Raw genomic sequence first — 115,343 nt, forward strand, 5'->3', positions numbered from 1 at the left:
CTTCAAGCAGCATGGTCCAATTCAGCGTTTGGATGTCGGCTTCGATCAGGTGGAAGTTGGGGTTTTGCTCCGCCGTGGCAATGTTCTTGCGCTTGAGCGCCGGGTCATAGTAGTCGTTAAACTCGTCAATGCCAATGACGCGATCGCCCCGATTGAGCAGCGCCTCCGTCAAATGTGACCCAATGAATCCCGCTGCCCCCGTCACCACACACGTCGCCATACCTGTTGCCCACTCCTCTGGAACCGCCTGCTGTGCTAACCCTGCGCTGCCGTTTCAAAATGCGATGCGCTTTTCGGCAAATCCAGATTCTACACCCCAGCCAGAGGTCTGGAAAGGGCACACTGTGACGGTTTTCCAGGGACGGTTTTCCAGGGACGGTTTTCCAGGGACGGTTTTCCAGGGACGGTTTTCCAGAGCGATTCTGCCCAACTCGTGATCAGACTTATTTCAGACTTATTGCGTTATTGCGGCGGACGGTTTAGCAATGCCTCGAACTCTTGCTGCATCGCCTGCACATTGGCAACCCTAGCCACCAAGACGTTTTCTCGGCCCGCATCTTCGAGCCGCTGCCGCCAGTGGCGCACCTGTTCGCCATTGTTCAGCCAAAAGTTCACCACGCTGTCTACCACAGCATCCAGGTTCCAACCCCGCTTTCGGGGCACCGTTTCCACGGATTCCAGAAATGCATCCAGCGTGCAGCGGTAGGCTCCCAAATACTCTGCGCCTCGGTGGGCGGGGGTGCTGTGCTGGTGGTTAAAAAACGACAGAATGGGCGAAATGCCCACCAGTTCAAATGAGTAGTTCATAGCTACATCTCACCGCTTGTGTAATCTCAGTGCTGATCGGTTAGGCGTATTGATGGGCGCGTTTGTCGAAAAAGTGAGTGCAAACCGTAAATCACTAAACGTAAATCGCTAAAAAAGAAGAAAAAAGTATCAGAGACAACCCCACGAGCGGCTTCAGCAAAAAGCGCGATCGCCCAGTTGGTATGGGATGTAACTGTTTGCCTCCCCCGTAACAACATCTTAAGCATGGGATTTTAATGGCTCTATCCGAGATTCGGAAGGCCCTGGCTAAGCAAGTTCAAAAAACTTTGAAATCCGGCGCTTCGACCTGAAATGCCGTTGGGCTGCGGCCTACGAAAAAGGTGAATGTCTGGTGTATTGGGGATATTTTGCGAGTCGCTTTTGAGGACTGGCTGTGCTCTGGGTGAGATTGGGCAATCTCAGCACAGCGGGGCAAGCAGATTGGGTAACGAATAAGCTAGAATCATTACGGCTTCTTTACATGGAATCTGGCGCTTCGGCAAGAAAAAATTTCTTAAGAGGTAGGAGCCAAGAGGTTAGAGCTAAGAGGCTAGAGGTTAGAGGCGATCGCCCCTGGCACCGAGTCCAGAGCTTTTCCAGCGGCGTTCACTCAGCTTTTGTGCCGATAGTTCCCCATATAAAGATTCCTCAATCCCGCCCGCTGCTCTTTGCTAAACCACCCAGAGAGTGCTGGCACTGCCAGGTTTCAGCCCACCCCATCCACGCATTATTCACTTTCAACCGGGACTTCTCCTTATGACACTGCCGATTCGCAATGTTGCCATCATTGCCCACGTTGACCACGGCAAGACCACGCTGGTAGACGCGCTGCTGAAACAGTCTGGCACCTTTCGAGAAGGCGAAGAAGTCCCCGACTGCGTGATGGACTCCAACGCCCTAGAGCGTGAGCGCGGCATCACCATCCTGGCGAAAAATACTGCCGTTCGCTACAAAGACACGCTGATTAACATCGTGGACACGCCCGGCCACGCCGACTTTGGCGGCGAAGTGGAGCGGGTGCTGGGCATGGTCGATGGTTGCGTGCTGATTGTGGACGCGAACGAAGGCCCGATGCCCCAGACCCGCTTTGTGCTGAAAAAAGCGCTGGAAAAGGGGCTACGTCCGGTGGTTGTGGTGAACAAAATCGACCGTCCCCAGGCAGATCCCTACGGGGCGATTGACAAGGTGTTAGATCTCTTTCTGGAACTGGGCGCAGACGACGACCAGTGCGAGTTTCCCTATCTGTTTGCGTCGGGCTTGAGCGGCTATGCGAAGAAAGACCTGGACGACGATAGCACTGACATGCAGCCCTTGTTTGAGGCAATTTTGGAGCATGTGCCCGCGCCTGTTGGTGACCCGGCCAAGCCGCTCCAGCTTCAGGTAACGACGCTCGACTATTCGGAATATCTCGGTCGCATCGTCATTGGCCGCATCCACAACGGCACGATTCAGGCAGGGCAGCAGGCTGCGCTCGTGACAGAAACGGGGGCGGTGGTCAAGGCGAAAATCAGCAAGCTGCTGGGTTTTGAGGGGCTGAAGCGGGTAGAGCTAGAAAGCGCCACGGCAGGCAATATTGTCGCGGTGGCGGGCTTTGCCGATGCCAACATTGGCGAAACCATCACCGACCCCGAAAATCCTCAGGCGTTGCCGCTGATCAAGGTCGATGAACCAACGCTGCAAATGACCTTCTGGGTCAACGATTCTCCCTTTGCAGGCAAAGAGGGCAAGTTGGTCACGTCTCGCCAAGTGCGCGATCGCCTCATGCGCGAGCTAGAAACCAACGTCGCCCTGCGGGTCGAAGAAACCGACTCGCCCGACAAGTTTGCCGTGTCGGGTCGGGGTGAAATGCACTTGGGCATTTTGATCGAAACGATGCGCCGCGAAGGGTACGAGTTTCAGGTGTCGCAGCCGCAGGTCATCTATCGAGAAGTAAACGGGCAACCCTGCGAGCCGTTTGAACTACTGGTGTTGGATGTGCCGGAAGAGAGCGTCGGCGGCTGTATTGAGCGTCTGGGACAGCGGCGCGGCGAGATGCAGGATATGCGCGTCGGCGGCAATGGTCGCACCCAGTTGGAGTTTGTGATTCCTGCTCGCGGGCTGATCGGCTTCCGGGGCGAATTTATGCGCCTGACTCGCGGCGAAGGCATCATGAGCCACAGCTTTTTGGACTATCGCCCACTGTCGGGTGAGGTGGAAACCCGTCGCAACGGTGTGCTGATTTCCTTTGAAGAGGGCGTGGCTACTTTCTATGCCATGAAAAACGCCGAAGACCGGGGCGTGTTCTTCATCACGCCAGGGACAAAGGTTTACAAAGGGATGATCATCGGCGAACACAATCGCCCCCAAGACCTAGAGCTAAACGTTTGCAAGACCAAACAGTTGACCAACCACCGAGCATCGGGCGGCGATGAACTGGTACAGCTTCAGGCCCCGGTGGAAATGAGCCTGGAGCGGGCGCTGGAATACATCGGCCCGGACGAGCTGCTGGAGGTCACGCCAGAGTCTATCCGCCTGCGAAAGATGGTGAAAAAACTGGCGAAGCGCTAACGCCGCAATGGCCAATAGGCGCTGAGGATCAGAGGTTGGATTGGCAACCGTTTTAGAAACAGAAACCGGAATGAGGCAAGCCTTATTTCGGTTTTTTTACTTCGTGATCCGGGCAGTTGCATCGAGCCTGATGGTCCTGAAATGGCTCACTAGCAATCCAAAATCTAAAGCAATCCAAAATCTAAAATCGATATGGTTCTCAAATTTGGGAAGTTTTTTCGAGTGAGGAAATGCGCCCGACTTCATAGCAGACGGCTCGATGAGATAGGCGGACTTCTCGAATAATTAAAAATACGCCTAAGACCAAGGTTCCAGTTCCCAAGAGGAATAGTCCCAGCGTCAACGTGGCGATCGCCGCTGCATTAGACGCAACCGCCAGGGCGATCGCCAACATACTAATCAGAAACACTAAAACAGCGCTGTAGATCACGATTACCGTTTTCTGTAAAAGGCGGTGATGCTGCGTGAGCAAGGGAATTTGGCGATCGATTTCCTGGAGTCGTTCCATATAAAAATAGTCCTCTTTGGAGCGCAGCAAATTGAGGCGCTCTAGCGCGAGCGATCGCATCGATTGACCAATCGCGGAATAGCGCATCAACACCGCATTTTGAATCAGCGCACAGGCCGTGACTAAAACCACGGGGGCAATGATTAATTGAATGGTTTGGGCAACCTGCTGGGCGTTCATTTCAACCCCTCTAATCCACTACGTTAAGCGAGAGAAATTATGCAGAAGGACTCTCTTTTTGCACATTGCGAGCCGTATCGCCAAAGCGACCTTTCACTAGCTCAAACTGCACCGCTGTTCCTACTGCCAGGGTGCGATACCCTTCGCCAGGAATAGCTGTGAAGTTAAAAAATACGTCCTCTCCCCCGTCGTCTCTGGTGATCATGCCGTTGCCTGATCGCAGGTCAAACCAGCGCACCACGCCGCGTAACACGGGCAGCCCGCTTTCTCCCAGCGGCGGTGCTCCGGTTGCCCAGGTCTGCTGCGGAATGCGAATCTGCCTTACCTCCGGCGCATCATAGGCTTCGTAGCGATAGTCCACGCGGGTCTGCATGATGGCGCGGAGATCTTGCCGTAGTTCCTCTAGTGTGGGCCGTCCCACAAAAAACCAGCCATTGTAAAGGCTGTAAATCGTCAGATCGGGCCGCAGCACGAAGGTATAAGGCTGCGGGCGATAGGCATATTCGCCTTCGGTTTCGTCCAGAATATTGATTTGCCGCAAGAGCGATCGCCCTTCATCGCAGAGAAACGGCCACTGCGCCCCCAGCCCTGCCCGAAACGCCGCCTGCACAATGGGCGGATCGACAGACACTGTGGCCAGCTTGCAATAGTTCACCGCCAGTTCGCCCTGAAACTGCACTAGTTGAGGCAACTGCTGGCGATCGCGCGGACAAAAGAACCCCCGATAAAACACCAGAATCAGCGGGTAGCCGTCTGTAAAGCCCAGATAGTGATCGACCAGCCCCGGCTGCGTCAGGCTGGAAAGCTGGACGGATTCACCGTCCTGGTTGGGCAGGGTTACGTCGGGAAAGCGATCGCCCACTGCGAGGTTTGTCGTCATAGCTGCGGCCCACGGCAGATGGAGCCCTCATGCTCACATACCGCTTCAGCCCTAGAATGAGGAAATGCTGAGCGTTTTTCCTAAAGCTCAAAAGCCTGACGGGAACCGCACTGCACCGATCGAAACCCGCTTCAGAAATATGCCTAACATTGCGATCGCCACGTCTGATGCCGACCTGTTGCGGTGCTTTCCGGTGATGCTGGAGCTGCGGCCGCATTTGCTCGAATCTGAATTTGTAAACCAGGTTCAGCGGCAAGCGCAGCAAGGCTTTCGGCTTGCCTACCTGAGCGAAGGAGACGACGTAAAAGCGGTTGCCGGATTTCGCCTGACGGAATCGCTGTCTGCCGGGCCGTTTCTCTATGTGGATGACCTGATCACCACCGAGTCGGCCCGCTCCAAAGGCTATGGTGAGGCGCTGTTTGGCTGGCTGGTAGACTACGCCCGCGCCCACGGCTGCCGATCGATGGAGCTAGATTCGGGGGTACAGCGGTTTGCAGCCCATCGGTTTTATCTGCGCCAGCGAATGGCGATCGTCGCGCATCATTTTTCCCTGCCGCTTATGTAACCGCTGGCATAACTTAGAAATCGCTAAAAGAAATCGCTAAAAGAAATTGCCAAAAGAAATCGCCAAAATCGCCCGCTAAAACGCAATCGCCCGCTAAAACGGTACATCGTCATCCTCTTCTGCTGCGTCGGTTTCCCCAACATCTGCACTGCTTGCGCCTGGTAGCTCTCCGTCCAGATTGACCAGTTGCCCGTTAAACATTTGCGCCAGGCTCTTGGCCGCCCGCAGCACCTCGTCCTCCGCTTCCCAGGTCGGGATGGGCGGTGGCGAAGGGGGCGCGTCGGTCGATGCTGGGGATGGGGCGATCGCCGGAGCAGGGCGACTGGGTTCGGGGGCAATAGGTGGAGAAACCGGGGCGACTGGAACTGCTGGGGCCGGCGCAGACGTTTGGGGCGGTGTTGCGGGTACAGGGGGCGCAGGGGGCGCACTGTCAGGGCTGGTCACGGCAAAGGCTTCGCTGCCTCCAGCCACCTCCAGCGTCACGCGAATCGTCTCATTCTGGAGCTTAGCAAACGCCGCTTCGATGTTCGGCAGCTTGCTCTTTGCCATGTTGAACAAGGGCTGCGAGTTTACACCAATCCGCGCCGTTTGCCCGTCAAACCCCAGCAAGCGACACTGCTGCCGCAGCAAGATGGCGGTTGAGGGCGGGTGCATCAGGCTGAGTACATCTTGCCAGATTTGGGCGAGGTCGAGGGAGGGTGGAGAAGGGGCGAGGGGGGGAGAGGGAGAGGAGGCTTGGGTGTTGGGGTATTGGGGTGTTGGGGTGAGATGTTCTGTCACGCCTGCCTGACCCCTGACTCCTGACCCCTGACCCCTAACAGAGGGGGTGTTGGGGTGTTGGGGTGTTGGGGTAGAGATGGGTGGCGCAGCAGGACTTTGGGTGGGTGCTGCGCTGGGGGCGGCCGCTGAGGAAGTTGCCGCAGATACCGAATCAGCAGGTGCGACAGAAACGGGCGCAGGAGAAACGGGCGCAGGAGAAAGGGGTGCGGGGGCAGCCATTCTGGGCACAGCGCTTCCCGCAGGCGACACGGGCACCGCCGAGGGCAGCAGCCCCATCAGCGACACCTCCAGCCAGAGGCGCGGCTGGCTGCTCTGGCGCAGGCGCGACTCGTTTTCCTGCAAGCGCTGCTGCCCCTGTTGCAGCATCTCGATGGGCAGCGATGCAACAAACTCGCACATTTCTGCCCAAGTGTTGGGCGTAATGGCAACCAAGTCGCTACGGCCGGGTGCGGTTTTGGCAATTAGCAGATCGCGGTAAAAGCTGGTCAGGTTTTGCAGCACCACCAGCGGCTCTCGTCCCCGATCCATCAGGCGGCGGGCGCTGTCGAGGACGGGGGCGGGCTGGTCGGCGGCGATCGCCTTCACCAGATCCAGCAAGTCCCGCTCTGGCACAGCACCCACCAGATCCCACACTTTTTCCGTGGAAATTTCGCCCTCCAGCAGGCTGAGCTGGTCAAGCAGGCTCTCGGCATCGCGCAGCCCACCCTGAGAAATTTGCCCCACCAGATGCAGCGCCTCCGGCGTGATGGGGATAGACTCAGCCTGGGCGATCGCCCCCAGATGCGTCACCATTGCCTCCAGCGGAATGCGGCGAAAGTCAAACCGCTGGCAGCGCGAAATAATCGTCGGCAGCACCCGCTGCGGGTCGGTCGTCGCCAACACAAACACCACATGGGGCGGCGGCTCCTCCAGCGTCTTCAGCAGAGCATTAAACGCCGCATTGCTGAGCATGTGGCATTCATCGACAACATATACCTTGTAGCGACACTGCACCGGGGCAAACTGGGCCCGCTCGATCAGTTCACGAATGTTATCAACCCCTGTGTTACTGGCAGCATCGATTTCGATCACATCTAGCGCAGTGCCCTGGGCCACCATGCGGCAGACTTCACACTGACCGCAGGGTTTCTCGGTGGGCTGCTCGGCTTTCAGGCAGTTCAGCGATTTTGCCAAAATTCGGGCGCTGGAGGTTTTGCCCGTACCGCGTGCCCCAGTGAACAGGTACGCTGGGGCGATCTTTTGCTGGCGCAGGGCGTTGGTCAGCGTAGCGGCGATCGCCTCTTGCCCCACCAGCTCCGAAAACGTTTGGGGACGATACTTGTGATGCAGCGGTTCGTAGGTCACGATAGCAAGGGGGGAACGCTCTTACTATTCTAAGGAGTCTGAGTTCTAGAGCGGCAGCGAATGAAGAGAACCCGTTTCAATCTGCACCTCGCATAATAGGTTGCAGGCGCTGTCAAAATTCTACAAATTTCGATTTGTCGCCGTATTTATCGCCGTATCTATCACCGCTGCGGTTCGTCATGGCTGCCCAACTGTTGCCCTTTACTCTCGACCTGCCCAATGCCGCTGCAACCCAGCGATTGGGAGAACTTTTGGGGCGATCGCTCCCAGCAGGCAGCATTCTGCTTTTGGAGGGCGACCTCGGTGCAGGCAAGACCACCCTCGTCCAGGGCATTGGGTTGGGCTTAGGCATTTCAGACCCCATCGTCAGCCCGACTTTTACACTGGTCAATGAATACACCGAAGGGCGCATCCCGCTCTATCACATGGATTTATATCGACTGGAGCCAGCAGAGATAGAAGCGCTGTATTTAGACCAGTACTGGGCGGGGCAAGATTTGCCGTTGGGCATTGTCGCTATTGAATGGGCCGAGCGCCTGATTGCTATGCCCACGCCAAGCCTCCATCTGGCGCTCCAGACCTCGGCCTCCGCCAAACGACGGGCCCATCTCACTTCTGCTGGAGAATTTAACTGGACGACCTACCTGAGGAATCTACCGGAGCAGTTTACCTGAACCACAAGCCCAGACTTCATGGCAAATTGCATAAAGCTTTTACAGAAGGTTCCAATTTTGTATTGGTTTTGTGGCCTTAACGGTTCATTTAGTTAAAAGGGCTACTAAAATATTATCTTAGACATATCGAGATTCTGCGTAGGGCATTCCTTGTGGAAAGCCCTGCTTTGCACTTCACCTGATGATTCTCAGTGCGCCCTTTTGCGGGGGACGGGTTCGATATATCCGCCGTTTGGCCGATGTCTATCGGATTCTCAAAGGGGGAAATGAGGGATAGGTGGAGTGATTCACTAAGCCTGTGAGCCAACGGAGTCTGCGTGAGCTTCTGAGGGCGACCTGAACCGGCACCACGCCTAAGCTTCAGGATGCCGACCTAGATGCTAGTATACTTCCAAACCACGGTGTAGGGTGCATCTCTCGCCTCCTAAGAAAAACTTACTTATGCTATCTCTGTAAAGTTGACGCTAAGATCGCCGCAAAAGAGCGATCGCAGTGTTTGAGTTTGCTAGGTCAGTAGCGTTAGTTCAGTCGTGGGTTGGGCTTTGGTACAAACTGCCAGGGCTGTTATCCACTTGCTGAGGATGGGGTTGGTTAGCGATACAGGGCGCATTGCGCGATCGCCCAGGTTCCAGAAGCGGGCTTCGGAGAATCCTCTCAACGCTTGTTTCTGCTAACTGAAGGCTGGGTAGCGATGAGGCCGCGTAACGCTTTCGAGCCAAAATCTGAGGCTCTTTACTGATTGTTAGGGCTACGTTAAACGCTGTAGAGTTGCTGACTGAGGCAACCGCCTTTAAGCTAGGTCAAATGGTCGTTTTTGTAGACCCCTTGCGAGGCTACAGCTTCGTCCTTTGTTTGCCATAGGCTTTGCGGCATTGCGGAAGTCTGAGTCCAGCTTCTTTCCTTATGGAACACATTTTTAAGGAGCTTTGAGGAGTACACATTCTTACAGCAATGTGTCTCTCGAGAGCCTGTGTTCCCGAAAACTGTGTTTTCACAAACCTGGTTTTCGCAAGCACGTTTCCTCGAGCGTGTTCTTGAAAACCTATGAGTTCGCCTGTCGCTCCTAGAAATCTGGGTGCTTTTAGAGCGCTCAAAAGCCAAGGGGTTGTTTGTTTATAAGCGCCCTGACCGCTTGCTGTTTCTGAACTTTGGATTGCTGAGTCTGTCTGTTTGGGTCGGGTCTGCGACGCGTCTGGGACAACATTCTAGTCCACAGGGTCACGCAAGGCTGCCTTGGCTGAATGCCTGGGGGGCGATCGCCCGAAAACCGATCCCACCTCACCGCATCTGGCTAGGCACATCGGGGGATGCTTTTTGTCATCAAATTCCTGTGCAATGGAAAAAGCGTCTTAATCCCCACAACTCTGCCGACCCAGCGCTGACGGAATCTGACGGCTAAAGTTCAGAGCGCTGGCTCCTTTGTATTTCTAGGATTGGTCTTAGCCGTGCATCTTCAGCCGTGCATCTTAATTAGCTAGCTAGTTTAACGAGCTGCATTGTTTCCGTTGGTTCACCTTCTAAATCCTTCTTTAAGCCACTTGCAGGTTAGGCAATGAAGACTACGACAAATCTTGTAACAGAAGCCTGGCAACTCCTGGAGCGGTCGATTGTGTACTATGGCGATCGCCCCGTCGGCACCGTAGCAGCTTGCGACCCCAGCGTCGAAGCCCTGAACTACGATCAGTGCTTCGTTCGGGATTTTGTGTCCTCAGCACTGGTGTTTCTTACCCACGGCCGCCCCGAAATCGTCCGCAACTTTTTGGTGGAAACGCTGGCGCTCCAAAGCGGCGAGAAGCAGATGGATTACTTCTATGCCGGTCGAGGATTAATGCCCGCCAGCTTTAAGGTCGTCACCGCCGAAGGAAAGCAATACCTCGTGGCAGATTTCGGTGAACACGCTATTGGTCGTGTCACGCCCGTCGATTCCTGCCTCTGGTGGATTATTCTGCTGCGGGCCTATGTCAAGGCAACAGGCGACCTGGATCTGGCCCACCAGCCGGAGTTTCAGCAGGGCATCCTGTGGATTCTCAAGCTCTGCATGGCCGATCGCTTCGACATGTACCCCACCATGCTCGTCCCCGATGGCGCGTTCATGATCGACCGCCGCATGGGTGTAGACGGGCATCCGTTGGAAATTCAAACCCTGTTCTACGCGGCGCTAATGTCAGCCCGGGAACTGCTGGCTCCCGGCCCGCGCAACGATATCCATATCCAGATCATCAACCAGCGCCTCAGCATTTTGAACTACCACATGCGCCAGTATTACTGGCTGGATGCGCGGCGGTTGAACACGATCTATCGCTATCACGGCGAAGAATTTGGCGAGGGCGCAGTCAACAAGTTCAATATCTATCCCGATTCAATTCCCGAATGGACATTCGACTGGATGCCCGACGAAGGCGGCTACCTAGCAGGCAACTTGGGCCCAGCCCGGCTAGACTTCCGCTTTTTTGCCCTGGGCAACCTGATGGCCGTCATCTCCTCGCTAACCAACACCGAAGAATCGCAGCAGGTGATGAACCTGATCGAGCAGCGCTGGGATGACCTGGTAGGGCAAATGCCGATGAAGATTTGCTATCCTGCCGTCGTCGATCAGGAGTGGAAAATTCTGACGGGCTGCGACCCGAAGAACGTGCCCTGGTCGTATCACAATGGCGGCAGTTGGCCGATGCTGCTGTGGCTGATGGCGGCAGCCTGCCAAAAGACGGGACGCACGGATCTGTGTCGCCGAGCGATGGCCATTGCCGAACGCCGCCTCAGCGAAGACGAGTGGCCAGAGTATTATGACGGCAAGGCCGGACGCTACGTGGGCAAGGCCTCGCGGAAGTATCAAACCTGGACGATTGCAGGCTATTTGCTGGCGCAAGATTTTCTGGACAACCCTAGCCATCTTGATCTAATCTGCTTTGACGAAGATCCGCAGTTTTTTGACTGGATGTATCGTCTGCAAGAGTTCTAGCCGGCCCCAAGGCGGCGGCTTGATGCAGCTACAGACCTGACAAGGGGGCTATACGGTTGACTCAGGTTTTCCAATTTGAGCAGGATTTTGCCGATTCGCTGCGGTGCGTGCCCATGCGCGTCCGTTATAACCTCGACACCTGTGGGATAAAGCTGAAGCTGGCCCATTGGCACGCGCTGCCCTGGGGCGATCGCCAACTGCTGCTCGACTTGCCCTGCCAAAGCGAGGCAGAAATAGCCGCCTATCGCCAGCGGGTGTATAACCTGGTAGCGGCCCAAGGGGGCGATCGCCCAGCCGATTTGCCCCTTGATCCGCAGCCCGCCTGGCTCAATGCACACCAAATTCCCGACTCGGTGCAGCAGCAGGGGCAGCGCGTGGGTGTGTGCCTCACAACTGAACAGTGGAGCCGCCTCGATCCGCTCCAGCGGTTTGCGCTGATCAAGCTCAGCCAGTCTAGCCATGAACATCAAAATTTTCTGCCTGCGCTGCGAGAATTTGGCGTGCTAGAGAGCGCTGGGTCAGAGGCATAGCGGCTGATTGAGGGCGATCGCTGGGCAAAGCACATGGGAAAGCGCAGGGGAAAGCACTGGGGCGAGTTTCTTGTAAATCCACCGTTGCATAACTGTCACAAAGGTTCATAGACCCCGATTTTTAGGTTAAGCTTTTGTTTGATTCATTTCTTTGGTTCGATAGATTGAAGTTGTCCTATTGCTGATGGCAAAGCAATAGTCAGCTTTCTAGGCTCAACTGTGTTCTGTGGGCTGGTTTTTATCGTTAATCGATAGATCTGGACTTATGGGTTATCTCCAGGCGCGATCGCAGACGATTGGCGCTTATGTAGGTAACAATGTCGTAGCAGGTCGTAGCAGTGTCATAGCAGTTCGCAACGTTATAGCAGTTCGCAACGTTATAGCAGTTCATAGCAGCAGGTTACGGCGTTAGGGTATAGCGGTGGCGGGGGCAACAATCTCAGGATTTGTGGTTTTGCAAATCTTCTAGGTCTGGCCCAGCGCCACGATTGCAACCAGAGCAGTTCGATGAGTCCAAATCGGTCTTTTCCAAATTTGCTCTGTCTGTGCGGTTTCAGTGGGGAGAGTTAGCGTGACAGGTTTCTTTGATCGAGTTCAGGGCTGGGTCAAGCCAGAGGGCGATGCGCTACACAGCGGCAAGGACGACCGTCTGGCTCAAGCCTCAAGCGGCTTGGGTGTCCCGTTTGCAGACGACACTTCGACGCAGGACACGCCAGCCGATCTGCCTGTAGAAGCCTCCACTCAGGCTCCTGCGGATGCGGCGGTGCCCGTTTCTCCACCCCAGCCCGACCCGGCACTCGTGGAATGGTCAAAACCCAACCCTGATCCGGAGCCGCCTAAGCGATCGCCCCGTCGGTTCTATCAGGCCTGGTATGCCTGGGTGGTGATGGCGGCTCTGGCGGGTGCAGGTGGTTTTGGTATGGCGGCCATCGATACGGTGCGCCAGATCCAGAGCGAGCTACCCGACCCAGAAGACGCACTGACCTATACCCGCGATGGCTCGATGACCATCAAGGCGGCCGATGGCACGGTGCTGCAACAGCTTGGGCCCGCGACGCGAGAGGCGCTCTCGCTCGACCAGATCCCAGAGACGATGATTAACGCCTTCATCGCTGCTGAGGACAAAAAGTTTTATGAACACAATGGTGTCGATTATCGGGCGATCGCCCGCGCTGCGTTGGCAAACCTGTCAGCCGGTGAGGTGGTCGAAGGAGCCAGCACCATCACCCAGCAGGTGACGCGGATCGTGTTTCTGGGGCAGGAACGCACCCTCGACCGTAAGTTTCGAGAAGCGCTGATGGCGCACAAAATGGAAAACGAGCTAACCAAGGATCAAATCTTGGAGCGCTACCTGAATCTGGTCTATTTAGGTTCGGGCGCGTATGGCGTGGGCGATGCCGCCTGGATTTATTTCAGCAAGCCGATTGACCAGCTTTCACTATCTGAGATGGCCATGATTGCTGGACTGGCCCCTGCCCCCAGCGAATACTCGCCGCTGGTGAATCCCGATTTGGCCCGCAGCCGCCGCGATATTGTGCTGGAGCGAATGTATGAGTCTGGATTCATTACCGCCGCAGAACTGGCGGAGGCAAAGGCAGCAGAAATTGAGCTAACGCCCAGCCAGCCCCGTAATCTCATTAGCCAAACGCCCCACTTTACCTCCTACATCCTCCAGCAAGAACTGCCTCAGCGCGTTAGCCCGGAGGTGTTGGAAGTGGGCGGATTGACTATCGAGACGACGCTGAATCCCAAGTGGCAAGCTATTGCTCAGGAAACGGTTGCCAAAGCCGTCGAGCGCTATGGACGATGGGAGCGGTTTTCTGAGGCGGCTTTGGTATCTATCGACCCCCGCACAGGCGAAATCAAAGCGCTGGTTGGCGGAAAAGACCTGGTTGCGGGTCAGTTTAACCGAGCAACCCAGGCGCAACGACAGCCCGGATCGACCTTTAAGGCGTTTGTCTATACAGCGGCGATCGCTGCCGGACTCTCCCCCTACAAGAGCTATCTGGACTCCAAGTTCATCGTTGATGGCTACGAGGTCAAAAACTACAGCGAGCGGCACTCTGGCAACATGTCCATGCGGGATGCGCTGGCCCGTTCCATCAACGTCATCGCAGTCAAGGTGCTGCTGGATGCGGGGTTTGATCCGGTGATGGAAATTTCTAAGCGCATGGGCATTCAGTCCAAGCTGATTCCTGCCTACTCGCTGGCGCTGGGCACGCTGGAGGTCAACCTGCTGGAACTCACCAGCGCCTATGGCACTCTCGCTGCTCAAGGAAAGCACATCGAGCCACACGGCATCACGCGAATTATCGACCGCTTTGGCAACGTGATTTACGAGGCAAACTTCACGCCAGAGCAGGCCGTAGATACCGACAGCGCCAATATCATGACCTGGATGCTGCGGGGCGTGGTGAATGGCGGTACAGGCGGCAACGCAGCACTGCGGGGCCGACCCGTCGCTGGCAAAACGGGAACCACCGATGCCAAGCGCGACCTCTGGTTCATCGGCTATATTCCTCAACTGGTGACGGGGGTATGGCTGGGCAATGACAATAATCGCCCGACGGCAGGAGCCAGCAGCACGGCCGCCCTCGTATGGCGCAACTATATGGCGCAGGCAACCGAGGGAATGCCGGTTGAGTCGTTCCCCCAGCCCAACCTGCGCGGCGATCGCAAAGGTTCCATCAAGGCGGAGCGAATTCGCCCCCGGAGAATGTTCGTTGGCCCGGCAACCGGAGGTGACTCGGAGGGAGAATCTTCTGGTTCAAGCAGCCGCTCTCGCAGTCGATCCGAGGACACAGCACCCGCGCGATCGCCCAGTTCTCCTGCGGCTCGCGAAGCCTCCCCAGACACCCGTTCCGAGCCTCGCAAGATTCGCAACAGTGACCCTATGCAGTCGGCCCCATCGTCTCCCGCAGAGCCGCCGCCTGCTCGTCCGCAGTCTCCATCTGCCCCTGCCGAACCAGAGCCGCGTCCTGAACCCGTGCGGGTCGAGCGTCCCCAACCGGAACCTGTGGAAGCCCGTCCAGCGCCAGCGCCACCGCCAGCGCCACCGCCTGAGCGCCCTGCCCTGCCCCCTCGCCTAGAGCGGCCTCGCTCCGAGCCTGCGGCCCCGGCTCCGGCCCCGGCAGAAGCGCCCCCTCCTGCAACAGAGTAATTCCTGAAGGAACCCATACCTTGCAGAAAGCTGCGGAGAAACACCCGATGGGGCTTTTCACATCGTTGCCCCCGATCAGCCCTTGCCCAGAAACAGTGGTGTGAGGGGCCGATTCTACGGAATGATAATTTTAGGAATCTAAAATACTTGGAGCGTCGGTTATGGTGCTGTTGATGGATGTAGCCGCAGGTGGCGGTTTTCCAGTGTGGTTTACGGTAGTCTACGTGGTGGGGTTTATTGCGGCCGTCACCATCGGCTCGATCGCCTGGTATAACTCGAAGCGGCCGCCGGGTTGGGAAGCCAAGGAGCGCCCAGACATCGTTCCGAAGATCGACGAAGACCCCAAGTAGACGCGGAAAAGGTAAAGGATTAATTAGTAAAGATTGCTGAGAAGGGTTGCTGAGAAGGGTTGCTGAGTTCGATCGGAAATTCAATAAAAAATGGGATACAACAAAAAATGGGATACAACGGCATCACCGCTATACCCCACTGTGTTCGCTGTAGTAGCTGCTCCAATGAACGGCGGAAGGGCCAGATCTCAACTCAGGATTGCCTGCTGGAGGGCTTTTCTTTGCTGCGGCGAGAGAGAGGCGACCAGTTCCCGAACCGTAGCCGTGTCTAGTTCCTGATTGTCTCCTCTAAGCAGCGCCAGGAAGGAGTCTGGCAAGTGGTCGGCAATCCCTGGTAGCGGCGGCTCTAGGGCTTCGTCAGCTTCTGGGTGGCGGCATACGCCTGTGTCGCAGTTTAGCCCTAGCTCGTGCCAGATGAGGGTTGGCACAGCGTTGCCCCGTCGTCCTGCGTATTCCTGATTTAGCACATGGGTTTCCAGGTAGGCTTTGGGCGATTCGTAGCACGACTGGGCGCGGGCATGGGGAATCGTGAACCCACCAAACGCCTTGCGATATTCTTCTGAGTCGAGCAGCGTGGAAATTAGCCCTGTTGCGCCCTGTCGGGCCAGAATGTTGCCATAGTGCTGCATTTCTTCGTGGTTGAGCAGCGCCCGCCCCAAGAAATGCTTCAGACAGCGCTCTATAAATTTGTAGTTAGACGTGTTGAAGTAAAAGGCGTTGAGATATACCTCGGACTGTCCCAGTTCGCGCAGAAACCGCCGTACCCCGATCCGGTTGGCCAGAAAGTCCTTTTCCAACCGTCCCAAGATTCGCCGTTCATAGCTGTAGGGCTGGCGTTCGAGGACTTGCCGATAGATTTGCTGGAGGGCGGCTTCGCGCTCGGTCTGAGAGGAATTGGGATGAATCGAAATGGGTGTGTGTTGCATAGCGACCTCTGGAATGACCTCTAGACGTAGGCTAGGCGTGGGATTGCAGCGCCAGAACAACGCTATCCAGGTACGGAGAAATGAGCGTATTGGCGGCGGGCGAGAGGTTGGCGGCGATCGCCTCCTGGAGATAGCGATAGGCCGTGGCGCAGTGGCTATGGCGCTTGTGGGCCATCAGGATGGTGTCGAGCCAAGACATCATCTGCTCTTTGAAAAATGTTTCGTCATCGCGCAGCACTGAGAGGGCAATGTAGCGAACGACTTCGGTCATGTCGTATAAACAGCGCTGTCCATGCTGCTGGATTAGCTCTGGGTGCACCTGCGCCAGCTTCTTGAGCGCCTGGTGAATCATTGGCGTGCTGCGATCGCGCAATTGCTGATAGGCATCTAGCCGGGTCTGATAGGTTTGCACGTAGGCACTCAGGGTTTGCAGTCCTTGCTGATCCAGATAAGTGCCATCAGCGTTTCGCAAACTTCGATCTAGGGTGTGGCTAAGGGTGAGCATAGGACAAAGACCATGCGATGGAGACGAGTGGGAAAAGGCGGATGGCGATCGCCCTGCACCCTCTCAACCGCTGCGGCGCTGAGCAACTTGCCATCCTTAGGATCAGACTGCCCACTCCGCAAAACAGCCCCCCACAAAGATGTATTTCTTAATACATCCCGGTGCGGGTTCAACGGTTTGGGGGCTGGAATTGTCTGGGAAATCCGGAGTGAGTGTCCAGTTTGCAAAAGCGCGGCTGGGAGAGCCGGAGAGCGGTTCGATGCACCGTATGATGAGGGGTGTAAAGCAATCAACCCCAGTCATCGATGTTCAATCAGAGTACACCGGAACTAATGCCGGTGGAGTTTGAAGTGCTGACCCTATTGCCGACTGGCGAAGTGGGCGATCGCCGCACGGGTCGAGCCAAGCTCTGGAAAGAATCTCTGGCTGCGGGCGTAGCGCTGGAGATGGTGATTTTGCCGGGAGGCCCGTTTACGATGGGCGCACCCAGAGAAGAGGAGGGCTGGCATCCTTCGCAGTTTCCCCAGCATTTGGTTACGCTGCGACCTTTTTCCTTGAGCAAATATCCCGTGACGCAGGCCCAGTGGCGAGCCGTAGCGGCGCTGCCTGTGGTAGGGCGATCGCTCGACCCAGATCCCGCCCATTTCAAAGGCGATTACCATCCGGTGGAGCAGGTGTCGTGGCTGGAGGCGGTGGAATTTTGCGATCGCCTCACCGCGCACACGGGCCGTCCCTACCGCCTGCCCAGCGAGGCCGAGTGGGAATACGCCTGTCGCGGCGGCACAGAGACTCCTTTTCACGTCGGCGAAACCCTTACCACCGACCTGGCAAATTACTCCGGAGTGGACTGGGAGTATCAGGGGCGACTGTGCAACCGGGGCAGCTACGGGCAGGGGCCCCAGGGCGAAGACCGCCGCGAGACCTTGCCTGTGGGCTATTTTGCCCATGCCAATGCCTTTGGACTCTGCGACCTGCATGGCAATGTGCGCGAGTGGTGTCAGGATACCTGGCATGACACCTACGCCGATGCGCCGACAGACGGAACCGCGTGGGGAAACGGGCGCGACCCCAAACGGCGCATACTGCGGGGCGGCTCCTGGAACGTGGGGCCCCGCAGTTGTCGCTCTGCTTTTCGGTCGCGGGCCGAGGGCGATCGCGGCCTGTATGACATTGGTTTTCGGGTCGCCTGCGGCTGGGACGGGTTTGCTTGAGGTTTTCCTGAGGTTTTCCTGAGGTTTTCCTGAGCTTCTACATCCCGGCAAGTAGCAGGCCTATGCGGGATATGGCTGCCGCAAAAAGTTGAGCAGTTCGCGGTTGACCGTCTGGGGCACTTCCTGCTGAATCCAGTGGCCACAGTCGGCGATGCGAGTCAGGCGCAGCGGCGCTTTGACTAGGGCATCCAGGTTTTCCAAAAGGGACTGGTTCAGGAAATGGTCGTCTTCACCCCACAAAACGAGGGTGGGCACGGTGACGGGCAGGGGCGATCGCCCCCATTCGCGCATCAGCCGTCGGGGCGACAGCAGTTGTCGATAGTAATTGATCGCTGCCGTCAGTACGCCGGGTTTCTCTAGCGCGGCCTGATAAATGTCCATATCTCGACGGCTAAAGGCTCCCTTGCGGACGCAGAATTCCTGCATCGCTGTGGTCACAAAGTTTCGCAGGTTTTGGCGAATTAGCCATTCCGGCAGCCCCGGCACCTGAAACGCCAGCATGTACCAACTCCGCCGCAGTTGATCGAAATTGCTCGACATCTCCTGCATCAGACGGTGCGGATGGGGCGCGTTCAGAATTGCCAGCCGATGCAGCCGCTGGGGAACGGTCTGCGCCAAGTGCCAGGCGATCGCCCCGCCCCAGTCGTGCCCAACGATATGCGCCTTTAGATAGCCCAGGTTCTCAATAATGCCCTGGATGTCGGCGCTGAGCGTGTCCAGGTCGTAGCCCGCGCTGGGCTTATCGGAATCGTTGTAGCCGCGCAGATCCGGCACGACGACTTTGAAATGTTTTGCCAGTGCTGGAATCTGGTGCCGCCAGGAATACCAGAACTCCGGAAACCCATGCAGCAACACCACTAGTTCGCCCTCTCCCTGCGTCACGCAGTGCAGACGGATGCGGTTGGTTTCAATAAAGCAGTGCTGCCAGCCATTGGTTTCGGGCGATCGCGAAGCGGAAAAATCGAGGGTCATGGAACGCTGCGTAGCGGAGATTACAAAAAGTACCTATTTCCTTAATTTTACGTCTGGAGGCAGACAGTGGGACGACCGTGAATTTTCCAACCTCTTTTTTAAGATTGGCAAACTCCTAAAAAGCGTTCCATTTTTATAGGTTATTGCTACATTGAATAGTCATCGAACCGCGATTGCGGCGAGTCCTGCCGTCCAGTTTACCGCTCAAAATTTGCCGCTTTAATTTCTCCAGTCGTCATTTTGATTTCGCCATGTCTCAACCCACGTCTGCCCAGTCTCCTGCCCTGGAAAACTTGAGTTCCCAAGAGCTTGCCGATCAAGAATCGAGGGCGATCGCTGCCGCTGGTGTTTCTGGTGCGTCGGGCGTTGCGACAGAGGGCGATCGCTTTTCCATCGAGCAATATGCAGACCAACTGATGGACGACCTGTTTGGCGACTTGGAAGAAGCGTTGGAGCAGGGTCGGCTCGTTTCGACCGAGCCACCGGAAGAGTTATCTGCCAGTCGTACTCCCGTCAGCATTACTGATGTCACGATTCCACCAATCCTGGCAACTGTTTCCCAGGCGCAACGGCACGACGGCTCAGCCAAAGCGCCCGATGCCTCCGTCAGCCGAGATCCCAACTTTATGCCAGAGCTAAATCCAGAACCCGCACTGATTCCCCAACTTGAGCCGAGGACGATCCATCCTGAACCAGAAGATGACCTGGTAGCGGCAGCGCTGCATCCCCAGCCGCTCCCCATCAAACAAAAGTCTCTGGATGGACTGCTGGCGCTGCTAGTGTGCGGCTCTCTGGCGGCAGCGGTGGCGCTGTGGTATGGAATGCAGGGCCGCTGGCAGCAGGCCAACACGCCAGGCTCGACCGGCTCGTCGGAGGTGGCGGCCCAGACCGCCTCTCCCGAAAACCGCGAGTTTTTGGACTACATTCAGCGATCGCTCAACGTGCTGGAGAAAAGATCAGCCCGCCGCCAGTCCGAAACCGCTGATACTGAGGGGAACCTGCCGAGCGTTGCTGTGGCGGGCAATCCGGCCCCTGGCAATTCGGCAACCACCGATCCGGTAATTGTCCCGGTCTATCGTCCGCCAGCGGGCATGGCGCTGCCGGGTCGCAGCGGCGGCAACAGTCTCCCCAGTTTGCCAGGGTTCAACCTGCCGGGGCGATCGCCCGTCGTTTCCACTGTGCCGCTGCCCCCGTCCCCCGCCGCCGCACCCGCCCCCAACGCCAGCCCCGACTCCTCCGCGCCTCCACCCAATATTGCAGCCACCTCCACCCACACGCTCGTCGGCATCCTGGAGCTAAGTGATCCTGACCGCTCCGCCGCCCTGTTTGAAATCAACGGCACCACCCATCGCGTGCAAATCGGCGAACCCATTGGCTCAAGCGGCTGGACGCTTGTTTCTGTCAAGGGCAATGAGGTGATGGTGCGGCGCAACGGCGACGTGCGATCGATCTACACTGGACAGCAGTTCTGATCCCCTGATAGGGTTTGGGTGCGTGCTTTTGCATTTTTCTTTGCGCGTCTTTGCAGCAGTTCGCTACCCGCCCCTATCCGCTCCATAGGAGTGTTTCATGAGCCTTTTTGACGACCTCAGCACGTTTCTGGAAGCCCGCCTGGACGAGTTTTTACGCGATAATCCCCATCTGGAATTGCAAGCCCTCGAAGACAACTTGCGAGATCAAGAAGAAGAGACAATTCGCTTGCTGGGCGACCTGCGGCTGAAGGAAAGTCGGCTCCAGCAGGAAATTTTGAATACAGCGCAAGAAGTTCAGCTTTGGCACGCCCGCGTAGAAAAGGCAAAAGAGAAGGGGCGCACGGATCTAGCGCAGCCCGCCGAGGAACATGAGGCAACGCTGCTGCGCCAGGGAAACCATCTCTGGGGGCAGATGGAAGCCCTGCGCCAGCGCATTCAAGAAACGATCGCCCTCCAGAAACAGATTCAGCAAAAGCGCAAGGAAGTGTCGGCCCAGGCAGCCCAGGCGCGAACCGCCCGCCCTGCGACCTCAGTTGACCAGCAGTGGCAAACCGCTGGCTGGCAAAATTACAACACCTCGACCACGGGCGGAGCCTCTCCCCAAGATTTGGAAAAAGCCTTTCGCCAGTGGGAAATGGACGAAGAAATTGAAGAATTGAAGCGGAATATAGGCAAAGGCTAAGTCGCTAAGATTAAAATCTTTCCCATCTACCGTGGCGCTAGATGCGATGCCAGCAAATTTTCCCCTTGTTCCTGCAAAATTTCGCCTCCGCACGGCGCTTGTCGTCCCGTTTGTGTTGGAAATTGCAGCGGCTGTAGGTCTGGTAGGCTATCTATCGTTTCTGGCGGCTCAGCGGGCAGTCAATGACCTGGCTTCGCAACTGCGGACTGGTTTGTCGTCTCAGATCGAGCAGGAGCTACGGGGTTATTTTGCTACGCCACATGACATTAATCGGCTGAATGGAGCCGCTTTTATTCAGGGCAATCTCGATTTTCAAAATCCTCAAAATATTGCCCAGATGCACCAGCAGGTTCGGATTTCGCCGTACATCTTTGGCTCCTACTGCGGCACAGCGCAGGGCGAGTTTTTGGGGGCGGGACGATCGGCAGTCGGCAGCGACGAAATCCAGTTTTGGCTGACAAACGCTGCCACAAAGGGGCGCTTTTTTTACTATGAGATGGATAGCCGGGGCGATCGCCTCAGTTTTGTCAAAGAAGATGGAGAATATGATCCGCGATCGCGCCCGTGGTACAAAGACGCGATAAACAAGCGGGGCGCAGTCTGGAGCGATATTTATCTAGATTTTGCCACCTTTTTGCCCGTGCTGACGGCCAGCCTCCCGGTGTATAGCGAAGCGGGCACTACGCTGGGCGTTTGTGCGACCGATGTCCAGCTTCCGGTCGAGTTTCGCCAGTTTCTGTCCAGCCTCAAAATCGGCAAAACCGGCCAAGCTTTTGTGATCGACCGTGAGGGGCAAATTCTCTCCAGCTCTACCCAGGAGCCGCTGACCGTGGGCGAAGGCAACGAGACGCTGCTGCTGCAAGCAGTCGAAAGCAGTGAGCCGCTGATTCAAGAAACTGCAAAATTTTTGCAGCGACGATTTGGCGGTTTCCAAAAAATTCAAGAGCCGCAGCAGCTCGATTTTTCGGTCGATGGACAGCGGCAGTTCGTACAGGTGCTGCCGTTTCAAGACGGGCGCGGGCTGGACTGGCTAATTGTGATTGCGGTTCCCGAAGCCGATTTCATGAGCGACATCTACACCACTACCCGCAATGCCATCTGGCTGGCGCTGGGAGCGCTGGGGCTGGCGATCGCCCTTGGCATTCTCACAGCTCGCTGGGTCACGCGGCCAATCCAGCGCATCTCTCAAGCCTCTAACGAAATTGCTCAGGGTGCCTTGTCTCAGCACATTACGCCCAGTGCGCTACTAGAGCTAGACCAGCTTGCCACCTCGTTTAATAGCATGGCCGGACAGCTCAAATCTTCATTCACCAAACTAGAGCAGAAAAACGAAGAATTACGCATCACCGAAGAGAACTATCGCAGCATTTTTGAAAACGCGCTGGAGGGAATTTTTCAGTCCTCACCGACAGGGCAGTTTCTCAAAGTCAACCCGGCGATGGCGGCGATTTATGGCTACGATTCTCCAGAAGAAATGGTGAATTCTGTGACTAATATTCCAGAGCAAACTTATGTTGATATTCGCGATAGCCAGCGATTTTATCAATTTATGAAAGCGCATGGGCAAGTGAAAGGATTGGAGTATCAGGTCTATCGTAAAGACGGCAGTATCATCTGGATTGAAGAAGACGCAAGAGCTGTATATGACAGTCAAGGCAGGCTGCTGTATTATGAAGGGCTGATTCAAGACATCACCGAACGCCGACAGCGCGAAGATGCACTAAAGAAGCAACTGGAAGAATTGCAAATTGAAATTGACCAAAACAAACGAATGCAAGAGGTCAACTTAATTACTCAAAGTGGGTATTTCCAGGAACTTCAAGAGGAGCTATCTCAAGTTGATATTGATGAGTTTTGGAAATAAATTTTTGAGTCAATAACATCGCCCTGATTTGCCGCGCCTGATCTAGTTAATCCAAAAAACAATATGAATACGCCTGCTCATATAGTGCTGAATTTGTTGTGTTTAGGACGGCAAGATGAGGGACGTTTACTGGTTCCTGTGATTGTTGGGGCTGTGTTGCCAGATGCACCAATGTTTGTGTTTTATTTTGTGGAAAAGGTCATCCGAAATACGCCAGAATCAATCATTTGGTCGCAGTCTTATTTTGAACCTCACTGGCAAAACTTTATTGATGTATTTAACTCAGTACCGCTAATTTTAGTGGGATTGCTCCTTTCGCTGTGGGGGCGATCGCCCTTTGGTACGCTGCTTTTTATCAGTATGCTGCTACACATTGCCGGAGATTTGCCTCTGCACAACGAGGATGCTCACCGTCATTTTTTTCCCTTTTCCAACTGGCGATTTCATAGCCCCGTGTCCTATTGGGACCCGCGCTACTATGGCAACGTATTCAGTGTGATTGAGATCCTGGCGGTAGTTGTTAGCAGTTTTCTGCTATTTCACGGCTACGAAACCTGGCTAGGTAAAGGGGCGATCGCCACCACAGGCTTACTTTATCTTGTCTATTTCGGATATGTCTTTGCGGTATGGATGTAGCAGCTTTGGAACGTGATCTAGAATTCGATCGCGCAGCAAACTAGAATGCCAACCTGAATGTAACTTTTACTCAGTTTTCACTCCGTTGATTACAACATCTTCATAGAGCGCAGAAATCCTGTCGGTAAAGTCGAGACTTCCTAAATGGAACGTCTTGGTGTCTAGCGTGTAGTATTGCAGCACCCATAGCCCTTCTCCAGTTTGGCTTAGTTTGGCAAATTTGGATTGAACCCGTGGCCTAATCCTGACTGGCCCAACGCCTGATAACCGAATTCCACTGTAAAAGTAGTGGCACCCTGCTGACTGTCAACGCAAATCGTCGCGCCCAAGCGCTCCACTAGTTTTTTAACCAGTGCCAGCCCCAGCCCCGTGCCGCCCTGATTCCGAATATCATGGTCAGGAATGCGGTGAAACTTTTCAAAAATGCGATCGCACTCTGCGGCAGGAATTTCTACCCCTGTGTTGCGAACGCAAATCCGCAGCCCATCAGACATCGACCGGACGGAAAGGATAATGTGTTCTCCGGCAGGGGTGTACTTGCAGGCATTGTTTAGCAATTCGCCAAGAATGCGTTCTAGATACGATAAGTCGCTGGAAAAAGAAGGGAGCGGATCGTCCATCTGAATTTCTAAGTGTTGCTGCTGATTTCTAGCTCGCTGGCTCTTCCGGATCCGGGGTGAAAATCGTATAATATGATACTTTAAGTCAGGGGTTGCGCCAATGGACATACATCTTGATAGATTGCTTAACTTCCCTCACGTTACGGTTGAAAGTTGCATTCAAAAAGACAATGAAGTGTACTTAAAGTTGCGCTTGCTCAATCAAGAATCTAGCTGTCCACACTGTAAGAAATCAAGTTCAGAGTTGCATCAAAACCGTCCGATTTTGATTCGAGACCTATCGATTTTTGGTCAAGTCACTTATTTGAAAATTCCTCGTCGTCAGTTTTATTGTCGTGATTGCCAACGTTATTTTACTGAGTCATTGACATTTATGGATGCAGGACGGCAGTACACTCGACGCTATGAGGAGCATATTTACCAGCAAGTAAAACTGTCAAGTATGGAGCAAGTGGGTCGCGTAGAAGGGTTAAGCTTTGAGCGCATTGAAGGGATTTTCAAACATCAGTATGCACAGAAAAAAACACGGGATGGGCAGGAGTCAAACGCATTGGGATTGATGAAATCAGCAAGCGGAAAGGGCATCAAAACTTCGCCACCGTTATCGGCGACGTTGAGACCGGGAAATTGATTGAAGTGATTGACAGTCACCAACAGGAAGACATTATTGAAACCCTGAAGCAGCAGCCCCTAGAGGTGCGTGCAAAAGTTGAAGAGGTGAGCGTGGATATGTGGGGAGGATTCCCAAAGGTAGTCAAGAAAGTGTTTCCCAATGCCGTGGTAGTGATTGACCGCTTTCATGTCATGAAATTAGTCAATGAGGAGTTAAATAAAATTCGTAGACAATCGGGTGTATCAGACCGAGGTAGCAAATTCATTTTGCTCAAGAATGGCAAGGATTTAACCGCAGAAGAACAGACAAAGTTAGAAGAGATTCTGAAACGGTCAAAGCGATTAGGAAAAGCCTATGAGTGGAAAGAAGAGTTTCGCGCGATTTATGAACAACCATTAACCGTTGAGGAAGGCAAGCGTCAGATCCAAGGGTGGCTCGATAAAGCGCGAGTCGTCTATAGAGAAGCAAGCACAACGATTCGTAACCATTTAGATGGAATTAGCAACTACTTTCGGAATCGCACAACGAGTGGCGCAATGGAGGGAATCAACAACCGAATTAAATTGATTAAACGGCAAGCTTATGGCTTTGTCAATTTCAACAATTTTCGAGAAAGACTATTAGCCTGCTTCTCTGATTAAATAAAGTTATCACCGTACTGACGGGAGAACCAGCTCGCTCGATATAGGGTTCTGCAATATAAGGGATAAAAAACTGAAGCGGAATCGTGCTGATATTCAGCAAGTCAGTGCCTGCTTCTACGCGAGCCATCTCTAGCAAATTGTTAATCAGTCGAATTTCGCGCTGGCTTTCATCTTGCAGCACTCGAAAATAGCGCGTCACAATTCCTGCCTCATCTGCAAACACACCTAGGGGTTCTAGATGCACCTCCAACAGTTGAATCGCCATGAGAATGTTGGACATGGGCGATCGCATTTCATGAGATACCGTATTCAGCAGGTCGTCCTTGAGCTGGTTTAGCTCCTCCATTTCGTGAAGTTGAGTCTGGGCAGACTGATACAGGCGCGACTGGCGGAGGGCGATCGCACAGTGATTGGCCACCTGCTGTAGCAGCCGATCTTCCACCTCGCTAAAGGTTTGCTCCGCCAGGCGAAACAGCCACAAATCGCCAAGAACCCCCTGATCGTCATAAATCGGACGGGCCAAAATCGCCCATCGCCCTGCCCCATAGCGAGGACACACAGGCAAACAACAGCAGAACGGGCCAGAGTTTCCCTGCATCACTGCTGCGTACATAACTGCCGCTTCGGGCGTTAAAGCTTCGACCCTAGAGCGAGATGCAGAGCCATCTTGGTGATATTCATAATCGATCGCCACCTGCGTTTGCGTCGCGTTGTAAATTCCGGCATTGCAACCCACCAACGCCAGCCCAGCTCCTAATTCCTGCACTGCCGTCTGCAAAATCTGCCCCTCGTCCAGGCTGTCGCGCACCCGATCCGTAATCCGCTTCAGCAGCGCCTCAAACTCTAGCGCCTGTTCTAGCTCAGCCGTGCGCTGCTGCACCAGTTCTTCCAGGCGAGCATTGAGGGCTTCTAGCTCCACCTGCTTTTGCTCCAGAGCATTTCGGGCCTGCTCTAGCTCAGCATTGGCTCGAAACTGAGCCTGCATCGCGGCTTCTGCCTCACGGCGAGCTTGAAGCAAGGCCTCCTCATAATGACTCCGCTGCTGAATCGGAATCAAAATGCACTCATTCAGCACTTCCCCCTCACGCTCATGGCGAGTTGCATTGACCAGCATGGGCAGGTCTTCTCCTGTTCTGGAGCAGACTGGAAGATAAATTTCCTCAACTTTGCCTTGCAGTTTAAGCAGTGGAAAAAAATGAGTTTGGTAGAAAATTCGGCTAGCTGTCGGCAGCAGCACCTCCAGGCGCTGCCCCTTAACCTCTTCTAGCCTGCGTTGCACCAGTTCCAACAGAGTGGCGTTGGTAAGGGTAATCGTGCCATCATCTCTGAAGGCTAAAAAGCCACAGGGGGCGGTGTCTAGCACGTCATCTAAATGACAGTCACACACTTCAGCGTGCAGTTCATCATGTGGCTCTGATGACATGAGCGGCAGAGAGATAGTCTCGGATTAGCTGAATTGTTTCTTCGGGATGGCTCATGTGGGGACAGTGACCCGTTGCCTGCATGAGCTTGAGGGTGCTGTAGGGCAGATGGCGATGGAGGTAGTGACCGACTTCTGTGGGGGCGATCGCATCTTCAGCACACTGCAAGATTAGCGCAGGTACGGTTATTTCAGCCAGAATACCCCGATAATCTGACAAAAACGTGGCTTCAGCAAAGCGCCGCGCAATCACTGGGTCTGTCGAGCAAAAGCTCTCTTCCAGTTCCTTTGAGAGGGAGGGACGCTGTTCGTTTTTCATGATAACGGGAGCCAAAAAGCTAGCCCATCCGAGATAATTCTTATCCATCAGATCCAGCAATCCCAGAATATCCTCTCGCTCAAAACCGCCACAGTAGTCCGGCGGATCGTTGAGATAGCAGGGCGACGGCCCCACCAGGATGAGCCGCTCAAACCGCTGGGGGGCTTGCATCGCCGCCAGCATTCCAATCACGCTGCTCACCGAATGCCCTACAAACACGACATTCTGTAGATCCAACGCTTCACAAATCTCCAGTATATCCTGAGCGTAGCCCTCCAAGCGACTGTAGCGCTCTGGGTCGTAGGCTCGCAAGTCCGACTTGCCCAATCCCACATAGTCAAACAGCACAATTTGATAGTTGGCAGCGAAGGCTGGCGCAACGAATCGCCACATATTTTGGTCGCAGCCAAAGCCGTGGGCAAACAGCATCGGCTGAGTGCCCTGTCCTGAAACGATGACATGGTTGCGAGTAAGGACGGATTGGGAACGCTGGTGGGAAAGTTGGGGGTCGGCGGGAAAATCGTTTGGTATCAGTTGGTTTGTCATTTTTGAAGTTAATAGCTGAAAGGGGTAGCTGAAATGGGTAGCTGAAATTGATAGCTGGTGATACGGCATTTTCTTGCGGGGTGAGGCACGCACAGTCTTGACGAGGCAAACGCTTCTTGACTATTCACGTACCTCACTAGCTTCAAAAACGCTGTAGACCGATTCTTCAAGGTCGATTTTCGTAAGCCTAGCAGTGCAGCCTGTATTTATATCAAGTCTTGAGTGATAGAGATTCTAAATCTCTTCGGGCAAATCGCGTCTGAAAAATTTAATAGAGCGAAAGCAATCGGGAACCCTTTCTACACTCCTCTTCTACACGATTAGGTGCCTATGAGCCATACTCCAGATCTTCCCTATGCCTCAAATCTCTCTAGCGCTGCCCTCTGGTCTGGTCGGGGGGCGATCGCCCTCCACGCGGCAACGCCCCAACAGCAAGCCCTCTACAACCGACTGCAAGCCTTTTCGCTCGACCAGCCTGGTGCAGCGCTTAGCTTTAGCCAGCGCCTTGCCCGCGACAATTGCTGGTCTCTGCGCTATGCCCAGCGGGTGATTGAGGAATACAAAAAGTTTGCGTTTCTGGCAGTCTGTGCAGGGCATCCCGTCACGCCGTCGGATCAGGTGGATCAGGCGTGGCATCAGCATCTCACCTACAGCCGCTCCTACTGGGAGGTGTTTTGTCCGCAGGTGCTGCAAATGCCGCTGCACCACGAGCCGACCCAGGGCGGCCAGACCGAACGCCACAAGTTTAACGACTGGTATCGCAAAACCTTGCAGAGCTACGAAGCCTGGTTTGGGGAAACGCCGCCCCCAGACATCTGGCCCGATCCGAGCCTGCGGTTTGGGCGAGATTTGCAATTTCGCCGGGTCAATGTGCAGCAGCATTGGGTGCTGCCTCGACCAGACTGGGCAGGCCGGTGGGCGGCGATCTGGCAGTCTGGCTGGTGGTCTGTGCGGATGTCTCCAGTCGCTCTGGGCGGCCTGCTGGTGCTGGCATTTGGTATGACAAGCTGCACAGCGATCGCCCCCATTCCCAATCCCCTGAATCTTCGCGGCCCAGAGTTTTTGCAGTTTTATCTCTTTACGCTGAGCAGCACGCTGCTGGTGGCATGGGCGCTGCGCCGATGGCTCCGACAACCCGGCAACGTGGAGGGACAGTCGCTGCCGACGCTCGATCCCTACGAAGTTGCCTATCTGGTCGGCGGGGCAGATCGGGCGATTGATACGGCGATTGTGAGCATGGTGCGATCGCAGCCTCCCAGCATCGATACCCAAGAAAAATTCTTAGTTCCGCTGGTTTCACCAGAGTCGTCGCAGCAACCACTAGAGCGGGCGATTCTTGAAAGCATGAATGGGGAAAAAACCACGGTGGCGAGCCTCCGTCGGAATACGGTGCAAGCAACCGAAACCCTGCGATCGCGCCTACAGGAGCTTGGACTGGCCCTGTCGCCTGCCCAGGCTGCCAAAGCGCGACTTTATCCTACGCCGCTGCTGCTCTTGCCGCTGCTGCTGGGCATTGCCAAAGTGTTGGTCGGCATTTCGCGGGGGCGGCCCGTCGGGTTTCTCCTGATGATGATTTTTGTGTGGCTGGTTGTTATTGCCCTATTCCAAGTGCCGCCCTTAGCGAGTCGGTATGGCGATCGCACCTTAAAACAGATTCGAGCAACCCACCAACCTAGCGTAAACGCCCGCTCCAGCGACCTCAGCGTCATGCAGCCCACTCAACTGACGTTCCTCGTTGCCCTAGCAGGAACAACAGCACTGCGCGGTAAAGATTTCGCCAGCCTGCGGACTGCGTTCTTCTCTGCTTCCCCAACCGGGAGTAACGGCGGATATCCTTCCTGGGGTAGTGACGGCTGGAGTGGTGATAGCGGCGGAGGGGGCGGCGACGGCGGCGGTGGCTGTGGCGGCTGTGGCGGCTGTGGCGGCTGTGGCGGCTAGAAACGAAGAGGAAAGAGAGAAGAGAGAAAAGGGAAGAATCTTTCTTCGTTCTTCTCTCTTCGTTCTTCTCTCTTCGTTCTTCGTTCTTCTCTCTTCGTTTTTTACATCCGCTCCAGGACTTGAATCCCCAACAGCGACAGCCCCAGCTTGATCGTGCGGGCAGTCAGGTCTGCCAAGCTCAGCCGCGAGGTGCGCTGCGGCTCGTCGGCCTGCAAAATCGGGCAGCAGTCGTAGAACTGGTTAAAGATCTTGCTGAGGTCGAAGAGATATTCGCACAGGCGATTGGGCAGCAGGTCGGCCTCCACCGCGCTCAGCACTTCGTCAAATTGCAGCAGCGACTTGGCCAGTGCAAACTCTGCCTCGTCTTGCAGCACGACCCGGCTATTATCCCCCAGCGCCTCGAAGTCAATTCCACCCTTGCGGCTGATGCCCTGCACCCGCACGTAGGCATAAAGCATGTAGGGCGCGGTGTTGCCTTGCAGCGCCAGCATCTTGTCATAGCTGAAGATGTAGCTGCTGGTGCGGTTCTGGCTGAGGTCGGCGTATTTGATTGCGCCAATGCCGACGACGTTGGCCACATGGGCGATGAAGTCCTCAGATTCGGTGCGGTTCTCTTCTTTCAAGCGAGCTTCCAAGTCTGCGCGGGCCCGGGCGATCGCCTCCTCCAGCAAGTCCACCAGCCGCGCCGCCTCGCCGGATCGACTTTTCAGCTTCTTGCCGTCTTCGCCCAAAATATTGCCCAGCGGTGTATGCACAAACTCCGTTTCATCGGTAATCCAGCCCGCCCGCTTGCCCACCTGAAAAATCTGGGCAAAGTGATTGATTTGTTCTGCACCAACGGGATAGATTACCCGCTGTGCCCGGTCTTCTGTCACGCGATAGCGAATCGCCGCCAGGTCTGTCGTGGCGTAGTTATAGCCCCCGTCCGACTTTTGCACAATCAGCGGCAGCGGCTTCCCCTCCTTGTTGGTAAAGCCTTCTAAAAACACGCACTTCGCGCCCTGATCTTCCACCAGCAGCCCCAGTCGATCCAGTTCTGCAATCACATCCGGCAAAAGCGGGTTGTAGAAAGATTCGCCCCGCTCCTGAATCTTGGGCGACAGGCCCATCAGGTCAAAGATTTTGCGATTCGTGCGATTCGACAAATCGCAGACCACTTTCCAGGCCTGAATCGTTTCTGGATCGCCCGCCTGAAGCTTTACCACTGCCAGCCGCGCGGCTTCCTGAAAGTCCGTGTCTTCGTCAAACCGCTTTTTGGCGGCCCGGTAAAACGTTGCCAGGTCGCCCAGATCTAATTCGCCGCCCGCCAGCGCATCGGGATAGGCTTCGCGCAAATAGGCAATCAGCATCCCAAAGGGCGTGCCCCAGTCGCCGATGTGACTCAGCCGCAGCACGTCGTGCCCCAGAAACTCCAGAATTCGCGCCAGGGCATCGCCAATGACGCAGGGGCGCAGATGCCCCACATGCATTTCCTTAGCGATGTTGGGGCTGGGATAATCGACGATGACGCGCTTGGGGTTGGCTATGGGCGTAACACCGAGGCGCGGGTCTGCCTGGATTGCCTTGAGCTGCGCTTCTAGATACTCGGTCTTGAGCCGCAGGTTGATGAAGCCCGGCCCGGCCACCTCTGGCGGGTCGCACAGGTCGGACACGTCGAGGTGGTCGAGAAGCTGAGTGGCGATCGCCCTCGGAGCCATGCCCAGTCGTTTTGCCAGGCCCATTGCGCCATTGGCCTGATAGTCCCCAAATTTGGGATTGCTGGCAGGTACCAGTACCGGGTCAGCATCAGCCAAATCCGGCCCAAACGCCGCAACTAGCGCAGCTTCTAATCGGCTTCTCAACAGTGCAAGGGTAGAATTCATGGCGTTTTAGGCAGGCAGAGGAACCGAGCAGCAACCGTACAATAGGAAGAATTCTGGTGAAACGGCTGATCCCACGTCTCAGAACGCGCTTCATCAGGACGCGCTTCATCCGTAGTGATTATATACAAACGTTAACTCTCCCGATCATGACGCAGACCCAGCGCGATTCGCGAAACGATCCCTATGGGAATCGCCCCACCTTGCCCCCCTCCGCCAAGCTGCCACCCCTGGAAAACGGCGACCATCTCTCGCGGGCCGAGTTTGAGCGGCGCTACGAGGCGATGCCCCATCTCAAAAAAGCCGAACTGATCGAAGGAGTCGTCTACGTGCCCGCCGCCCTCCGCTTTAAGAGTCACGCAAAACCTCACGGTTGGCTGATCACCTGGTTAGGCACTTACGAAATGGCAACGCCAGGAGTTGAAATGGGCGACAACCCAACTGTGCGGCTCGACCTAGATAATGAACCCCAGCCCGACATCGTGCTGCTGATTGACCCCGCAGCGGGCGGACAGTCTCGGATCAGCGAAGACGATTATGTTGAGGGCGCACCAGAACTGATTGTCGAAATTGCCGCCAGCAGCGCCTCCATCGACCTCCATACTAAAAAACAGGTCTATCGCCGCAACGGGGTTCAAGAATACATCGTGTGGCGGAGCTTAGAAAACGGGCTGGACTGGTTCTCTTTGAATGAGGGTGAATATCTTGCGCTGCCGCCTGATGCCGATGGCATGATTCGCAGCCGCATCTTTCCAGGGTTGTGGCTGGATGTAGCGGCGCTCTGTGGGGGAAACATGATGCAGGTGATGCAGGGGTTGCAGACTGGCATTCAGTCTTCTGCCCATGCCGAGTTTGTGCAGCAGTTGGCAGCGCGGCGCAGCAAACAGATTTAGGAGATGCTGCTTCAGGAAACTCTGCTTTAGAAGACTCTGCGCCAGGGAACCCGATTAGGGAACCACATGGACTGGCGTACCCACCTGCACCATTTCAAATAGGGCAATCACATCATCGTTATACATGCGGATGCAGCCGTGGGAGGCAGCACGTCCAATCGTCTCCTCGTTGGGCGTGCCGTGAAAGCCGATGGTATTTTTCCCATCTGTCCAGAAGCCGATCCAGCGGACTCCCAGCGGGTTGCCATTTCCGGGCGGCACGATTTCGCCCGTAAACGGATGCTGCCAGGTGGGGTGTTCCACCATGCTGATGACCTCGTAGCGACCCGTTGGTGTTTCCCAGCCCGCCCGCCCCACGGCAATGCGAAAGCTGGTTTTCACCCGCTCCTCTTCGTACACATACACACGGCGATCGCTCAGATCGACCACCAGCGACAGGGGCGATCGCCCTTCTGGCTCTGGCACAAACGACTCAGCAGCGCCCAAGTCGAGGACATCGGGCCAGGTCACGGCGGGCGCACCGGGGATGGTGCTGGGCGGCGGCGAAACAGGCGCTACGACGGGTTCAGTTCGCAGCGACCCCCACTCGACCAAGCTCCCCGGATTGGCGATCGCCGGACGTAGCCCCACCAGACCTACTATTGCCGGAGAAACCAGCCCCGCCGCAAACTGTATTGCTAACCGCCTCGCTGACCGCCTTGCTAATTGCCGAACGCCACGCACCAGCACCACCGCCTCCCCACGCAAAAGCTGAGCCTAGTATAGCCCAGGGGTTGAGCGTGGAAAGTCGTAGAGGATTGGCGCAGGAGAGACACAACGCCAACCCTCTATCCCCTTCATCGCCCTATCGCAGGCTCCTTTGCCAGGAATTTTTCCAACTCCGTCAACGCTTCCGCATCCACCTTGGTCTGCATCGGGCAAAACTTCGGCCCGCACATCGAGCAAAACTCTGCGGTTTTGTAAATGTCGGCGGGCAGGGTTTCGTCGTGATACTCGCGGGCGCGTTCTGGATCGAGCGACAGTTCAAATTGGCGATTCCAGTCGAAGTGGTAGCGGGCGCGAGAAAGCTCATCGTCGCGATCGCGGGCATGGGGGCGATGGCGGGCGATATCAGCGGCGTGGGCAGCGATTTTGTAGGCAATCAGCCCGTTTCGCACGTCTTCTGCATTGGGCAGCCCCAAATGCTCCTTCGGCGTGACGTAGCAAAGCATCGCTGTACCATGCCATCCCGCCAGCGCTGCGCCAATCGCCGAGGTGATGTGGTCGTATCCGGGTGCAATGTCGGTGACGAGCGGCCCCAAGACGTAAAACGGTGCTTCGGAGCATTCCTCCATCTGCTTTTTCACGTTAAATTCGATTTGATCCATCGGGACATGGCCCGGGCCTTCCACCATCACTTGCACGTCCGATTCCCATGCTTTGCGCGTGAGATGACCGAGCGTTTTCAGTTCCGCAAGCTGGGCCGCATCCGATGCATCGTGCAGGCAACCGGGACGCAACGAGTCGCCCAAGCTGAAGGATACGTCGTACTTTTTGAAAATTTCGATGATGTCCCGAAAGTGCGTATAGAGCGGGTTTTGCTGGTGGTGCGCCAGCATCCAGCGGGCGATGATGCCGCCGCCGCGAGAGACGATTCCCGTGAGGCGATCGCGCACCAGCGGCAAATGCTCAATCAAAATTCCTGCATGAATCGTCATGTAGTCCACACCCTGCTGTGCGTGCGTCTCGATGACGTGCAAAAAGTCGTCGGGGGTCAGCTTTTCAATATTGCCGTGGACGCTCTCTAGCGCCTGATAAATCGGCACCGTGCCGATGGGCACAGGCGACGCAGCGATAATCGCCGATCGGATGGCATCCAGATCGCCGCCGCCCGTAGACAAGTCCATCACCGTGTCTGCACCGTATTTCACCGCCAGTTTCAGCTTGTCCACTTCTTCTTGCAAACTGGAAGAGTTGGGCGACGCGCCAATATTGGCATTCACCTTGCATCGCGTGGCAATGCCAATGCCCATCGGCTCCAGGTTCACATGATTGATATTGGCAGGGATGATCAGCCGTCCCCGCGCCACTTCCGAGCGAATCAGCTCCACAGGCAACTGCTCACGCTCCGCCACAAACTGCATTTCTTCCGTCACAACGCCTTGTCGAGCAAAGTGCATTTGAGACACGTTGCTCTGTCCGCGTCGCTTGGCGACCCAGGATGCTCTCATATTTGGTTCCTCAGATAAACAGCTTCCCTCCGCTGGTGCTAACCAGTCTCAGGTTCTCAGGGTGTAATCTCAGCCTGAACCGCTCAGGCACCCCTAGCTGCGTTTGTTATACCATCCCTGGCAGGAGAATCCAAGCAACCGATTGCAAAACAGAGGAATTCTTTGCAAAACGTTCGATGCAAAACGTTCGATCGCAGGTGTTCAGTCCTGGTCGCGTCTGGTTCTGGTCGCCTAGTTCTGTTCACCCAACTGGGCTTGCTCCATGCTGTCCAGCAGCGGGCTATTCCGCAACATGGAAGATTGGGCCAGCCGCTGACTGTCTGCCACAAGGACTGCGCCTGCTTCGCCAGCCTCATCTCCGCCACAGGCAACGGCCCGCAGTTTGGCATAAAACGCCGACGCTTCAATGCGGGGAATAATCGGCACGTACTGATGGATTGGGTTCTGGGCCACACTGCCCCGCCCCCACCAGCCGAAAGAATCTTCGTCTTTGGTTGGGCCCGATGCGTCTGATTGATCGTCGTCTGCCGCAGACACACTGCTCGACTGCGAAGCCGGTTGAGGGTCTGATTGATACGCTGATTGGAGGTCTGATTGGGAGCCTGAAACGGGGGGGGCTGCAATCGACTCAGGACGATCAGCAGGTGTTTCAGCATTTACAGATCTCCTCTCACCGCTAATCTCATCCAGTGCAGCTTCCGATGAAAGGGCGGGGCTGGACTGGTTCTGGCGATCGGGCGTTTGAGAAGCAGGCAACTGAGACACGGGGGCAGGTGAAACCGAAGCACCTGCTGACGATGCCACTGCAAATCCACCGAATCGACCGCTCACCACTCGCTCAAAATCCGGCGTGTAGTGAAGAATAGGCTGCCCGCGCCGCCGCCACACGGCCAAGATCTGCCCCACCGACACAGCTCGGTAGCGTCCTTGATAGAGCGCTTCCACGATGGCTGCCCGAATCCAATGGGCCGGATGGTTCACCGCCCAATAGCTCACCAAGTAATCCGCCGCGAAGCCGTCCATGTCGAACCCGTAGCTGTTGAGCAATGCCACGGCATCCAGAATGGCGGGATCGTGGGCTGAATGGGTCATAACGGTTTAGTAGGGTTCGTATCGTCGAGCAATGTTGCCAAGAAATTAGCTAAAGCGAGGATTATAGCTTGCTTACACCATATCCCAAGAAACAAAATGACGCATCTATCTTGCAATAGTCGGCAATGTTATTGGCTGGTCATCTGTTTTGTTTGTTTGTTTGTTTGCTGGTCTATGGCGATCGCCTTTATAAACGCCATCCCTGAAAAGTGTTTACAATTCTTAGCGAAACTGTTACATTAATTTACATAGGATTTTTAGGAGATTTGCAATGAGAGGCGTTGTTACCGAAGAACAAGGTAGACAAAATATTTACGCCGTTGAGCCGCAAATGTATGTGGACAGCGAAGTGCGTACAGGCTTCACAGAATATGCTGAAAAGCTCAACGGTCGTCTGGCAATGATTGGATTTGTATCGATGCTGCTCCTAGAAGTTCTCACTCACCAAGGGTTGGTGAGCCTTCTGCAAAGCCTCTAAGGGTTTGGTTAGCAGGTGCGCCCTAAGGTAGCGCTTTAAACCTTAAGCAGCGCTCTAAGCTGAGAGATGGCTTAGGAGAGTCAGGCAGGGATTTTCTGTCTGGCTCTCGTTGTCGTTTTTAGGATGTTTTTTTAGGATGTTTTTGAGACTGCGGGTTCCTGATTATCAAGGCTAGGGCATTTCGGCGATCGCCATCAGAGACAGCACTCTCGGCAATACTGCTTCCGGCTGAATCGGCTTATTGATACAAGCGTCGGCAGCGGCGATCGCGGGTGCAGCATAGGGTGAGGCTTCATCGCTTGCCAGGGCAATCACCTTTAAGTGCCGAGTAAGGGGGCTGTGGCGCAAGTTATGAATCAACTCTGCACCCGCATTTTCGGGCGATTGCACATCAACGATGACGGCATCGGGCTGGAGTAGCTCGATCTGGCTAAAGGCAGTAGACCCCTCCAAGACCCACACCACCTGATAGCCAGCGGCCGTCAGCATGTCGCAGATGATGTTAGCCGTTAGCTCATCATTTTCTACCAGCACCACCCGCCCCAAAATGGTGCGCCCCAGCCCATCCAAGGCCGGAATGGGCGCAGTCGCCTCCGCTGCATCGTCTTTTGAGCGGGTCGGAAGCTGAACCGTAAACACCGACCCCACGCCCACCGTAGAATCGACCATAATCCGCCCGCCGTGCAGATCCACGAGTTGCTTGGTTAGCGCTAGCCCCAAGCCTGTGCCCTGATAGAGCCGCTGGTAGGAGCTATCAAGCTGCTGAAATTTCTGGAAGAGCAAAGGGCGCTGCTGTTCGGGAATGCCGATGCCCGTGTCGATCACCTGGAATATGGCGTGTTGAGGATCGGTCATCACCCGTAGCGTTACCTTGCCGCCCGCGGCAGTAAACTTTACAGCATTGCTGAGCAGATTCAGCAAAATTTGCTTGACCCGATGCGGATCAGCTACAAAGCGATCGCGGCTAGGGTCAACTCGCAAGTCCAAAATTAGCTCCACCCCCTGCTTCATCGCCGTTTCTTCGACTGCCTTCATACTCTGCTGGGCAATCATCGTCAGCGAAAACGGACTCAGCTTTAGCACGGCCCGCCCCGACTCGACTTGTGACAGGTCAAGGATGTCGTTGATGAGTTCTAGCAGGTGCTGCCCGCTGTCGTGAATCGTCTGCAAAAAGCTGCGCTGGCGCGGACTCAGTTCTCCCAAAGACCAGCGCAGCAGCGTTGCAGACATGCCGATAATGGTGGTCAACGGGGTTCTCAGTTCATGGCTAACCGCAGCCAGAAACTCACTCTTGGCACGGTTCGCAGTCTGGGCGGCCAGCACCGCCTCCTGCAAATCGTGGGTACGGGCAACGACCTGCTGCTCCAGCGACGAGCGCTCTGGCAGTAGAACGCGATTTGTCAACAGCGCCACCAGTCGCCGGGTAAATTCCGTTTGGGCGAGTGGGTCGTTAGGCTGGAGGCGATCGCCCGCTGCCTGTAGCTCCGCCATCAGGTCTGCATCCGCCTCACACCCCTTGCTTAGCGTCTGCAAAAAGGTGGCGATCGCCCCCGGCTCAAAGGTCAAATCCACCCGCTGCGATCGCTCAGCAACATCCAAATCGCCAGGCCCGCCAGACACACCACCCTCCTGCGCCCGCCAGCCGCTCAGCAGCACACTAAACGGACGAGACACCAGCACCATAAACTGCTTGCCATCCAGCAGTCGCGCCTGCACTGCTAACGGCAGCGTCGTCGCATTCAACAGCAGCACCTCCCCAGAGGACTGACCGGAGGACTGAACCCACAGCGCCATCTGTTGAAGCAAATCCTGAAGCTGATGCAGTACTGCCAGCGGCAAAATCAGAGAATCAACCGACGGTTCGGGCGTGGGCATATCAGATTGGTGCAGCAGGAACGGAAACATATCTCTCTCCGCTGCCTGGAGACGAGATGCAGGGGACACGATAGGACTCTAGACCAAGGGTTTAACAACCGTTCATTATGGTATCCTGCGAGTCTGCCTGGCCCTGAAAGGCATAAGGATCTTGAAAGATGTTTACCGCAGAGCATAGCTTTTCAACAATACTATGCATCGACTAGCTGCCAGCCCCGGCGGCTGGAATCCCCGACACCGAAGGCGTGATTTTTCTGGAGCAAACGCCCCGCGCCCATCGTCTTTCTTACTGCCGCCGACACAGATATCCAGAGCCTTGCCCATGCCCTGCCCCATCTGCCTACTGGCGTTCCCGTCCTGCGCGTTGCCAGCTTGCTTCAGCTTCAGCAGCAGCTCAGCATCGACACCTACGCTGAAGAAGTCCTCAACAAGGCCCAGGTCATTATTCTGCGCCTGCTGGGTGGACGCGCCTACTGGCCCTACGGGCTAGACGTGCTGAAACAAACCGTTGCCCAAACGGGCGCAACGCTGTTTGTGCTGCCCGGAGACGATCGCCCCGACCCCGACCTGCTTAGCCATTCCACTGCCCCCCTCACCGCGGTTCATCGCCTCTGGCAATACCTCACCGAAGGCGGACAAGAAAACTGGATCAACGCTCTCCTATTTTTGTCTGACGAATACTTTGGGCAGACTTTTAACCCACCGCCCCCCCGACCTGTTCCCAAAATCGGCATATATCCAGGAACAGGGAGCTACAACAAACCCTGCAAGCAGACGTCTGCCCCCCCACCCGCCCCAAACGCCGCCCTCCTCTTCTATCGGGCCCACTACCTGGCGGGTAACACGCAGCCCATTGACACGCTGTGCGAAATGCTCTCCGCGCGGGGAATGCGACCGCTTCCGGTGTTTGTCTCCTCACTGCGCGATCCAGAAGTCCAGGCAGAACTGCTGACGCTGCTCCAGCCGCAGAGCGAAGAACCCGTGCAGGTAGTGCTGAACACGACGAGCTTTTCGCTGGCTCGACTGGAAGACAATGCGCCGGATGTAGATTTGTGGACGCAACTGGATGTGCCTGTGCTTCAGGTGATTCTCAGCGGTGGCACGCGGGAACAGTGGCAGGTGCAAAGCCGGGGGCTGTCGCCGCGCGATGTGGCAATGAATGTGGCGCTGCCAGAGGTAGACGGGCGGATCATCAGCCGGGCTGTGTCGTTCAAAACGGTGCAAACGCGGCATGATGGGTTAGAAACCGATGTGGTGGGCTATGAAGCGGTGGGCGATCGCCTCCAGTTTGTCGCCGATCTGGCCGCCGCCTGGGTGCGCCTTCGCCAAACGCCCCCCGCAGAGCGCCGCGTTGCCCTGATCCTGGCTAACTATCCCACCCGCAACGGCCGCCTCGCCAATGGCGTTGGCCTCGACACCCCCGCCAGCACCGTCGAAATCCTGAAGGCTCTAAAGCAAGCGGGCTACACTCTGGGCGATATTCCCGCCACAGGCGACGACCTGATCCGCCGCCTCACCGCCGGCCCCACCAACGACCCCGAAGCCCAGCACCGCCCCCATTGCCCAATCCCCTTGCGCTGGGCGATTACCAAGCCTATTTCCAAACCCTGCCGCCGACAGTGCAGCAACAACTGGGCGATCGCTGGGGAGACTGCGGGAGTCCTGATTCCCAGGACTGCCTTCCCATTCCCGGCATTCAGCTTGGCAATCTTTTTATCGGTATCCAGCCCAGTCGTGGCTATGACCTTGATCCCAGCCTAAACTACCACGCGCCAGACCTGGAGCCAACCCATGCGTACCTGGCGTTTTATCATTGGGTGCGATCGCACTTTGGGGCCCATGCGATCGTTCATGTGGGCAAGCACGGCAACCTGGAGTGGCTACCCTGGCAAGGGCGTGGCGCTCTCGGCCACCCTGCTATCCCGAAATTGCCCTGGGCCCGCTGCCCCATCTCTATCCCCTTTATCGTCAACGATCCGGGCGAAGGCTCCCAGGCAAAGCGCCCGCGCCCCAGGCGGGTGATTATTGACCACCTGACGCCGCCCCCTCACCCCGCGCCGAACTTTACGGCCCCGCTCCAGCAGCTTGAGACGCTGGTGGATGAATACTACGAGGCGCAAAGCCTTGACCCCATCGCGGCTACCTGTTATCCGCGATCGCCTCCTGACCCTGTTCCAGCAAACCCAGGTTTTGCAGGATTTGGGGGCTAACGGCTGACTCTGCCGATTCTAGGGAAATTGAGGCACTCCTGCCCAACCCTCGACACCTATCTATGCGAACTCAAAGAAGCCCAGATCCGCGATGGGCTGCATATTTTAGGACAATGCCCCCAGCGGACGGCAGTTGCGAGATCTGGTGGTGGCGATCGCCCGCCATCCCACCCCCCCGCTATCCGGGCCTCACACGGGCGATCGCCCAACACTGGCACCTCGACGTTGACCCGCTCACCGCCGATCCCGCCCAGCCCCCTCACGCCTGACCAAATTCACCAGGCGCTCACCGTTCCCAAGCTTGCCCCCAACCCCGCCATCCTTCGAAACGCCGCCGACCTAATCGACCTGATCGAGCAAGAAGCCGCCCTTCAGGTCGATCAAGCAATTGGAGAGCCAGTTGGGGGAACTGTATCATGTCACAGCGCGCTCGGATCACGAAGCCAGTCATCTCCTCCCCTTTGCCCTCCTGCCCTGCCCTCCCGCGCCACCACCCCCCAGGAACTTAGTCACCTGTTGCGGGGGGGCTAGAGGGGCGCTACGTGCCCAGCGGGGCTTCTGGTGCGCCGACGCGGGGGGCGACCCGAAGTGCTGCCGACAGGGCGCAATTTCTACTCGGTGGATATCCGGGCGATTCCCACAGAAAGCGCCTGGGACGTGGGGCGCAGGGCAGCAGAGGCGCTGATCGAGCGCTATACCCAGGAAAACGGCGAATATCCGCAAACGCTGGGGCTGTCGATGTGGGGCACGGCGACCATGCGGACGGGCGGCGACGACCTGGCAGAAGCGCTGGCGCTGCTGGGGCGTGCGTCCGGTGTGGGGATGGCGCGTCGCGGCGCGTGGTAGATTTCGAGGTTTTGCCGGTGTCGCTTTTGGGACGGCCGCGAGTGGATGTGACGCTGCGAATTTCTGGCTTTTTCCGCGATGCGTTTCCCAATCTGATCGATCTGTTTCACCAGGCGGTGACGGTCGTTTCTCAGCTTGATGAGCCGCCCGCAGACAATCCCCTAGCGGCGCGGGTGCGGCAAGAGGCGGCCCAGTGGCAGGCAGCGGGGCTGACCCCAGAGCAGGCAGAAGGGCGATCGCGCTACCGAATTTTTGGCTCGAAGCCAGGAGCCTACGGGGCGGGTCTACAGGGCCTAATCGACGCGCAAAACTGGACAACCGACGCCGACCTGGCCCGCGCCTATATCAATTGGAGCTGCTATGCCTACACAGGACAGGGCGAAGGCAGAGCTGCGCCGGAAGCCTTTGAGTCGCGCCTGAAATCCCTGCAAATCGTGCTGCACAACCAGGACAACCGCGAACACGACCTGCTCGATTCAGACGACTATTATCAGTTTCAGGGCGGCATGACGGTGGCTACCCGCGCCCTCACGGGGCAAACCCCGCAGGTGTATTTCGGTGACCACGCCTTACCCGAAAAGCCTAAAATTCGCACCCTCCGGGAAGAGATCGCCCGTGTCTATCGCTCTCGCGTGGTCAACCCTAAGTGGATCGAGGGCGTGATGCGGCATGGCTATAAGGGTGCCTTCGAGATGGCAGCGACCGTGGATTATCTGTTTGCCTATGATGCAACGACGCGCTGCGTGGCGGACTATATGTATGAAGGCGTGGCGCAAGCCTACGTGCTGGATGAAACAGTGCAGGCGTTCGTGCAGGAAAAAAATCCCTGGGCCCTGCGCGACATGACCGAGCGGCTGCTAGAGGCGCACCAGCGGGGGCTATGGGCGCAGGCTCCGGGGGATATGCTAAATCGACTGAGGGCGATCGCCCTCCAGGCTGAAGCCCACATCGAATCTCGCCTGTAAGTCTCCCGATAAGTCTCCCGAAATATACGCATCCCGAAATGGAAGTCTCTTAAAAACACAGATCTCGCAAAGGAAAATCAGTACACGGTTCTTTAGCGTTGCCATGTGCATTACGCTTTGAGCCGATTTGAAAGCGCTACTATACAGGCAAGCTCTCTAATTTTTTGCCAGCCCTCTCTAAACGCATGACTCCCTTCCGCCGGGTTCTCACGGGCGCGGTCTTGTTCCTGATTACCATCATCGTGGCAACCGCCGGATACATGATCGCGGGCTGGACGTTTCTAGATGCGATTTATCAGGTTGTCATCACGGTCTTTGGCGTTGGCTTTGGCGAAGTGAATCCGATTACAACGCCAGTCCTGCGCCTATTTACCATGCTGGTGATCATTGGCGGCACCTCCTCAGCAGTCTACGCCGTGGGGGGGATTGTGCAGATGATTACCGAGGGAGAAATCAATCGGGCACTGGGAGTCAGACGCATGTTAAAAGCCATTGAAACCCTGGAAAACCACACAATTATTTGCGGCTTTGGGCGCATGGGACAAATCCTGGCGCGGGAGCTGACGGACAAGCAGAAGCCTTTCGTCATTATCGATAACGATGCCGGCCGCGTGGTTGAGGCCCAGGAAATGAGCTATCTGGTAATCAGCGGCAACGCCACCGATGAAGAAGTGCTAGAGCTAGCAGGGATTCGGCGAGCCAGATATCTAGCGACGGTGCTGCCGGATGACGCGGCGAATGTGTTCATCACGCTGACCGCACGGGGTATGAACCCAGCACTATCCATTTTGGCGCGGGGGGAATATCCCAGCACCGAGCGCAAACTCCGGCTTGCGGGCGCAAACCACGTCGTGCTGCCTGCCACCATCTGCGCGATGCGAATGTCCCAAATGATCACGCACCCGGCCTCCCTTGACTTGCTGAACCACAACGACGGCAGCAGTACGCTGAATGAATTGCTGGGAAATCTGGACATGCAGCTCGACGAGTTGCGGGTGTCTCGTGGTTCGGCTCTAATTGGCAGCTTTGTAAAAGATCTGGAAGTGAGGGGGCGCGGGCAGGTCGGCCGCACCTATCTGATTGTGGCCCTGCGACGAGCAGACGGAACCTTGATTATGAATCCTGGTTCCACGGTTGTGCTGCATGAGGATGACACGGTGATTGTGATGGGGCACAGGGGCGACATGCCCAAGTTGGCAGAAGAGTTATCGCTCAAACGGCAAATTCGCTATCGCGGTGCAAAGCTTTAGTCAACGAATGCATTTAATGCGTATTTTAATGCAATCGTTTAATGAAACATTGGGGGCGATCGCCCCAGATCTTCCTGCCCAATTTGTGCTGCATTTCTTAAGAGAATCTAACGTTCTTTCTGACCCATCCGTCTCTAAACTGGCACTCAGATAAGCTTCAAAGATCAGTGAGATGGTTGTTATGTTGTTTCACAGGAAACACTAACACGATGAGGATTAGTAAAAAATGGGCAGTGCTAGCAGGCTTTTTGCTAGCGCTAGTTACGTCAGTCTCAATTAGCTTTGCAAACACCCCATCAGGGTTATCTGAAGCAGAGGCTTTATTGGCTGCTGCCGCACGGGAATCAGGTCGTCCGAGCTATTCTGAAAGCACGGCTGTTAGCTTTAAACCAAGCGAAAACCAAGCGACAATGTGTATCTGAAAAGCGCGTTGGCAGTTGACTTTACGCCGGACAAAGCAACTGTTAAATTGCCGCTTTATCGAGGTCTTTCACCCCAAGGCGAGTCCGTTTATTACATTCTGACTGAGGCTTCCGATTTTGAGGTAGCTAAAAAATTGGGCATCAATTTTGCACCCAAAATGAGGAATGTAATTGGCACTTCGGGGGCGCAATCTGTCACGCTTGAAAACGGAATTATTCGGTTTCGAGGCAACGTCGATTTCTCACCCCGCTACGAAGTAGAACCGGGCAGTCCGTATCCTTTTCCACCCAAAGTGGCGAAGCCTGGGGCGATCGCCGATGCACAATGGTCTTCAATGGCAGTGCTGCCCAGCAATGTGGTACTCAATGCTCAGATGGTTCACAATGCTTCTGGAAGCCACGATCGCCTGGTCGATATTGACCTTGAAAAGCGAACCGCTACGATGTCTATCCTCGACGGGTTTCAGGGTGGGCGGCAGTATTTCTATCACCTGGTCACGGATGTATCGGCAGACGTTCCCTCGGTGCTAGAAAAGGGCGTTTTTGCGCCAGCCCTGGCCAACATCCCCGCCTTTGGCAAATCGCTACCCTCTGACCAATCTGCGCTGTTGGGATTTTCGCCCGTACTCAACGGCATCACTGACACTAGCACGGGTGAGCATCAGGGGTTTGCGGCCTCCCTTGCAAACAATGGCATCGACCCAATCAACGTGTTTCCCTACGCTCCATCCAACGACGATCCCTCAGCTTCTAACAACTACAGCCCGCTGTGGGATGCCCATGTGAGCATGTGGACTGAAAGGGCGATCGCCGAAAACAAAGGCAGACGCATCACCTCGTTTGAGGATCTGGAGGGATTGATCAAATCTGGCATGGTCACAAGCGCCTACATCAACCCAGAGGGTCCGGGAAATGCCTGGCTCTACGGACTGCGACCCACAAGGGCAACGATCAACTGCCCCGTGATTGCTCACCCAATTCTCTAACCCTGGCAAGAGTTCTATAAAACAGTTTTCCGTGAGCATGTACGCCCACGGAAAACTGCTGCTTTTGCTTTTTTTGAAAGCCTGATCTACTGCAAAGCGTTTGCGCCTGCAACCACTTCAAGAATTTCTTGAGTAATTGCTGCCTGGCGTGCCTTGTTGTAGGTCAGCGTCAGAGTCTTCATCAGTTCGCTGGCGTTGTCGCTGGCGTTATTCATTGCCGTCATTCGAGCAGCCAACTCGCTAGCTGCTGACTCTTGCAGGGCCCGCAGCAGTTGGTTATTCAGATAAAGCGGCAGCAGCGCATTCAAAATTTGCACCGGATCTTGTTCAAAAATCATGTCTTGGGGAAACGAGCGGGCATCCGGTGCGGCCACCTTCTGTCGCTCCACCGCAAACTCACCGCCTCGGGTCGTCAGCCGGAAGATCTCGTCATCGGGTGTTTCAAGTCCTTGCGGATCTAGAGGCAGCAAGGTTTGAATCACCGGGCGAGAGCTGACCAGCGACACAAACTTGGTATAAATCAGCTCGACCCGATCCACCGTTTCTGATAGGAACAGAGACAGCACTTCATCGGAAATTTTAGCGGCTTCGGCTGCGGTCGGAATTTGCTCCAAGCCAGAAAAGCTCGCATCGATGGGCTGGCTGCGGCGTTGGAAATACTGCAAAGCTTTCCGCCCAACGATGACAAAGCGATAGTTGAGACCTTCGGCCTGTAGCTCACGGGCACGGGACTCGGCCCGCTTGATGATGTTGCTGTTGTAGCCGCCGCATAGACCGCGATCGCCCGAAATCACCAGCAGGCCAACTGTTTGAACCTCCCGCGACTTTAGCAGCGGCAGATCCACATCTTCAAACTGCATCCGCGCCTGCAAGCCGTATAGCACCTGCGCCAGGCGATCGGCAAAGGGACGAGTCGCGATGACCTGTTCCTGGGCGCGACGGACTTTTGCAGAGGCCACCAAGCGCATCGCCTCTGTAATTTTTTTGGTATTCTTGACCGACTGAATGCGATCGCGAATTGCCTTCAGGTTTGCCATAGTTTAGGAGTTAGGAATTAAGGGTTAGGGGTCGAAGCGGTTGAAGGGAAGAGGCAGGCATTAGAAACACAAACCCATGCTGATTCATAATGCCTGTCCCCTAACACCTCATCCCTACTTCAGTCCTGCCAGGAAGGTTTGCTTGTATTCGGCGATCGCCTCTTTCAGCAGTCCTTCTGCCTCATCCGTCAGCACCTTTTGCCCCTGGACGATTTCGATGTACTTGGCCTTGCTGGTCTTCAAATAGTCGCGCAGTCCCTTGGTGAACGCAGTCACCTTTTCCACCGGAATATCATCCAGATAGCCATTAATGCCGGAGTAAATCACAGCCACCTGCTCCGCCACCGACAGCGGCGAATACTGCGGCTGCTTCAGCAATTCCCGCAGGCGCTGACCCCGCGCTAGCTGATCCTGGGTCGCCTTGTCTAGGTCAGATGCAAACTGAGTAAAGGCTTCCAGTTCAGCAAACTGAGCCAGTTCCAGCTTCACCTTACCTGCGACTTTCTTCATCGCCTTGGTCTGCGCCGCAGATCCCACGCGAGACACCGAGATACCAGCGTTCACCGCCGGACGCAAGCCGGAGTTAAACAGGTCAGAAGACAGGAAGATTTGTCCGTCCGTAATCGAAATGACATTCGTTGGAATATAGGCCGACACGTCACCCGCTTGGGTTTCCACGATTGGCAGTGCCGTCATGCTGCCTTCGCCCAGTTCGGGGCTAAGCTTTGCAGCCCGCTCTAGCAGGCGTGAGTGGAGATAAAACACATCGCCAGGGTAGGCTTCCCGTCCGGGTGGGCGACGCAACAGCAGCGACATCTGGCGGTATGCCTGAGCTTGCTTGGAAAGGTCGTCATACACCACCAGCGTATGCTTGCCTTTGTACATGAAGTACTCTGCCAGGGTTGCCCCGGTGTAGGGCGCTAGATATTGCAGCGGAGCAGGGTCACTGGCGTTTGCTGCCACAACGATGGTGTATTCCAACGCGCCACGAGACTGGAGTGCATCTACCACCTGAGCCACCGTCGAAGCTTTCTGTCCGACTGCAACGTAGACGCAGATCACGTCTTCGCCCTTCTGGTTCAGGATGGTGTCCAGCGCAACGGCAGTTTTGCCCGTTTGACGGTCACCGATAATCAGCTCACGCTGACCACGACCAATCGGAATCATGGCATCAATTGCCGTAATCCCGGTCTGCATTGGCTCATACACCGATTTCCGTTCCACAATACCAGGTGCAGGAGATTCCAGGAGGCGAGAATCGGTCGCAGCAATGTCCCCTTTACCGTCGATTGGACGCGCCAGCGCATCGACTACACGACCCAGATAGGCTTCCCCCACAGGAATCGAGGCGACTCGACCCGTCGAGCGCACGGTGCTGCCCTCTTGAATATTCAGACCTTCGCCCATCAGCACAGCACCCACGCTGTCTTCTTCCAGGTTCAGCGCCAGACCAATCGTGCCGTCTTCAAACTCCAGCAGTTCGCTGGCCATGACATTTTCTAATCCATAGACGCGGGCAATGCCGTCGCCGACCTGCAACACGGTTCCCACGTTAGAAACCTTAACTTGCTGGTCGTATTGCTCGATTTGCTGGCGAATAATGCTGCTAATTTCGTCTGGTCTAATTGCTACCATTGCGTTTTTCTCCAGTTAAACGGTGGGGGATCAGGTCGTAATACCCGTCGGGATGAAAGTAATAGATTCCAGTAAGAGATTCCCTACTGATTAAGGGGAGCATTAGGGAGAGCCAATAAAGTCCGCCAGTCGTCCGGGGCGCTTCCTAGCTGGAACCCGTCAGCTTTAGCCCAATGCGTCGCAGTTGACCCCGCAGGCTTGTGTCATAAACCTGAGAACCCACCTTGATCACAACCCCGCCAATCAAGTCAGGATTGATGCGAGTTTCCAGATCAACTTGCTGGGCCCCTGTTAGCTCCTTGACCTTGTTGCGGACGGCCTCTTGCTGGGCTTCGGTCAATTCAACAGGCGCACTGACCTCCGCCAGAACGGCTTGCTTCAGTTCGCGCAGGAGCGCTTGATACTGCTTGCAAATGTTGTCTAAGAACAGAATTCGACCCCGATCCACCAGCAGAAACAGAAAGTTGAGCGTATAGGGATGAACCTGATCTGATGCAAGCTGGCGCAAAATGCCCTTCTTGGCATCAGGCTTGATCAGCGGGTTTGCCAGGACTTGCTGAAGCTCTTCTGATTCAGCCAGGAGCGATCGCAAGAATGCGACATCTTCACCAAAGCGGTCAATCAAATCATTGGATTTGGCAAGCGACATCAAAGCCTGTGCATAAGGCTCCGAGACTTCGGATGCTGTAATTGAATCTCTCATTTCGCTAACCTCCCAATGCCGCAATGCCGCGATCGATTAACTGCTGCTGGGCATCTTCGCTCAGTCCGCCTTTCAACCTTGCCTCGACCTGCTGGAGCGCAAGCGCTGCCACTCGCTGACGCAGTTCGTTCACCACTCGCTGCTCTTCTGCGGCGACATCCTGATCCGCCGCCGCCTGCATTCGAGCCACATCCTGCGTCGCCTGCTCTAGAATTGCGGCACTCGCTGCGGCTGCCTGAGTCTCTGCTTCTAAGCGAATACGAGCCGCCCTCTTCTTGAGCCCTGTGCCAGCTTTTGCTGCTGCTCTGCCCAGGAGAGCGGCGGCTTCCTGCTTGCGCTGCTCTGCTTCCCTGATCGAAGCTTCGATTTTCGCCCGCCGATCGCTCAGCGTTTTCCCTAAAAAGCCGCGACCAAAATACACCAAGACACCAATGATGATGGCGAGGTTAATCAGGTTTGTGTCTAGCAGGTCAAAATTCAGCCCAAAGCCGCCCTCCTCGGACGCTTCAGCCGCTTCTCCCGCTGTTGCGGCGATCGCCAACAAACTCCCTAGTATCTCCATCTGTGAATGCCCGAATCTGCGTCTTTGATTGATTCACGAGTTAAAAACAGGTCTCTGGAAAGCCCGACCGAGGAGCAACGTCAACTAGCACAACACCAGAAAACGCTGCAATACAGCAGCTTGCCCCGTCAGCGCTAGCCAAGCGCAACACCACCCGTCACCTTTTCCAAAATCTGACGGCTCAATTCATCCACCCTGCTGCTCTAAGGACTGCAATGCCGCAGCCTTTTTGAGCATCTAAATCCTTTTGCGCCTGCTCTCGCTGAGCCTGAGCAACCTGCTGGGCTTCTGCAATCTTTTGGGCTGCGATCTTTTGAGCATCTGCCTCGGCCGCCGAGACAATTGCGATCGACTGACGACGAACCTCGGCTGCCTCAGTCTCATACTGCTTAGCTAGTGCCTCTGCTTTTGCCAGACGCTCCTTCGCCTCCGACTGATTGGCGCGGATGTAGCCCTCGCGGTCATCCAGGGCCTTGCCCAACGGCTTGTAAAAAGTGACGTTGAGCACTGCAACCAGCAGCATAAACTGGAGCGCCATCAGCGGCAGCGTGGCATCCAGGTCAAACAGACCGCCCCCGCCCTCTTCAGCCAGTAAGAATGTCCAATAAACCCATATTTATTCGCCCCCGATTAACTCTTTGGGGGTTCTACTAACCAAACCATTTGCAACGATCTTGAAATCGTCGTCGAGGGGCGTTGCTCAAAGTTGGATACCTGACTCGAGCGCGATCGCCCAACAACAATACACTCAAGCCTAAGCAAGCCTGTGGCTGAAATGCTCTGCACCCCAGCCACACGGCCCACCTCTTAGGCAAAGGGGTTGGCAAACAGCAGCACCAGCGCCACCACCAGACCGTAGATTGTCAGCGCTTCCATGAACGCCAAGCTCAGCAGCAGCGTACCGCGAATCTTGCCCTCTGCTTCGGGCTGACGAGCAATCCCTTCAACTGCCTGACCAGCGGCATTCCCCTTGACCAATGCCAGGGCCGATCGCTGCCAGACCCTACAGCCAGTGCAGCAGCCACAACCGAAGCAGCAGAAATAATCGGATCCATGATGTTTTCCTTCCCTAAAAATTACAGAACGAGAAACACGTCAGCAAATGCGTGATCTGGCTTGCAGAATCAGCCCATGTAAAGGCGATCGCACACCTCACACAACGACTGTCGATTGCACTGACGACTGCTGCAATCGAGTCGCATGAACGGGGAATTCACACACCCCAACTGAGGATGCTAGTGCTCCTCATGCCCTTCACCGTGATGATCCTCCATTGCCTCGCCGATGTAGGCGGCCGCCAGCGTCGCAAAGATGAGCGCCTGAATTGCACTCGTAAAGAGGCCAAGCGCCATCACGGGCAGCGGCACAAACAGCGGCACTAGGAGAACCAGCACACCCACCACCAGCTCATCCGCCAAGATGTTTCCGAAAAGTCGGAAGCTGAGGGAGAGCGGCTTGGTGAAATCTTCAATAATCTTGAACGGCAGCATAAACGGCACAGGCTGCACGTAGTTGCCGAAATAGCCCAATCCCTTGCGGCTAAACCCTGCGTAGAAATAGGCCAGCGAGGTCAGCAGCGCCAGCGCAACTGTGGTGTTGATATCGGCAGTCGGCGCACCCAGTTCACCCTCTGGTAGCTTAAAGAGCTTCCAGGGAACCAGCGCACCCGACCAGTTACTCACGAAGATGAACAGAAACAGCGTGCCCACAAACGGAACCCAGGGGCGATATTCCTTTTCACCAATCTGGTTTTTCGCCAGATCGCGAATGAACTCTAGCCCGTATTCCATCAGGTTTTGCAGCCCAGAGGGAACGCGCTGGATATTACGGCTTGCCAGGAACGTGACCAGCACCAAAAGGCCGATTACAAACCACGAGGTGAGGAACACCTGCCCATGCAGCTTTAGATTTCCTAACTGCCAATAGAAGTGTTTGCCGACTTCTAGCTCAGCAAGCGGAAAGGCATTGAAGACGTTAAGAGAAAGCAACGTTTCCATGAAAATGGCTTGCCCGAATTAACTGGAGGGATGCTAGGATATCTAAACCTATCCCTGCGAGGGGAGGATAGATGTCCGCAACATATAAAAGATGACCGCAGCTTTATAGGTCAGAAAGCCTAAAAAAATAGGCATGATTTGAAGCTGATTCCAGCGAGAAGCAACCAGAATCAAACCCACAAGGAGAACAAGACGGGTATTTCCGAGCCGTCCTCTTTGTCGCCCTAGCTGCTCAACGTTTCTGGCCAACATTCTCAAGTAAACCACACCTGTGCACGCTCCAATCAGGTAATTGAGAGCAATGTTCAGGGAGTATACTGCCCACACAGAACTAAAAATGACAACAGCCATAACAAGCGTCGTTAGCAGCAGATGACTCTGAAGCTTGTAGTATTCCTGCATGGATGCATCGGGTTGGGCTGGCAGTGCGGCAGAGGAGTCGTTGCTCTCTGGAGCAGCAGGATCAGCCAGAGCGTTCGTATTGGTTTCGGGTGGGAGATCTGGCGTGGTCACGATTGAGAACCGAGTCCAGATAGGTCTTTTGGAGTCATGAGCGCATCATTGTCAACGCAGTGATGAACCGTCTCTAATCATATCATCGCAGGGTAACAATACTTAATGACGGTGATTCAAAATCATTCAATTCCCAGAAATTTCTAAGCAAGATTTTTTGAAAAGAATTTATTCAAAGAGCTTAGAAGGCTTTTGCAACTGAAATCCTGGGGGTCAGCTTGGGTTCAAGTTGCTGGGGTTAGCAGCAGCAATTGTTGGCGCTGGAGGGTGCGAACGCTGTCTAGGGGTAACGGCTGGTCTTGCAGGATTTGGGCGATCGCCCTCCCAGCCTCTTTCTCACAAGCCTTGAGAAAGCCCCACTCGGACTCGCTGAGGTTGATGATCTGGTAGTCGTAGTTAAACACGCAGCGACTATCCCAGCCGTCGATGCAAGGGCTGAGGGCGGGAATAGCGCTGAGCAGGTCGGCATCGGATGACCAGTCGCAGATTTCCAGCGGTGGCCGACCCAAAAAGAATTCGTAGTGCGTAATCGTGTCGGGATCGAGCAGTTCGATCAGGCGGTAACGCTGGCGATCGCCCAGACCTTCGGCCCGCTGCATCAACTCCGGCGACTTGCCCAGCAGCCGCTCCAAGTCCCACACGCGAGGGTTTGAGAAGCCCAAGAATTCCAGCCCCGACGCATCAACGAGTTCAAACAGGGTGTCGATGTTGTAGTCGATTTCCTGCGGATGTACGTACATATCGGCAAAGCACTCGTCTTTTTGGTTTTCTAGCGACCAGCGTTCTTGCTCGCGTCGCACCAGGCGGTTGTTTTCGGGCAGGGCTGGCGAAGATGGCTCGCCCCTAGCTGCACGCCGTCGGTATAGTCACCCCGCTGGTCTTGCTGGAGGAGGGCGATCGCCTGCTGCATCAGTTTAATTTCCCAGCGTCCCAATTCCCCATAGACAAAAATATGCATTATGCCACCCCGGAGCCAGCTTTTTCGCCAACGCCTGAATCCCGCGCGAATCGGGTCAGGCAGGTGGTGCAGCACGCCGACGCAGTTAATCAGGTCAAACTCGCCCGGTAGCTGATCCGCATCGTACAAACTCAGGTGGTGAAAGGTCGCGCGATTGGCCCCAGACCGCCGACACCGCTCCTGCGCCACCGACAACGCCCCCGCGCTCAGGTCAATCCCCGTCACCTGCGCTTGCGGATTTAGATGCACCAGATATTCTGTCCCCACGCCCGTCCCACAGCCCGCATCCAAAATCCGAATATCCTGCCGTGCGGGTCTGCGTCCAGTGCAAAAGCTGTGGGCCGCTAGCCAGTTCCAGCGCCAGTTATAACCCGGTGGCGGTTCATCCAGCAGCGGCTCTGGGGGAAACGGATAGGTGTCATATAGCCGCGCAACCGCTGCGCTCACAGCCTGAGAATCGGACATAGAAGAGGAATTGGATAGGAAGGGCAATCCGAATTATAAGGGGGGCGGGGGTGTGGGAGGGTGGGAATCGTTTGAACCCGCAGACTGGAGATGAGGCGAATTGGGTTACCGCTTGCCTCTTAAGATACAAGCAGAGAGCGCGGCGCGAGAGACGAGAGCCAGGTCTTGATTGTCTTCTCTACGCGATGTGCAACTTTCAATCTGCCCTCATCCCCCAATTGCTTCTCCTGACTTGGGAGAAGAGGAGCAAGAGCGGCTTGACCTGCTTCTGTTCAAGCCTTTTTTCTGCCTCGCTTTCTATAAACCAATAACCCCAATCCCTTCAAACCTGTGTCCAAAGCCCGCTCACTTGCCGGAATCGCTGGAATCGTTGCCATTGCTACGCTATTGAGCAAGATATTTGGCTTGTTTCGCCAGCAGGCGATCGCCGCTGCCTTTGGCACGGGCCCGGTGTTTGGCGCGTTCAACTTTGCCTACGTGATTCCCGGCTTTTTGCTGATTTTGCTGGGCGGGATCAACGGGCCCTTTCACAGTGCGATTGTCAGCGTCTTGTCGAAGCGCAAGCAAGAAGAAGTCGCGCCGATTGTGGAAGGAATCACGACGCTGGTGGTCAGCATTTTGCTGCTGGTGACGGTGGGCTTGATCGCGTTTGCAGAGCCAATGATGAGCCTAGTGGCTCCGGGGGCTGTTTCTTTCGCGGCCGATGCGGCGCGGGAGGGGATGTCGGCGGAAACATATGCCACGCTCCAGCAGACGCGAGACATCGCCATTCAGCAGTTCAAGATTATGGCTCCGATGGCGGTGCTGGCAGGGCTGGTGGGCATCGGCTTTGGCGCGTTGAATGCGGCCAATCAATACTGGCTGCCGTCGATCAGCCCGCTGTTTAGCAGCGTCACGGTGCTGCTGGGGTTGGGGGGTCTAGCGTGGTATCTGGGCGATCGCATCACCGATCCACAGTACGCCATGCTGGGCGGCGCAGTGCTGGCCGGGTCTACCCTAGCCGGAGCGCTGCTGCAATGGCTGGTGCAGCTACCCGCCCAGTGGAAATCCGGCTTGGGCACACTGCGACCCCGGTTCAATTTCAACGATCCGGCGGTGCGCGAAGTAATTAACGTCATGGGCCCGGCGACGTTTTCTTCGGGCATGATGCAGATTAACGTGTGGACGGATCTGTTCTTCGCGTCGTTCATTCCCAACGCGGCGGCGGCCGTTTCGGCAATGGGCTATGCAGGGCTGCTGGCGCTGACCCCGCTGGGCATTTTGTCAAACGTCATCCTGGTGCCGCTGCTGCCCGTCTTTTCGCGCCTCACCGCGCCGCAGGACTGGCCCGAACTTAAGCTCCGCATCCGTCAGGGGCTAGTCACTACCGCCCTCACCATGCTGCCCATCAGCGCCTTGATGATCGTGCTGGCTGTCCCCATTTCGCGGGTGGTCTACGAGCGCTATGCCTTCCGCCCCGAAGACTCGCTGCTCACCGCTACCGTGCTGATGGCCTATTCCGTCGGCATGTTTGTATATTTGGGACGCGATGTGCTGGTGCGCGTGTTTTATGCCCTGGAAGACAGCCTCACGCCCTTCCGCATTAGCATTGCCAATATTTTCCTAAACGCACTGCTGGACTTTTTGCTGGTGCGTCCCTACGGTGCGGTGGGGCTGGTGCTGGCGACCGTCGGCGTGAACCTGATTTCGATGCTGATTATGCTGGCTATTTTGCACCGTCGCCTGCAAGGGCTGCCGCTGCGTCAGTGGGGAGGACTGACGGCGCTGCTGGCCCTGGGCAGCGGGCTGGCAGGCGGTGTGGCGTGGGCGGTGCTTCAGGGCTGCGAGGAATGGCTTGGCAATCAGGGCTTTGGCGTGCTGCTGGTGAATCTGTGCCTTGCAGGTGGCGCAGGGCTGCTGGTGTTTGGGTGGTTTGCTACGCGGCTACGGCTGCCAGAGGTGGATGCGTTTGTGAGTCGGTTAAGTCAGCGATTTTTGAGGCGATAATTTGAGTCGATAATTTTGAGGCGACAAAATGACCTCCGGCCCTTCCCCCGACACCCGCTACCCGATCCCCGGCCAGACCCGGCTAGCATTTCTGAAGAATATCGTTAAAAATCCCAACATTATTGTGGGGGACTACACCTACTATGACGATTTTGAAGATCCACAGAACTTTGAGCGCAATGTGCTGTATCACTTCGACTTTGAGGGCGATCGCCTAATCATCGGCAAGTTTTGCTCCATCGCCTCGGATGTCAAATTCATCATGAACGGCGGCAACCACCGCACCGACTGGTTCACCAACTATCCCTTTCCCGTGTTTGGCAACGGCTGGGAACACGCCATGCCCGATTCCTGGCCCAACAAAGGCGACACCATCATCGGCAACGACGTGTGGATCGGCTACGGCGCGATGCTAATGCCGGGAGTGCAGGTGGGCGACGGAGCCATTATCGCCACGGGTGCGGTCGTCACCCGCAACGTAGAACCCTACGCCATCGTCGGCGGCAACCCCGCAGCCCTGATTCGCAGGCGCTTTGACGACGCAGTGATCCAGGAACTCCTGCAAATCCGCTGGTGGGACTGGGACATCCAGGCAATTACCCGCCACCTGCCTGCTATCTGCGGCGGCGATTTGGCCATGCTACGACAAGCCGCACAGGGGGGGTAACGGGAAGGACAGTTTGACGAGTGGGAAAGTCGTAGCGTGTTGGATTCTAAGGAACCTCGATTAATTCAAATTGAGGCAAACACGGGTCTCAGATGAGACAAAGAACCCTGTAGTGCTGAAGCTATTGCATCATAGCTGATAAACAGAATGCACCCCCTGTTTCAACTCCCACCATGATCTCACAGCAGTCTCATCCAGGCGACTCCAGCACGAGCTAATCCTCAATAGCATCGAGGGAAGCGACAAAGCCGAGGGGAAAAGACGGCTCCGCAAGTTGGGTGGCGTAGGCCGCCGTGAGAAACGGGCGATAGTCCTCGTTGCCAGCGACGTGGGTCTGGAAAAATGCCAGCGTCAGGGCGTGGTGATAGCGCTCGGAGATGGCTTTGATGTCTTCCCAGGAGGGGCGAGTCTTGGGGCGATCTGACCCAGAATCTCCTCCAGCAGTGCGGCCGGCGATTTCGTAGCTAATGCGGGCGTGGGGCAGTCCTTTGGTCAGCACGAAGTAGCGCTCTGCTTGGGGCGCGGAGGGGGTAAGCTGCTGAAACGAGGGAACCTGTTCTTTGAGCAGGGGCGTTAGCAAGTCCTCGTCGGACGCTTCCCACAGAACGGGCACGTCAATTTTCGAGAGACCCGTTCCAAACAGGCTCTTACCAAAGGGCAAAAAGGCGTAGACCGCCTTGATGCGAGCATCGCGCAGGTTGGGCGGCGGCGGGGCTTCGAGCGCCTGACACTGATACAGCAGCGAAATATTGAGAATGAACGAATCGGACTGGCAGGCCGGCTCCAGCGACGAAAGCTGTATCTCTGCACCCGCCAGGGAAAAGGCCGTCGTGCCGCCAAAGGAATAGCCAAACGCCCCCACCCGCTCTAGGTCGATGCGTTGGAATTGCCCCTGCTGCTGCATTTCGCCCAACGCATCTAGCAAAAAGGAGATATCCAGCGGGCGATTGGCAAACTCGGCGGGGTCAAAGTTTTCTCGGTGCAGCCCGTCGTAAAAATCCTGGAGGCGATCGCGATCGCTCCCTGGATGATCGGGAATGGCCACCGCAAAGCCGTGCGATGCCAGATGGCTGGCCAGCCGCGTAAAGCGATCGCGCCGTGCGCCTAGTCCATTTGACACGACGATCAGCGGCGCGGGCGTGGCTACCGTTGGCAGATATAGGTCAACCGTCAGCGGGCGACTGCGCTGCGCGTCCACCAGCCGCAGCGTTTGTTGTTGGAACGCGACGGAACCGGGCTGACGCGGGTCGATGGGCGGCAGGGTTTGCAGCACGCTGGCTTCCTGCTGGGCGATCGCCTGCGTTGCGTCGATTACCTGATTGGTCACCTGCGCTGTGCGTTGCAACAGCCCCGCCAGTCGCCGCTGAAAGGCGATCGCCTGCCGCACGTCGATCTGCATATCCACGGGCAAATTCCGCAGAAAGCTCAGCACGCTAAAGCCGTCCGGGTCTGCCGCCGCCAGGATGCCCGCGCTCCGCAGACTGCCCGCGCCGTTTTGCCCAGAGGCCGTTCGCAGCAGCCCCCCCACCTCTTGCAGCAGTCGCTCTCCCGACCGCGTATAGCTAAACTGCGACACCATCATCAAGTCCACGTCGTAGGTGGCGTTGAGGGTGTTTTGAAGCTGCGATCGCTGATGGGGCGCAAGCCGCTTGAGATAGAACCTGAGGCGGGGGTCGTCGCCTGTTTTGCCAAAGTTCTCAATCGCCTGCACCGGAACATTCAGGCGGAGCGGGCCATAGCGCAGGTAAATTTGGGTGGTGGCCCAGCCGGGAAGCGCGGTTCCCATGATTCCGACAGCGCTGATTCCCAGAGCGCTCAGCAGCGCCAAAGCCGTGTAGCGACGAACTCCTCTCATCCGATGCCAGTATGCCAAATCGACTGATTGCCAAATCGACACTTCATTCTAGCTAGTCGCGATGCGGATCGGGTGTCAGGTGCCAGTCCGGTACAAAGTCAAAATCCACCAAGACCTGAAGCGTTGCGGGATGGGGTTCGGGGTCGGCATCGCTCCACAGATCTACCGCAGCGCCCTCCAGCAGCAGATGTACTTCGGGCACAGCGGTTTCAATTTGCTGCATGACGTGGTCGTTCAGTTGCGCCAAGGGCGTGGGCTGTTGCAGCGACAGCGGCGGCAGGGCGGCATTGGGCTGGGCCTCAAACGCCAGGTCGCCCGCTTGCAGCACCACGTCCGCCGCCAGCGGAAACACGGTCGGTTCCGGCATTTGCCCCGTCGCTAGGTCAATATACCAGTCCATTTCCGGCGTTTGCAGCTTCAGCGTCACCAGCAGCCGCAGCGTGCCTGCATCCCACGAGGCTTCCGGTTGTAGCATTCGCACCTTCACGCCGCCGAGGAGCTGCATCATTGCTGGGCTGCTGCGGCTGAGGCTCCACAAGAGGCGCGATCGCAGGCGATCGCCCGGCATCCGGTCTTGCCAGCGGTCGATCGGCGCAAACAGCGGCGAGTCAGTCTGTAAATCCAGCAGCAGGCAGGCATCTGCAACCAACCGTGGCACCACCTCTTCCGCAGGCAGCGGGAAGACGGCTTCGGATACCATACGACAGCCGCTCAGATGCAGGACTTGATGGGCGAGCGCATAGTCTCTCAGGTGGGTGCAATAGCGCTGGAGCCAGGCCCCCGGCGTGAACTGGAGGGTGGTCGGCAGGGTTTCCTCCTCGTTCGATGGCAGCGCATCGGGTAGTTCCGAAGCCCCAGCAGCCCAAGCCGCCGCACCATTCGGCAACTCCGGCGAGGCAGGCAGTCCACCCGGCACAAACTCCAGCTCCAGATGCAGGCGCAGCGTTGCGGGCTGCCAGTCATATTCCGGCAGTAGCAGTTGAATCGGCAGACCCACCAAGAGGGGCGACAGGGCCGGCGTGACCAGTTCCACCTGCTGGGCGATCGCCGTCAAGATTTGCCCAGCCGTGAGCGTGCCCGAAACCGCTGTGCCATCCAGTTCGTAGACCTGGGCATCGGGCGACAGGGGCGATTGCCCTGGCTGATGCATCACCAGGTCATGGCGCTGGCTGCCGTCCTCAGCGTGTAGCTCCAGCACCGCCGCCAGCCGCAGCCGCCCCCGCTGGCGCACCGCCCTCGCCGGAGCCACCGTTGCAGACACACTTTCCAATAGCCGCATCGTCTCTACGGCGCTGCGGGCCAGTCCCCACAGCAGCCGGGGGGTGAGGCTGTCGAGTGTGCAGTAGGGGGGCCACAGCGGGGCCAGTTTGGGCGAGTCGGCTGCCTCGCTGGGAAACGTGCGGTCGGTCGCCTCTGCTGCCAGCGCTTCCGACGTTTCTAGCGCTTCTAGCAGGTCACAGGCTTCGTCGGCGACGTAGGGGGCGATCGCCTCTGGGGTCGGCAGCGTGTTTGCATCCCAGCCGTTTTCGGGCGATCGCACCTCATCGACCAGCGCCATCAGCGTTTGCATAGCCCGCACCACCTGCCCCGATGCCACCCGATCGGCAGCGTCGGGCATCGGCAACTGCAAAATGGCCGCCGTCAGCAGGTGGGGCGAGGCCAGCGCAAAGTTTGGAGGTGCGGCAGTAAAAGACACCATGAGCGGATCGGGGGATGGGGTGAGGTCGGGCGCTTGTTCTCAGAATGCCCAGGGCGATCGCAGCACTAGAGATAGCCGTGTGAATTTTTGCAGCGTGAATTTTTGCAGCGTGAATTTTTGCAGCGTGAATTTTTGCAGTACCAGCCGTTGTCATCGTTTCGCGGGGGTCCCAGGGTTGGGCTATTCCGGTTCCACCACCTCCACCACGCCCGTCTCTCCGTCCAGCCGCACCCGCTGGCCAGATCGAAGCTGTTGCGTGGCGCTGGCCAGGTTCATCACGGCGGGAACCTGGTATTCGCGGGCGACGATCGCCCCGTGGGAGAGCCGCCCTCCAACTTCGGCAATTAGCCCGCCGACCTGCGCTAGCAGCGGGGCCCAGCCTGCGTCGGTGTAGGGCACAACGAGAATATAGGAGCGGTCGAGGGGCGGCGCGTCTTGGGGCGATCGCACTACCATGACCGTTCCCACCGCGATGCCAGGGCTGGCTCCGATGCCGATCAGTCTGCTGAGGGCAGGCCGTTCTGGCTGGGTTTCTGGGCACGGCGGCTCGTAGCCATAGGCCAGCAGGGGAATATTGGTCTGCTGGGAATCTTCCTCGAAGCGCGATCGCCGCTCCTGCACCCGCCGTTTTACCGAACTCCAGTTGGCATCCTGTTCCGTCACCAGCGCCCGAATTTCCGAAATTTCCAGGAAGAAAATATCGCCAGCCGCTTTCAGCAAGCCGTCAGCCAGCCAGCACCGCTCTAGCGCTACAACGCTCCAGCGAAGTTCTGCCAGCAGGCGATTGTAGACCTCAGCCACGCGCCCCTTGAGGTCGAGCCGCTGCTGGAGGGTTCGCACCTTGCCAGCGGGTGGTTTAGACTGCGACGCAGTGGGCATGGGCGCAAGCTGGTTAAGCTGGGCAAATTGGGCAAGCTGGCGCTGCACAGCCTGGGGAGCCTCGCGCCAAGTCGGAACGGCGATATCTGTCCCCACCTCGCTGAGGTAGCCATAGCGGTCGAGGAACTGGTCAAACTGGTGGAGAATGTCCCGTCCCGCCGGGGTTTCCCTAAGCTGCATCAACAGCACGTCAGGGTCAGCAGGGGGCGCAGGCAGGTGCGATCGCGCTTGTTGGGCCAAGGTTTGGAGCGATCGCACGGCCGCCACCTCCGGCATCACGCGGTTATCGAGCGCCGCTTCATCCACCCGGAACAAGGCGCGTCGGGCGGCAAATCCCAGCGGTGCGAGGATATTGAAGTAGGTGGCAGGGCGCAGCAGTTCCAAAATCTGGTCGATGCGATCGAGCAGATCGGCAGGGGCCAGCAAGTCGGCGGGCTGGGCGGCCAGGTCGGACAGCGCCGGGGCAAACTGCTGGCGATCGCACTGGGTAAACTCCTTTAGCAGTCGTCGTTCGCGCTGCACCAGCCGCAGCAGTCCAGATACGTTTCGCAGCGTGGAAGCCAGCGGCGGCTTGCTGAATTTTGCGCCGCGTGTGAGAAATTCCAGGCTCTCCGGCGGCAGCCCCATCCGACGAAAGATATCGCCCAGCAGCGTCGCGTTAAAGTAGGCAGCGGAGTGGTGCAGCGTCGCCGTTTCCTCAAAGTCCAGCCCCTGAGCGCGATCGCCCAGCACGATGGTAAAAATCTCGCCCCACACGCCGCAGGTCAGCGGCCGGTTGATCGACCAGGTGAGCGGCCGGATAAAGCCGGGAATCACCTCAGCAGCAATCTTGCGCGTCCAGATGGGCACCAGCGTGGTGATCGGGCGCGACTGCAAAATCCACACCTGCTGCCCGTCGTCGCTCCATTCCACGTCCTGCGGAATGCCGTGAAAGTGGGACTCTAGCTGTCGAGTTAGCCACGCCACCCGGCGAATCACCGCCAGCGGCACGTCGCCCGACCCTTCCACCTGAAACGCGGCGGGGTCGTCTGCGTCCTCCAGGGACTCCGGCAGCCACACGCGATAGGATTCCGGCGTGACCCGACCTGACACCACCTGATCCGCCCGCCCCGGCAGTGCCTCGATCACCACCGCTTCGCCCTGCCGCTGGATCGGGTCGCGGCTGAAGGCCACCCCCGAAAACGCGCCCGCCACCTGCCGCTGCACCAGCACCGCCATGCCGCCGTCTGGAGTGCCCTGGCGCTGGCGATATTGCACCGCTCTGGGCAGGTTGTAGGACCCCTGACAGCGCAAGATTGCCTGCTCCAGCGCGGGCAGACTGGTGATGTCCAGAAACGACTCGTACTGCCCCGCCGCCGAAGCCGTGTCAGAATCTTCGCCAATGGCAGAGGAGCGCACCACCAGCGGCGCGTCGGCGCTGGGCGAGAGGGCATTCAGCAGCGGCGCAGGGTCGTCTCCCGGCGGCAGCACCCAGCCCTCAGGCACGGCATAGCCTAGCCGCTTGAGGGTCGCCAGGGTGGCGGCTTTGGAGCCAAATTTTTCTGGTGAAAGGGGTTGGTCGAGCGATCGCAACGCCCGGTCGCCCCGAAAAAACTGAAACACGCGCTTCGACTCCTGCTGAGCTTCCTCAGCCGACAGGTCTAAATCATCGGGAATTTTTTGATAAATCCACGCCAGCAGCAGGCTGAGCAGGGCTGTCGCAGCAACGCGCTTGCCGTCATAGGGATGCAGCAGCGCCACGATGACGGGCATCAGGACGAGGACGCTGAGCTTGCCAAGCGTGCGATCGCGCAACAGTGTAAACCCGATGCCGCCGATCAGCGCGATCAGCCCTGCCGCCGCCGGGTCGTGCAGCACAAAGCCCCACACCACGTTGGTCGTGCCCGCGCCGCGCCCGCCCCAATAGCGCCCCATCACCAGCGCCATCAGCGCCACCACTTCCCACAGCGACCCCGCCGGAAAAAACTGCCGCGCCAGCATCACCGCCGCCAGCCCTTTGCCCGCCTCCGACAGCACCGCGAGAATGCCCGCCATCTGCCCACCGTGATAAAACGCCGCCGACACGCTAACGTTGCCCGTGCCCAGCTTTGACAGGCGCTTCCCCGTCAGCCCGCGCACGACCCACTCGATCAGCGGCAGCGCCCCCAGCACGGGGCACAGCACAAAAATCAGAAAAACGCCCCAAACTTGCATCAGCGACATCAGGCACCCCAACTCCAAACAGCTTGGTTCCTCCATTATCTGGCTGCACGAAAGAAGGCATAGAGCGCGACCATCTGCACCAGATGATAGAGGTCATTAGGCATGAGCCAGGGCCGCAGGGCAAGCTGCACCACCTGCACCCCAGCGGCGGCAAATGACAGACCTACCCCGCCCACCAGCCACCGTGTGGCAACCCGCTGCGCCGGAACCGCGAAAACCACCCCCGACCCTACCAGGCCCACGACCACCAGCATAGACAGCAGATAGTCGGCGATCGCCCCTCCAAAGGATTTCGCCTGCCACGCCCACAGCCCATACATCGCTAGCTTGCCCAGCGCCAGCCGCCGCACCCAGACCCTTGTGTTGCCCAGTGCATAGTTCGCACTTGCGCCAGCTACCAACCCATAGCTTGCAACCCCCAGCGCCAGCAGCATGACTCGCCACAGACCCACGGCCCAGAGGGGCGATACCCTCTCGATAAACCCATGCAGCGTGCCGCCCAGGGCCGCAGCCAGCGCCGTGCTGCCAAAGGCCAGTATCCACCCCTTTGTGGGCTTGGGGGGTTCCGCCTGTTTCAGCAAGCAGACCGCAAAGATCAGGCACTCCAGGGCGATCGCATAATCGGTCAGCGTGGTAATGGGTTCGCTCAGCGTCATCGCATGGGGCCTGCGGGCAGTGGGTTCAGCGGACTGGGCTGGCCAGGGCAACGCGCAACTGTTCGAGGCGATCGCCCACCAGTCGGTAATATATCCAGTTGCCGCGCCGCTCTTTTTGCAACAGGCCCGCTTCGTACATCACCTTGAGGTGGTGGCTGATGGTCGGCTGCGACAAACCTAGCGGCTCGGTCAATTCGCAGACGCAGGCTTCCTGACCCGGTTGGGACGCAATCAGGCTGAGCAGTTGCAGGCGGGCCGGTTCGCCCAACACGCGAAACAGGGCAGCAAGCCGGGCCGCGTCTTCGGGCGGTAATGCGCCTGCCAGCAGCGGAGTGCAGCAGGTCGGCACGGCAGTTGGCGGAGCAGATTTAGGTAAATTCATATTTTCATATTGACACTCATCGATATAGAGTGCCAGTATATTGATGGGAATCGATATTGATGGCTGTCAATATGAACGGCTGTCAAGATTGATGACTGTCAAGATTGAATGACTGATGCCAACTTCCACTCAGGAGAAACTCGATGTCTCGCGTACAACTGGCGCTGAATGTGAGCAATATTGATGAAGCTGTTGTGTTTTATAGCAAGCTATTGGGTGCGGAGCCTGCCAAGCAACGGCCCGGCTATGCCAACTTTGCGATCGCTCAGCCGCCGCTGAAGCTGGTGCTGATCGAAAATCCCAACGCTACCGGACGGCTCAACCATCTGGGGGTGGAGGTGGAAACGTCGGAGGAGGTGAAGATGGCGGGCGATCGCCTCGCGCAGCTCGACCTGACCACCGTGCCCGAATCGCAAACCAACTGCTGCTATGCGCTGCAAGATAAGGTTTGGGTTCGCGACCCCGACGGCGCTCCGTGGGAAATCTACACCGTCCTGGCAGATTCGCCCGTGCCCCCAACCGGAGGACTGCACCCCGTTCCAGCAGCGGCTGCCTCCCAAGACTGTGCAATGTGCAAGAGCTAATGCTGCGTTACAGCAACTTAGGTTGGTAGTCAGTGCTTTAGCGCTGAAGCGCTGACTACCAACCAAGGCATCACCCTAAAACTTAACCATGACACTGCACTAGTCTCCTTATTTTCCAGGGCTGTTTCCAAGGCCTTTTCTACAGGCACTGGCCTTTTCGTTTTCCAGTTTTTTCTAAGCTTCTATCCAGAAGCATCTGTCAGAACTGAACCATCGATGAGCATTAAACCGATGAGCGTTAAATGGCATGTGAACGGCAAATTTCTCAATAGGCAGTTGCGCGACTCTCCATTTTGTATAAAGCTTCTTGTAGATAGCTTTTTATAAAGCCTTAAGGATTGGCTCTAGACTGCCTTGCAAAGGGTCTGGACTGATGGATGCGCTTTGTTAATTTGTTAAAATTAATACCAAATCAAACCCAGGAGAACTCGCCGCCATGACCCTGCCCACCTCACAAAAGCCCATCGTCATTGCCCCGTCGATTTTGTCTGCTGACTTCAGCCGCCTGGGTGACGAAATCAAAGCGGTTGACCAGGCCGGAGCCGACTGGATTCACGTAGACGTAATGGATGGTCGCTTTGTCCCCAACATCACCATTGGCCCGCTGATCGTAGACGCGATTCGTCCCTACACCCAAAAGCCCCTGGACGTGCATCTGATGATTGTGGAGCCAGAAAAGTATGTGGCAGACTTCGCCAAAGCCGGAGCCGACATTATCTCTATCCATGCCGAACACAACGCCTCTCCCCACCTGCACCGAACCCTCTGCCAGATCAAGGAACTGGGCAAACAGGCCGGAGTCGTGCTGAATCCGTCTACCCCGCTGACGCTGATCGAGTATGTGCTGGAGGTGTGCGACTTGGTGCTGATTATGAGCGTCAACCCCGGTTTTGGCGGCCAGAGCTTCATTCCGGCAGTGCTGCCCAAGATCCGCAAGCTGCGTGAAATGTGCGCCGAGCGCGGCCTCGACCCCTGGATCGAAGTTGATGGCGGGCTGAAGGTGAACAATACGTGGCAAGTGCTGGAAGCAGGCGCAAACGCAATCGTGGCCGGGTCTGCGGTCTTCGGCGCGAAGGACTATGCCGAAGCCATTGAAGGCATTCGCCACAGCAAGCGCCCAGAACCCGCCCTGGCAACGGCTTAGGGTTCAGGTCTAGGGTTCAGGCGGGAGAAAACCGGGCAGGTGATAGGATGAATCCGGATTCCTAAAACCTGACCCCTCTAATGGCTTCTATTCAAAACCAAATTGTTCTGATTACGGGTGCAAGCAGTGGGATTGGTGCAGCTTGTGCCCATTTTTTTGCAGAGGCGGGGGCGCGGCTGATTTTGGTAGCGCGGCGATTGGAGCGACTGGAGGCGCTAGCGGCTGCGCTCAAGACCCAGTTTGGAACAGAGACCCTGCTGCTGCAACTGGATGTGGGCGATCGCCCCAGGGTCGAATCCACGCTGGGCGCACTGCCCGAAGCCTGGGCTGCGGTGGATATTTTGGTAAACAATGCTGGGCTGAGCCGAGGGCTAGACAAACTCTACGAGGGCATAATTCAAGACTGGGAAGAAATGATCGACACCAACGTGAAGGGGCTGCTCTACGTGACGCGGGCGATCCTTCCTGGCATGGTGCAGCGCGATCGCGGCCATATCATCAACATCGGCTCCATCGCCGGACACCAGCCCTATCCTGGCGGCAATGTATATTGCGCCACGAAGGCCGCCGTCAAAAGCCTGACGGAATGCATCAAGTTAGATTTGCTAGGAACCGCCGTGCGAATTACTTCAGTCGATCCCGGCATGGTGGAAACCGAATTTAGCGAGGTGCGGTTTCACGGGGATGGCGATCGCGCTCGCAAGGTCTATCAGGGCCTCACCCCACTGACAGCCGACGACGTGGCAGATGTTGTGCTGTACTGCGCCACGCGGCCCGCCCATGTCAATATTAACGATGTGATTCTTATGCCTGTGGCTCAGGCGAGTACCACGATGGCCCATCGCCGCTCCTAGAAGTCTATGCAAAAGAGGAATCCTGCAACCGCAGGATTGGACGAAAGGCTTCACAGAAACTTTGCAAAAGATGACCTATCCCTTCTAAGATTGTGTTCGGATGAGTCAAGCGTTTTAGGAAATAAGAAGTGAGAGTGATTGGTAGAGCAATTGCTAGAGTTCCAGAGCAATCTCTAGAGCATTTTCTAGACCAGTCCCTAAGCAATTTTGGGAATCGCTACTCACCGTTTCTAAACCCATTAATCCGGGCACAATTAGTCCTTATCTAGATCTAGACTGCCATCAGCGCACCCATGTCTGACATCTCCAGATGGCTCGTGCCTGAGTAGAGCATCTTGTAGTGGTCAAGCACCACTAGCGCTTCCTTCTCAGAGTTAAACCGCAGCTTGATTTTGTAGAGAAACGGTAACTCTCGCCCGCTGCCAATGGGTGCGGGTTCCCAGATCTTCAGCAACCAGTCCGTTCCAGTGTGAGTAATTGTGTATTTCATAGATCAACAAAGAACACACCATGTCGTAGAGGCGTGCATAACTGTAAGAAGACCGGTCTATGAACTAATCGAACGTATCCTGTGGGTGCTTAGCCCATAAAAGGCAGACGCTTCGCTAGGTAGGGTTTGACCTGCTCAAGATTAGGAACTAAAACACTCCTTACAAAGAGAGAAGCCAATTATCAGGACAACTTTACGTAAATCTACTCTGGTAGATTCCCTGAACCAGTAGATTTTTTTGAAAATGCCCTAGTCGGGCAATTCTTACTATTAATAAGGCTATAGCGGAGCTTTTGCTGTATCATGCAGCAAATTGCTGAGATATTCTCCGCATTTCTAGCAAACTTACTATTCTCGCCCAGCAGCCAGACCAGATTAGCAGACATATAAGACAGTTAAAAAACCGTCTACTGCAAGCTTTAACTATTGGTGTAGAGATCCGCATCAGTAGAACTTAAATGATCCTACGGAGGGCTTGTATCGTAGAGATCATACATAGATCTTATGGAGCTAGCCCAAAACTTCAAGTCCGCCGGGACAGGCTTCATAAAAACTTGCGCTTGCTCGAAACCTTGCTGGGCAAACCGCCAACCTGAATCGCCGCACTGGCCGCTTGTAAAGCCAATGTCTAGATGACTTGGCCGAGTAAGTCGAGCATATAGTCTTCACATAATCCTAATTTTGAGACACGCATCTCCTACTCTGTCCGGGCGAGATGGTGCCTGAGAAGCAATGAACAGAACTAAACCCTCGATTGAAAGCCCCAGGTTGGTTTAAACCGAATAGGTCAATCGGATACAGCATTTTTGAAGCAAGTGAGGTGCGACGCGGATGCTCAAGAAGCCCTCGCCTTCTCAGGGCAGCGCCTGCTTCACCCCGCAAGAAAATGCTGTAAGCAAATTGACCTAATCAATTGCACAATTGCAGGTCAGTCGAAGATCGCTGAGCGCAAGAACCTACAAACCAGAACTAAGCCAGCGGGCGGCATCCTTCGCGTGGTAAGTCAGAATCAAATCTGCCCCAGCACGCTTAAAACTCGTGAGCGTCTCCAAAACGACGCGCTGCTCATCAATCCAGCCGTTGAGAGCCGCTGCCTTGATCATAGCGTACTCGCCTGAAACGTTATACGCCGCAACAGGCAGGTTGGATGCCTGCTTCACCTGCCAGATGATGTCCATATAGGACAGTGCGGGTTTGACCATCAGCATATCCGCTCCTTCAGCGATGTCTAGCTCAATTTCCTTCAGCGCTTCGCGGCGGTTGCCAGGGTCCATCTGATAGGTGCGGCGATCGCCAAACTGCGGAGCCGACTCGGCCGCATCGCGGAACGGGCCATAATACGCCGACGCATACTTCGCCGCATAGGACAGAATCGGAATATCTTGAAACCCACCTTCGTCTAGCCCCTCGCGGATCGCCTTGACAAAGCCGTCCATCATCCCCGACGGCGCGATGATGTCTGCTCCCGCCTTTGCCTGCGAGACGGCGGTTTTCTTGAGTAGCTCCAGTGTTGGGTCGTTTAGCACGCGCCCCGTCAGGTCGCCCACTTCCAGATAGCCGCAATGTCCGTGGGAGGTGTATTCACACAGGCAGGTATCAACAATCACAATCAGGTTGGGCACGGCTTCCTTCACCGCCGTTGCCGCCTGTTGCACAATGCCATGGTCGTGCCACGCTCCCGTCGCGTCGGTATCCTTGTCGGCAGGAATGCCAAACAGAATGATGGCAGGAATGCCCAAATCGTAGACTTCCTTTGCTTCCTCTACGATTTTGTCGATCGACAGTTGGTATACTCCTGGCATCGATCGCACCTCAGTCGCAATTCCCTCCCCCGGCACCGCAAACAGCGGATAGATCAGGTCGCTAATGTTCAGCACCGTTTCGCTGACCATGCGGCGCAACTGGGGATGACTGCGGAGACGACGAGGACGCTGAATGGGAAACATAGTTCTTAAAAAAGACCTGCGTATGAAGGATGAAGCTGGGTATAGGACTGAAAGCGGGGGTCAGCCAGAAGTTAGGTGTTAGGCATTTATCAAGTCTACGGTGTGGGTTGGCCTCCTGGCTCAATGCAAACGTTACAAACTGTAAAAGCTCGCTGGGGGCCGGGGCTACGCGGTTCTCAAGTTCTGTCTTCAGACCCTGAGAGTTCCACATCTTCACAGAAACTTGCCTGTAAAGATTTCAAATCATTTGTAAAAGAGTTCGAGAAGTTGAACGTCCGCGCCTGGCCGCTGACCCTACTCAGCTTCTTCAATGAAAGTCGTTGCTGGATGGATGAACCATGACACAAGCTCAGGCAAGATTTCCACGGTGGGCGATCGCCCTGCTGGCGGCGGCCACAAGCTGCTCATACACGCCGCTTGCGGTTTCTGGTGCAGCCAATCTCACTAACGTTGCATCGTCAGCAGAATCTTCCCACCCTACTTTGCTCAGTCGTGCGACACCTCAATCGCGAGTTCTGTGGCGCGGCAACTTTGGACAGGGCTGGGAACAGCGCTGGGGCGTGCAGCAACGCGGCGGCTTTGGCCCGCAAAATCGACAGATCGCAAGCGAACGGGGCGGTACTCATCCCCTATTCCTGCGCGTCCGCTATCCCCAGGGTTCCATCAGCCCCGGAGCCGTGAGCCGATATAACGTGCCCCTGGGCGGCAGCCAGTTCTTCGCTCGCCTGCCCATTGGCCCCCAGGAAGCAGTGCGGCTCAGCTATGCTGTGCGGTTTTCCAGCAACTTTAATTTCGTGCGCGGCGGCAAGCTGCCCGGACTCTACGGCGGTGCTGGCAACACGGGCGGCAATATTCCCAATGGCACCGATGGGTTCTCAACCCGATTTATGTGGCGGCAAAACGGCGCAGGGGAGGTCTATGCCTATTTGCCGACGAGCCGGGGCTATGGCACCTCGATTGGGCAGGGAAACTGGCGCTTTAGCCCGGGCGTTTGGCACCGCATTGATCAAGAGGTGACGCTGAACACACCCGGTCAGGCGAATGGCCGCATCCGCGTCTGGTTCAACGGCCGTCAGGTTTTGGATCAGCGGGGTGTGACGTTCCGCACCGTGCCACAACTTCAGATCGACGGCATCCTGTTTTCTACCTTCTTTGGCGGAGAAGACCCCTCTTGGGCAACGCCGCGCTCGGTTCATGCCGATTTTGCGGACTTTGTTGTCTACTCAGTTCCGTAAGTCCACCCGATCAGCTAATTTGATCGGCCGATTTAGCGGTCTGGCTTTCCCGCTGGAGATATTCAAACACGCTCTTGTCGCCGATATCCGGCGGGATTGCCTGGACACACTTTCGCACCGCAAAGATCAGCATTAGCACAGCCCAGGCAAGCAGCAGTTTACTTTCGATGCCCGGTGACAACACCCCCGCCATGTGGCCCAGCAGCAGCAGCGGCACCAGTGGGGTCAGCAGTTTTGTTTCCAGACGGTTAAAGCAAAACGCTTCTTTGAAGAAAATGCCCGTGAGCGCCGCAAAGGTAAATCCCACACCCAAAATCGTCTGCGGGTGCAGATAGACCGACTGCACGAATGGCTCTGGATATAGGTGGGCAACGGCGATCGCGGCGATCGCCCCTACCAGCCAGAACGCTTGGAGCGCTCGATGCAGCGGCTTCATATAAATATGAATCAGCATCAGGCTTGTGCCCAGCGCCAGTGAAAACAGCGTATACAGCGGACTAAGCCACCGCAGCACCGTCGGGTCGTCGCCGCGTCCCAGCACCAGCCCTGTGCCCGCTGCAAAACATAGCGCCGCCACCATCAGCGCCGCCCGGTAAAGAATAACCCCCAGGCGATCGCCCTTCGTAATCGTGAACTCACCAAACTGTCCCTGATAAACCTCCGGCTCCGCAAGGGTGTGGGTCATGGCTATACCTCGCTCGACAGACCAATCTGCAAAAGGTCAGATGCGACCTAACACAAACCTACCCCACAATAATATTCCCTGCGCCCAGCGACGGTCGATTGCTCAGCGTGCCAATCAACACCTGACGCTGGCTGCCTGTGCCGTCGGGGTCAAAGAACAGGCGACTCGTGGCGGCATCGTAAATGAAGCGATCGCTCTGGCGACGGGCGCTTGTTCCCCGGATAAACTGGGCTGCATCGATTCGTCCAGCCGATAGCCCCGTCCCCCGCACCAGAATCCGATCTTGACGCAGATTGAAGTCCGTTACGATGCTGCGACCCAGCCCCCTGCCCACGCCAAACACAAACGTATCTCGTCCCTGTCCGCCTGTCAGGATATTCCGGCCACGCCCACCCTCCAGCAGGTCGTTGCCGTCCTCCCCCAGCAGGGTATCCGCACCGGCCAGCCCCAGCAGCGTGTCGTTCCCCGCGCCGCCTTGCAGCAGATTTCTCAGCGCATTGCCCGTAATGCGGTTGTTCTGCGCGTTGCCCGTGCCATTTCTGGCGTTATCAATCAGCACCAAATTCTCAACGTGATCCGGCAGCGTGTAGTTCACGGCGGCTTGCACCGTATCGTTGCCTTCGTTGGGGCGTTCAATAATCGTATCCGCTGGATTCCTGACAATGTAGACATCATTGCCCAGTCCGCCAATTAGCGTATTGTTGCCCGTGCCGCCATCCAGCGTGTCGTTGCCAATGCCGCCCACCAGATAATCATCAAAATTATCTGCGCCAATCATCAGCGCATTGCCCCGGAACCCGCTCAAGTCAAAGACTTCAAACTCAGTGACCAGCGTTCCTGGGGAAATGTCAGGAAGCTGGCTATTGAAATTGCCAACATTGACAGTGATTGACCCTGTGCCATCGGTTAGTACAAGGGTATCTACCCCCGGCCCACCGCGAATCACGTCCTGCTGCCGCAAATTGGCCAACGTAGACCGGACGATATCATTTCCGGCTCTGCCCGAAAGCAAATCTGTGTTTGGCGTGGTTACCAGCACATCGTCCCCATTCGTACCATCGACTTGAGAGAGTCCGACAAAGCTAAGTGTGGTGAAGGCGATGGGGCTAAAGGTTTGCCCATCAGACGCAGCGGCAAAAATCGTCCGAGTAGATGTGTTGGGCACAGCCGCCGAGTTTTCGTAGGTAATGGTACGTAAGACCTGCTGATAGACAGAGGCAGGGGCACTGCCCCAGATCGTGAGTACGCCCGTGGGGTTATAGTTGGTTCGCAGGTTAGTGCCGCTGACATCGGCGATCAGGCGCTCGCTGGCTCCATTGATCGGGTTGGTCAGATTGACCACGAGCTGAGTCAGGTTGGTGGGGCTGGTTTTGGTGATGGTGGCGTTTGGCGCAGCCACTTTGATTGATGCAACTGTCGGCGCACCAATGCTGAAGTCGATTCCCGCAGCCGTGCCATTTAGGTCAACCACGATTGGGGCCGAGATGCTAGACGGGGTTTCATTCACATCCAGCACGCTGATGATGAATACTTTTTCAAAGCTGCCGCCGCTGGGGTCGGTGGTGCGGACGCGGATGCTGTAGGAATTTTTGGATTCAAAGTCTGGCGAAGAGAGAATGCGGAGGCGATCGCCCTCAATCAGAAACGCAGCATTGTCCGTACTGCCTGCGCCGCTGACCAGCGTATAGGTAAACCCGCTGGAATGATCCGGATCGGAACTGTCGAACGTGCCGATGATTGTATTAGCCGGAACGTTTTCTAGGACGCTGAGGCTGCTGAGAGCAATATCTGTGGGCGGCTGATTAACAACAGGAGGAAGCTCTGACAGGTCGTTAATCGTAATCGTGAACGACTGCTCGAAGAACAGGCTGCCGCTGTCGGTGGTGCGGACGCGAATCGTGTAGCTGTTCTTGGTTTCAAAGTCGGGTGAAACGTTCAGCCGGAGTTGGTTGCCGACAATCGCGAAGCTGGCGTTGTCGGTGTCGCCTGTGCCGGAGACGAGTGTGTAGGTGTGGGTGTCGCCCGTGTCGGGGTCGGTGGTTGTGAATGTACCGACGGTGGTTCCGACCGGGACGTTCTCATCGACGTTGGTGGCGCTAAGGGCGATCGCCGTGGGGGCTTGGTTGGGCAGCGTTTCGTCGAGGTCGTTGATGGTGATGGTGAACGACTGCTCGAAGAACAAGTTGCCGCTGTCAGTCGTGCGGACGCGAATCGTATAGCTATCTTTCGTTTCAAAATCAGGAGAAACGTTCAGCCGGAGTTGGTTGCCGACAATCGTGAAGCTGGCGTTGTCGGTGTCGCCTGTGCCGGAGACGAGTGTGTAGGTGTGGGTGTCGCCCGTGTCGGGGTCGGTGGTTGTGAATGTACCGACGGTGGTTCCGACCGGGACGTTCTCATCGACGTTGGTGGCGCTAAGGGCGATCGCCGTGGGGGCTTGGTTGGGCAGCGTTTCGTCGAGGTCGTTGATGGTGATGGTGAACGACTGCTCGAAGAACAAGTTGCCGCTGTCAGTCGTGCGGACGCGAATCGTATAGCTATCTTTCGTTTCAAAATCAGGAGAAACGTTCAGCCGGAGTTGGTTGCCGACAATCGTGAAGCTGGCGTTGTCGGTGTCGCCTGTGCCGGAGACGAGTGTGTAGGTGTGGGTGTCGCCCGTGTCGGGGTCGGTGGTTGTGAATGTACCGACGGTGGTTCCGACCGGGACGTTCTCATCGACGTTGGTGGCGCTAAGGGCGATCGCCGTGGGGGCTTGGTTGGGCAGCGTTTCGTCGAGGTCGTTGATGGTGATGGTGAACGACTGCTCGAAGAACAAGTTGCCGCTGTCAGTCGTGCGGACGCGAATCGTGTAGCTGTTCTTGGTTTCAAAATCAGGAGAAACGTTCAGCCGGAGTTGGTTGCCGACAATCGTGAAGCTGGCGTTGTCGGTGTCGCCTGTGCCGGAGACGAGTGTGTAGGTGTGGGTGTCGCCCGTGTCGGGGTCGGTGGTTGTGAATGTGCCGACGGTGGTTCCGACCGGGACGTTTTCATCGACGTTGTTGGGAGAAAGGGCGATCGCCGTTGGGGCCTGGTTGACGGGGGTTTCGGCGATGTCGTTAATCGTGATGGTGAACGACTGCTCAAAGAACAGCGTGCCATTGTCGGTGGTGCGGACGCGGATCGTGTAGCTGCTCTTAGTTTCAAAATCGGGTGAAACGGCGAGGCGGAGTTGGTTGCCAACAATCGTGAAGCTGGCGTTGTCGGTGTCGCCTGTGCCGGAAACGAGTGTGTAGGTGTGGGTGTCGCCTGTGTCGGGGTCGGTGGTTGTGAATGTGCCGACGGTGGTTCCGACCGGGACGTTTTCATCGACAGAATTGGTGCTGAGGGCGATCGCCGTTGGGGCTTGGTTGACGGGGGTTTCGGCGATGTCGTTAATCGTGATGGTGAACGACTGCTCAAAGAACAGCGTGCCATTGTCGGTGGTGCGGACGCGGATGGTGTAGCTATTTTTAGTTTCAAAATCGGGTGAAACTGCTAATTTCAGAGCATTTCCATCAATTGTGAAGCTGGCGTTGTCGGTGTCGCCTGCGCCGGAAACAAGCGAGTAAGTAAACGTGTTTCCGGTATCTGGATCGGTGGTGCTGAAAGTGCCAACCGTAGTACCAACGGGAACATTCTCATCAACGTCTGTTTCGCTCAGTATGAGAGCGGTTGGGGCTTCATTAACGTTGTTGATGTTGATGGTGAACGACTGCTCAAAGAACAGCGTGCCGCTGTCGGTGGTGCGGACGCGGATCGTGTAGCTATCTTTAGTTTCAAAATCGGGTGAAACGGCGAGGCGGAGTTGGTTGCCGACAATCGTGAAGCTGGCGTTGTCGGTGTCGCCTGTGCCGGAAACGAGCGTGTAGGTGTGGGTGTCGCCTGTGTCTGGGTCGGTGGTTGTGAATGTGCCGACGGTGGTTCCGACCGGGACGTTTTCATCGACGTTGTTGGGAGAAAGGGCGATCGCCGTTGGGGCTTGGTTGGGCGGCGTTTCGTCGAGGTCGTTGATGGTGATGGTGAACGACTGCTCGAAGAACAAGTTGCCGCTGTCAGTCGTGCGGACGCGAATGGTATAACTATCTTTCGTTTCAAAATCAGGAGAAACGTTCAGCCGGAGTTGGTTGCCGACAATCGCGAAGCTGGCGTTGTCGGTGTCGCCTGTGCCGGAGACGAGTGTGTAGGTGTGGGTGTCGCCCGTGTCGGGGTCGGTGGTTGTGAATGTACCGACGGTGGTTCCGACCGGGACGTTTTCATCGACGTTGGTGGCGCTAAGGGCGATCGCCGTTGGGGCTTGGTTGGGCGGCGTTTCGTCGAGGTCGTTGATGGTGATGGTGAACGACTGCTCAAAGAACAAGTTGCCGCTGTCGGTGGTGCGAACCCGAATGGTATAGCTATCTTTCGTTTCAAAGTCGGGGGAAACGTTCAGCCGGAGTTGGTTGCCGACAATCGCGAAGCTGGCGTTGTCGGTGTCGCCTGTGCCGGAGACGAGTGTGTAGGTGTGGGTGTCAACAAAATCAGGATCAATGGTTGTGAATATGCCAACTTCTGTGCCAATGGGCGAGTTCTCATCCACAGACTGCGGATCAAGATTAATAGCAGTGGGTGCCTCATTGACGTTCGTCACCGCCACCACCACTTCTTTTTCGTAGCTCAATCCGTTTGGATCGGTTGCCCGAATTTTGATGGTGTAGCTGTTCTTTGTCTCAAAATCTGCCGCTGCCCGCAGCACCAAAATCGGCCCGCCGGGCCCAGTTTGAATTTCAAAACTAGCGTTATCTGGAAAATTGACTGAATCAATCAGTTCAAAATTGGTGACAGTATCTCCATCGGGGTCAATGGCGGAGAGATTCCCAATGACGGTATCTAGCGGGGAGTTTTCTGGAAAACTGGCAGGCGTTAGCAGGATATCGGTCGGCGCGGTGCTGGTGGGCGGCGAAAACCGCTGTCCATAGACACCGGTGCCGTTAGCGTCGGGCCCCGTCCAAACGACGACAAAATTGCCGCTGGGAGCAACACCAACGGCAGGGAAGCGCTGATCGCCTGGGGTGGTGGTGTTGACCAGAAACTCGTCACCCAGAGGAGTGCCCGTTCTGCTGAAGCGCCGCGCCACAATGCCCGTGGTCGTCACAGTTTCAGAAGGCTGGCTAAAGCTTTGCCAGGTGACGACAAAGTTGCCGTCGCTATCCATTGCCACCGTGGAATAACGCTGCTCGCCCGTGGTGAACTGGTTGACAAGGATTTCGCCCGTCAGCGGGTCACCATTGCTGTCAAACAGGCGGGCGTACACGCCCCAGCTAGAGCCGTCCTGGTTTTCGCTCGACCAGGTAATGACAAAGTTGCCATCAGGGGCGATCGCCACATGGGAATTTTGCTGATTGCTTGCAGTGGTGCTGTTGACAGGGAATTCCGTGCCGACTCGTGCGCCCGTACTGCTGAACTTTTGGGCATAAACGCCGAAGCCACTGCCGTCTTGCCCAACGCTCGACCAGGTGACCACAAAGCTGCCATCGGGGGCGATCGCCACGTTAGAAAAACGCTGATCCAGGTCTGTCGTTGTATTGACCTGGATATCGTCGGTGCTGGCAGGGCCTATCGGTGGTTCGATTGGCTGCGCCACGCCCGCGCTGTTGAACCGTCGCACAAAAACCCCAGTGCCGTTGCCATCGCCTACGTCGCTTGTCCAGCTGACGACAAACTCGCCCGTGGGAGACATTGCCACGCTCACTTCGGTCTGGTCGCCTAGCGTGCCGGTATGAATCTGCGTTTCGCCACCGATGCGGTTGCCGTCTTTGTCAAAGCGCTGAGCGTAAATGCCTGAATCGCCTGTCACCGGGTCTTGGATGCTTTCCCACACCACAATGAAATTGCCCTCGGCATCGGCTGCAACGCTGGCGAGTTGTTGAATATTCGCTGTCGTCGTGTTGATGCGGGCATCGTTTGTAGTGAGTCCAGAAGATGCGCCATCAAACAAGTTCTGCGCTACACCCGCACTGTTAAATCGACGAGCATAGATTCCTGTGTTTGAGCCACTGCCGTCTGGTCCAGTCCATACCACCACAAACCCGCCATTGCCATCTACTGCGATCGCCCTCGTCGAGAATGCCTCAGCGGTGAGTAGTGACGTACTCTGACTGCCTGTTGTAATTGTGTTGATGGGAAACTCGGAGCCGACGAAGTTTACAGATGACATGGCAGGTTGCTCGCAATGGGCTGGGTAGACGACCGACTGAGGCTAAAGCAGGCGCTAGACTGAGGTTTGGACGGCAGCCAACCGTCGAAATAAGGAAGATCCGCACACATCGTACCCAAATCGGCATATTTTCCCATCAGGGAGCGATCGCCCTTTCTCCGTATTTTCCGGTCTATTTTTGCGCTCTCAACAGGTTCCGCCGATTCGCCTTCCATGAATACGCCATTACCCAGTTCACAAATCGATAATCTATATGAGGTTGTGGTGATCGGCAGCGGCATTGGCGGGCTGACGGCGGCAGCGCTGCTGGCGCGATATGGGCGGCGGGTGCTGGTGTGCGAAAGCCACGCAATTCCGGGTGGTGCGGCCCACAGCTTTTCGCGGCAGGGCTTTCATTTTGATTCAGGCCCCTCCTTCTATTGCGGGCTGAGTGAGGGGCGATCGCTCAATCCGCTCAAGCAGGTTTTGGATGTGCTGGGCGAGTCGGTTGCGGCTGTGCCCTACGACCCACTGGGTCACTACCACTTTCCAGAGGGCACGTTTCCGGTCCATTGCCAGAGCGATTGCTATCGGGCTGCCGTGGCCGAGATCACGCCCCAGGGTGCGCGAGAGCTTGCCCAGCTAGAGCAGCGGTTCCTCCAGATTTACAACGGGCTGCGCGACATCCCCACCCTGGCGCTGCGGGCAGACTGGCAACTGGTGCCAGTTTTGCTCAGCCGCTATCCCTGGGCGCTGCTCAAGCTGCTGCCCCAAGTGCGATCGCTCCAGTCCTCGGCGGGTGATCTGCTGGATCAAACTGTGCGCGATCCGTGGGTGCGGCGGTTGGTAGACCTGGAATGCTTCTTGCTGTCGGGGCTGCCTGCGGCGGGAACGGTCGCGCCAGAGATGGCGTTTATGTTTGGCGAACGCACAAATTCTGTGGTGGACTATCCGCTGGGCGGCAGCGGGGCGATCGTGCAAGCCCTCGTGCGTGGGCTGGAGAAATGGGGCGGCAGGCTGCGGCTGAATGCCCATGTGGAGCAAATTTTGGTAGAAAACGGGCAGGCGGTGGGCGTGCGGCTGCGGTCGGGCGAGGCGATCGCTGCAAAGACCGTCATTTCCAACGCCACCCTCTGGGACACCTACACGCACCTGCTCAAGCCCGGTGATTTGCCCGAAGACTACCGTCAGAGCGCTCTGGAAACCCCCGCTGTAGATAGCTTTATGCACCTGCACTTGGGCATCCGCGCCGACGGGCTAGAGGGACTCACTGGCCATCATGTCGTGGTGCAAGATCCGGTTGAGCGCTACGACCTGGCTGCGCCGGGCCACACCTGCATGATTTCGATTCCCTCGGTGTGGGATGCCAGCCTCGCGCCGTCAGGTCATCACGTCGTCCATGCCTATACCCTGGAACCCTACGACGGCTGGCAGCGCGATGCCACCTACGAAGCCCGCAAGCGAGAGCGGGCAGAGCCGCTTTATCGGGCGCTGGAGCGGGTGATTCCCGACGTGCGCGATCGCCTCGTGCTAGAGCGAATCGGCACACCGCTCACCCATGCCCGCTACCTGCGCCGCCATCGGGGGACCTACGGCCCGGCGATCGCCGCCCATCAGGGCCGGTTTCCCAGCACACACACGCCCATTCGCGGACTCTACCGCGTCGGCGACAGCACCCTGCCAGGAATTGGGGTTCCGGCGGTCGCTGCGTCGGGGATTCTCTGTGCCAATACGCTAGTAACGCCTACCGCTACGGCAGCACTGCTTAGGGAACTGGCCTGACTCCATCATTTGGCTAGAGGGGGCATTTGGCTAGAGGGGGCAAACGCCAGTGGGCAAAGCGCTTTCGTCAGAAAGTGCAAAAGGAAGTGCAAACTCAGCCCGCTGCCTAAAGCCAAGGCTTTCTCCCCTCTTCCATGACACGAAAAAAGGCAGTACGATAGAAGGCTTTTTTGTTTTTCTCTTGATTTTTTAAAATTTGTGCTTAGAATGGATGCTATCTGCTTCCAGCCCGCTGAACTTATTGAAAACGTTTCTTGGGAAAGTTTCTTAAGAATCGGTTTACTCTCAAGCCAGGGGCAATCGCTAAAGATTCAGGAATGAAATTTAATTGAGGACATCAACTTAGGTAGGTGCGGATTGATGTTCTGACACAGTTCTTTCTAACACAGTTCTTAAGATTCGTTCGGCAAATACGGTCTTAGAATGATTGAGAATTTAGCAGATTGAAATCCAGAATCATACCTTATCTTTAAGGGATCTGAGTTTTGAAGCAGGATTTTGACTGTCTTGACTGTAGCTAGTTGCTGTCTTTAGAACTGTTGTTGCATTTTGCAATGCCTAGCCCCTATGCTCTAGCTCCCATCTGAAGTTAGTGCTTTTTGGTCTAGCGTCTCTCCGTGAAAGCAGCCTGGGGCAGGGGCTTTGGCGTAGCCTCGCGACCACCTTGTAATTGGAAAAGGTTCCGTAAACTCAGGGATTTACTTTGCCTGAGTCGTGTTTTTAATGTTTTGTTGAATTTGGATCACTATAATCTATGACAGGTGCAGAGTGGATCTTTATTGGGTTTGCATTTGCGTGTTCATTCTTGTTCAACAAGCCTGCTGAGAAGAAAAAGGAAAAAACTAAGGAAGAAGAGTTTGCTGATCTGATTAAGCACTTCATGACCGAGGGAATCCCTGTAAAGATCAAGGGCGCATCCGAGGGTGAAAAAGCCGAAAAACCGTCCTGAAGTTCGGTTCAGGAAATCTGATTGATCGGCCGGTTGATTGGCCGAAAAATATGGGTGTATGGCTGCTCAATAAACGCGAGGGTTCTAATTGCTTGACGACCTTTTTCTGTGGGGGCGATCGCCCCAAAATAACCATCCCCTATTTGGTTTTTCGAGTTGATGCCATCTTTCAATTTGCCCCGTTCATTCGCGCCCTTTAGCAAGTGTGTCGAAGGTGTATTTGGGGCGATCGCCCCCACCCCAAATACCCAAGCTAAATCCCCATTCCTCATCGGCGTATCGGCATCGGCGTATCGACTCATCGGCGTATCGGCGCAGATTGCAGATTATAGACAGCGCGGCTCACGCGGCTAAAAGTTCTATTGGCCACAAATTCACTTTGGAGTATACTTAAGCCTCGATTCACTTACCCAGACACAGCGCTGAGTTGAACGCCAGCGGGGAGGTTCTTATTCCTGAGACACTTACTTTAACGGTGAGCCTGCGCGGCACTCGGGAGGTGCGAGACAACAGCCAGGTCTTCCGCCTCGCGGGGCTTCTCGATGCGTTTTCTGAACCCACCTTCCGCAAAGTCGTCGATAAATATATCGAGGAGGGGCCGTCTAGCGTCATCCTCGACATGTCCCAGATTGACTTTATTGATAGCTCCGGCATTGGGGCGCTGGTGCAGGTGGCAAAGAAAGTGCAGCAGGCAAGTGGCAAGCTGCAACTGATCGCCAACTCCCGCGTCATGCAGACGATCAAAATGGTGCGTTTGGAGCAATTTTTCAAGATTCAACCCAACGTCGAGGCGGCTCTGGAGAATGCCAAGCGGTCTTGATGCGGCTGGGTCGTGCCCCGCTGAGAAGGGACTCCGGGAGCAAGACCTCCAGCGGCTCTCTCCGGCTGCTCTGGCCTACGTGGGCGATGCAGTGTATGAGCTGCATGTGCGGGTAGCCTGCTTGCTGCCGCCCAAACGCATTCAAGATTATCATCGGCAAGTCGTGGAGCAGGTGCGGGCCGAAAGCCAGGCCGCCCAGGTGCGATCGCTCTCTATCCATCTCACCGAACAGGAGCAAGACATTGTGCGGCGAGGGCGCAATGCGGCTCAGCGAGGCCCCCGGCGGGTGGATGCCGAGATCTATCGTCAGGCCACAGGTCTAGAAACGCTGCTGGGGTACTTGTATCTCAGCAACCCAGGGCGGTTGCAGGAGTTGCTGACACGGATGCAGCCGCTAGAAAACTTGCCTGAAGAGGGCAGCGAAAAAGCCTGACCGTTTAGATGCAGCAAGCTTAAGCAACCGCAACAAAATTGCAAGAAATCTTTGGTCAGGGAATCGTGTTGGTTTTCCCCCAATTCGGGGCTGGCTCCGCTATGCTAGAAACCCGGAGATGCTGACGGTTTTACTGCCCGGCGCGTCTTAGACATTTAGACACTACGACTACGTCAGGGAAGGAGACTCATGGCTGCTCAAAACCGCGATTCCAATCGGGGGTCGTCCCCACGCAAAGGACAGGGTTCATCCCGACCGGGCAAGCCGCGTGCAGGCGGGGGCGGGCGAAAGTTTTCGGGCGGAAAGTCGGCGGGCAGCAAGTCGGCAGGCGGAAAGTCGGTGGGCGATCGCTACTCCGGTGAGCGGGCCGCAGGCGATGCTTCGGGCGATCGCTACGGTGAGGGATCTACGAGTCGAAAGCCCTCTGGCGATCGCTACGGCAAACCTGCGGGCAGAAAGTTTTCGGGCGATCGCCCGGATCGTCCTGCCAGAGACTCCTACAGCGCTAAACCGTCGGACCAGAGCCGGTCAGAGCAATCCGCAGGCGATCGCCCCCCCCGTCGTCGCAGTGATGCAGACAAGCCCGCCAAAGCCAAATTTAGCCCAGACCGGCCCGTCCGTCTTTCCGGCGATCAGGTTCGACCTATTTCCCGCCGCCCGGCCGCTGCGCCAGGCAGAGACGGGAGCGATCGCCCCGGCCGCAAACCGCCCCGACCAGCTTGGGAGAGCGATCGCGGCGCATCCCAACCGAGGGACTTTAGGGACGTTTCGGAAGCCCGCTATGGGGCCACGGAGAGCCTCGGCAATGAACTGCATGAATCCGAAGAAGCCAGCCCCGATTTGATCTATGGTCGTCATACGCTGGTGGCGGCGCTGGAGGGCGATCGCCAGCTTAACCGCATTTGGGTCACGCCGCGCCTGCGCTACGATCCCCGCTTCCATACGCTACTGCAAAAGGCCAAGAGCAACGGAGCCGTCATCGACGAAGTAGACAATCGACGGCTCGATCAGTTGACGCATGGCGCAACGCATCAGGGCATTGTGGCCCAGGTGGCTCCCTATGAATATCTGGAACTAGGCGACCTGATTGCCCAGGCCAAAGCCGCTACCGAACAGCCCGTGCTGGTGGCAGTGGACAGCATCACCGATCCCCACAACCTGGGCGCAATTATTCGCACTGCCGAAGCACTGGGCGCTCAAGGGATTGTGATTCCCCAGCGGCGATCGGTCGGGGTCACCTCAACGGTGATGAAAGTTGCGGCGGGTGCGCTGGAAAACCTGGCGATCGCCCGCGTGGTCAACCTGGGACGAGCGCTCGAAGCGTTGAAAGCCGAAGGGTTCTGGATTTACGGCACCGACGCAGAAGCGGGGCAGTCAATCAACACGGTCACGTTTCACAAGGCGACGGTGCTGGTGGTCGGCTCCGAAGGCGACGGGCTGAACCTGCTGACACAGCGCAGTTGCGATGTGCTGGTGTCGATTCCGCTGCGGGGCAAAACGGCCAGCCTGAATGCCTCAGTGGCCGCGGGCATGGCGCTGTATGAGGTCTATCGCCAGCGCTGGACGAGTACGCTCTCGCTCAGTCCGGCGATCGCCAAGTGATTCACGACCTGGGTATACATCTGCCCCCCGAAACAAGAAAACATGCCCCAAAAAATGCAGAAAAAAACGCAGAGGCAAAATATAGAGTGAAATCCGGAGTGATCAGAATTTTTGCCTAAACGTCACACACAATACGATCTGGGGGGCAGATTTCAAGGGATGCTGTAGGCGGGACAAAACTTGAGCTAGAAGTCTTAGGGATGGAAGGGGATAGAAGCTTAGCCCCCTTGAACAGACTGGCTCACAGCATGCCTTATTTTGCTGAAGCTGGTTCATAAAGGATTGTAATAAATATTGAATTTTCCTGAAGAGAACCCTACAGTTTAAGCCAAAGACTTACATCCCAACGCCTTATGAAAGAAACCTGGATCTCGATCTTGCAAACGGTGGGTGCGGCCTGGTGGGTGGAAATTGTAACCGACTCGCCCCGCTGCACCTATTACTTCGGCCCCTTCGCCAGTGCAACGGAAGCAGAACAACACAAGGGCGGCTACGTCGAGGATCTAGTGCAAGAAGGCGCACAGGGAATCAAGCTCAGCATTAAACGCTGCAAGCCCCACAAACTGACGATCGACGATGAGCAGGAAATGCCCACCCGCAGCGCGGCTGCGTTTGGCTAGGTCGAGCGAAGCCGGGTTTTGTCAGAATTGAGCGATCGCCCTCCTTCTGGCAATTGTGAGGAGGGCGATCGCATTTGATCACCCAGTCCCAGCTTAGTACATAAGCTCTGCTTAAGAAAAATTGCACCCACTGAGCAATTCTGCTTATCAGAGGTAGGATCAGAGTGTAAGCCAAAGCCTATAGAAAACGCTTCAAACTCTCTATCCGCAAGGCTTCTACCAGAAAACCTGATCGCTGATCAGGAGGAGGGTGCCTGCCATGACGCTGCACACAGATTTCCATCCTACTTTTTTCAAAGACGCTCATCTCCGCCCAATTTTGCTGTCTTCCCTGATTGCACTGTGCGTTGGTTCCGCCGTATACGGCCTTCAGGAATATCGCTACTACGGACAGCGCCTTGCCTTTTCTGGTATAGAAGGCAAAGTTGCTGACCTGAATCATCAGCTTGAGGAGGCGGCTGAGGCGCTGGATAGCACGAAAACAGAACTGCAAAGTGCGAAGGACTACGGCAAACGGAAGAACGACGAACTCTACGATACAAAACTGGCGCTAGAGGAGTCGAAAAAACAAGCGCAAACACTTAATGATCGGCTTTACGATGCGAACCAGCAGGTGAAAAGCCTGAGCAGCCAGCTTGAGGCAACCCAGCGCAGTCTGGCGGAAAGCCAGCAGGCCCGCTGGTCTTTGGGCAACCAACTGGAACGGACGCGCACCACAACACAACTGATGGGTCAATGTCTGGCGGATGTTCAGCCGTTTATGGAACATGCTCCAGCGGTATACAGCTATTTGAATAACCCGTTACCATCGGCGCTATTTGGAGATGGGGGAAATACTCGTGGTCGAGAAGACCTGCATACGCTCATGAATTCCTGGCAGTTTGGCAACTGTAGCCGAGTCGTGCCGTCTATTGCCAGCTATCGGTAGAGTGGGCGATCGCCCCTGGTTTAGTCAATGGGTGGATGGGCGGCGGCGACGACGGGCGTGGGGGCGATCGCCCTGAGAACCTCGACGAAAATCCTGAGTCGGGTTCACCGCTGCAAACTCAGCCACGTAGGGATTTTCCGGCACGGGTGTCGCGTAGGTCGAAAACACCTGCCGATGATCCCGCCAAAATAGCCCCGAATCTGGATAGCCCGCCCGCTGAAACTGCTGCACCAGCACCCGGCCGTAGTACTGGTGATACAGTTCTGCAAGGTGCGAGAAGGGAACCCACGGCCTACCGCTTCTGGCAGATTCCATTCGCAGCAGCGTACAAAGCTGACGGCTTAATTCTTCAGTCCCAGCATCCAAACAATCCGACCGAACCTGAGAGAGTGTGCCGCAAGTAGTCCTGCAAGGGTTAATGTTCATCGCGATTTTCAGAATTGGCTAAACGCTTGCCCCAAGTGCCTTCTGGGGATATCAGAGAGCTACAGGTCGCTCGTTTTGCGTTTCTGGCCCATCTGGGTACGGATCTCTGCACCGAAAAACGACTGAACCGATCTCGTTGATAATGAGAAGAGACACGTTACAGTTCTTCATCATGGCGCGAGACCTGCGGGGATTTTTGAACCAGCTAGAGCAGCGGGGGCAGTTGCGGCGCATTACGGCGCTGGTTGATCCCGAACTGGAAATTGCCGAAATTGCCAATCGGCTGTTGCAAAGCGGCGGTCCGGCGTTGCTGTTTGAAAACGTGAAGGGGGCTGAGTATCCCGTCGCGGTGAATGTGATGGGCACGGTGCAGCGCGTCTGCTGGGCGATGAACATGGAGCAGCCCGAAGAACTGGAAGCGCTGGGCAAGAAGCTGGCCCTGCTGTATCAACCCCGCCCGCCCAAGAAGATTTCTCAGGCGGTTGACTTGGGCAAGGCCCTGTTTGACGTGGTGAAGGCCAAACCCCAACGGGAGCTGCTGCCGCCGTGTCAGCAGGTGGTGCTGAAGGGCGACGAGGTAGACCTGACCAAGCTGCCGCTGCTGCGGGTGTATCCGGGCGACGCGGGCAAGGTGATCACGCTGGGGCTGATGATTACCAAAGACCCCGAAAACAAGATTGTGAATGTGGGTGTCTATCGCCTCCAGTTGCAATCCAAAACCACGATGACGGTGCAATGGCTCTCGGTGCGCGGCGCAACGCGGCATTTGCGGAAGGCGGCGGAGCGGGGCGAAAAACTGGAAGTGGCGATCGCCCTTGGGGTAGACCCGATGCTGGTGATGGCGGCCGCGACCCCGCTGCCCATTGATATGTCGGAGTGGCTGTTTGCCGGACTCTACGGCGGCGGCGGTGTGCATCTGGCAAAGTGTAAGACGGTGGATCTGGAAGTGCCCGCCGATTCAGAATTTGTGCTGGAGGGTACGATTACCCCCGGCGAGGTGGCGATGGACGGCCCCGCAGGCGACCACATGGGCTACTACGGCCCTGCCAACCCCAACGGCCCGCTGATCCGCTTCCACTGCATAACCCATCGCAAAAATCCGATTTACCTCACTGCCTTCAGCGGTCGCCCGCCCAAGGAAGACGCGATGATGGCACTGGCGCTGAACCGGATTTACACGCCCATTCTGCGGCAGCAAGTCCCGGAAATTGTGGACTTTTTCTTGCCAATGGAGGGCTTGAGCTACAAAGTAGCCGTCCTGTCCATCGACAAGTCCTATCCAGGGCAGGCGCGGCGGGCGGCGCTGGCGTTTTGGAGTGCGCTGCCGCAGTTTAGCTATACGAAATTTGTGGTGGTGGTAGACAAAGATATCAACGTCCGCGATCCGCGCCAGGTGGTCTGGTCGATCACGTCAAAGGTAGACCCAGCGCGGGATGTGTTCATCTTGCCCGACAATCCCTTCGACTCGCTGGACTTTGCCACCGAGCGCCCCGGCCTCGGCAGCAAAATGGGCATCGACGCGACGACCAAGATCTATCCAGAGAGCGATCGCCCCTGGGGTAAGCAGCTCGAACCCGACCCCGACACGGCGGATTTGGTGTCGCGCCGCTGGGCTGAATATGGCCTCGCTGACCTGAATCTGGACGAGGTAGACCCCAATCTGTTTGGCTATGACATGAAGTGAGTAGTCTAGCAGCGCTATTGGTCTGAAAAGTCGGCAATGGGTTTAAGGGTTACACCACTGGCGAGCGCCGCTTTGACCTGGCGATTGTCTACACTTGCTAGCGGACAGCCCAATTCTAGCGCGAGGGCAATATAGAGCGAATCGTACACAGCTAAACCATGACTAAGCGCAATTTTGAGAGCGTTTGGCAGGAGCAAATAAACTGCGACCACTTGAAAAGGCAGATCGAGAAAATCTGCAATGATCGACTCTGCGTCTACTTGGGGAAATCCGTTGAAGCGAACCTGTTTCCACAACACATTCGTGCATTCCAAAAGGCAAAACTCTGGAATGTAAAGTTCGTGGCCATCGACTAAACCCGATAAAAGATTGGCAGCTTCAGCTGTGTAACGATCAGGATTCAGGTCATGGGCTAAAACACTGGCATCTACGACATACCTTGCCGCCACTGGTTGCGCTCCTCTAAAATCATTTGGCTGGCTGTGGGAGCGCTGACCGGGGGTGTCCAACGACGGTTAGCAGTCGCCTTCGAAAGTGCCCGCACTTGGTCTGGCTCAGCGGGTGTTGCAGGACGCAAAACAAGCCTAAACTTCATGTCTACGGTTTTGATGATGAGCGACTCTAGCTCTGTTATCGTCATGTCACCAACTTTTTTGGGTGCCATAGAAGTCTCTCAACAGTTGATGTAGTCCTACTCTAATCCAGACACGCTAAGCTTGCAGACTTTGCCTTTGGCGATCGCCCGCTCGTCCATCGTCTGATCGCCTCAAGTCCAGCGATGCAGAATGGGACGCGGCGCTAAAGGCAATGAGCGCCGAACCCGAATTGGCGATCGCCGACTCGCCTGAACCTTCGCCCGTGCAGGTCAACGTAGCGCCAGCCCCGCTCAAGCTGGTGGAAACAGCGTTTTTATCCAGCACGGCGGGGCTGCTGTGGCTGGTGAGCTACTATCTCAGCCTGGTGCCCTGGATGCGGATCGTCTTTCCGCTGCCGATCGCCCTGGTGTATCTGCGCTGGGGAGCGCGAGCAGCCTGGATGTCGCTGCTGGTGACGGGGCTGCTGCTGTCGGTGCTGATGGGCCCGTTTCTCAGCGCTTTATTTATCATTCCCTACGGGCTGCTGGGTGTACAGCTCGGCTTTTTGTGGCGGCGGGGCGCGGGCTGGCCCGTGTCGATTGGCCTGGGCGCGATGTTGGCGACGTTTGGCCTGTTTGCGCGAGTCTTGCTCACGTCTGCCTTTGTGGGCGAAGACCTGTGGGTGTATCTAACACGCCGCATCGCCGATCTGCTGGAGTGGCTGGTGACTCGTCTGGTGGATTGGGGGCTGCTGGGCGTGGGCGCACTGGGACAGATCAATCTGCCTGCGGTGCAAGCGTTGACGGTAGGCGCGTTTTTGCTCAGCGACCTAGTGTATGTGTTTACGATTCACCTGGCGGCGTGGCTACTGCTGGGGCGGCTGGGCAACGCCATTCCCGAACCGCCGCGCTGGGTGCGGATCTTGCTGGAAGAAGAGTAAACATTAAATTTAAGACGGCTGAGACGGCTGAGACGGCTGAGATGCTGAGATGCTGAGATGCTGAGATGCTGAGACGCTGCGATAGAGAGTTTAGATTGATATCGCAAAACGATATTGACAAATCTCTCCGGAATAGCCTATCGTGAAAATGTAATACTTTGTAGTACGAAGCTGACTCTGGTTCACCTGGGCGATCGCCCTCGCAACCTGGGTCAGCAAGCTGAAGAATGATTGAACAACCTGCGATGCGATCGCTTCAAGCACCTGAATTCGTCATTTTCTTTCGATTCGTGGCTTTTCTGGCTATATCAATTTTCTGAATTCGCTGATTGAAATCATCCTGAAATCATTTTGTGAGACGCGCTCATAAAATGCATCTCACAAGCTAATCGATCTAATCGATTGCGTCATCTCGAAGAAATGATATTAGCCGTTAAGCAGACCCTGTTAAACGCTACCAAACAGACAGCTAATTAGAAACAGATCGAAAGATAGGACTTTCTATTAAGTCGAAGATTTTTGCCGTCTATAAATTGCTCTCATGCTGTGGCAAAAGTTGACCCCATCGCCTTGAAATTTGAAACCTCCAGATTTGAATGTGCGAGTTTCTAAGCTGTGCGATAAATTTCGTGAACCTTTAACAGGTTAGCTTTCAGGTTTAACCCTTGATTTCTAACCCCAGCCCCCTGTTGTAGGCATATATCATGATCCCCAATTCACTCTTTGAAAGTTTGTTAGACGGTATTCTCATCGCGACGGAAAACGAGTTAGTAATTGCCAACGATGCGTCCCGACAAATCTGCCAGAGATTGATGCATCAGGTACAGGCTGAGCAGCGATCGCCCCTCCAGGTGCCAGCCGACGTTTGGCAAGTGTGCCAGCTCGTGACCACAGGACGCATCGCCAAGCTGACCGTGCAAGACGGCGAATATTTTGTGGAGCCGCGCCAGCAAATTCGGATGCGATCGCACTGGATGACGCTAGCTGAGGGCGATCGCCCTTATCTGATGGTGATTTTGGAAGATCAAGACAACCTGCGCCGCCGCGCCGCCCGTGCCGAAGCTCGCCGCTTTTGCCTGACCCGGCGCGAAACGGAAATTTGGGAACTGCACCGCACGGGCCACACCCGCCAGGAAATTGCCCAAATTTGCTATATCACGCTGGAAACCGTGAAAAAGCACCTGAAAAGCGTCCGCGCCAAAATCGACCCTTGGGAAGCAGCGGGTTGAGGGGAGTTTCGTGGCAATCCGCGATTTTCCAAAATGATGCAGAACCCATCACCCACCATCTAATGTCGATTCTCGATTTTGGATTTGCGATTTTGGATTGCCCGTCAAGTGTCTGCGGGGCCTCCAGCAATTCCAGTCGTGGCTCTGCTTAGGAGAATAGATATAAAATTCACTGCGTAAAACCCGGACGTAGCGCTGATAACTGCATTAGCTCTACCAAATTTACCTCGGTATTTAGAATGATCTGGCTGAGTTCCTGATTGCATTGATTGTTCTGTTGCCTTTGCGATCGCCCTTAGGGTTTCCCAAGGGCAACCGTGGCGCGTTACCCGGCGGCATCGTTTGTGGCAGTGTTTTTCATCTACCTGATCTGCGCTGCGCCGCTGAATAATTCCCGCCCAATCCGACGACCAATCTCCGGTGTGGCAACTCAGTTAAACGCTTAATCTGTGATTTTCTATTGCCAAAACACCCCATCCGGAACAGCAGTTTGCATAGTGGCACAGTGCCATCTGTAGAAAGTGGGAGCAACAAAAAATCCCGCCTCTAGCAAGAAAACGCTGCGACCTCAACGAATGATGCTGACGCTTGTGTTTTGCCCCCGCGTCGCCAGAGCAATCAGTCAGGAACCTGAGCAATCAGGGAACCTGAGCTTCTGTCATTCGCCGAGGCAATGCAGTGTATTTTTGGAAAGCCCCCCATGAACAACAATTTTTTACTGCAAGCGATTTTCGAGAGTTTCATCGATGGTGTGCTGATTGTGAGCGATCGCGGCGAGGTCATCTACGCCAACCGTTCGGCTCACGAAATTTGCCGGATGCTGTCGTCTGACGGGCTAAAAGCCATGCAATTGCCCAGCCAAATCTGGCGCGTTTGCCAAATGCTGGTTAACAATCGGGCGCTGCATCAAGATACGACGGTGATTCTAGAAGATGAAATTCTCACCAGTAGCAACAGTCCGCTGCGGATTCGGGTGGAGTGGATCGCGCTGGAATCGGTAGAGCGGCCCTGCCTGCGCGTGACGCTAGAAGACCGGATGCAGTCTGCCCGCAAACGGGCGATCGCCGAACGGGAACGCTATGGCCTTACGGAACGCGAGGCGGAAGTCTGGCTGTTGCGCCACTTGAACTGGAAATATAAGGCGATCGCCGCCAGTCTGCACATCACCGTAGACACCGTGAAAAAGCACGTCCACAATATCTACGCCAAGCGCGATGCCTTTGAATGGGCGCAAGAATAGCGGCGATCTTGATAGTCAAATCTTCCTGATGCGTCGGGTGCCCCTCACAGGGCACCTGTTTTTTGCATAGGGCCCTACGGATGGCAGGATATGGAAGCTAGGAGAAGATAGAAGCACCTCACGCCCCTTAATCAGGAGTTTTTGATGAGTCAGGAAATTCCCCCAACTCTTGGCAACGTCATTCGGAACGCCGTCACTCGGAAATATAGGCTGGCGAGTGGACTAGTTGCCGCCGGACTAGCGCTCACCGTCGGCTGGAGCAGCCTCGCCAGCCCACCCGAACCGCTTTTGCAAATTCGTCGCGACCTGGCTGAGCTGGGCACCAGCGGAGATGCTGATGCGAAGTCGGCGGCCCTGGCGCTGGCAGCAGATGGCAATTTTTCACAGGCGCTGGCGATCGCCCGGTCTATCCAGAGTGAGCCTGACAAAGCCCTGACCTTGCAGGCGATCGCCGCTATTGCGGGTGAGGTGGGAGGTGCCAGTACGGTATTTACTTTCTTGCAAGAGGCGCTGGCAGCCGCGATCGCAATTCCCCCTGGAGACGAGGATTGGACGGAGGAGACCAAACCTCAGGTTTTGAGCGTGATTGCCTTTACCGCCAACGAACTCGGAGAACCCGGCCTGGCCCAAGCTGCCCTGCAAGAGGCGATCGCCACCACGAAAGAAATCCATGAGTTTAGCAAGCCGGGAGCCTTGATGACGATCGCAGTCGCAGCGGGCAAGTTTGAGGATGTCAGCCTGGCCCAGCCCATTTTGCAGGAGGTGCTCGCCATCGCGAAACCCATGCAGGACGGGGACGGGCCCAATGGCATCATGTTCAACACGATTTTGCGGGCGATCGCCTTTGCAGTGAGCGAATTGGGAGACACCCGCCTGGCCCAATCCACGCTGCCAGAGCTGCTGGTCATTGCCAAATCCATGCCAGATGAGGCGGGCAAATCTGCTGTCCTGGATGCGATCGCGTCTGCGGTGGGCAAGCTGGAAACCCCCAGCCTAGCTCGTCCCATTTTGCAAGAGATCCTGGCGATGGCAAAGCCTATGCAAAATGAGCGGCATAACGCCTGGGTGTTGCGGGCGATCGCAGAAGCGGTAGGCGAGGTGGGAGACGCCAATCTTGCCCAACCCGTTCTGCTAGAGGCGCTGGCTTTGACAAAACCCATGCAAGATGAAAACCACAAAATCATGGTTTTGAACGCGATCGTCATTGCGGTGGGCGACCTGGGAGACATCAGCCTGGCTCAGCCCATTTTGCGAGAGGCGCTGGCTACGGCGAAAACCGTGCAGCCGGACAATACTGCTTATGCATTGGGCGCGATCGCCATTGCAGCGGGCGACCTGGGAGAAACCAGCCTGGCCCAATCCGTTTTGCAAGAGGTTCTCGCCATCGCGCAAGCCATACCGGATGAGTACGGCAAGTATGCAACCTTGAACGCGATCGCACTTGCGGTGGGCGACCTGGGAGACGCGACGCTTGCCCAGTCCGTTTTGCAGGAGGCGCAGACAACTGCGAGAGCCATGCAGAATGGAGAGGCCAAAGCTCAAACCCTGAGCGCGATCGCCTCTGCGGCAGGCAAACTTGGCGAGAGCAGCCTGGTTCGGCCGATCTTGCAGGAAGCGCTAGCAACCGCGAAAGCCATTCAGGATGAACAAACCAAAGCTAATACCTTGAGCGTGATCGCAAGCACAGCGAATGAGCTGGGAGAAACCAGCTTGGCCCAGGCAGCCTTGCAGGAGGCGCTGGCGTTCGTCAAAACTACTCAGGATGAGTTTAGCCGAGCAGATTTCTTGCGTGAGGTCGCATTGACAGCAGGCGAATTTGGCGACGCCAGCCTGACCCGGCCTGTCCTCCAGGAGGCGATCGCCATCGCGCAGACCATCCAGGACGAGGATGCCAAAACCAGATCATTGAGCGCGATCGCCGCCAGCGCTACCAAAATCGGCGACTGGGAACTCGTCGCCTTGGTCACCTCGATCTGCCGCACGGATAGCTGCCTGACACAGACCCAAGCAGGCGCTCTGCGGGCACAGGCCGAGAACCAAAACCCCGCTCTGGCAGAGCTATATTGGCAGTTACAGAACCCGATCTCGTATCTCTCAGAGCTTCCCATCCAGATGTTTTAGCAACGCATTGGAGATCTCAAAGTCCCCCTTATTTCTAGCGTAGCGGCGCGTCAGCGCGGGGATTTAGGGGGATCTGGCACACTTTGCTACAAACAGTAGGAATTTTCAAACGTTCTCTTAGACTGCGATCGCCCCAACACCCCAACACCCCAACACCCCAACACCCCAACACCCCAACACCCCATCACTCCTCCCGCCTCAATCTGGGAATCCTAAAAGCAACTCTCTCCGCTTTTCCCTCCGCGATGCATCTCACCGATTCCGTTTCTGCGCCAGAGTGGGCGCGTGTCCGGGCGACGTTTCAGCTGGTTTGGGGCTACGACGACTTTCGACCGCCGCAGGGCGACATCGTGCGATCGCTCCTCTCTGGGTGCGATGCCCTGGTGGTCATGCCCACGGGGGGCGGCAAGTCGCTTTGCTTCCAGCTTCCGGCGCTGCTGCAAACGGGGCTGACGCTGGTGGTGTCGCCGCTGGTGGCGCTGATGGAAAACCAGGTGCAGGAGTTGCGCGAAAAGCGGCTGCCCGCTGCCCTGCTGCATAGCGAGCTGCCGCCCCGCCAGCGCCAGCAAACGCTGTGGCAGTTGGAGCAGGGCAAATTGCGGCTGCTGTATCTGTCGCCAGAGACGCTGCTGAGTATGCCAGTGTGGAACCTCCTGAGCCAGCCGCAGGTGCAGATTCGCGGGCTAATTTTGGATGAGGCACATTGCCTGGTGCAGTGGGGCGACTCGTTTCGGCCGGCTTATCGGCGGCTGGGGGCGGTGCGACCGGCGCTGCTGGCAGCGAAACCCGCAGGCACAACACTGGCGATCGCCGCGTTCACCGCCACGGCCGACCCGCAGGCGCAGCGGACGATTTCCGAAGTGCTGGGGCTGAACCAGCCGCAGGTGTTTTTGCAAAATCCTTACCGAGCAAACCTGGCGCTGTCCGTGCAAACGGTGTGGAGTCCACGCGGGCGCAGGCGATCGCTCCTCCAGTTCATCCAGGCGCGGCGGGGCAAGGCGGGGCTGGTCTACGTGCGATCGCGCCGCGAAGGGGAAGACCTGGCAGACTGGCTGAATCAGGCAGGCTTTCGCACGGCGGCGTATCATGCGGGGCTGGGCCCGGCGCAGCGGCGGCAGATCGAGCAGGCGTGGCTGGGCGGGCAGATGCCGTTTGTGGTTTGCACGAGCGCCTTTGGCATGGGCATTAATCATCCCCACGTCCGCTGGGTGGTCCACTATCACGCGCCGCTGCTGCTGAGCGAATATGTGCAGGAGGTGGGGCGGGCTGGGCGCGACGGCAAACCCGCCGAAGCGTTGACTCTGGTGAGCGATCGCCCCGGTTGGCTAAACCCAGACGATCGCCAGCGGCAGCAGTTTTTTACCGAAAAAGCGCGATCGCAGCACCAAACTGCCCAATCGCTGATCCGCAAGCTGCCCAAAGCAGGGCCCGTGGCCGGGGTGGCCCGCCAGTTTCCCGATGGGGCAATCGCCCTGGCCCTGCTCCACCGCAACGGTCAGCTGGTCTGGGACGATCCGTTTCACTACCGCATCCTGCCTGGCGCGACACCGCAGCCCTTCCGGGCAGACCCCGCCATCCGCCAAATGCAGGACTACCTCTATACTCGCGAGTGTCGCTGGCGGCTGTTGCTGCGGAGCTTTGGCTTTGCGAAAGAGGCAGAGGCGCTGCGCTGCCAAACGTGCGATCGCTGTGGGTTCTGTTTGTAGTGGATCTTCAAGGAGGCATTGTAACTTTTGACACGTTTTAGTCTATGTGTACTATCAGGGATATCCTCTCAGCCTGAGTTGTTTGACCAGGTTCGCAGCGTGCTTCGCCGTAGGCATTATTCCTACATGACTGAAAAAAGCTACGTTCACTGGATGAAGCAGTTTGTTACGAGTGCATCCCGCTTTTGCGATGAGTACAAGAGCTTAGTTCTAGGCTTTACCGATAGCGCCAAACTTTGAGCATCGTACCTTTACCCCATACCTGTCATGGACGCTGAGAAAAAAGCCCAAATCCAAGCCCACGCTCGTGCCCTTGCTGCTCTGCTGTAAGGGGAAACCAACCCGGAGCCAGTGAAAACGTTGGCAGGGATTGAGGCGGCAGTGCGCGGGCACCTGCTTGAACACGTCAGCCCAGAGATTGGGAATTTTCTAGGGCAACCAGCAGCGGCACCACAAGAGGACGAAAACGTAGCCTCGAGAGCATCCTCGGTCGACTGCGCTTGAGTGAAAAACAAGCTCAAATTCTGGATATGAGCAGGCCGCAGAAGACATCGAAGTGTCGACTGGGGGTAGCAGTTTCTCACAGGACGCAACAACGGCCCGTGCATCGTCAAACCCTTGAGCTGCCACAAGTGGAAGGAACAGTTGAGGAGATCGGTGTAGATAGAGGTAAAGTGCGATTGCGAACAGCCCAAGGACAACCGAGTGAATGGCGCGATTACAAAGCAGTGAAGCTGCACGAGTCCTGTGTTGCTGCCTTGCTCCAGGACAATGAGCCGTTGGTGAACTGGGTCAAGGTTTAGCCTTTGTCTGACCCACGGTCTGGAGCTAGACATCCCACCCAAGACCAGTTGAGCCGCCATACTGAGAATTGCTAGGGGGAGAGCGTCCGGGCTTGATTCCCCCTTGGCCCCTTTTTAGAAGGCAAAACCCGGCCGCTCCGGCAAGGGAGCGATAAGATCAAGATGTAGAAATGTTAAGCATCTGGATTCTGTGGGGGCAGTTGCCATGTATCTCACCTGGCTAGACAATAACTTTTGGATGATCGACCTGGACGAGGTGCGGATTTTGCTCGATCCGTGGCTGGTGGGGCCGCTGACGGTGGGCAACCAAGAGTGGCTATTGAAGGTGACGCATCGCACGCCGCCCGCCATCCCCGGTAGGGTGGATATGATCCTGCTGTCGCAGGGGCTAGAGGATCATGCCCATGTGGAGACGCTGAAGGCGCTGGACAAGGCGATTCCGGTGGTGTGTTCGCCGAATGCGGTCAGCCTTGTGATGGGGCTGGGCTATCGCTCGGTGACGGCGCTGGCGCACGGCGAAACGTATACCTACGAAACGTATGCCCACAAGGGCGTTTCGATTCAAGCGTTTCCGGGGTCACCCATTGGCCCGTTTTTGACGGAAAACGCCTATGTGCTGACGGGGCAAACCGAGGGGACGCGCTTGTATTACGAGCCACATGGCTTTCACGCGCCCACGCTAGAGGAGCTTGCGCCAGTGGATGTGGCGATCGCCCCGCTGATGACGGTGAAGCTGCCACTAGTGGGAGCCATCATCAAAGGCCAGGAGAGTGCCGTAGAGCTGGCGCGATCGCTCCAATTGCGATACCTGCTGCCGACGGGGGCGGGGCAGGCGGTGGACTATGCTGGGCTGCTGCCGTCGCTGCTGAAGGGGGAGGGTGGCCCAGCAGAGTGTCGAGCGCTGTTGGCGCAGGCGGGCTTGGCGACGGAAGTGCTGGAACCCAAACCGGGCGATCGCCTTTTGATTTCTCCAGCCTCCTCTCCGGAAACTTCCTCCGTGGCGGCGTAGGATTGCCGTTCGCGCTGCTCTCAAGAGACAGAGGTTTTTTGACCACTGGCATCCCTCAGTGGTTTCAAAAACGCTGTATAATGATTGCTTGTGCCAATTAATGACTTGAGAAAACCGCTATGAGCCGCACTTGTGAACTCACGGGCAAGAAGGCCAACAATGGCTACGCCGTTTCCCACTCGCATCGCCGCACGAAAAAGCTGCAACAGGTGAACCTGCAAGAAAAGCGAGTCTGGTGGCCGCAGGGCAAGCGGTTTGTGACGCTGCGCCTGTCTACCAAGGCGATCAAGACCCTCGAGAAGAAGGGGATTGACGCAATGGCCAAAGCTGCGGGCATTGACCTGAACAAGATGTAATGAAGCTGGTGAGCATGAAACTGTAAGAATGAAGCGGTCAGTTTGAAACGCTGGACGACTTCGTAGCAGTTTTAGATCCTCACTCCCTTTCAGGACTTCAGGGTTTCAATCAAAGTTTCAAAATTAAACCCAGGCGTGAGACACTGCTCTTGCGCCTGGGTTTGTGTTGTCAGGGCGATCGCACGACACCTTGTTGGGCGATTGGCTGTTGGGCGATTGGCTGTTGGGCGATTAATTAGCTTGCTGGGCGATTCAGCACGGCCGCAATGCACTGCCCTGCAAGGCTTCGAGCCGTTACTTCAGCTTTTGCTTGATAAACGTAAGCAACTGGGCCATCTGCTTCTTGAGCGTGTCGATTTCGACCTGCATTTTGTCAATCTTCTGGTTCAGCGCGGCTACCTCTGCGCTGCTGGAGGCGGTGCTTGCTGGGGCTGCCGCAGCCGCGCCCACAGGCTGGGGCCATTTCTTGAACTTGGCCATGGCGGATTTGATCGCTTCGACCAGATCCTTTTGCTCAAAGGGCTTTTCGATGAACTCGAAATATTCGAACGGCTCCGGAAGTTTTTCCGTCACCTCTTCTCGGCGACCCGACATCAGCACCAGCGGCGCACGCAGTTCGGGTTTTGCCTGAATTTCCTGAAACACTTCCCATCCGCTCATGCGGGGCAGCAGGAAGTCCAGCATGATCAGGTTGGGATGCTCTTGGTGAATCAGGTTGATGCCCTCCACCCCATCTTTGGCTTCCAACACCTCAAAATTTCCCTTGGGCAGCATGTCGCGCACCATGTTGCGGATGACTCGGCTGTCGTCGATAACCAGGATTTTGTGACTTGCCACGGTGGACTCCTGCGGTAGTGACTGGAAGGTAGTAACGAGCGGGAAAAGCAGCGAATCTAGAATTCTAAATAAAGCGGGCAGCAGGCGGAGACACAGGAAGAGCAGCGTAATAAAAACGCGCTTGCTTCAGAATAACGGATGCAACTTTCTGAGACCTACTTTTTGATACTAATACCCAATACTAATACGACTCAGTTTAGCGGTTCATGCTTGAGATCACGCGATCGCCCGTCAAGATTCGCCCGAAAACGTCACCCTCCCTCGGTGTTGCTCCGAAACTGGGCTTGCTCAACTCAACTCGTGCTTGCGGCGAGTTCTTCTAGAAATCCCTCTAGAATCGAGGGAAGGGCGATCGCCCCCTCTCCTTCGTTATTGTGCCCCCATGAGCCAACCTGTAGAACAGTTGCCTCCAGAATTTACGCAGGAATTTTCTACGTCGCAGCCTGCAAGCTCGAATCCTGCTGTCTCTGTGCGACCCAGCTTGCCCGACTGGCTACGGCGACCCATCGGCAATGCCCGCGACCTGTCCACGGTTCAGCGAATCATCAAAAAGCGGCAGATCCACACCATCTGCGAAGAGGGGCGCTGTCCCAACCGGGGCGAGTGCTACAGTCAGAAGACCGCTACGTTTCTGCTGATGGGGCCGACCTGCACGCGCAGTTGCGCCTTTTGCCAGGTGGATAAAGGTCACGCCCCGATGCCGCTCGATCCAGAGGAGCCGCAAAAAGTGGCGGAGGCGGTGCAGCTTTTGGGGTTGCGCTATGTAGTGCTGACTTCGGTGGCGCGGGATGATCTGCCTGATGGTGGCGCAGGCTGGTTCGCTCAGACGATGGCGGCAATTCGGCTGCGAAACCCTGATACCCAGGTCGAGGTGCTGACTCCAGATTTTTGGGGTGGCCCTGGGGGCGAAGCCGCCCAGCTCGAGCGCATCCAAACCGTGGTGAATGCCCAACCTGCCTGCTATAACCACAATGTGGAAACGGTGCGGCGGCTGCAAGGGCCCGTGCGGCGGGGGGCAAAGTATGAGCGATCGCTCTTTGTCTTGCAGCAGGTCAAGGTCTTGAACCCCCAGATTCCCACCAAATCGGGGCTGATGCTGGGGCATGGCGAAACCGAGGCGGAGGTGTTGGAAACCCTGCGGGATTTACGTGCTGTAGGCTGCGATCGCCTCACGCTGGGTCAATATATGCAGCCGTCGCTCGACCATTTGCCCGTGCAGAAATATTGGACACCTGCCGAATTTGAGCGGCTGGGGGCGATCGCCCGCGAGATGGGCTTTCGCCATGTGCGCTCTGGCCCGCTGGTGCGGAGTTCGTATCACGCAGGCGAAGAGGCATAGCGGCTAATGCAAACGCAAAGCGGCGATCGGCTAGCTCTCTTCAAGCTGCGATCGCAGGCGGGTTAGGTCGTCGTCTTCGGGCAGTTGTCTGGCCGGCTCGCCGGACGCTAGCTCATGGGCGGGTTTCCCGATCAGTTCTGCCTTCATCGCGGCCAGTTCGCTGTCGATGTCGCCACCGCTTTCAATCTGGGCAAAGCGTTCTTCGAGCTTGTCGGCATTCAGTTCGGCGATCGCCTCCGACCGCGCTTCCAGATCTAGCACCTTTTGCTCCATCCGCTCGAAGGCCGCCAGTGCGCCCCCAGGGTTATACTTGCCGATCATTTCGTTCAGCCGCTCAGACGCTTTGGCAGAGCGGGCGCGGGCAATGTAGAGATCCTTCTTGGTCTTTGCCTCTGCCAGCTTGCTTTCCAGCATGATCATGTTTTGCTTCATCTGGGCGACAATGCCCGACTGCTGCTCGATCTGCCCCTTCAGCGCGTCGGCTGTGTCTTGGTAAGTCTTGCGGCGAGTGAGCGCCTCTCGCGCCAGGGCTTCTTCGCCTTTTTGCAGCGCCAGTTGCGCCCGCTGATACCACTCGCGAGACTGCGCCTCTGCCTGGGCCTGCTGCCGCTCGGTGCGCTTTTGGGTGGCGATCGCCTGGGCCACCGCCTGCCGCAGCCGGATCAGGTCTTCTTGCATATCGATGACGGTCTGCTCCAGAATTTTCTCTGGATCTTCGGCCTGGCTGATCAGGCTATTCAGGTTGGCTCGAATCACGCGCCAGATTCGGTCAAGCAGTCCCATGATGACTCCAGATGACAAGGTACAAAAACTGATGCACGGCGAGTTGTCTTACATCGTAACGTAGTCGGTGTTTGGGGGGCAGGCAAGCAAGTTGTAGAAAATTGCTCTGGTAGCCTCTTCACAAAGATGGATTCACAAAGACGGATTCACAAAGACGTAAAATTTTGAAATTCCTGGCATCCTCGATGTTAGCCCTCCCTTTTTCGGCGTTCGACCTTGCAGATTCTCAACCTGTTTACCAAAACCGCGTCTGGCAAACCGCCCACGCCGTGCGATCGCCTCTGGTTGCGGCGGGGGCTGGGCATTGAGGGCGATGCCCATGCGCGGGCGGGCAGTCCCCGACAGGTGTTGCTGGGCAGCGCTCCGGTGCTGATGGAACACGGGCTGCGGCCGGGCGACTTGCGAGAAAACATCCTGCTGGATAGCTTGGTGGAAGCACTGGTATCGGGTCAGGTGTTGCAGCTTGGCAACGCGGCGCAGGTGCGGATCATGGGTGAGTGCGAACCCTGCGCCTATCTGAACACGCTCCAGCCGGGGCTGGCAAAGCGGATCAACGGACGGCGGGGAGTGCTGGCGATGGTGATTTCCGACGGCATGGTGCAGGTGGGCGATCGCGCTATTGTGTTGCCGCAGACCTTTCCCGCCATACCCAACGACACGCGGGGCAAACTGCACGAGTTTGTGGCGCGGATTCCGCTGGGGCGCGTCGTGCGGACGACAGAACTGCTGGTGGCGCTGGGGCTAACCGCCAGCCACTATCGCGCCATTCCGGTGATGCTAAAGAAAGCGGAGGCAGGACTGCCCGTGCATCGCGTGGTGGGCGCAGGCGGTCGGCTGCTGACCCAGCACTTGCCCAATCAGGCAGAACGGCTGACGGCAGAGGGCGTGCCGATCGAAGAGGCAGCGGTGCCGTCAGTGTACTCCTGGGAACCGGCGCAGTTTCACGCGCTGGATGTGTGATTGGGACAATGCGTGATTAGGAGGCTGACGCAGCGGCTGATTCGCGGTGGTAGGGAAATCCGAACTCGCGCAACCGAAACCCCAGCCAACTAAAATAAGAGGCGATCGCAGGATGCATCACCTGCTCGAAGGATTGCGCCGAAATTCATCCTTCACCCCTCCGCCTTCATCCTTTCCACTCACCTTATCCCTTCATTCCAAAACCTATGACGACGATTCTGGAACAGGGCAATATTTCAATTCATACCGAGAATATTTTCCCGATTATCAAAAAGTGGCTCTATTCCGACCACGAGATTTTCCTGCGGGAACTGGTGTCCAACGCCGTAGACGCGATTCAGAAGCTGCGAATGGTGTCGCACTCCGGCGAATATTCCGGCGATCTGGGCGATCCGCTGATCGAGATCAAGATCGACAAGGATGCCAAAACGCTGTCGGTGTCCGACAACGGCATCGGCATGACCGCCGACGAGGTGAAAAAGTACATCAACCAGGTGGCGTTTTCTAGCGCCGAAGAGTTTGTTGAAAAGTACAAAGCCAGCAGCGACCAGCAGATTATTGGGCACTTTGGTCTGGGGTTCTATTCGTCCTTTATGGTGGCGAAGCACGTCCGCATCGATACGCTGTCCTACAAAGACGGATCTCAGCCCGTCCGGTGGGATTGTGACGGCTCGACCGAGTTCCAGCTTTCCGAATCGGATCGCACGACGCGGGGTACAACCGTTACCCTAACGCTGCAAGACGAAGAAGAGGAATACCTGGAAACCGCCCGCATTCAGCAACTGGTGCGGAAATATTGCGACTTTATGCCCGTGCCGATCCATCTGGACGGGGAGCAAATCAACCGCCAAAAGGCACCCTGGAAAGAATCACCCAGTTCGCTGACCAAGGACGACTATCTGGAGTTCTATCGCTATCTCTACCCGTTCCAGGAAGACCCGCTGCTGTGGGTGCATCTGAACACGGATTATCCCTTCGTGGTGAATGGCATCCTCTACTTCCCTAAGCTGCGCCCCGATGTGGACGTGACCAAGGGACAGATCAAGCTGTTCTGCAATCAGGTCTTTGTCAGCGACAACTGCGAAGAGGTGATTCCCCGATTCCTGATGCCGCTGCGGGGCGTGATCGATAGCTCCGACATTCCGCTGAACGTGTCGCGCAGCTTCTTGCAAAACGACCGCACGGTGCGCCGCATTGCGGACTATATTGCCAAGAAAGTGGGCGATCGCCTCAAGGAACTCTACCGCGACGACCGCGAAGCCTATATCCGCAGTTGGCAAGACCTGGGAACCTTCGTCAAGTTCGGCTCGATGAACGACGACAAGTTCAAAAAGCAGGTCGAGGATATCCTGATTTTCCGCACGACCCATCAGGAGCCACCCGCCGAGAAACCCACTGTAGAAGTGAAACCCACTGTAGAAGTTCAGACTGCTGAGGGCGACGTGTGGGAGTCGGGTTCTGCCGCTCCGTCCAATACGGTCGATGGCAAAACCTATACCACGCTCAAAGACTATCTGGAGCGGGTAAAAGAGCGCCACGAAAACCGCGTCTTTTATTGCAACGACGAATCTAGCCAGGCGACCTATGTAGAACTTCACAAGAGCCAGGGGCTAGAGGTGCTGTTCCTGGATTCCTTCATCGATTCGCACTTCGTCAGCTTCTTGGAGCGGGAACATCCCAACGTGCGCTTCTCGCGGGTCGATTCGGAACTCGATGACACACTGATCGACAAAGATCAGGCAAACGAAATCGTTGACCCGACCACCAACAAAACCCGCAGCGAACAGATTAAAGAACTGTTTGAAAAGGCGCTGAACAAGCCCAAGCTGACCATCCGCACCGAGGCGCTCAAGTCCGACAATGCCGAAGCTGCGCCGCCTGCGATGGTGCTGCTGCCCGAAAGCCTGCGCCGCCTCCAGGAAATGACCGCGCTGCTGCAACAGCAGGAAATGGCGTTCCCAGAAGAACATATCCTGCTGGTGAACACAGCCCATCCGCTGGTGCAAAACCTACTGTCGCGCAGCCAGGGCACGATTCTCCGGTCGGATGGTTCCGCCGCGTCGGATGACCTCTCGACGCTGCTCTGCCAGCACATCTATGACCTGGCGCTGATGAGCCAGAAGGGCTTTGACGCAGAGGGCATGAAGGCGTTTGTGGAGCGATCGAACCAGGTTCTGACGCGGTTGACTCGTTAGAATTGGGCGGTGAGAAAACATCAGTAAAAAGGGGAGCCTTCAGAAGGTTCCCCTTTTTCATTGCAAGCCCAAATCTCTTACAGCCCTACGGGTCAGGGTTGGGGCGTGTCCTCTGCGAACCTGGGGGACACGCTTCTTGATTGTCCTGATGCAAAAGCGGATGCTATGTGCCTAGAGGGTTCCAAACCCTTTCTTCTTTTTGTCCTTCTTCTTTTTCTTAGAGGGTGGCCCGCTTGGATAGCCGCGCCAGCCGGGTGGTGGGGCGTTGCGCGGGCCGCCCATTGCGGGAGCGCCGCCGCCAAAAAGTCCGCCCATGCCCGGCATTCCCATACCTGGCATTTGCCCCTGGCCCATCTGCTGCATGAGCGATCGCATCTTTTGGAAATCGCTGACGAGCTTGCTCACGTCGTCCAGTCCATAGCCTGCGCCCCTGGCGATGCGGCGGCGACGGCTAGGCGAACTAGACAGCAAATCTGGATTTTTGCGCTCCTCGCGGGTCATGGAATTGATCATTGCCTCCGCCCGTTTAAGCTGCAATTCGCCCTGCTCTAGCTGCTCGCTCGAAATCTTGTTCATACCGGGGATCATTTTCATGATGCCACCCAGCGACCCCATCGCTTTCAGCAGCCGGGTTTGCTTCAAAAAGTCGTCAAAGTCGAACTGGGCATTGAGAATTTTCTCTTGCAGTTTTTCGGCTTCGGCGATATCGACTTCTTCCTGGGCTTTTTCGACCAGCGTCAGCACGTCGCCCATGCCCAAAATCCGCGATGCCATCCGGTCAGGATAGAACGGTTGCAGCGCCTCGACCTTTTCGCCCACGCCTACAAACTTGATCGGCTGCCCCGAAATCCGCCGCACCGACAGCGCCGCACCGCCCCGCGTGTCGCCGTCCAGCTTGGTCAAAATTGCGCCTGTAATGCCGATGCGGTCGTGAAACGTGCGGGTGAGGTTTGCCGCCTCTTGGCCTGTCATCGCGTCTACCACCAGCAGCACTTCATGGGGCTGCACGGTGTCTTTAATCTGCGCCAGCTCGGCCATCATGTCGGCATCGATTTGCAGACGGCCCGCCGTGTCGATGATGACGGTGTTAATGCCGTCTTCTTTGGCTTTGGCTACGCCTTGTCGAGCAATTTCTACCGGGTTAGCATCCGTGCCTAGCTCAAACACAGGCACGTTGATCTGCTTGCCCAGCGTGATCAGCTGATCGATCGCCGCAGGACGGTACACGTCCGTCGCCACCAGCAGCGTGCTGCGATTCTGCTTGCGGAGATGCAGCGCCAGCTTTGCTGTAGCCGTCGTTTTACCTGTACCCTGGAGACCCGCCATCAGCACGATAGTCGGCGCAGGCTCTGCCTCGGCGAGGGGAACGTTGGTTTCTCCCATGACCTCTACAAGCTGGTCATGGACGATTTTGATGAACTGCTGATCGGGGCGGACACCGGAAATCACCTCCGCACCCAGCGCTTTTTCTTGCACTTCCGCGACAAAATCCTTCACCACCTGGAGGTTTACGTCTGCCTCCAGCAGGGCCCGCCGCACTTCGCGCAGGGCTTCTTGGATGTTGGCTTCGGAGATTTTGTCTTGACCGCGAAGTTTTTTCCAGGCTCCTTCAAGGCGATCGGCTAGGGCTTCAAACATAGGGAAATCAGGGGTGAACTCGAAGTTGATCTGTGGCTGATGGGGTTAAGACTTTTTAAGACTTTTGGATCTCTATCCTAGCGTTATTGGGAGTGTATACAAAAAGCGGAACGCTCCGAGGTGGAACGTCCCGCCTGATGAAAATGCTTGAGAAAAGGATGACAAGATTGCTAAGCGATCGCCCTCCTCAGATGCCCCAAAAGGGCGATCGCCCCTCAAGTCTACTAGCCTATCGAGTCTCAGCGCTCAGCAGTTCCGTAATCGCCTGATGCTCGATCGGCGTTTCGGCAGGAATGTCGCCCCGTGTGTCGGCGATCAGCCAGTCGAGCGCAGCCGCCTGCACGTCGATGGATGCGCCCGTCTTGTCTACGCAATAGCGACCAAACACGAGCTTATCGACCAGGCGCACGCCGGGCCCTAGGCGCGAATATTCAAAAATCACGCTGTTATCAACCGTTGCGCCGCTGCAAATGTGGCAGTTGGGGCCAATCATCGACGGGCCGACAATGCGTGCGCCGTCCTCAATCTTGGTCATGCCGCCAATGTATACCGGGCCCTGAATGTCTACCTTGTCCCAGTTCACGGCGACATTGATGCCCGTGTAGATGCCGGGGCGCACTTCTCGGCCGGGAATTTCGACATTCTTGACCTCACCCCTTAAGACGCTGCGAATGGCGTGCCAATAGTCGGGCACTTTGCCAATATCCACCCACTCAAAATCCATCGAAATGCCGTAGAAGGGTGCGCCCTTTTCAACCAGCTTGGGGAATAGCTCACTGCCGATGTCGTATTCCACACCAGAAGGAATGTAGTCAAAAATTTCTGGCTCAAAGATATAAATCCCGGTGTTGATTGTGGTGCTGAGGGCTTCTTCGATCGAGGGCTTTTCCTGGAAGGTTTGGATGCGGCCCGACTCATCGGTGACCACAACCCCATAGCTCGACACCTCTTCGCGGGGCACATCTTTCATAATAATGGTGGCGATCGCCCCCTTTTCTCGATGCCAGCGCACCGCCTCGGTCAAATTCAGGTCGATCAGCGCATCACCACACAGCACCACGAACGTATCGTCAAAAAACGGCGCAAAGTCCTGAATCTTCCGCATTCCGCCCGCAGAACCGATAGCCTGACCTTCGAGTTGACCATCCACAATCCGCCCTTCAAAGGAATAGGCAATTTGCACGCCAAAGCGCTGTCCATCGCGGAAATAGCTCTCGATTTCGTAAGCCAGGTGACTCACGTTCACCATGATTTCATCGAAGCCGTGCTGCCGCAGCAGCTCTAGCAGGAACTCCATCACGGGCTTTTGCAGAATGGGAATCATCGGTTTGGGAATCGTGTAGGTGATGGGACGCACACGAGTTCCCTTACCAGCAGCGAGGATCATGGCTTTCATAGCGTTTGCTCTAACCTTTGGGGCAATTTGCTTGGGTTGGTGTGGAATAATTTACTACAGACAAAAGAAAGTTAACTCTACGTAATCTAAACTTAGTGTTCTCCAATTTAGGAAGACCGTCCAAGAATTGGCTGTGGAATTCACAGAATCTTTGCCAGCAAAACAGATTGGAAGAAACTCTAATTAAGCCTTGAGTATCCCTTCACAGAAACCGGTTCTAGCCGCGCTCATCCTGAAATGACTCCTCCTGAGACTATGCGTGGTCTAAACCAATTTCTAAACCCACTAGACCAATTCAGAAATTGATTCAGTCGCGACGGGACGAAACCCCTTCCATACCCTAGCCTCCCTCTATCTAATCCAGCAAGTTGGACACAGCAGAGTTTTCCAGGGAATCCGTCTCAGATCCCGCCAGACTCCGCACTCGCAAATCCTGATAGAACTCTTCCTGGAGCAGTTCTACCTTAGATTGGGCAGAGAGATAAAGGAGCGCCCAAAACACCCCCACGCGATCGCCCTGAGGCGTTGCATGGTGGCCCTCTTGTCGGGTTTCTGCTGCTGCGTCCGATGCCACCCACAGTTCTAGCAACTGCTCAAACTCCATCCACTCATCACCCTGGCTCACCGCGTCCCAATGCTCTTGCAAAAACTGCTCCAGCACAGCGGCAATTTCAGACAGGTTTTCCTGGTGAGCCAGTTGGGTAATGACGCGCACCGCCTGACTGCGCGACTGAGGACGGGGACGACGAACGCGCTGTCGAGGTCGGGGGTCGGACACTGCCGCCGCCATCATCTCTAGCTGAGAAATGAGCTCTTGCAGCGTCACCTGGCGACTCTGCATCGGTCGGGCCACCGCTCTCCGCCGCAACCGCCGCTCTAGGCTGAGGGGCAAGGGCGCACCCGCAGTCCCGTCAGATTTTTCTAGAAACTCGTCTTCTAATGGCGCTTCGTCTTGAGTGGCGCGGGCTAGCGTATCGGCCTTGAGCAGCACCAGCATAGAAGCATAGAGAAATGCCTGACCCGACTCGGACAAGTCAGCCTCATAGGGGGCACGGCCCGCTTCTACCGCTTGCAAGGGCTTAAGCTGGCTGAGAAATCGATCAATAACGTCGATAACCTTGACATCCCACGGGTCAATTTCGCCCCGTTCAGACAGGTCGATCAGCAGGGCGATCGCATTTTGCGCTAGCGAAAGAGCCATTTGCCAGGCAGCCCCAGTTTCCCTAAGGACTAATCTCTATTGGGTACTAATGTAGACGAAATAACCAGCCATCAACCCAATCAGACCCAGCAATAATAGCGGCACCCACAGACTGGCAATGTTGACCATGCGATTGACCCTGCAGCTATTCCTGCGCCAGCGAGGACACCTACTTGGCGAAGACCTCGGTCACTTCCACGTCTTGAGGGGCAGGCTGCGAAGCAGGCAGCAGGCGCTGCTGTGCTTCCAACTCCACCTTATAGCGCTGGATGTCCTGTTCCAATTCCTGAATCCGCACATCTCGCTGCCGCAACTCGCGCCCGGACTCCAGCAAATTTTGAATTTGATTCCACACGCTAAAGACCCAGGCCAAGACTGCGCCAATGCCCATTGCTAGCAAAAGCTCGATCGACAGCGGAGCCTGAAGATCTAGCCCCTCCACCACATGAATGACCGCAGGCTCAGTATTTTCGATGCCAAACAGCACTAGGGCCAGACAAATCACAAAGATGACGACAAAGTTGATTTGGCGCATGGATGTTGTCCCTCAATCTTTCACTCACACAGCAGACATCCAACAATCTTACAAACTTTCTTGCGACAGATGGAGTTCGGAGCCTGGTTGATCTTTTCTGCCAGCATTACCCATTGTCTGGGATGCCTGCCCTAAAAGACTTTTGGAGCAAGATTTGGGTGATAGATTGCCAGCAAACGAACGATTGACAGGTCACTTCGGTACTTGAGGCTGCTAGCACTCGATGTAACGGTCAGTCTCCATCCACTTTGGCGATCGCCCCCACTGTCAGATTGGGCTAAAGCTCATCGGTCGAAGAACAAGGGTTAGGAACAACAAGAACAATTCTCAGAATTTCTACCTAGCAATGGAGAACTTAAAGTGTAAGAAATCAGCCACTCTCCGGATAGCAACATCGTTTCACGAATACTGAGATAGCGTGTTCAGATATCACTTATCCACGCAAGGGTGTACCGATCGAGGATCTACGAGCAGCGCTACAAACAGCCACAGGGTGACAGACTGGTCTTTTTTCCCTGAACCGCCTGGGTCAGTGTTAGCGAGTCAAGTCTCTCGCTTTATCAAATCTCCCTGATAGAGACTGGCAGACCCGAATCAGTATTGACTGGGCGATCGCGCTGACTAGGGCTGTTCTTGCAATTGTTCATTTAATCTGCGATTTCAAGACCACAAAATGCCCCAGAAGATAGCTTCAGAAAATCCACGGTTGTCCTGATCGAATCACTGAGAACAGGAATATTCTCCTCAGTATTAAGGAGTTTATTCGAGTATCAAGAAAAAGTCACATCTGTTCAGTATTTACTGAGCAAACCCTGAAACAAACGGCATTTCGGGGACTGTTTCCTATGTCAAAACGTTCCGATCTTTGTGAGCAGAACCTGATACGTTGCTTCCCTACCAGAACTTTAAAAAAGTCTCAAACAAATTAAAGCTTCGGGCAACCTTGTCATACGGTTCTATCCAGGCTTGGGGACGACTTCATAGCATAGGGATCAGGAGCTAACCAGAACTGATGAATTCTCAAGTCAATCTCCTTTTCCAGTCCACTCGCCGTGAAGGAGCGCAAGCAAATCGTGATAGTCACCTCTGGCCAACTTTCTTCCGTCATGAACTACTCCTCAAGACTGATGCAAATCGCTGAGCGACGAGCCGAATTGAAGGAAGTGCATCCCTCGGTGACCAGTAAGGCAAAGCGCTTGATTGACATTCTGGGCGCACTGGTAGGGTTGGCGATTACAGGGGCAATCCTAATTCCAGTGGCGATCGCCATCTGGGTAGATGACCCCGGGCCCATCTTCTACAGCCAAATCCGCTGCGGACTCAACGGTCAGTTTTTCCGCATCTGGAAGTTCCGCTCAATGGTCGTCGATGCCGATAAGGTCAAGCACCTGGTTAAAAACGAAGCTCAAGGACTCATTTTTAAGAACGAAAAAGACCCCAGAATCACTCGCGTCGGACGGTTTCTCCGTCGAACCAGCCTCGACGAACTGCCCCAGTTTTGGAATGTCCTGATGGGACAGATGAGCCTGGTAGGGACTCGTCCCCCCCACCCAGGATGAAGTGTCGAAATACAGCCCCCCACCACTTCCAGCGTCTCGCCGTAAAACCCGGAATCACGGGAGAATGGCAAGCAAACGGGCGCTCTACCGTCAAAGACTTTGAAGAAATCGTCAAGATGGATCTGGCTTATCAGAAAAAGTGGTCTGTGGGCTATGATATTCAGCTCATTCTTAAGACGATCCAGGCTGTGCTTAACAAGAGTGGTGCTTGCTAAGCGGCTCTCTCCTGCCCTTACGCTGGGTTAACGTCTTCTGAGTCAGCAGGCTATCCTGCGACTCCGGGAGACGTTTTGCCATGAAGGAAGGGTTTGGGCTTGGGAGAACCCTTTTAGTGAGGGCTAGTAATAGACTGATCCATCTTGTCGCTTGAAAAAGCGATAAGACGGCTTGATTCCAAGCCACGTCGTCAGTGTACTTTTCGCATCTATACAAATGCACAGATCTTGATTAGGGAGGCGATCGTAGCGATCGATTTGAAACGTGACTTTTGCTGTTTCAAGCTGTCGCTCGATCAGGGGTTGATCTTCAGCATCCCGATCGAGTTGCTCATAAGACCATTGTTCTACCTCCGCACCGACACAATCGGTCTCGACCCTCAGCAGTCTCCAGTGTGAGCGATAGCGTTCTAGAAACATCATGCTCCGAACGACGCTCACAGCGACCCGCGCTCCAACCAGGCCCGCATCTTACCTGGATTCAGCAGTCCATAGGGGTCTATCTGCTCTTTAAAGGCAAGCTGCACTGGATCGATACTTTTGCGTCCGCCATCTTCCAGAATGTAGGTGTGAGGATTGGCAATAAACGCGCCCTGATCCTCGTGATATTTGATAATCTCCATCAGCCGCTCTGGGGTAGAGTAGCGTACCAACTGGAGCGCTGCCGGAACTGCCGTGCCGCCCGTCCGCAGAAACTCCAGGTGCATCATCACCTCATCGCCAAAATGGTGATACATATGCTCAACGAGCGTGAGCTGTTTGTCATCCGGAAACAGCGTTTGCAAGTAGGTCAGAGTTGGGTCAACGCTGCGGGCATGGAGCGTGGTGTGGTTCCAGGTAAATTCCATCAGCAGCGTGCCTTTGCTGGCTTCCTGGGCAGATTTCTGATAGCAAACTGCGCCGCCAAACTCTTTCACCAAATCGGCAAACGGCTCCAGGCTGGGTTCTGCCACCATCACAAAGGCGCAGTGTTTGCCGTCGGGAATGCTGTTACGAAGCGCTGCGAAATAGGTCGGGACTGGATGGGCAAAGACGGTGACGAGCTTTTTGGTGATGCCGTCGGAGTCGCTGAGCGCCTGACCAAAGCGAGCAGCGGTCATAAAGTCGTCAAAGGTAATGATTAGCTCGGCCCAGGGATAGGCGGGCGCTAGAGGAATTTCGAGTTCGGTGATAATGCCGTTGGTGCCGTAGGCATGGTTCACCTTTTGCACCTCATCCCCCCGCAGTTCGATGATGCGGGGCGTGTCTTCCATCGTGACGACGCGCACGGCGTGGAGATTGCCGCGATCGCGCAATTGTCCATAGGTAACCGAGCCAATGCCGCCGCTGCCGCCGCCAATAAAGCCGCCAATCGTCGCTGTGCGGTAAGTGGAGGGAGCCATACGAATCTCCCAGCCCAGTTCTCGCGTTTGCTTGTCGATATTGACCAGCTTTGCGCCCGGCTCCACGCAGGCTAGCCCTGGCTTGACCCATTTCACGGCCTGCATCCGGGTCAGATCCAGAATGACACCGCCTTCCAGTGGCACACATTGACCATAGTTGCCTGTGCCAGCGCCGCGCACGGTCAGCGGAATGCGATGCCGAACGCAGACCTGTGCCACTTGCAACACCTCTGCTTCGCTGACGGGTCGCACCACCAGATCCGCCACTTTGTCGTCTAGCAGCGGCCGCAGGATTGGACTGTAGGTGTAGTAGTCCTTTGACAGCTTGGCGACTTGCGCGGCATCGCGAATCACCTCTATCCCCGCGAGTTCTGCGGCAATGGCATCCCAATCGATGGTGCGCGGTGCGGTCAGCGTCATTCAAAATCCTCCTTAGATTTGCCCACTTAGATTTACCCAGTGGGGCGATCGCCCAGTTAATTAAAAATTCTTTACTTACTGTGGTCTTAATCTAGCCAGATTGCAACCTGCGGTTGGGTGAAGTGGGCTACGGATTTGTGCGGATTATTTGTGCGGATTATTTGTGAGGATTAATTTCTGCGGATTAATTTCTGCGGATCAGTTTGCGCTGATTACCGATCAGGTTGCGCTAATTAGAAAATGGCGATCTCTTTCAGTACGCTTTAGGTTCTGGCATAGCGGTCTAGACCTTTCCGGGGGATTTATGCGACACCGATGGTATGAATGCAAACGTTGCATCAACCCACAGCAGGATAATTCCTATGGCAAGCGAACAATTTCGGCGGCAACTCCGGCGCGAAGCCGAGCAGTGGCGGATTGACGGGCTGATTGAGCCGGGCCAGTATGAGCAACTGGCCGCACAGTATGACTTTGAGGCGCTGGAGACGGGCGCACGCGATCGCTTCGTGGTCATTTTGCTAGGGCTGGGCTGCATTTTGCTGGGGCTGGGGGTGATTACCTTCGTCGCGGCAAACTGGCAGGCAATTCCCCGCATGGGCAAGATGGCGCTGCTGTTCAGCCTGTTTTTGGCGGCCAATGCAGCGGGCTTTTACCTGTGGCGGCGACCCAAACCCAACGGGCGAGAGCGCTGGCAGCACCGCTTGGGGCACGGGCTGCTGCTGCTGGGGGCGCTGGTGCTGGGGGCAAACCTGGCGCTGGCGGGGCAGCTATTTCACCGCAGCGGCGCGTTTTATGAACTGTGCCTGGTGTGGGGATTGGGCGTGCTGGCGATGGCGTTTGGGCTGCGGCTGCGATCGCTCGCGCTGCTATCCATTTTGCTGATGGGCGTGGGCTATTGGTCGGGGATGTGGGAAGCCACCCAAATGCAGGCCCTGGGGGGCTTAAATGGCCTGATGAGCCTGATGCCGCTGGTGGCGGGGGGACTGTTTACGCTGCTGGCTTATCAGTGTCGCTCGAAGGTGATTTTTGCGCTGGGGGCGATCGCCACTGTTTCGGCGCTGCTCGTCACCCTGAGCGATGTGGGGAACCAGTTTAGTGGTCCTGCTGCTCCTGGCTTTTTGGTGGCGATCGCCTGCACGCTGCCCCCAGCCCTGCTGTGGAGCTATGACGACGCGCTTTGGTGGCGGCTGAGAAACGCGCCACTACCGCTGACCCGCCCATTTCGTCCGGTTGCCCAAGCGATCGCGCTGATTTTCCTGACGGCAACTTGCTACTGGTTCTCGTTTCGCAGCATCTGGACACCAATGTCTGAACAGCCCAGCTTTGCACAACAGGTTCGGGCTTTGTTCAGCCACAGCGGCGACCTGCTGCTCAATCCCAACCTGTTTGTTTACACAGCGCTGATGCTGATTGGCTGGTTTTATCTGGCGTATCCGCGCCACCGGGGGCAACGCTGGGGACTGTCACAACACGATGCAATTATGCTGGTTTTCTTGCTGACGGTGGGGCTGATTCCGCTCTGGCACTGGGGCATTTCGCCCATTCAGGCAATTGCCACTTACTTATTTAACGTGCTGCTGTTCCTCCTGTCGGCAGCGTTTATCCGGCAGGGACTCGCCCAGGGCAATCGCAGCCTGTTTTGGTACGGCATGGTAATGCTGGTGCTGCAAATCATCAGCCGCATGTTGGAATACGAAACCGGGCTGCTGCTGAAGTCTGCCGTCTTCGTCCTCTGCGGGCTGGCTGTGCTATTTGTCGGACTCTGGTTCGAGCGCCACGTCCGCACCCTCGCCCCCGCCGCTACGCTCACCCCCGCCTCTCAGGAAGAAACGGTTTAGCGAGGTTTAGGTGTGCCTCTTGCTTCAAATCCAGCCAGGGCAGGATTCGTGCAGCAGTTGCTTGATTTCGTTGCCTGATTTCGCCGCCTGATTTCGATGTTCTCTAGTTTTTCCTTGTCGAGCGTCCTATGAATTCCGAATCTCGTCCCTCCAACCGTCACCCCCTCGTCCCCGCTCCCCCGAGCGCACCCACTCCGCAGCATCCCCTCCCGCCTACTCCCCCGTCGCCCCTCGCGCCTGCCCCGTCTGCCCGCTGGCGCTTCTGGCTGCCCCTGGCGATTCAGGCAGCGCTGATTTTGGTGATTCCCCTGCAAGCCACCTATACCCAGGCAACGGGACAGACCATAATTTTGCAGACGGGCCCTGTTGACCCCTATCATCCCCTGCGCGGCTATTATGTGACGCTGGGCTACGACATTTCCCAGCCGGGTGAACTGGAGAAACTGCCGGGCTGGAAGGCATTTGAAGCAGAAGCGCAGCAGCGGCGATCGCACTTTGCCGCTCGGACAATCTACGTCATTCTGGAAGCGCCTGCCTCGGACACTGCAAACAGCCAGCCGCCCAAAGCCTGGAAACCCGTCGCCGTGTCGGGCGATCGCCCCCGCAACCTGCCCACCAATCAGGTTGCACTGAAGGGCATCTATCGCAACGGCTGGGTGAACTATGGGCTAGAGCGATACTACATGCCCGAAGCCAAGCGACTCGACATCAACAACCGCATCGCCGAACTGCAACAGGCCAATCCACAATCGCCCAACTTTGTCATGGAAGCCAAAGTCGGAGCCAATGGCGAAGCCGTGCTGACCCGAATGTGGCTCGCTGACCAGCCCTATCAGTTTTGAGGACGGTCAAGGCTTTTAGCAATTGCGCCTGGGTAAAAACGCCGTAACAACCGTCGCCAGCCCAAAAATTCCCAAAATTGAGGACAAGCGCCCTCCGCACACGGCACACTGAAGTATGGGGTTTGCCTTGGCCTGTCGCACTCACCCAGCATTAGGGGCAATCCAAAATCCAAAATCCAAAATCCAAAATCCAAAATCAACCCCTGCCTGAATGGAGGACACCAAGCCCAGAGCCAAAGATCAAATCTTGCACCTGCTGAAAATGCGGGGGGCACAGACGGCGGCGGCCTTGGCAGAGCAGCTTGCGATTTCGCCGATGGCAGTGCGGCAGCATCTCCAAACGCTGAAGGCAGAGCAGTGGGTGACCTATCGCCAGGAGCGCCGCCCCACGGGTCGCCCGGTGAAGCTGTGGCAGTTGACTGAGCATTCCGTCAGCCGATTCCCTGATAGCCACGCTGACCTGATGCTGGACGTGTTGCGGGGGGTGGAGACGGTGTTTGGGGCGGAAGGGCTAGAGCGAGTGATTTTGGAACGCAGCCGCCGCCAGGTTCAGACCTATCGGGCGCAACTGGCTGGGGTGGAGTCCTGGCAGGCGCAGGTGAGGGCGATCGCCCACTTCCGCAGCCAGGAAGGATACATGGCCGAGGTTTTGGAACAACCCGACGGGCTATTGCTGGTGGAAAACCACTGCCCCATCTGCGCCGCCGCCCAGACCTGTCCGGGGCTTTGCACCGCTGAGCTGGAGGTTTTTCGTTCTGTTTTGGGAGCGGGCGTGGTGGTCGAACGGGTGGAGCATCTGATGCAGGGCGATCGCCGCTGTGCTTACCGCATCCAGCCAGTCCATTAAACCCACTAAACTTTTTCCAGACTTGCTTACCACTCCATCTCTCCCCGCGCCCTCCAACCTGGTGTATTTTTGTAATGAGGGTTGGGAATTTTCAGAAATGACACATTTCTTTAAGCAAACAGATCGGAAACGAGTGGGTCAACTGTTGCGATCGCTCCATAGCCGGATGGGTGCGATCGCCCTAGCCTTGGGAGTCTTGCTGTGGCTGGGCGGCGCGGCCCCTGCCCTAGCAACTGGCGTATACGAGATGCCCGCCGTCAGCCCGACAGAGTGGGTGGTGGACGAGGGCGACGTGCTGAGCCGTCTGAATGAAAGCAACATCAACGGCAAGCTGAGCAGCTTATCCAAGAAGACGGGCAACGACGTGCGCTTGGTGACGATTCATCGATTGGACTATGGCGAAACCGTCCAAAGCTTTACTGACCAGTTGTTTGAGCAGTGGTTTCCCGAACCCGCAGATCAAGCGCATGAAGTGCTGCTGGTGCTGGATACGGTGACGAATAACGCCGCCATTCGCGTGGGCGAAGCTGCAAAGGAACTGCTGAGCGATGACATTGCCACCAGCGTTGTGGATGAAACGCTGGCTGTGCCTCTACGTCAGGGCGATCGCTACAACCAGGCATTTCTCGACGTGACCACGCGCCTGTCGGAAGTGCTGGCGGGCAATCCTGACCCCGGTCCGCCCGTCGTGGTCGAAGTCGATCAAAGCGAGGGCACTTTTGCCACGCCTGAAGAGACGGCTGAAAGCAATGCCACCGTATGGGTGATTGGGCTACTCTTTGCAGCGACGGTAATTCCAATGGCGACTTATTACTGGTATCAGATGCGATAGTCGCAGCAGGCTGACAATAAACCTAGTCATTGGAGAAGCGTGGGACAGGATTCCATGCTTCTTTGCTTTGTCCTTATTTTCTAATTTTGGTCAGAGCAGGCGCAACTGGGTGTTTGCAGTCTCTTCCAAGGCAGCGGCCGTGGCATCGGTTGAATCGATTTCTGGCAGCGCGTCACTGAGCGCAAGATCCTCAGGACAATCCCCTGCCAGCAAGTTTTTCGCAGCAGCCAGCATGTCGTCCGCCAGCCCGCTCAGGTGGTAGGGTTGATTCTCTACCCGGAAGAATACAGATTGGAAGAGATGAGATCAAGGCGAAGAGATGGGAGTAGAGGCATTAATTGAACAATTAGAAACGATTCCAGATTGGCGGCGGGGACGGAAAGTCCAATATCCCCTGTGGTTGATGCTGTTGATGACCTTGTTGGGTGTCATGAGCGGGTATAGCAGCCTCAGAGGGCTAGAAGACTTCATGAAGCGTCACCAGCAGGAGGTCGCTGAATTATTCGACTTAGCGAAAGCGAAACTCCCCAGTTACTCCACCTTGCGGGATATGACTCTGCATGTGGATGCCCTCAAGGTTACTGAAATATTCATGCGATGGGCGAACCAAGCATTGCCGACAGAACCAGGGGAGGTGATATCGCTGGATGGCAAAGCGTTAGCTAGTACCCTGAAGGACTGCTATGGCGAGCAGCAAGATTTTGTCACCGTCGTGAGTGCCTGTGTGCAACGGTGGGATGTGGTGATTGGGCAAGTGAGCTTCCATAATGGCGAAAGCAGTGAGATTGTAAGCGTTAGACACTTGCTGCAACAGCTTGATGTCAAAGGCGTGTGGGTGACCTTGGATGCGTTGCACACCCAAAAAAACGGTTTGTGAGATTATCGACGTTGGCAATCATTACTGCATTGGACTCAAAGCCAATCAACGCAAGTTGCTGGAGCAGGCACAGCAGTGCGCTCAAACTCAAGTTCCTCTGAGTTCTCACGAGTTCCTCGATACCTCTCATGGTCGGGTTGTGACTCGTCGGGTTCGAGTCTTTGCTGCTCCCCCAGAGCTATCCCAAGATTGGCAAGCGTTAGCGGCATTTGTCTGCGTTGAGCGTTCGGGAGTCCGTCAGCGACAGCCTTTTAAGCGACAGTCCTGGTTTATCATCTCTCAAGTCATAGACGCTCAACAGCTGAGTGGGATGATTCAAGCCCATCGGGGCACAACAGAAAACAAATTACATTGGGTTAAAGATG

General features: G+C 56.3%; 101 protein-coding genes, 5 pseudogenes and 1 riboswitch (2 of these 107 running past the window's edge). Of the genes and pseudogenes, 58 read left to right on the forward strand and 48 right to left on the reverse strand.

Annotation, left to right across the window (positions count from 1 at the left end):
• On the reverse strand, positions 1-220 hold the start of the coding sequence (locus O77CONTIG1_RS03665) for an NAD-dependent epimerase/dehydratase family protein (RefSeq protein WP_068508156.1). Its footprint begins 728 nt before the window's first position; the window shows 220 of its 948 coding nt (coding positions 1-220); it begins with the start codon at positions 218-220; its stop codon lies beyond the left edge, outside the window.
• Between the two features lie 242 nt (positions 221-462).
• Positions 463-807: a hypothetical protein gene (locus tag O77CONTIG1_RS03670; protein WP_068508157.1), complete on the reverse strand. Its 345-nt coding sequence runs from the start codon at positions 805-807 to the stop codon at positions 463-465.
• A 756-nt stretch (positions 808-1,563) separates the two neighbouring features.
• Here O77CONTIG1_RS03670 and typA point away from each other — a divergent pair.
• Positions 1,564-3,354 (forward strand): translational GTPase TypA, encoded by a 1,791-nt coding sequence (typA, locus tag O77CONTIG1_RS03675; protein WP_068508159.1) that lies wholly within the window; start codon positions 1,564-1,566, stop codon positions 3,352-3,354.
• Between the two features lie 199 nt (positions 3,355-3,553).
• On the opposite strand, the gene O77CONTIG1_RS03680 is transcribed toward typA, so the two are convergent.
• Together O77CONTIG1_RS03680 and O77CONTIG1_RS26600 are read right to left on the reverse strand one after the other, a co-directional pair.
• Positions 3,554-4,042 carry a DUF2721 domain-containing protein gene (locus O77CONTIG1_RS03680; protein WP_068508162.1) on the reverse strand — a complete coding sequence of 163 codons (489 nt, stop codon included), beginning with the start codon at positions 4,040-4,042 and terminating at the stop codon, positions 3,554-3,556.
• Positions 4,043-4,079: 37 nt separating this feature from the next.
• Positions 4,080-4,922, reverse strand: coding sequence for a cold shock domain-containing protein (locus O77CONTIG1_RS26600; protein WP_068508164.1), 843 nt, complete (start codon positions 4,920-4,922; stop codon positions 4,080-4,082).
• Positions 4,923-4,986: 64 nt separating this feature from the next.
• Between O77CONTIG1_RS26600 and O77CONTIG1_RS03690 the strand changes: the two genes are divergently transcribed.
• Positions 4,987-5,487 (forward strand): GNAT family N-acetyltransferase, encoded by a 501-nt coding sequence (locus O77CONTIG1_RS03690; protein ID WP_286132523.1) that lies wholly within the window; start codon positions 4,987-4,989, stop codon positions 5,485-5,487.
• A gap of 93 nt (positions 5,488-5,580) precedes the next feature.
• Here O77CONTIG1_RS03690 and O77CONTIG1_RS03695 read toward each other — a convergent pair whose 3' ends face one another.
• Positions 5,581-7,611, reverse strand: coding sequence for a DNA polymerase III subunit gamma/tau (locus O77CONTIG1_RS03695; RefSeq protein ID WP_068508166.1), 2,031 nt, complete (start codon positions 7,609-7,611; stop codon positions 5,581-5,583).
• Positions 7,612-7,790: 179 nt separating this feature from the next.
• On the opposite strand from O77CONTIG1_RS03695, the gene tsaE reads away from it, so the two are divergent.
• Positions 7,791-8,285: a tRNA (adenosine(37)-N6)-threonylcarbamoyltransferase complex ATPase subunit type 1 TsaE gene (gene tsaE, locus O77CONTIG1_RS03700; RefSeq protein WP_068508168.1), complete on the forward strand. Its 495-nt coding sequence runs from the start codon at positions 7,791-7,793 to the stop codon at positions 8,283-8,285.
• A gap of 505 nt (positions 8,286-8,790) precedes the next feature.
• On the opposite strand, the gene O77CONTIG1_RS24145 is transcribed toward tsaE, so the two are convergent.
• On the reverse strand, positions 8,791-8,943 hold the full coding sequence (locus O77CONTIG1_RS24145) for a hypothetical protein (protein ID WP_156434903.1): 153 nt from the start codon (positions 8,941-8,943) through the stop codon (positions 8,791-8,793).
• Between the two features lie 894 nt (positions 8,944-9,837).
• Between O77CONTIG1_RS24145 and O77CONTIG1_RS03705 the strand changes: the two genes are divergently transcribed.
• The 4 genes from O77CONTIG1_RS03705 (at position 9,838) to psb35 (ending at position 15,284) form a co-directional block, all read left to right on the forward strand.
• Complete coding sequence (locus tag O77CONTIG1_RS03705) at positions 9,838-11,244, forward strand: glycoside hydrolase 100 family protein (protein WP_068508170.1); 1,407 nt, start codon at positions 9,838-9,840, stop codon at positions 11,242-11,244.
• Positions 11,245-11,300: 56 nt separating this feature from the next.
• On the forward strand, positions 11,301-11,774 hold the full coding sequence (locus tag O77CONTIG1_RS03710; protein ID WP_068508173.1) for a nitrate reductase associated protein: 474 nt from the start codon (positions 11,301-11,303) through the stop codon (positions 11,772-11,774).
• A gap of 571 nt (positions 11,775-12,345) precedes the next feature.
• The gene (locus O77CONTIG1_RS03715; RefSeq protein WP_197673313.1) at positions 12,346-14,934 is read left to right on the forward strand and encodes a transglycosylase domain-containing protein; all 2,589 of its coding nucleotides are present in this window, start codon (positions 12,346-12,348) and stop codon (positions 14,932-14,934) included.
• 161 nt (positions 14,935-15,095) lie between these two features.
• Positions 15,096-15,284 (forward strand): photosystem II assembly protein Psb35, encoded by a 189-nt coding sequence (gene psb35 / locus O77CONTIG1_RS03720; RefSeq protein ID WP_068508175.1) that lies wholly within the window; start codon positions 15,096-15,098, stop codon positions 15,282-15,284.
• A gap of 188 nt (positions 15,285-15,472) precedes the next feature.
• On the opposite strand, the gene O77CONTIG1_RS03725 is transcribed toward psb35, so the two are convergent.
• Positions 15,473-16,210: a phycobilisome rod-core linker polypeptide gene (locus O77CONTIG1_RS03725; protein WP_068508178.1), complete on the reverse strand. Its 738-nt coding sequence runs from the start codon at positions 16,208-16,210 to the stop codon at positions 15,473-15,475.
• A gap of 31 nt (positions 16,211-16,241) precedes the next feature.
• Positions 16,242-16,715 (reverse strand): phycobilisome protein, encoded by a 474-nt coding sequence (locus O77CONTIG1_RS03730; RefSeq protein WP_068508180.1) that lies wholly within the window; start codon positions 16,713-16,715, stop codon positions 16,242-16,244.
• Positions 16,716-17,020: 305 nt separating this feature from the next.
• Between O77CONTIG1_RS03730 and O77CONTIG1_RS03735 the strand changes: the two genes are divergently transcribed.
• Complete coding sequence (locus tag O77CONTIG1_RS03735) at positions 17,021-17,926, forward strand: formylglycine-generating enzyme family protein (RefSeq protein ID WP_068508182.1); 906 nt, start codon at positions 17,021-17,023, stop codon at positions 17,924-17,926.
• Between the two features lie 60 nt (positions 17,927-17,986).
• Here the strand turns inward: O77CONTIG1_RS03735 and O77CONTIG1_RS03740 are convergent, their stop codons facing one another.
• Entirely contained in the window at positions 17,987-18,898 is a 912-nt protein-coding gene (locus O77CONTIG1_RS03740; RefSeq protein ID WP_068508184.1) for an alpha/beta fold hydrolase, read from the reverse strand.
• A gap of 251 nt (positions 18,899-19,149) precedes the next feature.
• Here O77CONTIG1_RS03740 and O77CONTIG1_RS03745 point away from each other — a divergent pair, with 251 nt between their 5' ends.
• From O77CONTIG1_RS03745 to O77CONTIG1_RS03760, 4 genes are all read left to right on the forward strand, one after another.
• Complete coding sequence (locus tag O77CONTIG1_RS03745; protein WP_068508186.1) at positions 19,150-20,370, forward strand: hypothetical protein; 1,221 nt, start codon at positions 19,150-19,152, stop codon at positions 20,368-20,370.
• Between the two features lie 97 nt (positions 20,371-20,467).
• Positions 20,468-21,052 (forward strand): TIGR04376 family protein, encoded by a 585-nt coding sequence (locus tag O77CONTIG1_RS03750; RefSeq protein WP_068508188.1) that lies wholly within the window; start codon positions 20,468-20,470, stop codon positions 21,050-21,052.
• A gap of 46 nt (positions 21,053-21,098) precedes the next feature.
• A complete protein-coding gene (locus O77CONTIG1_RS03755) occupies positions 21,099-22,916 on the forward strand; it encodes a PAS domain S-box protein (RefSeq protein ID WP_068515968.1) in 1,818 nt (605 codons plus the stop codon).
• 63 nt (positions 22,917-22,979) lie between these two features.
• Complete coding sequence (locus O77CONTIG1_RS03760) at positions 22,980-23,552, forward strand: hypothetical protein (RefSeq protein ID WP_068508190.1); 573 nt, start codon at positions 22,980-22,982, stop codon at positions 23,550-23,552.
• A gap of 206 nt (positions 23,553-23,758) precedes the next feature.
• On the opposite strand, the gene O77CONTIG1_RS03765 is transcribed toward O77CONTIG1_RS03760, so the two are convergent.
• Complete coding sequence (locus O77CONTIG1_RS03765; protein WP_068508192.1) at positions 23,759-24,172, reverse strand: sensor histidine kinase; 414 nt, start codon at positions 24,170-24,172, stop codon at positions 23,759-23,761.
• A 100-nt stretch (positions 24,173-24,272) separates the two neighbouring features.
• Here O77CONTIG1_RS03765 and O77CONTIG1_RS25345 point away from each other — a divergent pair, with 100 nt between their 5' ends.
• Entirely contained in the window at positions 24,273-24,803 is a 531-nt protein-coding gene (locus O77CONTIG1_RS25345; RefSeq protein ID WP_197673314.1) for a transposase family protein, read from the forward strand.
• Positions 24,737-25,426 (forward strand): ISL3 family transposase, encoded by a 690-nt coding sequence (locus O77CONTIG1_RS25350; protein WP_286132678.1) that lies wholly within the window; start codon positions 24,737-24,739, stop codon positions 25,424-25,426. The genes O77CONTIG1_RS25345 and O77CONTIG1_RS25350 overlap by 67 nt, the downstream gene beginning before the upstream one ends.
• Here the strand turns inward: O77CONTIG1_RS25350 and O77CONTIG1_RS03775 are convergent.
• Together O77CONTIG1_RS03775 and O77CONTIG1_RS03780 are read right to left on the reverse strand one after the other, a co-directional pair.
• Positions 25,383-26,852, reverse strand: coding sequence for a histidine kinase dimerization/phospho-acceptor domain-containing protein (locus O77CONTIG1_RS03775; protein ID WP_068508194.1), 1,470 nt, complete (start codon positions 26,850-26,852; stop codon positions 25,383-25,385). The genes O77CONTIG1_RS25350 and O77CONTIG1_RS03775 overlap by 44 nt on opposite strands.
• Positions 26,833-27,714 (reverse strand): alpha/beta fold hydrolase, encoded by an 882-nt coding sequence (locus tag O77CONTIG1_RS03780; RefSeq protein ID WP_068508196.1) that lies wholly within the window; start codon positions 27,712-27,714, stop codon positions 26,833-26,835. Before O77CONTIG1_RS03780 ends, O77CONTIG1_RS03775 begins: the two co-directional genes overlap by 20 nt.
• A gap of 330 nt (positions 27,715-28,044) precedes the next feature.
• Between O77CONTIG1_RS03780 and O77CONTIG1_RS03785 the strand changes: the two genes are divergently transcribed.
• Positions 28,045-29,652, forward strand: coding sequence for a TIGR04222 domain-containing membrane protein (locus tag O77CONTIG1_RS03785; protein ID WP_068508198.1), 1,608 nt, complete (start codon positions 28,045-28,047; stop codon positions 29,650-29,652).
• Positions 29,653-29,753: 101 nt separating this feature from the next.
• Here the strand turns inward: O77CONTIG1_RS03785 and argS are convergent, their stop codons facing one another.
• Positions 29,754-31,514: an arginine--tRNA ligase gene (gene argS / locus O77CONTIG1_RS03790; protein ID WP_068508200.1), complete on the reverse strand. Its 1,761-nt coding sequence runs from the start codon at positions 31,512-31,514 to the stop codon at positions 29,754-29,756.
• Positions 31,515-31,660: 146 nt separating this feature from the next.
• On the opposite strand from argS, the gene O77CONTIG1_RS03795 reads away from it, so the two are divergent.
• Complete coding sequence (locus tag O77CONTIG1_RS03795) at positions 31,661-32,404, forward strand: Uma2 family endonuclease (protein WP_084782136.1); 744 nt, start codon at positions 31,661-31,663, stop codon at positions 32,402-32,404.
• Between the two features lie 54 nt (positions 32,405-32,458).
• Here O77CONTIG1_RS03795 and O77CONTIG1_RS25945 read toward each other — a convergent pair whose 3' ends face one another.
• From O77CONTIG1_RS25945 to O77CONTIG1_RS03810, 3 genes are all read right to left on the reverse strand, one after another.
• Positions 32,459-33,151 (reverse strand): L,D-transpeptidase, encoded by a 693-nt coding sequence (locus tag O77CONTIG1_RS25945; protein WP_225894681.1) that lies wholly within the window; start codon positions 33,149-33,151, stop codon positions 32,459-32,461.
• An 89-nt stretch (positions 33,152-33,240) separates the two neighbouring features.
• A complete protein-coding gene (thiC, locus tag O77CONTIG1_RS03805) occupies positions 33,241-34,614 on the reverse strand; it encodes a phosphomethylpyrimidine synthase (protein WP_068508205.1) in 1,374 nt (457 codons plus the stop codon).
• Between the two features lie 7 nt (positions 34,615-34,621).
• A riboswitch (TPP riboswitch) is annotated at positions 34,622-34,719 on the reverse strand.
• Between the two features lie 126 nt (positions 34,720-34,845).
• Entirely contained in the window at positions 34,846-35,706 is an 861-nt protein-coding gene (locus O77CONTIG1_RS03810) for a hypothetical protein (RefSeq protein WP_068508207.1), read from the reverse strand.
• 271 nt (positions 35,707-35,977) lie between these two features.
• Here O77CONTIG1_RS03810 and O77CONTIG1_RS03815 point away from each other — a divergent pair, with 271 nt between their 5' ends.
• Positions 35,978-36,184 carry a chlorophyll a/b-binding protein gene (locus O77CONTIG1_RS03815; RefSeq protein ID WP_068508209.1) on the forward strand — a complete coding sequence of 69 codons (207 nt, stop codon included), beginning with the start codon at positions 35,978-35,980 and terminating at the stop codon, positions 36,182-36,184.
• Positions 36,185-36,355: 171 nt separating this feature from the next.
• On the opposite strand, the gene O77CONTIG1_RS03820 is transcribed toward O77CONTIG1_RS03815, so the two are convergent.
• A complete protein-coding gene (locus O77CONTIG1_RS03820; protein WP_197673315.1) occupies positions 36,356-38,128 on the reverse strand; it encodes a hybrid sensor histidine kinase/response regulator in 1,773 nt (590 codons plus the stop codon).
• A 465-nt stretch (positions 38,129-38,593) separates the two neighbouring features.
• Between O77CONTIG1_RS03820 and O77CONTIG1_RS26605 the strand changes: the two are divergent.
• The 7 genes and pseudogenes from O77CONTIG1_RS26605 to O77CONTIG1_RS03835 all read left to right on the forward strand — a co-directional run.
• Positions 38,594-39,550 (forward strand): annotated as a pseudogene (locus O77CONTIG1_RS26605) (cobaltochelatase subunit CobN); the annotation flags it as partial.
• Positions 39,551-39,678: 128 nt separating this feature from the next.
• Positions 39,679-40,347 (forward strand): annotated as a pseudogene (locus O77CONTIG1_RS28295) (cobaltochelatase subunit CobN); the annotation flags it as partial.
• 35 nt (positions 40,348-40,382) lie between these two features.
• Complete coding sequence (locus O77CONTIG1_RS28300) at positions 40,383-40,538, forward strand: hypothetical protein (protein ID WP_410503512.1); 156 nt, start codon at positions 40,383-40,385, stop codon at positions 40,536-40,538.
• A gap of 292 nt (positions 40,539-40,830) precedes the next feature.
• A complete protein-coding gene (locus tag O77CONTIG1_RS28305) occupies positions 40,831-41,115 on the forward strand; it encodes a cobaltochelatase subunit CobN (protein WP_410503487.1) in 285 nt (94 codons plus the stop codon).
• A gap of 17 nt (positions 41,116-41,132) precedes the next feature.
• Positions 41,133-42,080, forward strand: coding sequence for a cobaltochelatase subunit CobN (locus tag O77CONTIG1_RS25960; protein ID WP_286132525.1), 948 nt, complete (start codon positions 41,133-41,135; stop codon positions 42,078-42,080).
• A 185-nt stretch (positions 42,081-42,265) separates the two neighbouring features.
• Positions 42,266-43,330: a potassium channel family protein gene (locus O77CONTIG1_RS03830; protein ID WP_068508213.1), complete on the forward strand. Its 1,065-nt coding sequence runs from the start codon at positions 42,266-42,268 to the stop codon at positions 43,328-43,330.
• A 580-nt stretch (positions 43,331-43,910) separates the two neighbouring features.
• A complete protein-coding gene (locus tag O77CONTIG1_RS03835; protein WP_156434906.1) occupies positions 43,911-44,738 on the forward strand; it encodes a hypothetical protein in 828 nt (275 codons plus the stop codon).
• Positions 44,739-44,824: 86 nt separating this feature from the next.
• On the opposite strand, the gene O77CONTIG1_RS03840 is transcribed toward O77CONTIG1_RS03835, so the two are convergent.
• From O77CONTIG1_RS03840 to O77CONTIG1_RS27720, 10 genes and pseudogenes are all read right to left on the reverse strand, one after another.
• Complete coding sequence (locus O77CONTIG1_RS03840; RefSeq protein WP_068508217.1) at positions 44,825-45,775, reverse strand: F0F1 ATP synthase subunit gamma; 951 nt, start codon at positions 45,773-45,775, stop codon at positions 44,825-44,827.
• Between the two features lie 114 nt (positions 45,776-45,889).
• The gene (atpA, locus tag O77CONTIG1_RS03845; RefSeq protein ID WP_068508220.1) at positions 45,890-47,410 is read right to left on the reverse strand and encodes a F0F1 ATP synthase subunit alpha; all 1,521 of its coding nucleotides are present in this window, start codon (positions 47,408-47,410) and stop codon (positions 45,890-45,892) included.
• 145 nt (positions 47,411-47,555) lie between these two features.
• The gene (gene atpH, locus O77CONTIG1_RS03850) at positions 47,556-48,059 is read right to left on the reverse strand and encodes an ATP synthase F1 subunit delta (RefSeq protein ID WP_286132526.1); all 504 of its coding nucleotides are present in this window, start codon (positions 48,057-48,059) and stop codon (positions 47,556-47,558) included.
• A 58-nt stretch (positions 48,060-48,117) separates the two neighbouring features.
• Complete coding sequence (locus tag O77CONTIG1_RS03855; protein ID WP_068508224.1) at positions 48,118-48,675, reverse strand: F0F1 ATP synthase subunit B; 558 nt, start codon at positions 48,673-48,675, stop codon at positions 48,118-48,120.
• A 181-nt stretch (positions 48,676-48,856) separates the two neighbouring features.
• Entirely contained in the window at positions 48,857-49,213 is a 357-nt protein-coding gene (locus O77CONTIG1_RS03860; RefSeq protein WP_286132527.1) for a F0F1 ATP synthase subunit B', read from the reverse strand.
• A gap of 269 nt (positions 49,214-49,482) precedes the next feature.
• Positions 49,483-49,730: pseudogene (atpE, locus tag O77CONTIG1_RS03865) on the reverse strand (ATP synthase F0 subunit C).
• A 180-nt stretch (positions 49,731-49,910) separates the two neighbouring features.
• Complete coding sequence (gene atpB / locus O77CONTIG1_RS03870) at positions 49,911-50,672, reverse strand: F0F1 ATP synthase subunit A (protein ID WP_197673316.1); 762 nt, start codon at positions 50,670-50,672, stop codon at positions 49,911-49,913.
• 48 nt (positions 50,673-50,720) lie between these two features.
• On the reverse strand, positions 50,721-51,185 hold the full coding sequence (locus tag O77CONTIG1_RS03875) for an ATP synthase subunit I (RefSeq protein WP_286132528.1): 465 nt from the start codon (positions 51,183-51,185) through the stop codon (positions 50,721-50,723).
• Between the two features lie 224 nt (positions 51,186-51,409).
• Complete coding sequence (locus tag O77CONTIG1_RS27715) at positions 51,410-51,985, reverse strand: hypothetical protein (RefSeq protein WP_317134204.1); 576 nt, start codon at positions 51,983-51,985, stop codon at positions 51,410-51,412.
• A complete protein-coding gene (locus O77CONTIG1_RS27720) occupies positions 51,955-52,608 on the reverse strand; it encodes a class I SAM-dependent methyltransferase (protein WP_317134205.1) in 654 nt (217 codons plus the stop codon). Before O77CONTIG1_RS27720 ends, O77CONTIG1_RS27715 begins: the two co-directional genes overlap by 31 nt.
• Before the next feature lie 330 nt (positions 52,609-52,938).
• Here O77CONTIG1_RS27720 and murJ point away from each other — a divergent pair, with 330 nt between their 5' ends.
• Together murJ and O77CONTIG1_RS03890 are read left to right on the forward strand one after the other, a co-directional pair.
• Complete coding sequence (gene murJ, locus O77CONTIG1_RS03885) at positions 52,939-54,594, forward strand: murein biosynthesis integral membrane protein MurJ (RefSeq protein ID WP_068508229.1); 1,656 nt, start codon at positions 52,939-52,941, stop codon at positions 54,592-54,594.
• 28 nt (positions 54,595-54,622) lie between these two features.
• On the forward strand, positions 54,623-55,261 hold the full coding sequence (locus tag O77CONTIG1_RS03890) for a CatB-related O-acetyltransferase (RefSeq protein WP_068508231.1): 639 nt from the start codon (positions 54,623-54,625) through the stop codon (positions 55,259-55,261).
• Between the two features lie 214 nt (positions 55,262-55,475).
• On the opposite strand, the gene O77CONTIG1_RS03895 is transcribed toward O77CONTIG1_RS03890, so the two are convergent.
• From O77CONTIG1_RS03895 to O77CONTIG1_RS03915, 5 genes are all read right to left on the reverse strand, one after another.
• A complete protein-coding gene (locus O77CONTIG1_RS03895) occupies positions 55,476-57,116 on the reverse strand; it encodes an alpha/beta hydrolase (RefSeq protein ID WP_068508233.1) in 1,641 nt (546 codons plus the stop codon).
• 52 nt (positions 57,117-57,168) lie between these two features.
• Entirely contained in the window at positions 57,169-58,815 is a 1,647-nt protein-coding gene (locus O77CONTIG1_RS03900; RefSeq protein WP_068508237.1) for a hypothetical protein, read from the reverse strand.
• A gap of 180 nt (positions 58,816-58,995) precedes the next feature.
• Positions 58,996-61,896 (reverse strand): glycerol-3-phosphate acyltransferase, encoded by a 2,901-nt coding sequence (locus O77CONTIG1_RS03905; RefSeq protein WP_068508238.1) that lies wholly within the window; start codon positions 61,894-61,896, stop codon positions 58,996-58,998.
• Positions 61,897-61,931: 35 nt separating this feature from the next.
• Positions 61,932-62,603: a DUF6962 family protein gene (locus O77CONTIG1_RS03910; protein ID WP_225894683.1), complete on the reverse strand. Its 672-nt coding sequence runs from the start codon at positions 62,601-62,603 to the stop codon at positions 61,932-61,934.
• Positions 62,578-62,934, reverse strand: a complete 357-nt coding sequence (locus tag O77CONTIG1_RS03915) for an ArsR/SmtB family transcription factor (protein WP_068508242.1) — start codon at positions 62,932-62,934, stop codon at positions 62,578-62,580. The genes O77CONTIG1_RS03910 and O77CONTIG1_RS03915 overlap by 26 nt, the downstream gene beginning before the upstream one ends.
• Positions 62,935-63,077: 143 nt before the next feature.
• Here O77CONTIG1_RS03915 and O77CONTIG1_RS03920 point away from each other — a divergent pair, with 143 nt between their 5' ends.
• The 3 genes from O77CONTIG1_RS03920 (at position 63,078) to O77CONTIG1_RS03930 (ending at position 65,516) form a co-directional block, all read left to right on the forward strand.
• Positions 63,078-63,518, forward strand: a complete 441-nt coding sequence (locus O77CONTIG1_RS03920; protein ID WP_084782140.1) for an ArsI/CadI family heavy metal resistance metalloenzyme — start codon at positions 63,078-63,080, stop codon at positions 63,516-63,518.
• Between the two features lie 436 nt (positions 63,519-63,954).
• On the forward strand, positions 63,955-64,662 hold the full coding sequence (gene rpe, locus O77CONTIG1_RS03925; RefSeq protein WP_068508245.1) for a ribulose-phosphate 3-epimerase: 708 nt from the start codon (positions 63,955-63,957) through the stop codon (positions 64,660-64,662).
• 80 nt (positions 64,663-64,742) lie between these two features.
• Complete coding sequence (locus O77CONTIG1_RS03930; RefSeq protein WP_068508247.1) at positions 64,743-65,516, forward strand: SDR family oxidoreductase; 774 nt, start codon at positions 64,743-64,745, stop codon at positions 65,514-65,516.
• A gap of 271 nt (positions 65,517-65,787) precedes the next feature.
• Here O77CONTIG1_RS03930 and O77CONTIG1_RS03935 read toward each other — a convergent pair whose 3' ends face one another.
• A complete protein-coding gene (locus O77CONTIG1_RS03935; protein ID WP_068508248.1) occupies positions 65,788-66,006 on the reverse strand; it encodes a hypothetical protein in 219 nt (72 codons plus the stop codon).
• Between the two features lie 956 nt (positions 66,007-66,962).
• Positions 66,963-67,952, reverse strand: coding sequence for a porphobilinogen synthase (gene hemB, locus O77CONTIG1_RS03940; protein ID WP_068508249.1), 990 nt, complete (start codon positions 67,950-67,952; stop codon positions 66,963-66,965).
• A 338-nt stretch (positions 67,953-68,290) separates the two neighbouring features.
• Here hemB and O77CONTIG1_RS03945 point away from each other — a divergent pair, with 338 nt between their 5' ends.
• Complete coding sequence (locus O77CONTIG1_RS03945; RefSeq protein WP_156434908.1) at positions 68,291-69,187, forward strand: polysaccharide lyase; 897 nt, start codon at positions 68,291-68,293, stop codon at positions 69,185-69,187.
• A gap of 10 nt (positions 69,188-69,197) precedes the next feature.
• Here O77CONTIG1_RS03945 and O77CONTIG1_RS03950 read toward each other — a convergent pair whose 3' ends face one another.
• Both O77CONTIG1_RS03950 and O77CONTIG1_RS24150 read right to left on the reverse strand, forming a co-directional pair.
• Complete coding sequence (locus O77CONTIG1_RS03950) at positions 69,198-69,872, reverse strand: DUF2301 domain-containing membrane protein (RefSeq protein ID WP_068508254.1); 675 nt, start codon at positions 69,870-69,872, stop codon at positions 69,198-69,200.
• Between the two features lie 58 nt (positions 69,873-69,930).
• On the reverse strand, positions 69,931-76,080 hold the full coding sequence (locus tag O77CONTIG1_RS24150; protein ID WP_156434910.1) for a cadherin domain-containing protein: 6,150 nt from the start codon (positions 76,078-76,080) through the stop codon (positions 69,931-69,933).
• A 213-nt stretch (positions 76,081-76,293) separates the two neighbouring features.
• Here O77CONTIG1_RS24150 and O77CONTIG1_RS03960 point away from each other — a divergent pair, with 213 nt between their 5' ends.
• The 8 genes from O77CONTIG1_RS03960 to O77CONTIG1_RS03995 all read left to right on the forward strand — a co-directional run bounded on the left by O77CONTIG1_RS03960 (position 76,294) and on the right by O77CONTIG1_RS03995 (position 83,193).
• On the forward strand, positions 76,294-77,841 hold the full coding sequence (locus O77CONTIG1_RS03960; protein WP_068508258.1) for a phytoene desaturase family protein: 1,548 nt from the start codon (positions 76,294-76,296) through the stop codon (positions 77,839-77,841).
• Positions 77,842-78,595: 754 nt separating this feature from the next.
• Positions 78,596-78,790, forward strand: a complete 195-nt coding sequence (locus O77CONTIG1_RS03965) for a hypothetical protein (RefSeq protein WP_068508261.1) — start codon at positions 78,596-78,598, stop codon at positions 78,788-78,790.
• A gap of 174 nt (positions 78,791-78,964) precedes the next feature.
• Positions 78,965-79,144: a hypothetical protein gene (locus O77CONTIG1_RS24155; protein WP_156434912.1), complete on the forward strand. Its 180-nt coding sequence runs from the start codon at positions 78,965-78,967 to the stop codon at positions 79,142-79,144.
• 73 nt (positions 79,145-79,217) lie between these two features.
• Positions 79,218-79,610, forward strand: a complete 393-nt coding sequence (locus tag O77CONTIG1_RS03975; protein ID WP_225894684.1) for an STAS domain-containing protein — start codon at positions 79,218-79,220, stop codon at positions 79,608-79,610.
• A complete protein-coding gene (locus tag O77CONTIG1_RS03980) occupies positions 79,594-80,043 on the forward strand; it encodes a Mini-ribonuclease 3 (protein ID WP_068508267.1) in 450 nt (149 codons plus the stop codon). The genes O77CONTIG1_RS03975 and O77CONTIG1_RS03980 overlap by 17 nt, the downstream gene beginning before the upstream one ends.
• Positions 80,044-80,232: 189 nt before the next feature.
• Entirely contained in the window at positions 80,233-81,645 is a 1,413-nt protein-coding gene (gene rlmB, locus O77CONTIG1_RS23280; protein WP_084782143.1) for a 23S rRNA (guanosine(2251)-2'-O)-methyltransferase RlmB, read from the forward strand.
• A gap of 353 nt (positions 81,646-81,998) precedes the next feature.
• Positions 81,999-82,265 carry a DUF1816 domain-containing protein gene (locus tag O77CONTIG1_RS03990; RefSeq protein ID WP_068508269.1) on the forward strand — a complete coding sequence of 89 codons (267 nt, stop codon included), beginning with the start codon at positions 81,999-82,001 and terminating at the stop codon, positions 82,263-82,265.
• Between the two features lie 259 nt (positions 82,266-82,524).
• On the forward strand, positions 82,525-83,193 hold the full coding sequence (locus O77CONTIG1_RS03995) for a hypothetical protein (protein ID WP_068508271.1): 669 nt from the start codon (positions 82,525-82,527) through the stop codon (positions 83,191-83,193).
• A 24-nt stretch (positions 83,194-83,217) separates the two neighbouring features.
• Here O77CONTIG1_RS03995 and O77CONTIG1_RS04000 read toward each other — a convergent pair whose 3' ends face one another.
• Positions 83,218-83,508 (reverse strand): hypothetical protein, encoded by a 291-nt coding sequence (locus O77CONTIG1_RS04000; RefSeq protein WP_156434914.1) that lies wholly within the window; start codon positions 83,506-83,508, stop codon positions 83,218-83,220.
• 283 nt (positions 83,509-83,791) lie between these two features.
• Here O77CONTIG1_RS04000 and O77CONTIG1_RS04005 point away from each other — a divergent pair, with 283 nt between their 5' ends.
• Positions 83,792-85,303, forward strand: coding sequence for a UbiD family decarboxylase (locus O77CONTIG1_RS04005; RefSeq protein ID WP_068508274.1), 1,512 nt, complete (start codon positions 83,792-83,794; stop codon positions 85,301-85,303).
• Positions 85,304-85,317: 14 nt separating this feature from the next.
• On the opposite strand, the gene O77CONTIG1_RS04010 is transcribed toward O77CONTIG1_RS04005, so the two are convergent.
• Both O77CONTIG1_RS04010 and O77CONTIG1_RS04015 read right to left on the reverse strand, forming a co-directional pair.
• The gene (locus tag O77CONTIG1_RS04010) at positions 85,318-85,752 is read right to left on the reverse strand and encodes a type II toxin-antitoxin system VapC family toxin (RefSeq protein ID WP_068508276.1); all 435 of its coding nucleotides are present in this window, start codon (positions 85,750-85,752) and stop codon (positions 85,318-85,320) included.
• The gene (locus O77CONTIG1_RS04015; protein WP_068508278.1) at positions 85,731-85,967 is read right to left on the reverse strand and encodes a hypothetical protein; all 237 of its coding nucleotides are present in this window, start codon (positions 85,965-85,967) and stop codon (positions 85,731-85,733) included. The genes O77CONTIG1_RS04010 and O77CONTIG1_RS04015 overlap by 22 nt, the downstream gene beginning before the upstream one ends.
• Before the next feature lie 143 nt (positions 85,968-86,110).
• On the opposite strand from O77CONTIG1_RS04015, the gene O77CONTIG1_RS04020 reads away from it, so the two are divergent.
• The 9 genes and pseudogenes from O77CONTIG1_RS04020 (at position 86,111) to rpmB (ending at position 95,282) form a co-directional block, all read left to right on the forward strand.
• Complete coding sequence (locus O77CONTIG1_RS04020; RefSeq protein ID WP_068508279.1) at positions 86,111-86,818, forward strand: DUF2232 domain-containing protein; 708 nt, start codon at positions 86,111-86,113, stop codon at positions 86,816-86,818.
• A gap of 704 nt (positions 86,819-87,522) precedes the next feature.
• The gene (locus O77CONTIG1_RS04025) at positions 87,523-88,047 is read left to right on the forward strand and encodes a helix-turn-helix transcriptional regulator (protein ID WP_084782146.1); all 525 of its coding nucleotides are present in this window, start codon (positions 87,523-87,525) and stop codon (positions 88,045-88,047) included.
• Positions 88,048-88,747: 700 nt separating this feature from the next.
• Entirely contained in the window at positions 88,748-89,287 is a 540-nt protein-coding gene (locus tag O77CONTIG1_RS04030) for a helix-turn-helix transcriptional regulator (protein ID WP_068508283.1), read from the forward strand.
• A 144-nt stretch (positions 89,288-89,431) separates the two neighbouring features.
• The gene (locus O77CONTIG1_RS04035) at positions 89,432-91,408 is read left to right on the forward strand and encodes a hypothetical protein (protein ID WP_068508284.1); all 1,977 of its coding nucleotides are present in this window, start codon (positions 89,432-89,434) and stop codon (positions 91,406-91,408) included.
• 245 nt (positions 91,409-91,653) lie between these two features.
• The gene (locus tag O77CONTIG1_RS04040; protein WP_068508286.1) at positions 91,654-93,114 is read left to right on the forward strand and encodes a RecQ family ATP-dependent DNA helicase; all 1,461 of its coding nucleotides are present in this window, start codon (positions 91,654-91,656) and stop codon (positions 93,112-93,114) included.
• Positions 93,115-93,240: 126 nt separating this feature from the next.
• Positions 93,241-93,354 (forward strand): hypothetical protein, encoded by a 114-nt coding sequence (locus tag O77CONTIG1_RS28310; protein ID WP_410503498.1) that lies wholly within the window; start codon positions 93,241-93,243, stop codon positions 93,352-93,354.
• A 27-nt stretch (positions 93,355-93,381) separates the two neighbouring features.
• Positions 93,382-93,908, forward strand: a pseudogene (locus O77CONTIG1_RS28315) (ISKra4 family transposase); the annotation flags it as partial.
• A gap of 214 nt (positions 93,909-94,122) precedes the next feature.
• Positions 94,123-94,926 (forward strand): MBL fold metallo-hydrolase, encoded by an 804-nt coding sequence (locus O77CONTIG1_RS04045; RefSeq protein WP_068508288.1) that lies wholly within the window; start codon positions 94,123-94,125, stop codon positions 94,924-94,926.
• 119 nt (positions 94,927-95,045) lie between these two features.
• Entirely contained in the window at positions 95,046-95,282 is a 237-nt protein-coding gene (rpmB, locus tag O77CONTIG1_RS04050) for a 50S ribosomal protein L28 (RefSeq protein ID WP_068508289.1), read from the forward strand.
• A 294-nt stretch (positions 95,283-95,576) separates the two neighbouring features.
• Here the strand turns inward: rpmB and O77CONTIG1_RS04055 are convergent, their stop codons facing one another.
• Positions 95,577-96,119, reverse strand: coding sequence for a response regulator (locus O77CONTIG1_RS04055; protein WP_068508290.1), 543 nt, complete (start codon positions 96,117-96,119; stop codon positions 95,577-95,579).
• A 382-nt stretch (positions 96,120-96,501) separates the two neighbouring features.
• On the opposite strand from O77CONTIG1_RS04055, the gene lipA reads away from it, so the two are divergent.
• Entirely contained in the window at positions 96,502-97,458 is a 957-nt protein-coding gene (lipA, locus tag O77CONTIG1_RS04060) for a lipoyl synthase (RefSeq protein ID WP_084782151.1), read from the forward strand.
• A gap of 30 nt (positions 97,459-97,488) precedes the next feature.
• On the opposite strand, the gene O77CONTIG1_RS04065 is transcribed toward lipA, so the two are convergent.
• Positions 97,489-98,241, reverse strand: a complete 753-nt coding sequence (locus O77CONTIG1_RS04065; protein WP_068508293.1) for a PspA/IM30 family protein — start codon at positions 98,239-98,241, stop codon at positions 97,489-97,491.
• Between the two features lie 216 nt (positions 98,242-98,457).
• Here O77CONTIG1_RS04065 and O77CONTIG1_RS04070 point away from each other — a divergent pair, with 216 nt between their 5' ends.
• Both O77CONTIG1_RS04070 and htpG read left to right on the forward strand, forming a co-directional pair.
• Entirely contained in the window at positions 98,458-99,201 is a 744-nt protein-coding gene (locus O77CONTIG1_RS04070; protein WP_068508294.1) for an MOSC domain-containing protein, read from the forward strand.
• 206 nt (positions 99,202-99,407) lie between these two features.
• On the forward strand, positions 99,408-101,396 hold the full coding sequence (htpG, locus tag O77CONTIG1_RS04075; protein WP_068508296.1) for a molecular chaperone HtpG: 1,989 nt from the start codon (positions 99,408-99,410) through the stop codon (positions 101,394-101,396).
• Between the two features lie 171 nt (positions 101,397-101,567).
• Here htpG and ffh read toward each other — a convergent pair whose 3' ends face one another.
• The 4 genes from ffh to O77CONTIG1_RS04095 all read right to left on the reverse strand — a co-directional run bounded on the left by ffh (position 101,568) and on the right by O77CONTIG1_RS04095 (position 106,166).
• Positions 101,568-103,034, reverse strand: a complete 1,467-nt coding sequence (gene ffh / locus O77CONTIG1_RS04080; protein WP_068508298.1) for a signal recognition particle protein — start codon at positions 103,032-103,034, stop codon at positions 101,568-101,570.
• Between the two features lie 229 nt (positions 103,035-103,263).
• Positions 103,264-104,430: a sugar phosphate nucleotidyltransferase gene (locus O77CONTIG1_RS04085; RefSeq protein WP_068508300.1), complete on the reverse strand. Its 1,167-nt coding sequence runs from the start codon at positions 104,428-104,430 to the stop codon at positions 103,264-103,266.
• 355 nt (positions 104,431-104,785) lie between these two features.
• Positions 104,786-105,631 carry a segregation/condensation protein A gene (locus O77CONTIG1_RS04090; RefSeq protein WP_068508302.1) on the reverse strand — a complete coding sequence of 282 codons (846 nt, stop codon included), beginning with the start codon at positions 105,629-105,631 and terminating at the stop codon, positions 104,786-104,788.
• Positions 105,632-105,800: 169 nt separating this feature from the next.
• Positions 105,801-106,166, reverse strand: a complete 366-nt coding sequence (locus tag O77CONTIG1_RS04095; RefSeq protein ID WP_068508305.1) for a lipopolysaccharide assembly protein LapA domain-containing protein — start codon at positions 106,164-106,166, stop codon at positions 105,801-105,803.
• A gap of 1,127 nt (positions 106,167-107,293) precedes the next feature.
• On the opposite strand from O77CONTIG1_RS04095, the gene O77CONTIG1_RS27725 reads away from it, so the two are divergent.
• The gene (locus O77CONTIG1_RS27725; protein WP_286132531.1) at positions 107,294-107,725 is read left to right on the forward strand and encodes a sugar transferase; all 432 of its coding nucleotides are present in this window, start codon (positions 107,294-107,296) and stop codon (positions 107,723-107,725) included.
• Entirely contained in the window at positions 107,722-107,940 is a 219-nt protein-coding gene (locus O77CONTIG1_RS27730; RefSeq protein WP_286132532.1) for a sugar transferase, read from the forward strand. The genes O77CONTIG1_RS27725 and O77CONTIG1_RS27730 overlap by 4 nt, the downstream gene beginning before the upstream one ends.
• A gap of 123 nt (positions 107,941-108,063) precedes the next feature.
• Here the strand turns inward: O77CONTIG1_RS27730 and O77CONTIG1_RS04105 are convergent, their stop codons facing one another.
• Positions 108,064-108,381 (reverse strand): hypothetical protein, encoded by a 318-nt coding sequence (locus O77CONTIG1_RS04105; RefSeq protein WP_156434920.1) that lies wholly within the window; start codon positions 108,379-108,381, stop codon positions 108,064-108,066.
• The gene (locus tag O77CONTIG1_RS04110) at positions 108,378-109,742 is read right to left on the reverse strand and encodes an FAD-binding oxidoreductase (protein WP_068508308.1); all 1,365 of its coding nucleotides are present in this window, start codon (positions 109,740-109,742) and stop codon (positions 108,378-108,380) included. Before O77CONTIG1_RS04110 ends, O77CONTIG1_RS04105 begins: the two co-directional genes overlap by 4 nt.
• A gap of 362 nt (positions 109,743-110,104) precedes the next feature.
• Between O77CONTIG1_RS04110 and O77CONTIG1_RS04115 the strand changes: the two genes are divergently transcribed.
• The 4 genes from O77CONTIG1_RS04115 to psb32 all read left to right on the forward strand — a co-directional run bounded on the left by O77CONTIG1_RS04115 (position 110,105) and on the right by psb32 (position 114,101).
• Positions 110,105-111,580: a DUF2157 domain-containing protein gene (locus O77CONTIG1_RS04115; RefSeq protein ID WP_068508310.1), complete on the forward strand. Its 1,476-nt coding sequence runs from the start codon at positions 110,105-110,107 to the stop codon at positions 111,578-111,580.
• A gap of 128 nt (positions 111,581-111,708) precedes the next feature.
• Positions 111,709-112,422 carry a GDYXXLXY domain-containing protein gene (locus tag O77CONTIG1_RS04120; RefSeq protein ID WP_068508312.1) on the forward strand — a complete coding sequence of 238 codons (714 nt, stop codon included), beginning with the start codon at positions 111,709-111,711 and terminating at the stop codon, positions 112,420-112,422.
• A 211-nt stretch (positions 112,423-112,633) separates the two neighbouring features.
• The gene (locus O77CONTIG1_RS04125; protein ID WP_068508314.1) at positions 112,634-113,269 is read left to right on the forward strand and encodes a helix-turn-helix transcriptional regulator; all 636 of its coding nucleotides are present in this window, start codon (positions 112,634-112,636) and stop codon (positions 113,267-113,269) included.
• A 133-nt stretch (positions 113,270-113,402) separates the two neighbouring features.
• Complete coding sequence (psb32, locus tag O77CONTIG1_RS04130; protein WP_286132533.1) at positions 113,403-114,101, forward strand: photosystem II repair protein Psb32; 699 nt, start codon at positions 113,403-113,405, stop codon at positions 114,099-114,101.
• 90 nt (positions 114,102-114,191) lie between these two features.
• Here psb32 and O77CONTIG1_RS24165 read toward each other — a convergent pair whose 3' ends face one another.
• Entirely contained in the window at positions 114,192-114,335 is a 144-nt protein-coding gene (locus O77CONTIG1_RS24165) for a hypothetical protein (RefSeq protein WP_156434922.1), read from the reverse strand.
• An 85-nt stretch (positions 114,336-114,420) separates the two neighbouring features.
• Here O77CONTIG1_RS24165 and O77CONTIG1_RS25965 point away from each other — a divergent pair.
• A pseudogene (locus O77CONTIG1_RS25965) lies at positions 114,421-115,343 on the forward strand (ISAs1 family transposase) (it continues 170 nt past the right edge of the window).

It is taken from the genome of Leptolyngbya sp. O-77 (genome assembly GCF_001548395.1).
GTDB lineage: Bacteria > Cyanobacteriota > Cyanobacteriia > Elainellales > Elainellaceae > Thermoleptolyngbya.

Coding starts and splice junctions, on each gene's coding strand:
- rlmB (WP_084782143.1), top strand. CDS start 80,233: ATGGCTGCTCAAAACCGCGATTCCAATCGGGGGTCGTCCCCACGCAAA.
- O77CONTIG1_RS03945 (WP_156434908.1), top strand. CDS start 68,291: ATGACACAAGCTCAGGCAAGATTTCCACGGTGGGCGATCGCCCTGCTG.
- O77CONTIG1_RS03855 (WP_068508224.1), bottom strand. CDS start 48,675: ATGGAGATACTAGGGAGTTTGTTGGCGATCGCCGCAACAGCGGGAGAA.
- hemB (WP_068508249.1), bottom strand. CDS start 67,952: ATGTTTCCCATTCAGCGTCCTCGTCGTCTCCGCAGTCATCCCCAGTTG.
- O77CONTIG1_RS03680 (WP_068508162.1), bottom strand. CDS start 4,042: ATGAACGCCCAGCAGGTTGCCCAAACCATTCAATTAATCATTGCCCCC.
- O77CONTIG1_RS04065 (WP_068508293.1), bottom strand. CDS start 98,241: ATGGGACTGCTTGACCGAATCTGGCGCGTGATTCGAGCCAACCTGAAT.
- O77CONTIG1_RS04025 (WP_084782146.1), top strand. CDS start 87,523: ATGATCCCCAATTCACTCTTTGAAAGTTTGTTAGACGGTATTCTCATC.
- O77CONTIG1_RS28310 (WP_410503498.1), top strand. CDS start 93,241: ATGACTGAAAAAAGCTACGTTCACTGGATGAAGCAGTTTGTTACGAGT.
- atpB (WP_197673316.1), bottom strand. CDS start 50,672: ATGGAAACGTTGCTTTCTCTTAACGTCTTCAATGCCTTTCCGCTTGCT.
- O77CONTIG1_RS04115 (WP_068508310.1), top strand. CDS start 110,105: ATGGCAAGCGAACAATTTCGGCGGCAACTCCGGCGCGAAGCCGAGCAG.
- O77CONTIG1_RS03980 (WP_068508267.1), top strand. CDS start 79,594: ATGCCAAGCGGTCTTGATGCGGCTGGGTCGTGCCCCGCTGAGAAGGGA.
- O77CONTIG1_RS03775 (WP_068508194.1), bottom strand. CDS start 26,852: ATGTCATCAGAGCCACATGATGAACTGCACGCTGAAGTGTGTGACTGT.
- O77CONTIG1_RS03760 (WP_068508190.1), top strand. CDS start 22,980: ATGAATACGCCTGCTCATATAGTGCTGAATTTGTTGTGTTTAGGACGG.
- O77CONTIG1_RS03765 (WP_068508192.1), bottom strand. CDS start 24,172: ATGGACGATCCGCTCCCTTCTTTTTCCAGCGACTTATCGTATCTAGAA.
- lipA (WP_084782151.1), top strand. CDS start 96,502: ATGAGCCAACCTGTAGAACAGTTGCCTCCAGAATTTACGCAGGAATTT.
- O77CONTIG1_RS03950 (WP_068508254.1), bottom strand. CDS start 69,872: ATGACCCACACCCTTGCGGAGCCGGAGGTTTATCAGGGACAGTTTGGT.
- O77CONTIG1_RS04000 (WP_156434914.1), bottom strand. CDS start 83,508: ATGGAATCTGCCAGAAGCGGTAGGCCGTGGGTTCCCTTCTCGCACCTT.
- O77CONTIG1_RS04030 (WP_068508283.1), top strand. CDS start 88,748: ATGAACAACAATTTTTTACTGCAAGCGATTTTCGAGAGTTTCATCGAT.
- O77CONTIG1_RS03830 (WP_068508213.1), top strand. CDS start 42,266: ATGACTCCCTTCCGCCGGGTTCTCACGGGCGCGGTCTTGTTCCTGATT.
- O77CONTIG1_RS28300 (WP_410503512.1), top strand. CDS start 40,383: ATGCCCCCAGCGGACGGCAGTTGCGAGATCTGGTGGTGGCGATCGCCC.
- O77CONTIG1_RS04020 (WP_068508279.1), top strand. CDS start 86,111: ATGAGCGCCGAACCCGAATTGGCGATCGCCGACTCGCCTGAACCTTCG.
- O77CONTIG1_RS27730 (WP_286132532.1), top strand. CDS start 107,722: ATGAAGTGTCGAAATACAGCCCCCCACCACTTCCAGCGTCTCGCCGTA.
- rpe (WP_068508245.1), top strand. CDS start 63,955: ATGACCCTGCCCACCTCACAAAAGCCCATCGTCATTGCCCCGTCGATT.
- O77CONTIG1_RS03895 (WP_068508233.1), bottom strand. CDS start 57,116: ATGAGAGGAGTTCGTCGCTACACGGCTTTGGCGCTGCTGAGCGCTCTG.
- O77CONTIG1_RS04090 (WP_068508302.1), bottom strand. CDS start 105,631: ATGGCTCTTTCGCTAGCGCAAAATGCGATCGCCCTGCTGATCGACCTG.
- O77CONTIG1_RS03745 (WP_068508186.1), top strand. CDS start 19,150: ATGTCTCAACCCACGTCTGCCCAGTCTCCTGCCCTGGAAAACTTGAGT.
- typA (WP_068508159.1), top strand. CDS start 1,564: ATGACACTGCCGATTCGCAATGTTGCCATCATTGCCCACGTTGACCAC.
- rpmB (WP_068508289.1), top strand. CDS start 95,046: ATGAGCCGCACTTGTGAACTCACGGGCAAGAAGGCCAACAATGGCTAC.
- O77CONTIG1_RS03835 (WP_156434906.1), top strand. CDS start 43,911: ATGAGGAATGTAATTGGCACTTCGGGGGCGCAATCTGTCACGCTTGAA.
- O77CONTIG1_RS03900 (WP_068508237.1), bottom strand. CDS start 58,815: ATGGTGTCTTTTACTGCCGCACCTCCAAACTTTGCGCTGGCCTCGCCC.
- psb35 (WP_068508175.1), top strand. CDS start 15,096: ATGGTGCTGTTGATGGATGTAGCCGCAGGTGGCGGTTTTCCAGTGTGG.
- O77CONTIG1_RS27725 (WP_286132531.1), top strand. CDS start 107,294: ATGCAAATCGCTGAGCGACGAGCCGAATTGAAGGAAGTGCATCCCTCG.
- O77CONTIG1_RS04085 (WP_068508300.1), bottom strand. CDS start 104,430: ATGAAAGCCATGATCCTCGCTGCTGGTAAGGGAACTCGTGTGCGTCCC.
- O77CONTIG1_RS03965 (WP_068508261.1), top strand. CDS start 78,596: ATGACAGGTGCAGAGTGGATCTTTATTGGGTTTGCATTTGCGTGTTCA.
- O77CONTIG1_RS03690 (WP_286132523.1), top strand. CDS start 4,987: ATGCTGAGCGTTTTTCCTAAAGCTCAAAAGCCTGACGGGAACCGCACT.
- O77CONTIG1_RS04040 (WP_068508286.1), top strand. CDS start 91,654: ATGCATCTCACCGATTCCGTTTCTGCGCCAGAGTGGGCGCGTGTCCGG.
- O77CONTIG1_RS03730 (WP_068508180.1), bottom strand. CDS start 16,715: ATGCTCACCCTTAGCCACACCCTAGATCGAAGTTTGCGAAACGCTGAT.
- O77CONTIG1_RS24150 (WP_156434910.1), bottom strand. CDS start 76,080: ATGTCATCTGTAAACTTCGTCGGCTCCGAGTTTCCCATCAACACAATT.
- O77CONTIG1_RS03995 (WP_068508271.1), top strand. CDS start 82,525: ATGACGCTGCACACAGATTTCCATCCTACTTTTTTCAAAGACGCTCAT.
- ffh (WP_068508298.1), bottom strand. CDS start 103,034: ATGTTTGAAGCCCTAGCCGATCGCCTTGAAGGAGCCTGGAAAAAACTT.
- O77CONTIG1_RS03920 (WP_084782140.1), top strand. CDS start 63,078: ATGTCTCGCGTACAACTGGCGCTGAATGTGAGCAATATTGATGAAGCT.
- O77CONTIG1_RS04035 (WP_068508284.1), top strand. CDS start 89,432: ATGAGTCAGGAAATTCCCCCAACTCTTGGCAACGTCATTCGGAACGCC.
- htpG (WP_068508296.1), top strand. CDS start 99,408: ATGACGACGATTCTGGAACAGGGCAATATTTCAATTCATACCGAGAAT.
- O77CONTIG1_RS04110 (WP_068508308.1), bottom strand. CDS start 109,742: ATGACGCTGACCGCACCGCGCACCATCGATTGGGATGCCATTGCCGCA.
- O77CONTIG1_RS04125 (WP_068508314.1), top strand. CDS start 112,634: ATGGAGGACACCAAGCCCAGAGCCAAAGATCAAATCTTGCACCTGCTG.
- O77CONTIG1_RS03905 (WP_068508238.1), bottom strand. CDS start 61,896: ATGTCGCTGATGCAAGTTTGGGGCGTTTTTCTGATTTTTGTGCTGTGC.
- O77CONTIG1_RS03670 (WP_068508157.1), bottom strand. CDS start 807: ATGAACTACTCATTTGAACTGGTGGGCATTTCGCCCATTCTGTCGTTT.
- O77CONTIG1_RS03840 (WP_068508217.1), bottom strand. CDS start 45,775: ATGGCAAACCTGAAGGCAATTCGCGATCGCATTCAGTCGGTCAAGAAT.
- O77CONTIG1_RS03915 (WP_068508242.1), bottom strand. CDS start 62,934: ATGAATTTACCTAAATCTGCTCCGCCAACTGCCGTGCCGACCTGCTGC.
- O77CONTIG1_RS03960 (WP_068508258.1), top strand. CDS start 76,294: ATGAATACGCCATTACCCAGTTCACAAATCGATAATCTATATGAGGTT.
- O77CONTIG1_RS03725 (WP_068508178.1), bottom strand. CDS start 16,210: ATGCAACACACACCCATTTCGATTCATCCCAATTCCTCTCAGACCGAG.
- O77CONTIG1_RS26600 (WP_068508164.1), bottom strand. CDS start 4,922: ATGACGACAAACCTCGCAGTGGGCGATCGCTTTCCCGACGTAACCCTG.
- atpA (WP_068508220.1), bottom strand. CDS start 47,410: ATGGTAGCAATTAGACCAGACGAAATTAGCAGCATTATTCGCCAGCAA.
- thiC (WP_068508205.1), bottom strand. CDS start 34,614: ATGAGAGCATCCTGGGTCGCCAAGCGACGCGGACAGAGCAACGTGTCT.
- O77CONTIG1_RS03780 (WP_068508196.1), bottom strand. CDS start 27,714: ATGACAAACCAACTGATACCAAACGATTTTCCCGCCGACCCCCAACTT.
- O77CONTIG1_RS03810 (WP_068508207.1), bottom strand. CDS start 35,706: ATGACCCATTCAGCCCACGATCCCGCCATTCTGGATGCCGTGGCATTG.
- O77CONTIG1_RS03990 (WP_068508269.1), top strand. CDS start 81,999: ATGAAAGAAACCTGGATCTCGATCTTGCAAACGGTGGGTGCGGCCTGG.
- O77CONTIG1_RS04095 (WP_068508305.1), bottom strand. CDS start 106,166: ATGCGCCAAATCAACTTTGTCGTCATCTTTGTGATTTGTCTGGCCCTA.
- O77CONTIG1_RS03735 (WP_068508182.1), top strand. CDS start 17,021: ATGTTCAATCAGAGTACACCGGAACTAATGCCGGTGGAGTTTGAAGTG.
- O77CONTIG1_RS03815 (WP_068508209.1), top strand. CDS start 35,978: ATGAGAGGCGTTGTTACCGAAGAACAAGGTAGACAAAATATTTACGCC.
- O77CONTIG1_RS25345 (WP_197673314.1), top strand. CDS start 24,273: ATGGACATACATCTTGATAGATTGCTTAACTTCCCTCACGTTACGGTT.
- O77CONTIG1_RS24165 (WP_156434922.1), bottom strand. CDS start 114,335: ATGCTGGCTGCTGCGAAAAACTTGCTGGCAGGGGATTGTCCTGAGGAT.
- O77CONTIG1_RS03935 (WP_068508248.1), bottom strand. CDS start 66,006: ATGAAATACACAATTACTCACACTGGAACGGACTGGTTGCTGAAGATC.
- O77CONTIG1_RS04045 (WP_068508288.1), top strand. CDS start 94,123: ATGTATCTCACCTGGCTAGACAATAACTTTTGGATGATCGACCTGGAC.
- tsaE (WP_068508168.1), top strand. CDS start 7,791: ATGGCTGCCCAACTGTTGCCCTTTACTCTCGACCTGCCCAATGCCGCT.
- O77CONTIG1_RS03750 (WP_068508188.1), top strand. CDS start 20,468: ATGAGCCTTTTTGACGACCTCAGCACGTTTCTGGAAGCCCGCCTGGAC.
- O77CONTIG1_RS03755 (WP_068515968.1), top strand. CDS start 21,099: ATGCCAGCAAATTTTCCCCTTGTTCCTGCAAAATTTCGCCTCCGCACG.
- atpH (WP_286132526.1), bottom strand. CDS start 48,059: ATGTCGCTTGCCAAATCCAATGATTTGATTGACCGCTTTGGTGAAGAT.
- O77CONTIG1_RS03890 (WP_068508231.1), top strand. CDS start 54,623: ATGACCTCCGGCCCTTCCCCCGACACCCGCTACCCGATCCCCGGCCAG.
- O77CONTIG1_RS03740 (WP_068508184.1), bottom strand. CDS start 18,898: ATGACCCTCGATTTTTCCGCTTCGCGATCGCCCGAAACCAATGGCTGG.
- argS (WP_068508200.1), bottom strand. CDS start 31,514: ATGAATTCTACCCTTGCACTGTTGAGAAGCCGATTAGAAGCTGCGCTA.
- O77CONTIG1_RS03860 (WP_286132527.1), bottom strand. CDS start 49,213: ATGGCGCTCCAGTTTATGCTGCTGGTTGCAGTGCTCAACGTCACTTTT.
- O77CONTIG1_RS03795 (WP_084782136.1), top strand. CDS start 31,661: ATGACGCAGACCCAGCGCGATTCGCGAAACGATCCCTATGGGAATCGC.
- O77CONTIG1_RS04120 (WP_068508312.1), top strand. CDS start 111,709: ATGAATTCCGAATCTCGTCCCTCCAACCGTCACCCCCTCGTCCCCGCT.
- O77CONTIG1_RS03705 (WP_068508170.1), top strand. CDS start 9,838: ATGAAGACTACGACAAATCTTGTAACAGAAGCCTGGCAACTCCTGGAG.
- O77CONTIG1_RS03785 (WP_068508198.1), top strand. CDS start 28,045: ATGAGCCATACTCCAGATCTTCCCTATGCCTCAAATCTCTCTAGCGCT.
- O77CONTIG1_RS04015 (WP_068508278.1), bottom strand. CDS start 85,967: ATGGCACCCAAAAAAGTTGGTGACATGACGATAACAGAGCTAGAGTCG.
- O77CONTIG1_RS03930 (WP_068508247.1), top strand. CDS start 64,743: ATGGCTTCTATTCAAAACCAAATTGTTCTGATTACGGGTGCAAGCAGT.
- O77CONTIG1_RS27720 (WP_317134205.1), bottom strand. CDS start 52,608: ATGTCCGATTCTCAGGCTGTGAGCGCAGCGGTTGCGCGGCTATATGAC.
- O77CONTIG1_RS04005 (WP_068508274.1), top strand. CDS start 83,792: ATGGCGCGAGACCTGCGGGGATTTTTGAACCAGCTAGAGCAGCGGGGG.